The sequence below is a fragment of the Humibacillus sp. DSM 29435 genome (genome assembly GCF_001758225.1).
GTDB lineage: Bacteria > Actinomycetota > Actinomycetes > Actinomycetales > Dermatophilaceae > DSM-29435.
Genome location: NZ_MAST01000005.1, coordinates 57672 through 141474, shown reverse-complemented (window position 1 = coordinate 141474; position 83803 = coordinate 57672). Strand labels below are relative to the sequence as shown.

Here is an 83803-nt window from a genome sequence, read left to right as displayed (position 1 = left end):
GATGGTACTGCACTGGTGACGGTGTGGGAGAGTAGGACGCAGCCGGACATCATTTATGGGAGCGCCCCCGACACAACCTCTTTGGTTCGTCGGGGGCGCTTCCTTTTTTTGTTGACCCCGCCCCCGGGCAGACGAGATGGTGGCGTGTTTCGCCACCACGAGCAAGGATGAGGACATGACTGAGCACGACGGAAGCGGCACCGGTGGAGGGCGTGACGGAGACCGGCGCAAGCGGCCTGCCCCCGACGACCGTCGGCCGGCGCGAACCGATGGCCCGGTGCGTCGTGGTCGCCCAGCCGACGGGGGCAGGGCCGAGCGGCGTGAAGACTCACCTCGTGACGGTGCCCGGGGTGGTTCTCGTGGCGCCGCGGGCCGAACGTCTGAGCGCGACCGGCCGACCCGTGACGGGTCCCGGCGGGCCAACGACCGCGACGGCTCGGCCCAGCGGCGCGACGACCGTCCTCGAGGCGGTGGGGGCCGAGTGCCCGAGGAGCGCGGGGGAACCCGGCTGACGCCGAAGTCTCCCCGGCTACCAGAGCCGCGAATTCGCGAGGGTGTCACCGGCAAGGAGATCGACCGCGGGGTCAAGAACCAGCTCCGGACGCTGTCGAAGGAGAATGCCGAAGGCGTTGCCCAACACCTGGTCATGGTGGCTGAGCTGCTCGACGTCGAGCCACAGGCCGCCCTGGCCCACGCCGAGACGGCGGTGCGTCGAGCCGGTCGCGTGCCGGCCGCCCGGGAGGCGCTCGGTCTGGTGGCCTACCGGCTCGGTGACTGGGCGCGAGCCCTGGGTGAGTTCCGCACCGTACGCCGGCTGTCGGGCTCGAGCCATCTTCTTCCCCTCATGGTCGACTGTGAGCGGGCGCTCGGTCGCCAGAGCAAGGCTCTCGAGCTCGCCCAGAGCGACGAGGCGGGTCGCCTGGCCATCGACGAACGGGCTGAGCTCGCGATCGTGGTGTCCGGCATCCGACGTGACCTCGGTCAGCTGGATGCTGCTGCGGCGGGGCTCACCGAGCTGGTGCGCTCGATCAGCCCTGGTCGGCCTTCGGCTCCCCGCCTGTACTACGCGTTCGCCGATGCCAAGCTCGAGGCGGGCGACGTCGACGCGGCTCGAGAGTGGTTTGCGCGGGCCGCCGACGCCGACCATGAGCTGACGACGGACGCCTCGGAGCGCCTCGACGACCTGGACGGCGTCGAGGTCACCGACCTGCTCGACGACGAGCAGGGTGACACCGGCGGCGAGACCGGCGCCTGACGGGTGGCCCTCGACCGCACCCGGCCTGCGGCCCCCGCTGGTGGCGCCGCCACTCTGGCCGACCGCTACCGCGGGGTGATCTGCGACCTTGACGGCGTTGTTTACCGCGGCGGTGACGCGGTGGAGGGGGCGCCACAGTCGCTGGTCCGGTTGAAGGCCGCCGGAGTGCGGATCGTCTATGCGACGAACAACGCCGCCCGCCCGCCGGAGGATGTCGCCGCGCAGCTGGTCAGCCTGGGGGCGCCGTGCGAGCTCGACGACGTCGTGACCAGCGCACAGGCCGGCTCCGCGCACCTCGCTGAAGCCCTGGGGCCTGCCGCCAGGGTGCTGGCCTTGGGTGGCGCCGGGGTGGCTGTCGCGCTTCGGGCGGTGGGGTTGACCCCCGTCGCTGCAGCAGATTCCGACGGTGACGACGTCGTCGCCGTTCTGCAAGGGCTCGGTCGGCAGCTGACCGTCCGTGACTTCGAGGTCGCGGCCCGGCATCTCACTCGGGGGGCGCGGTGGGTGGCGACGAACCTCGACGCGACCTTCCCGCTGGAGTGGGGGAGCGCCCCCGGGAACGGCGCGTACGTCGAGCTGCTCGCATCGACGACCGGCCGCACACCAGAGGTCGTGGGCAAGCCTTTCCCGCCGCTCTACCTTCTGGCGACCGAACGTCTGGGCACCAGCCCGGCGCAGACGCTCGCCATCGGTGACCGGCTCGACACCGACATCGCCGGTGCTGGCGCGGCCGGGGTCGACTGCGTCTGGGTTCTCACCGGAGTCGACCTGCCCAGTGCGCTGTTCACCACGCCCGAGCTGGTCGCTCCGATGCATGTGGTCGCCGCCCTGTCCGAGCTGCTCGAGCCGACCGCCGTCGTCACGGTGCAGGGTTGCGGCGACGAGCGCGTCTGGGCCTGCGGCGGCGTCACCGTGCGGGTCGAGACGGCGCCGGATGACGGCTCGCCGCCTCGGCTCAGGATCGAGGGCCTGGATCAGGATGCCGCACGGCCCATCGACGGCGTGCGAGCCGGGCTCGCCGCTCTGCTGGCCGTCCGCGACGACCACCGGTTGCCCCTCGACGAGCTTGCGCGACTGGCGGGGTCGCTCGATGCGCTGGTGCCGGCATCCGATACCGGTAGCGTGAGCGCAGGAAGCAGCCCCGCCACCCCGGACGACCCCCCTGGAGGCACTACATGATCGGCGACCCGCACGGTACTGCCCCCGACGTGGCAGGTCCAAGACCCCAGCAGCCCCAGCAGTCGGCGCGGTCGGAGCCGGCGCTGACAGGCGATGTCGAGCTCGATGCCGCCATGGTCGCGTTGGCCAGGGCACAGAACCTGTCGTTCACCGAGCGCATCGACTCGGGCGAGCGGGTGCATCGACTCCTGCAGGGTCGGCTGGGCGACCTCGGCCGGGCGTGACGTCTCGGCGCCTCGACGTCGCGATGGTGTCGCGTGGTCTCGCTCGCTCTCGAACGCAGGCGCACGAGCTCGTCGTGAGCGGCGGTGTGGTCGTCAACGGGCGCGCGGCGACCAAACCGTCGACTCCGGTCGACGATGAGGCCGACGTCGTCGTCACGCGTGAAGCCGACCGGTGGGTGGGGCGAGCCGCTCTCAAGCTGTTGCGGGCCTTCGAGCTCTGGCCCGTCACGGCCAGTGGCAAGCGGTGTCTCGACGTCGGCGCCAGTACCGGCGGTTTCACGCAGGTGCTGCTCGAGCAGGAAGCAGCGCACGTCACCGCGCTCGATGTCGGTCGAGGTCAGCTCGTCGAGTCGATCGCCGCCGACCCACGGGTGCTCGAGCTGTCCGGGACCAACGTGCGTAGCGTCGACGTGGAGCAGCTGGGTGGCCCCTTCGAGGTGGTGGTGTGTGACCTGAGCTTCATCTCGCTGACGCTCGCTCTCGTGGCGATCCGTCCACTCCTTCGTGACGACGGCGACCTGGTGGTGTTGGTCAAACCCCAGTTCGAGGTCGGCCGTGAGCGCCTGGGCCGGCGCGGCGTGGTCACCTCAGCGCACGAGCATCGCCGAGTGCTGCGTCAGGTGGCCGAGCACGCGCTCGCTCTGGGGCTGCACCTGCACGGCGCGGCCCCGAGCCCGATCGCCGGTGGAGACGGCAACCGCGAGTTCCTCTTCTGGCTCGCCCCTCGACCGTCGTCGGTCGACGATGACGCGGATGACATGCTGGAACGCATGCACCTGGAGCAAGCGCCGTGACCCATCCGACCCGTCGCATCCTGCTCGTGGCCCACCCCCGCCGCCCGGAGGCGATCTCGGTCGCCAAAGGTGTCATCGAGCGTCTGACGGCCCTCGGCATCGACGTGTCCCTCCAGGCCGACGAAGCCAGGGCCCTTGACCTCACCGACTCCTCGCGCGTGCACATCCGCCCCTACGGCGAGGCCACGGAGGCCAAGACGGCCGCCGGCTGCGACCTGGTCGTGGTGCTGGGCGGCGACGGCACGATCCTTCGTGGCGCCGAGTTCGCGCGAAGCGTCGACGTACCCCTGCTCGGCGTGAATCTCGGTCACGTCGGTTTTCTCGCGGAGGCCGAACGCGATGACATCGACGCCACCGTCGAGCGGATCGCCCGTGGCGAGTACACGGTCGACGAGCGGATGACGCTCCACGTCGATGTGCTGCTCGGCGGCGAGCTCATCGCCAGCAGCTGGGCGCTCAACGAGGTCAGTGTCGAGAAGGCCTCCCGCGAACGGATGCTCGAGACCACGGTCGAGGTCGACGGCCGGCCGCTCTCGAGCTGGGGGTGCGACGGGGTGATCGTCTCGACGCCCACCGGGTCGACGGCCTACGCCTTCTCGGCCGGTGGCCCCGTGGTGTGGCCGCAGGTGGAGGCGATCCTGGTGGTTCCCAACTCGGCCCACGCACTGTTCGCCCGCCCCCTCGTGATCGGCCCCGACTCCCATCTGGCCATCGAGCTCAAGGCGGCCAACGAGGGCGCCGGAGTGCTCTGGTGCGATGGTCGCCGACACGTCGACCTACCCGCGGGGGTGCGGGTCGAGGTGCGACGGGGTCGCCGACCCGTTCGGCTCGCCCGCCTGACCAGTGCGCCCTTCACCGACCGGCTCGTGGCCAAGTTCCACCTCTCGGTGGAGGGGTGGCGCGGTGACGGCGCGGCGATCGGGCCTGCGCCGGATGAGGTCACCGACGCACCGGCCGCTGAGGTGCAGACCTCTGACGGGGCGCATACCGGCACGTCGACCGGGGCCTGAGCGGATGTTCAGCGAGATGCGTATCCGGGGGGTCGGCGTGATCGACGACGCCGTGCTCGCGCTCAGTCCGGGCCTCAACGTGGTGACCGGCGAGACCGGCGCCGGCAAGACCATGGTCGTGTCGGGGCTCGGCCTGCTGCTGGGGGAGCGCGCCGACTCGGGGCTGGTGCGCACCGGTGCGGCATCCGCCTTCGTCGAGGGAGTGCTCGAGCTGCCGGAGGCCCATCCGGCGCTGGCCCGAGCCGACGAGGCCGGTGCCGCCCACGACGACGGGGTGCTGGTGGTGGCCCGAACCCTGAGCGCCACCGGACGCTCGAGAGCCCACGTGGGTGGGCGCACGGCGCCGGTCGCGGTGCTGGGCGAGCTGGGCCGGCTGCTCGTGGCCGTGCACGGACAGGCCGACCAGTGGCGGCTCAAGCAGGGTGATGCCCATCGGCAGGTGCTCGATGACTTCGGCGGCCCCGTGCTCGCCGGCCTGGTGGACACGGTGGAGGGGCGTCACCGCCGCTGGCGTGAGGCCGGCTCCGAGCACGAACGGCTCGTCGCGGCGTCGCGGGAACGAGCTCGCGAGATCGACTCGCTGACCGCGTCTCTCGAAGAGATCGAGGCCGCCGATCCGCAGCCCGGTGAGGACCTCGCGCTGCGCGCCGAGGACGAGCGCCTGGCCCACGCCGACACGCTGCGGCTCGCGGCTGCCGACGCCCTCGAGAGACTGAGCGCTGACGAGTATGCGGCTGCGCCCGCGGCCAGCGTGCAGGATCTCGTGGGATCGGCGCGGGGGGCGCTCGCCCCTGCCGCTGAACACGACGAGCAGCTCCGTTCGCTCGACGCACGCCTGCACGAGGTGGGGATGCTCGTCTCTGACCTGGCTGCCGACCTGACGTCCTACCTCGGCGACCTCGAGCTCGACCCGTCGCGCCTCGACTTCGTGCAGCAACGGCGTGCCACGCTGAGCACCCTGACGCGCAAGTACGGCGAGAGCATCGACGAGGTGCTCGCCTGGTCGGGTCGCGGTGCGGCTCGCCTCGAGGAGCTGATCTCGGCAGACGACCGGGTCGAGGTGCTCACGACCCAGCTCGCCGAGCACGAGTCTGCGCTCGCAGACGCGACGGCGGCGCTCTCACAGGCCCGTTCGAAGGCCGGAGTCGACTTCGCCAAGGCGGTGGGAGCGGAGCTGGCCCACCTGTCCATGGGCAAGGCCCAGGTGGTCGTCGAGGTACGGCCCCGACTCGACCCTGAGGGCATCGAGATGCCCGGCGGAGAGCGGGTGCGCGTCTCGCGCACCGGGGGAGACGACGTCGAGATCCTGCTCGCGGCCAACCCGGGTGCGGCTCCTCGGAGCATCGCCCGCGCTGCGTCGGGCGGCGAGCTCTCGCGCGTCATGCTCGCGATCGAGGTGGTCGGTGCTGCCGCCGGTGGTCGGCATCCCGCCGGCCAGGGACCCTCGACCTTCGTCTTCGACGAGGTCGACGCGGGAGTGGGAGGTCGGGCCGCCCTCGACGTGGGCGCACGCCTTGCGCGGCTCGCCGAGCAGGCGCAGGTCATCGTCGTGACCCACCTCGCGCAGGTGGCGGCCCACGCCGACCGACACCTCGTGGTGCACAAGTCGGATGACGGCACGATCACCTCGAGCGACGTGACCGTCGTCGAGGGTGATGACCGTCTGCGCGAGCTGTCGAGGATGATGGGTGGCGATCCCGACTCCGATGCGGGGCTGGCGCACGCCCGCGACCTGGTCGACCAGGTGAGGCAGGCCGGGCAGGCCAGGCAGGCCAGGCAGGCCAGGCAGGCGGTAGTGGGGCGGGGCACGAAGGGTCGCGGTTCGCGCGGAGATGCCGGGTCACGATGAGGCTGGGCGTCCGCTGTGCCGGGCCGGACTGAGCCAGGCAGCCTGCTCGAACGTGCGGCCGAACGCGCCGAGGGATGGGCCGATACGGCGTCTGGCACGGTCATGACGTAGATTCAAACCCCGTGGTGAATACGACGAAACACATCTTCGTGACCGGGGGCGTCGCCTCTTCGCTCGGCAAGGGCCTGACGGCATCCAGTCTCGGTCGGCTGCTGCGAAGTCGGGGCCTGCGGGTCACGATGCAGAAGCTCGACCCGTACATCAACGTCGACCCGGGAACGATGAACCCGTTCCAGCACGGTGAGGTGTTCGTCACCGATGACGGCGCCGAGACCGACCTCGACATCGGCCACTACGAGCGCTTTCTCGACGTGAACCTCGTCGGTCAGGCGAACGTGACGACCGGGCAGGTCTACAACACCGTCATCGCTCGTGAGCGCCGTGGCGAGTACCTCGGCGACACGGTGCAGGTCATCCCGCACATCACCAACGAGATCGTGGCGCGGATGCGAGCCCTGGCCACGGGTGAGCCGGACGCTCCCGACATCATCATCACCGAGATCGGTGGCACCGTCGGTGACATCGAGTCGTTGCCGTTCCTCGAGGCAGCGCGGCAGGTGCGCCACCTCATCGGTCGCGACAACAGCTTCTTCCTCCACGTCTCGCTCGTGCCCTATCTGGCGCCGAGCGGCGAGCTGAAGACCAAGCCGACTCAGCACTCCGTCGCCGCTCTGCGACAGGTCGGCATCCAGCCCGATGGTCTGGTGCTGCGCGCCGACCGCGAGATCCCCGAGCCGATCAAGCGCAAGATCTCGTTGATGTGCGACGTCGAGGTCTCGGCCGTGGCCGCGTGCGTCGACGCACCGAGCATCTACGACATTCCCAAGGTGCTGCACCGTGAAGGTCTCGACGCCTACGTCATCCGCCGCCTCGGTCTGGGCTTTCGCGACGTCGACTGGACCGAGTGGGACCAGCTGCTCCAGCGCGTCCACGACCCCGAGCACGACATCGAGATCGCCCTCGTGGGCAAGTACATCGACCTGCCCGACGCCTACCTCTCGGTCACCGAGGCCATGCGGGCCGGCGGGTTCCACCACGACGCCAAGGTGAACATCCGCTGGGTCGCCAGTGACGAGTGCCAGACCCCCGCCGGTGCCCAGAAGGCGCTCGGCGGGGTGGATGCCGTGCTCGTTCCCGGTGGGTTCGGGGTGCGAGGAATCGAGGGCAAGCTCGGGGCGCTGACCTGGGCGCGCGAGCGGCAGGTGCCGACCCTCGGTATCTGTCTCGGGCTGCAGTGCATGGTCATCGAGTACGCCCGCAGCGTGCTCGGCAACGCCGACGCCAGCTCGACCGAGTTCGACCCCGACACCGCGCACCCGGTCATCGCGACCATGGAGGAGCAGAAGGCCTACGTCGAGGGCGCCGGTGACCTCGGCGGCACCATGCGGCTCGGTCTCTACCCGGCGCAGCTCAGGCCCGACAGCGTGGTTCGTCAGACCTACGGTGCGGCGCAGGTCAACGAGCGCCACCGCCACCGCTACGAGGTGAACAACTCCTACCGTGACGAGCTCGAGCAGGCCGGCCTCGTCTTCTCGGGCACCTCGCCCGACGGCACCCTCGTCGAGTTCGTCGAGCTGCCCCACGACGTGCACCCGTACTACGTCTCGACGCAGGCGCACCCGGAGTTTCTCAGTCGCCCGAACCGGGCCCACCCGCTCTTCGCCGGGCTGGTCGGCGCCGCGCTGGAACGCCAGCGGAGTGGGCGTCTCGTCGAGGTCGAGCGACAGCGCGCGTTGCAGGCAGAGGACGCGCAGGGCGAAGAGACCGCCGGGGCGACGGAGCAGGATGACCACCGCGAGCCGGCGGCCTCGGCTGACGAAAACGCATACGCCTCGCTACCGGGCTCCTCGTCCGGCGACCGCTGAGGCCAGGATGAGCCTCGAAGCACCCCTCGGGGGCTTGACCGACCTCATCGAGGAATGGACCAGCGAGCCCGTCCTCGCCTCGGAGACGGTCTTCTCCGGCCTGATCTTCGACGTCCGTCGGGACCGCGTCGACCTCGGCGAAGGCGGAGTGGTCACCCGTGACTACATCGAGCATCCGGGCGCGGTCGCTGTACTCGCGCTGCGTGACGTCGAGCAGGTGCCGTGCGTGCTTCTCATCCGTCAGTACCGTCACGCGTCCGGTGGCTACGTGTGGGAGCTGCCCGCCGGCCTGCTCGACGTGGCGGAAGAGCCCTCGCGCGACGCTGCCGCGCGCGAGCTCGCCGAAGAGGTCGACCTCGTCGCTGACGAGTGGCACGTGCTGGCCGATGACATCACCTCGCCCGGAGCGTTTCCCGAGACCGTACGGGTGTTCCTCGCCCGCGGACTGACGGCCGTTCCGGATGCCGAGACGCACCAGCGCACGGCTGAGGAGCTGACGATCCGCCCCCTGTGGGTGCCGCTCGACGATGCCGTCGAGGCGGCCCTGCTCGGTCGCATCAGCAACTCGGCCACGCTCGTGGGTCTGCTCAGCGCCGAGGCCGCACGCACGCGCGGGTGGTCGACCCTGCGTCCGCCCGACGCCCCGTGGCCCGCGCGCGAGCTGCAGGCGAGTCGACGACCGAGCGTCGGGTGACGATCTCGACGTTCGACGCCGGGGTGGTCGAACCGCCTGCGGCCGATGGCCGATCATCAAGGATGCCGTCGCCGCTCTCTCTCGACCGACGACGCACCGCAGTGTGACGCCGGGAGCCGGACTGGGCCGTGACTGCCCGTGCGGTTCGGGTGGCGCTCTGGTGAGGTGCTGCGGCCCCGTCGTCTCGGGGGAGCGGCTCGCCGCCACGGCCGCCGAGCTGATGCGTTCGCGCTATACCGCCTTCGCCCTCGGCGAGACCGGACACCTCGTGAGCAGCTGGCACCCGCGCACCCGACCGGAGCGGCTCGACCTCGACGACACGGTGTGGCGGGGGCTCGAGGTCGTCGACGCGGTCGACGGAGAGCCGGGCGACCGGACCGGGCTGGTTGAGTTCGTGGCGCGCTGGTCACGGGGTGGCATGACCGGGACGCTGCACGAGCGCAGCCGTTTCGAGTGGCGGGCCGGTCGCTGGCTCTACCTCGACGGTGACCTCACGCCCTGAACGCGGCCGCCACAGCACCGCCGCGGCGACCCCGGCCAGCAGCACCGCGCCGCCCACCCACTCGGCAAGCGAGGGACGTTCACCGAGCAGCACCGCCGCGGCCGTCATTCCGAACACCGGCACGAGCATCGCGAACGGGGCCACCTTGGCCACCGCGTACCGCGCCAACAGCGTGTTCCAGATGCCGTAGCCGACCAGCGAGGACAGGTAGGCCGTGAAGGCCGTCGAGAGGATCGCTGCCCAGGGCAGGTGTGACAGGGCCGTGGCGATCGCGTCGGGACCCTCCACGACCCACGAGAGGGCGAACGCCGGCACGGGTACGACCACACCCGACCACACTGTGAGACCGAGGCCCGCGCGAAACCCGCCGCCAGCGCGGCCCGCGGCGCCGCCAGCCCCGGCCCGGCGGGTCAGCACGTTGCCGATGGCCCACGACAGGGCGGCCAGCACGAGCACCAGCAGGGGCAGCAGCGGTGAGGTGAGGCCGCGGGCCACCGCGATCGTGACGAGGCCGGCGGCGCCGACCCCCACTCCTGCCAGCTGCACCCGGGTCGGGCGCTCGCGCAGCCAGACGGCACCGATCACGACGGTGAGCAGCACCTGGGCCTGCAGCACGAGCGAGGACAGCCCCGGCGGCATCCCGAGGTGGAGGGCCAGGTAGAGCAGGGCGAACTGGCCGAGGCTGACGAACAGCCCGATGAGGGCGAGGTCGCGCCAGGGGAGATCGGGGCGGCGCACGAGGAAGACGGCGGGGAGGCAGACCGCGACGAAGCGCAGGGCGAGGAACAGCAGTGGCGGCACAGACTCGAGGCCGATCTTGATGGCGACGAAGTTGGCGCCCCAGATCAGGGCGACGACGACGGCGAGGGCGGAGTCACGAGGCTTCACCCGCCCATCGTGGGCGGTGAGAACAGTTAACGTCCAGCGAGCTGTTCTGCGTTTGACTCAGTAGCATCGCTGCATGATCGATGCTACGGCCCTGCGCTCTCTCGTCGCCGTCGAGCGCCTCGGGTCGGTGGGGGCGGCCGCCACCGCCCTCGACTACACCCCGAGCGCCGTGTCGCAGCAGATCAAGCGGCTCGAGGCCGCCACCGGGGTGCAGCTGCTCGAACGGCAGGGCCGTGGAGTGCTGCTGACGGAGGCCGGCCGCACCCTCACCGAATCGGCGAGGGACCTGCTGGCCCAGATGGAGCGAATCGAGTCGCGCCTGCACGGCGTCAGCGGTGAGCGGGTGGGCACCGTGCGGCTGGCCACCTTCGCGACCGCCTATCGCGGCCTCGTGGTCGCGGCCCTGGCCCGTCTCGGGCGGGAGGCGCCGGCCGTGGTGCTGCGGCCCGACGAGATCGACCCGTGGGACGCCGTCGACGCCGTCGCCACGGGCACCCACGACGTCGCGCTCGTGCACAACTGGGAGCCGCTGCCGTTGGCCATCCCTGACCACCTCGAGGTGCGCGACCTCGGCCGTGACGTCGCCGACCTGCTGGTGCACTGCGACCACCCTCTCGCCGGACGCCGCACGGTCGGGGCCCGTGACGTCGTCGACGAGGCGTGGGTCAGCGTCGCCCCCGGCTCGATCTGCCATCAGTGGCTGCAGAAGATGTTCTTCGACATCGGCCGGGCCCCGCGCCTGGCCCACGTGTCACAGGAGTTCGCCACTCACATCGCGCTGGTCGCGGCGGGGGAGGCCGTGGCGCTCGTGCCGCGTCTGGGCCGGGGCCCGTTGCCCGAGACCGTCGTGGCCGTGCCGATGGTCGACCCTGTGGCCGAACGCTCGGTGACACTGGTGTGGCGTCGCACCATGACCGACCGCCCGGCGCTGGTGGCGGTGGTCGACTCGATCGCCGACGAGGCGTCGCGGTCGCTCTCACCGCCCCGGCGATGAACGATGATGAGACGTGCTGACGCGACTGTCCCCCGCCCGGCGACGCCTCGTGGTGGCGGTCGTGGGCCTGCTCGCGGTGATCGTGCTCGTGGTCGGTGTGGCGGTCGTCCTGTCTCGACGGCAGCCCCCGGCCGCCGACCAGTCGGCTCCCGGGCCGGTGCTGCTCGTTCCCGGCTACGGGGGGACCCAGTCGTCGTTGTCGCCGCTGGAGGCATCGCTGCGAGCCGAGGGTCGAGACGTCACCATCGTCGCGCTGCCCGACCGAGCCCAGGGCGACCTTGCCGGGCAGGCTGATGCTCTCGGTGCGGCGGTCGACGGGGCACTGCGGAGAACGGGGGCGTCATCGGTCGACCTCGTCGGCTACTCCGCTGGAGGTGTCGTCGCACGCCTGTGGGTGCAGGACGGCGGCGCCCCCCGGGTACGCCGGCTGGTCACGCTTGGCTCGCCCCACCACGGCACCGAGGTGGCGACGGTCGGGTCGCTCGTGGCCGGTTCGTGCCCCACCGCCTGTCAGCAGCTCGCCACCGACAGCCCGCTGCTCGCGCGGCTGGACCGGTACGGCATCCCCGAGGGGGTGGTGTTCCTCTCGATCTGGAGCACCCGTGACGACGTGGTCGTGCCGCCGGGCTCGTCGGTCGTCGACGGCGAACCGAGCCCCTCGCTCCAGAGCATCTGTCCGGGATCGACCGTGACCCACGGGCAGCTTCCCGCAGACCCGCTGGTTCAGTCGTTGGTCGAGCAGGCCCTGGGCGTGGGTCCGGTTCCGACCTGGTCGCCTGCAGACTGCAGCCTGCTCCGCTAGCTCGTCACGTCGCGGGTCACGAAGTTGGCCCAAGCGGCCGTCAGCAGCACGCCCAGGTAGACCAGCTGCAGGGCGACGCCCCGTTCGATGTTGCTCCAGAGCACCGGGTCGCGGTAGAGGTCGACGAACGAGAGCCAGTAACGGGTCGGTAGAAACGGCTGCAGCGGGCGCGCCGCGTCGACGGTCAGCAACAGCGACGAACCGATGAGAAAGGCCATCGCCCCGAGGCTGGCCGCCTGAGGGGAGTCGGTCAGGGTCGAGAGGAACAACGCCATCGCGGCCACCCCGAGCATCGAGACGGTGACGTAGGCGATGGCGACCGCCGTGCGCCACGCGATGTCAGCCGGCGTGAGCGTTGACCCGGAGAGGCTGATCAGCGTGCCGGACGCCGGAGCCCGGCCGAGCAGCAGGCGCCCCACGACGTAGCCGACCCCCGCCACCGACAGCACCGCGACGAGCACGAACGCGACGACCGCCCCGAGCTTGCGCAGCAACAGGCGGGTGCGCCCGACCGGCCGGATCAGCAGGTAGCGCAGCGTTCCGGCCTGCGCCTCACCGGCCACCGCCTCACCGGCGACCACGGAGATCGCGATGGGCAGAAAGAGCGGCAGAACGATCGCGAGGGCGGCGATGGCGAAGAGGGAGCCGTCGGCGAGCACCGCAGAGAGGAAGGCCGGCCCCGACCCGGGCTGCGGTGCGATCCCGGTCCAGGCCAAGGTGCCCGCGACGACCGTCGGCAACAGGTTGAGCAGCAGGAGCGCCACCCACGTGCGACGGCGACCGAACAGCTTGACCAGCTCGACCCCCTTCACGTCGGTACCTCCTCGGCGGCTCGGGCTCGGGTGTGTTCGTCGATCACGTCTTCCAGCGTGCGGCGCTCCGGCCCGAGCTGGCGCACTCGCACCAGAGCGCCCACCAGCCGAGCGTTGACGGCTGCGGGGTCGTCGCAGCGCACGAGCAGCCGTTCACCCTCGCGGGCCTCCACCGCCGGGCCCAGCAGCTCGGCAGCGCGCTCGACATCGACCGTCTCGACGACGGTGCGACCCGTGGGGGCCCGCAGCACGTCGAGCTGCTCCTCTAGCACGAGCCGGCCCCGGTCGAGCAGCCCGATGCGGGTGCAGAGCTGCTCCACCTCGGCCAGCAGGTGGCTCGAGAGAAAGACGGTGGTTCCGGCCGCGTGAAGCTGCAGTAGCAGCTCGCGGATCTCGCGAATCCCCTGAGGGTCAAGGCCGTTCGTGGGCTCGTCGAGCACCAGCAGGTCGGGTCGGCGCATCAGGGCCGCGGCCAGCCCGAGACGCTGGCGCATGCCCAAGGAGTAGGCCCGCACAGGCCGAGCCCCCACGGCACTGAGCCCGACGAGCGAGAGGGCCTCCTCGGCTCGGTGCCGCCGGCCCCGGCGGCCGCCACCCATTGGGCCCGACGGCGCGCGGCCGCTCGCGTCGTACATCTCGAGGTTCGCTCGACCCGAGAGGTGTCCGTAGGCCGCCGGTCCCTCGACCAGCGCCCCCACCCGAGGGAGCACCGACGACGCCCGTTTCGGCATCGCCTGACCGAACAGCTCGATGCTCCCCGAGGTGGGCAGCACCAGACCGAGCAGGCATCGCACTGTCGTGGTCTTGCCGGAGCCGTTCGCCCCGAGGAAGCCGTAGATGTCGCCGGCTCGCACGTCGAGCATGACGTCGTCGACGGCGGTCACCCGCCCGTAGACCTTGGTCAGGCCGTCGGTGCGGATCACCGTCGACGAGCTCGACGAGCTCGACTGGCTCGGGTGGGGCAGGTCGGTCACGCTGCTCCGTTCGCGGCACGCAGCTCGGTCGCGGCGCGAGTCAGCGCGGCGGGGATCAGGGTGCCGGTGAGCAGCCAGCTCTCACCGGTCACGGCGGGGTCGGTCAACAGCAGGCCGACGGGGCCCACCGACAGGGCGATGCCCTCGGGCAGCTTCTTGGCGGCCCGAGCCAGCAGCAGCTGGTCGCGCAACGAGGCTGCCGAACCACCGGGCAGTGCCCCCACCGCGAACTGCGTCACGCCCCGGCCGTAGCGCCCGATGCCCTCCAGCCCGTCTGGTGAGGCAGCACGTGGGTAGCCGAGCACCGTGCTCGGCAGGCCACGGTCGGGGAACCGACCGATCTGGCGCACCAGGTCGAAGCGCTGCCCGTAGCGAACCCGGGCCCCCGGCGGGGGCGTGAAGAGCGTCGTCGACGCGCTGGGCGCGCTGTCGTCGAAGTCAAGGAACGTCGAAGACAGGGCCGCCTTCGTGGCCCCGCGACCGTAGACGTCGACCCGCACGGGTATCCCCGACTCCCGGTCGGCCCAGACGTCGACCCGGTCGATGCTGCTGAGCGGGTCGCCCGGCCGAAGGCGCAGCCCGTCGGCCGCGCGGCCCGCGACCCGGGCCGCGGGCAGGGTCGAGACCTGCGTGGGTCTCGCCTCGCTGAGCAGCCGGGCTGCGAGCAGCGGCGGGAGCGTGTCGGCCGCGCGGGGCAGGCGGACCGCTCCGTCCAGGTCGGCCTCGGTCACTACGGCCCGGTTGTCCTCGTAGTCCCACACGGCGCGGGCCGTCGCCGTGGTGTGGGCCCCCTCCTCACCCGTGGGGGTGATGGTGTCGGCGCGCCAGTCGGTGCTCGAACGCCACCAGACGCGTTGTTGGGTGCGGCCCCCGAGCAGGGAGGCGAGGGTGTCGAGACCGTCGGAGACCGGCAGCCCCAGGGTTCCGGTCGTCTCTGCGTATCCCGAGTAGGGTCGGTCGACCGACTGCTCGACTCGCCTCAAGGTCTCGGCGGCATCCGAACCGGTCGAGCCCACCGGCAGTCGGGCGAGCACGAAGGGCAGCGCGACGAACGCCGCCACCAGGGCGACGAGCACGCCCCAGCGCCACGACCGTCTCACCCGACGAACGTACGTCAGCAGTCGGCCGATCGGGCGGCGCGCGGGCGAGACGTCATCGATTCGTAGGCGGCTGGGCGCGGTCCGTAGGATGGGGTGGGCCGTCAGCGGCATCCAGCATCACTCACGGCACCCGCCCGACTCCGACCGAAAAGGGACCTTTCGTGCTTCGCACTCACGAGGCCGGCACGCTGCGTGCCGAGCACTCCGGACAGACCGTCACGCTCGCCGGCTGGGTGGCGCGGCGCCGAGATCACGGGGGAGTGGCCTTTCTCGACCTGCGGGACGCCTCGGGGGTCGCCCAGGTGGTGGCTCGCGACGAGGTGCTCGCTGAGGGCGGCGCCCACGAGCTGCGCAACGAGTACTGCGTCAAGGTCACCGGTGAGGTGCGCCGCCGGCCCGAGGGCAACGCGAACCCCGAGCTGCCCACCGGCGACATCGAGGTCGTGGTGAGCGAGCTCGAGGTGCTGGGGGAGTCGGCGCCGCTGCCGTTCCAGATCGACGAGCGGGTCACCGTCGGCGAGGAGGCCCGCCTGAAGTACCGCTACCTCGACCTGCGCCGCCCCGAGCAGGGCGCGGCCATCCGGCTTCGCTCCAAGGTCAACGCCGCCGCCCGCGAGGTGCTCGGTGGCCACGACTTCGTCGAGATCGAGACCCCGACGCTGACCCGCTCGACGCCCGAGGGCGCCCGCGACTTCCTCGTGCCGGCCCGCCTGCGTCCCGGCTCGTGGTACGCCCTGCCGCAGAGCCCGCAGCTGTTCAAGCAGCTGCTCATGGTGGCCGGCATGGAGCGCTACTACCAGATCGCCCGCTGCTACCGCGACGAGGACTTCCGCGCCGACCGCCAGCCGGAGTTCACCCAGCTCGACGTCGAGATGAGCTTCGTCGAGCAGGCCGACATCATCACGCTTGGTGAAGAGATCGTTGCTGCGCTCTGGAAGCTCATCGGGGTCGAGGTCGACGGGCCGTTCGAGCAGCTGACCTACCACGACGCCATGGCACGGTTCGGCTCCGACAAGCCCGACCTGCGCTTCGGCCACGAGCTGGTGGAATGCACCTCGTACTTCGCCGACACGCCGTTCCGGGTGTTCCAGGCCGACTACGTCGGTGCCGTCGTCATGCCCGGCGGAGCCTCGCAGCCACGCAAGCAGCTCGACGCCTGGCAGGAATGGGCCAAGCAGCGCGGCGCCCGCGGCCTGGCCTACGTGCTCGTGCAGCCCGACGGCGAGCTCGGCGGGCCCGTCGCCAAGAACCTCTCGGATGCCGAGCGCTCGGGTCTCGCGGCCCACGTCGGGGCCCAGCCCGGCGACTGCATCTTCTTCGCCGCCGGCGCCGCCAAGGCCTCCCGCGCACTGCTCGGCGCGGCCCGCCTGGAGATCGGCCACCGCTGCGGCCTCATCGACGAGAACGCGTGGAGCTTCCTCTGGGTCGTCGACGCGCCGCTGTTCGAGCCGACCGCGGATGCCGTCGCGTCGGGTGACGTCGCCGTCGGCGGTGGCGCGTGGACCGCGGTGCACCACGCCTTCACCTCGCCCAAGGCCGAGTTCATCGACACCTTCGACACCGACCCCGGCCCGGCGCTCGCCTACGCCTACGACATCGTGTGCAACGGCAACGAGATCGGCGGCGGTTCGATCCGTATCCACCGTCGCGACGTGCAGGAGCGCGTGTTCGCCGTGATGGGCCTCTCGGAGGCAGAGGCGCAGGAGAAGTTCGGCTTCCTGCTCGAGGCGTTCAGCTTCGGCGCCCCGCCCCACGGCGGCATCGCCTTCGGGTGGGACCGCATCACGGCCCTGCTGGCCGGCGCCGACTCGATCCGTGAGGTGATCGCGTTCCCGAAGTCGGGAGGCGGCTACGACCCGCTCACCGCCGCGCCGGCCCCGATCACGGCCCTGCAGCGCAAGGAGGCCGGCGTCGACGCCAAGCCGGTGGCCGCCCCTGCGACCGAACCTGACCAGCGCTGAGCCCCGGGAAGGTCAGCGGCCGCCACCCTGCCGATCCGACGGCAGATCAGACGGCCGGCCACGATCTGACTGCGGATCAGTCTGCGTCTGGTGTCGTCGGAGCAGCAGCGATCGCAGACTGATTCGCCGCTTGATCGGCGGACCTGCTCCGTGCCGCGGTTTTCTGCCTCGCCTACGCAGGGTCCCCGTCAACGAGGGTGGTCGTGCGTTCGGGCCAGAAGCAGATCAGGTCACGGATGGGCTCCGCCTCACGCAGGGGCGCCCGGTAGACCCACGCGATGTCATCGCCGCCGCCCGCCGCGAGCGAGAGATACGACGCGTGCCCCTTGTAGGCGCAGGTGGTTCGGGTCTCGCTCTCGACCAGCAGGTTCGTGCTGACGTCGTGCGCCGGCAGGTACCAGCGCGTCGGCAGCCCGGTCTCGAACAGGGCGACCGGCCGGTTCGAGTCGGCCAGCACCACGCCCTCGACCGTGACCGTCACGTGTCGGTTGCTGTGCAGGATGTCGAGGCGTGAGTAGGGGTCGTGCGGGTGCCCGATGACCGACTCGTCCTCCTCGAGCCAGTCGAACTTCCGGAAGGGCAGGACGAGGTAGTCGCCCAGCTCGGGATCATCGACCGGGGTCGCTGACCGAGGAACGTCACCCGAGAAGGAGCCTGCGGGCACGGCGTACTCGGGCACGACCCGTCCGGGCAGCCACACCAGCACGGCCTCGGTCGTCGTGCAGACCAGATGGCCGTGTCGGCTCGCCCTGATGCGCTTGCTCGTGGGCGTGAACCGCAGCTCGTCCCGCTGGGTCACGCCTTGGGCCGAAAGGTCGATAGCCATGCCACCAGCATCCTTCGACCCGGGCCGAGACGGCAAGGGGACGCGGCTGGCTGGGCGGGCCCCGTCGGTCTCGACCTGGCTACCGGCGCGCGGTCAGGTGCACTGCGCGGCTGGCCCACTGGCACACGTTGTCGTACCCCAGCGAGAGATAGAGGTGCCGAGCGGCGCCATTGGTGGAGTAGAGCGCCAGGGTGCACACCTCGTGCTCGAGAACCGCTCGCCGGGTGAGGGCGCCCACGATCTCGCGTCCGAGCCCACGGCCTCGAAGGGACCTGTCGACCGCGACCGACACCAGGTGGGGCGCTCCCGCGGGGGTGCGACCGGACGCCGCGACCGCAGCCAGCGCCCCCGACGAGGTCTCGATCGCGAACCACTGCTCACCCGCACCCGGAGCCGCGTCGGCGGTGGGGGAGTGCTCGGCGAGAAACGCCGCCACCTCGACGCGGCGGGCCACGTCGTCAAGGGGCACCACGGCATCCGACCGGCCCCCACCCGCCGACTCGGGGGGAGGCTCCTGCGTGACGAGCCACTCCCAGTCGCCCCCCGAGCCCACCCGCCACTGCTGCCGCAGCTGCGGTTCGAGGTGTTGGGGAAGGGTCACCGAGACCGTTCCGCGACGGCCGCTGACCGTTCGCTCGTGCCGCTCCAGCACGGGGAGGTGCTCGATGAGCGCGCCCACCCCAGCGTCGTCGCCGAGCAGCACGTACGAGGCGCCGTGCCGGGCGCTCTCTCGCCGGAAGGCGACCGCGCCCGGCGCCTGCCACCACGTGTCGGCCCGGTTGGGGGAAAGCTCGAAGCGCACGAACGGATGCCGCTGGGTGGCCTCGAGCAGCGCGTCGTACCCGTGGTTCTCGACCGGTGGGTGGCCGGCCACGGCCTGGCCCGCGTGGTTCCCGTGGCCCACTGGCGGCGTCATCCCTCGGTGATGCCGAACCGGTCGTGAAGGCGGCGCAGCGGAGCCGGCGCCCACCAGTTCCACTTGCCGAGCAGCGTCATGGTGGCCGGCACGAGCAGCATCCGCACCAGGGTCGAGTCGACGATCACGGCGGCCACCAGCGCAAGGCCCATCTCTTTGATGATGAGGATGTCGCCGGCGATGAACCCGCCGAACACGATGACGATAAGCAGGGCTGCGGACGTGATGATGCGGCCGGTGCGCTGCAGCCCGAGCGAGACGGCCCGGTCGTTGTCGTGGCCGGCTCGGTAGAACTCGGTGATGCGCGAGAGCAGGAACACCTCGTAGTCCATCGAGAGGCCGAACCCGAACGCGAGCACCAGGAAGGGCACCATCGACTCGACGGCGCCGACCGACGAGAAGTTGAGCAGGCCTTCGAGGTGGGGGGTCTCGAAGATCCAGACCGTGACTCCCAGGGCAGCGCCCAGGGAGATGACGTTGAGAATCAGGGCCTTGATCGGCACGATGACCGAGCCGGTCATGAGGAAGAGCAGCACGAAGGTTCCGAGCACCACGAGCCCCACGGCGTAGGGAGCCCCCCTCGTCATCGAGTCGAGGAAGTCGATCTGCCCGGCCGCCTGGCCGGTGGTCAGGGTGGTGAAGCCGGGCCGGGTGTCGTCTCGAATGTGGTGCACCAGGGCCTGCGCCTGCTCGGAGTTGGGATCACCCGCGACCATGATGCTGACCAGCTGGTGGTCGGCACCGAGGGGCCGTACGGCCACGTCGGTGACGCCCGGCCGGCTCTCGAGGGTCTGGGCCCACGTGGTGACCGCGGCGGTGTCGGCGCTCTGGGCGACGACGGACACCTCGGGCGCGGCGAGGGCCGGGTAGTCGGCCGCGAGGCTCTCGAAGAACACCCGCTGGGGCGCCCCCTTCGGCAGCAGCTCGGTGCCCGACGAGGTGAGCTTCATGCCGAAGGCCGGCAGCGCGAGGGTGACCAGTACGGCGACGGAGCCGAGGATTACCCACACCGGGCGTCGCTGCACCCCGTGGGCGAGCCGGGAGAAGAACCCGGTGTCAGACTCCTGCACGCTTCCCTTGCGCGAGAGCCGCTTCGCACCGAGCACGGCGAGTGCAGGCACCAACGTCACCGAGACGACCATGGCGACGAGCACCACGCTGACCCCGGCGAGGCCGATCGCCTTCATGATGTCGGCCTCGAACACGAGCAGCCCGGAGAGGGCGATGGCGACGGTGAGCCCGCTGAAAAGCACGGTGCGTCCGGCTCGGTCGACGGTGCGCTCGGCCGCGCCGATGACCTCCTCGGGGGTCGCCCGGCCGCGGCGCTCGCGCCGGGAGAGCTCTTCGCGGAACCGGCTCACGATGAGCAGCCCGTAGTCGATGGAGAGGCCCAGGCCGAGCAGCGTCACGATGTTGACGACCGTGGCGTCGAGGTCGAGCGCGTGCGAGAAGCCGAACAACGACAGCAGCGCCCCGCCGATCGAGACCACGGCGCCGATGATGGGCATCCCGGCGGCAAGGAAGCCCCCGAACACGAACAGCATCACCAGGAAGGTGAGGGGCAGGGCGATGCCCTCCCCGCGCAGCAGGTCACGTTCGATCGTGCTCGTGATCGCCTTCAGCACGGGCCCGAAGCCCCCCACGGTGCCCTTGGCGTCCATCGCCGTCGCGACATCGAGCAGGGCGGTGTCGACCGCTGCCTCCGCGGTGTCCTTGGCGGCCTTGTCGAGCCCGGCGTCGAAGTCGACCACGGTGACGAACTTGCCTGCGGCCGTGCTTCCCCCGCTGAGCAGGCTGGCCACCGAAGGGTCGGTGACCCCGTTGGGCGCGAGCAAAGGCGACCGGACGTCGTTGACGCCGGGAATGTCCCTGACCTTTGCCGTCGCGCCGGCCCCGGCTGTCACGACGGCCGGGTCGGTGAGGTCGGCGCCGGTGACCTGAAGCGTCAGCGTCGTCAGCGACGGCTCCACAGAGCTGATGACGTCTTGCGCCTTCTGCGCCTCGCCGTTGACGCCTGGCGCACCGGACTGCAGCCGGTTGAACAGCGACTCTCCGGTGACGCCGCCGACCGCGACCGCGAAACACACGACCGCCGCGACCGCCCAGGCGATGACGAACCGCCACGGGTGGTGCCCGATGACGCCCCCGAGGCGGGTCAGCCACGACCGCCGTGGCGACCGGCGGGTGGGGTCGGGCTCGGGAGGCGACGCGGCACCCAGGTCGGGTTCGCGGGTGTGGTCGGGCCCGGCATCCGGCTCGCTCCGTGGTCTTCCGGTTGGGCTGCCGGTTGGTCGACCGGGTGGGCCGCTGACGAGAACGGTGGGCGACCCGGGGGTCGACGTAACGCCGGCACTGCTGTCGGCAGAGGGGGAGGGCACCCGACTAGCCTTCCACAGTGACCTCTGACGATCTCTTCGGCGCCGCCGCCGCAGACGGAGCCGCTGACCGGCCCGCCTCGTCCGGCGCCGCCCCGCTCGCCGTGCGGATGCGCCCACGAACCCTCGAGGAGGTGCGTGGGCAGGCCGCGGTGCTGCGCCCGGGGAGCCCGCTCCGGCGCCTCATCGAAGGCGCTCGGGGCGCCGCTGGGCCGTTGTCGGCGATCATCTGGGGCCCGCCGGGCACCGGCAAGACCACCTTGGCGCACCTCGTCGCCACCGCGGCCGACCGCACCTTCGTCGAGCTCTCTGCCGTGACGGCCGGCGTCAAGGACGTGCGCGGCGTCATGGAGTCCGCAGTGCGTGGCCGCGAGCTGTACGGCCGCCAGACCGTGCTCTTCCTCGACGAGATCCACCGCTTCACCAAGGCCCAGCAGGACGCCCTGCTGCCGGGAGTCGAGAACCGCACGGTCATCCTCGTCGCCGCGACGACCGAGAACCCGTCGTTCAGCATCATCGCCCCGTTGATGTCGCGCTCGGTGCTGGTCACCCTGCAGTCACTTTCGGATGCCGAGCTCGTGGAGGTCATCGACGCCGCCCTGACCGACGAGCGGGGGCTCGACGGAGCCCACACTCTCGCTCCGGATGCCCGGGACCACCTCGTACGCATCTCCGGCGGCGACGCGCGCCGTGCGCTCACCTCGCTCGAGGCGGCGGCGGGCGTGGCGCTGGATGCCGTGGCGGCCGGCACCGTGAGTGACGACCCGGTGCCGATCACCCTCGCCCAGGTCGAGCAGGCCGTCGCCCAGGCCGCCGTGCGCTACGACCGAGCCGGCGACCAGCACTACGACGTGGCGAGCGCGCTCATCAAGTCGATGCGTGGCAGTGACGTCGATGCCGCCCTGCACTACCTCGCCCGCATGCTCGAGGCCGGTGAGGATCCCCGGTTCATCGCGCGACGCATCGTGATCGCCGCGAGCGAGGACGTCGGCATGGCCGACCCGACCGCCCTGCAGACCGCCGTGGCAGCGATGCACGCCGTGGCTCAGATCGGCATGCCCGAGGCGCGAATCATCCTCGCCCAAGCGGTCGTGCACAACGCCCTGGCCCCGAAGTCGAATGCGGCGTACGCGGGGATCAACGCCGCGATCGCCGATGTTCGCGCCGGACGCGGCGCCGCCGTGCCACCGCACCTGCGCGGTAGTGGCTACGCCGGGGCCGAGCGGCTCGGCCACGGCGCCGGCTACGTCTACTCCCACGACGAGCCGGAGGGGGTCGCCCGCCAGCAGTACCTGCCCGACGACCTCGAGGGCGCTACTTACTACACCCCCACCGACCGCGGTTTCGAGGAGCGGCTTCGGGCCCGGTCGCAGTGGCTGGCGGGGCGGCTGGGGCGCCGGCCACGAGATGAGACCTGACTGGGCGCCCGATGCACGAAGCCTGCGATTGTTTCGATCGTGTTGCGCTCTGACGGACGATGTTGGGCATTCCCGGTCTCTCGGTAACGATTTGTCATCCAAGGGCGTCTCGGTGCTTGGACACGGCCACTTCCTGTGACAGTGTGACGACGTCCCAGCGGGTGGTGCACGGATAGCGGTTCCTGCCCGTCTCGGACCGGTCGGACGACCAGTGCAGGTCGACCCGGAGATGACACCCCCAGGATGGAGACGATGCGTTGAACGCCATGCCAGGCTCATCAACGGACATGCTGGCCGACGAGATCGAGGACGAGCAGCTCGAGTCTGAAGCGCAGCGGGCCAAAGACGCCAAGAACGCGGACTCCCGTACGGGCCGTTCTCCTGGGCGGGTGGCCTACGACCGCCTCAAGAAGGACAAGGTGGCTGTCATCTGCCTCGTCATCATCGTGTTCTTCATCCTGCTCGCGGTCTTCGCCCCTCTCGTCGTGAACCTCCAGTCGGTCGACCCCACCACCGGGGTCAGGGCCGACGTCGGCACCGTGCACACCGAGCTGATCGACTTCAACGGTCTGCCCACGGTCGGGATGAGCTCGGCTCACTGGCTCGGCGTCGAGCCCCGTCTGGGCCGTGACCTGTTCGCCCGGTTCGCCTTCGGCGCCCGGCCCTCCCTGATCATCGGGTTCTCGGCCGCTGCGGCCTCGACGATCATCGGCGTCAGCCTCGGACTGATCGGCGGCTACCTCGGCGGCTGGGTCGACAAGACGATCACCTGGCTGATCGACTTCTTCCTCAGCCTCCCGTTGCTGCTCGTCGTGTTGGCCGTCGTGCCGATCGTGCAGCTGCGCATCGCCGGTGGCGGCCGTCTCACCGCCGAGCAGACCTCGACCATCCGCTTCTGGGTGCTCATCACGATCCTGGTGATCTTCGGCTGGATGGGTCTGGCCCGGCTGGTCCGCGGCGAGGTCAAGAGCCTGCGGGAGCGCGAGTTCGTTCAGGCGGCTCGGGCCATCGGGGTGCCGACCCGCCAGATCCTCTTCAAGGAGATCCTGCCCAACCTCGTCGGGCCGATCATCGTCTCCGCGTCCATCGCCGTGCCGACGTACATCAGCTTCGAGGCCACCCTCAGCTATCTCGGCGCCGGGCTCGTCGAGCCCACCGCGTCATGGGGGCGCACCATCGCCGACGCCCAGAACTACTTCGAGATCTACCCGCTCTGGCTCTGGCCTTCGGTCATCGGCCTGTCCGTCCTCGTGCTCGCGCTCACCCTGCTGGGTGACTCCATCCGCGACGCGTTCGACCCCACCAGCCGCCGTTGACCCGATCGGTCGCGGCCCATCAAGAAGTTCTCGGCACATCGTCGAGGCACGCACACAAGGGAGCAACAACAATGCGCTGGACCAAAGTCCTGACCGTCGGGGCAGTGGCCTCGCTCGGCCTCGTCACCGCCTGCGGTGCCCCGAAGTCCGACAGCACCGCTCCGGGTGGCCCGCAGAACAGTGCTGGTCCCCAGCAGCCTGCGTCGGCGGCTCTCGATCCCACCGCCAAGGGCCCGGCTCCTGAGGTCCCCGGGGCGAAGAAGGGTGGCATCCTCACGGTCGCCTACGCCTCGACGCCGGCCAACCTCGACCCGAGCGACCAGTTCTACCAAGACACCGCGGTCATCTTCTCGCTCACCAACCGCGCCCTGACGACCTTCACCCTGCGTGACGGCAAGGCGGTGCTGGTGCCCGACCTCGCCACCGACCTGGGTCAGCGGTCCGAGGACGGCCTGACGTGGACCTTCAAGATCAAGCCCGGCATCAAGTACGAAGACGGCACCGTGGTCAGCGCCAAGGACATCGCGTTCGCCGCCAAGCGCTCGTTCGACAAGGACCTGGCCGCCAACGGCCCCAGCTACCAGCGCGAGTTCTTCAAGGGCGGAGCCGACTACCTCGGCCCGTACAACGGAGACAAGAACTGGAAGGGCGTCGAGGCGCCCGACGACTCGACGGTGATCTTCCACCTCGAGAAGAAGTTCGAGACGCTGCCCTACTTCGTCTCCTTCAACCAGTTCACCCCCATTCCCGAGGCCAAGGACAAGAAGGCCGACTACCAGCTGCACGTGCTGGCCACCGGGCCGTACATGTTCGACAAGTACACGCCCGGCACCGAGCTGTACCTCAAGCGCAACCCGAACTGGGACCCGTCCACCGACCCGGCTCGCAACAACTACCCCGACGGCTTCCACTTCAAGTGGGGGGTTGACACGGTCAAGACCCAGCAGGCCGTGCTGGCCAGCACCGGCGACGACGCCACCACCCTCAACTGGGACCCGATCGACTCCTCGCTCGCCCCCCAGATCGAGGGCCCGAAGAAGGACCAGTTCGTCGAGGGCCCGTCGTCCTGCGTGATCCTGGTGAACATGGACCTCACGAAGATCAAGGACATCAACGTTCGCAAGGCGATCGCGAAGGCGTGGCCGTTCGACTCGATCCACAAGGCGGGTGGCGAGACCAGTCACGCGTTCACGCCGGCGAGCACGATGATCCCGCCGCAGATCCCGGGCCAGCTCAACTTCGTCGTTGACGGCATGAACGGCAAGGGTGACGGCGACCCCGTCGCCGCCAAGAAGATGCTGGCCGACGCCGGCTACGGCCCCGACAAGCCCTTCGAGCTCATCTACTACTACACGAACGACGACGCGACCGCCCAGAAGGTCAACCAGGTGCGGAAGCAGAAGCTGCAGGCTGCCGGTTTCAAGGTCACCGACATCGGAGTTCCGAACAAGGAGCGCCGCACGATCATCGGCAAGCCGAACGGCAAGTACAACATGCTGCAGAGCCCGCGCGGCTGGTGCTTCGACTGGCCGTCGGCCGACTCCATCATCCCGCCCACCGTCGGCTCGATCGCGGCTTCGCAGGGCGGTACGACCTTCGGCAACTTCTCCGACGCGAAGATCGACTCCGAGATCAAGCGCATCCAGCAGCTCTCCATCGAGGAGCAAGGCCCGGAGTGGGGCAAGATGGACAAGTTCTTGATGGAGACCTACCTGTTGGCCATCCCGGACTACTACGACAAGGGCAACTCGGTCTTCGGTACCAAGGTCAAGAACGTCGAGAACAACCCCAACAAGGGCATCACCGAGCTGAACTCGATCTGGCTCGACCAGTGACGAGCGCTTTCACCGCAGGCATGTGATCGGACCTGCTTGACCGCTCGATCGGTGGGGTCCGGACCTGTTCCGGGCCCCACCGTCGGCACAAACCGTTGAGGAAGGTATCTCGTGCTCACGTTCATCCTGCGCCGAGTGGGGTTAGCGATCAGCGTCATTCTTGCGACGCTGGTGGCCACCTTCGTGGTGTTCTTCGCCGGGCCATCAGATCCCGCGCAGTCGCTCTGCCCCGAGAACCGGTGCAACGCCGAACGGCTTCAGGCCATTCGCGTCAACCTCGGACTCGACCGTCCGCTGACGGTGCAGTTCGTCGAGTATTTCAAGGGCCTGTTCGTCGGTCGGGACTTCGAGTTCGCCGGCGCGACGAACCATTGCGGCGCGCCGTGTCTCGGCTTCTCCTACCACACCGGTCGTTCGGTGAACGACGAGCTGTTCAGCCGTTTTCCGAACACTGTGGTGCTGGCCCTGATGGCCGCCGTCATCTTCCTCATCGTCGGGGTCACCATCGGAATCGTCGCGGCCGTCAGGCGGGGGACCGCCACCGACCGCATCCTGATCGGTGGCTCGCAGGTCTTCGGAGCCATCCCGTACTACATCCTGGCGTTGCTCTTCGCGCTCTACATGGTGACCTTCTGGAGGGTGCTGCCTCAATACAGCTCGTTCTCCGAAGGGCCAGGGGTCTATTTCGCAGGCATGATCGCACCGGCCTTCATCCTCGGCCTCGTCACGTCGACGTCGTACACCCGCTACACCCGCAACTCGATGATCGAGACGCTGTCGATGGACTATGTGCGAACGGCGCGCTCCAAGGGCATCTCCGAGCGTCGGGTGCTGGTCAACCACGGCCTCCGGGCGGCCATGGGGCCGATCGTCACCATTCTCGGTCTCGACATCGCGGCCCTGCTCACCGGAACTCTGATCACCGAGAAGATCTTCGAGGTCGACGGCATCGGCAGGCGGGCGCTCCAGGCTCTCTTCGACGACGACCTCCCAGTCATCATGGGCACCGTGCTGATGGCCGCAGTCATCGTGGTGCTGGCCAACCTGATCGTCGACATCGGCTACTCCTTCATCGACCCGAGAGTGAGGCTCGCGTGACCGCCACGGCAGAGCAGTTCACCACCACGATGGGCGAGGCGAGCCAGGCCGGTGACGTCGTGCTCGACGTAGACGACCTGTCGATCGCCTTCCCGACCGAGGAGGGCCTGGTTCGGGCCGTCTCGAACCTGACCTACCAGGCCAGACTCGGGCGCACCCTCGCGATCGTGGGCGAGTCGGGCTCGGGCAAGTCGGTGTCGAGCATGGCCGTGCTCGGGCTGCACAACCCCAAGCGCACCCAGATCACCGGCAGCATCAAGCTCGACGGGCAGGAGCTGGTCGGGGCCTCCCAGGCCACTTTCCAGAAGCTGCGCAGCACCACGGCCGCCATGGTCTTCCAAGACCCCCAGAGCTCGCTGCACCCCTTTCACAAGGTGGGTCGACAGATCGCCGAGGCCTACCGGGCCCACCACAGCGTGAGCAAGGCGGTTGCCCAGAAGCGGGCCGTCGAGATGCTCGACCTGGTCGGCATCCCCACCCCCGCACGACGCGCTCTGCAGTTCCCGCACGAGTTCTCTGGTGGAATGCGCCAGCGCGCCATGATCGCCCTCGGCCTGGTCAACGACCCCAAGCTGCTCATTGCCGACGAGCCGACCACGGCGCTCGATGTGACGGTGCAGGCGCAGATCCTCGACCTCATCAACGACATGCAGAAGGAGTTCGGCTCGGCCGTCATCCTCATCACCCACGACCTCGCCGTGGTGGCCGAGACCGCCGACGACATCCTCGTGATGTACGCGGGCCGCGGCGTCGAGAAGGGCGATGCCAAAGAGGTGCTGTCACAGCCCTCGCACCCCTACACCCACGGGTTGCTGCAGTCGATCCCGTCGGCCTCCGATGATGCCACCGCTGAGCTCAAGGCGATCCGCGGTGCCCCGCCCAGCCTGCTGAACCTGCCGAGCGGGTGTTCCTTCCACCCCCGGTGTGACTTCCAGAAGCTGGTCGGCGCGGCCTGCATCGACACTCTCCCGGAATGGCGCCCGACGCCGGGCCTGACCGGCCGTGAGCTTCGGTGCCACCTCGAGGACCCGGTGGCCACGCTGCAGAACGACGAGGGGGCGAAATGAGCGACCAGCCGTTGTTGAAGGTCACCGACCTGGTGCGGCACTTCCCGTTCAAGGAAGTTCAAGGCCTTCGCATGATGAAGGCGACCGTTCAGGCCGTTGACGGTCTGAGCTTCTCGCTGGGGCACGGCCAGACGCTGGGACTGGTCGGTGAGTCGGGGTGCGGCAAGTCGACCACGGCCCGCCTCCTCACGCGGCTCGACGAACCCACCTCGGGCAAGATCGAGTTCCAGGGCCGCGACATCACGCACCTGAAGGAGTCAGAGCTTCGGGGCATCCGCCGCGACGTGCAGATGATCTTCCAGGACCCCTACAGCTCGCTCAACCCCAGGCACACGGTCGGGTCGATCCTGACCACCCCCTTGAAGGTGCACGGCCTGCACCAGGGCAAGGAGAAGGCCCGGGTTCAGGAGCTGCTCGAGCTGGTGGGGCTCAACCCTGAGCACATCAACCGCTACCCATCGGAGTTCTCCGGCGGTCAACGCCAGCGCATCGGCATCGCCCGCGCTCTGGCGGTCGAACCGAAGCTGATCATCGCCGACGAGCCGGTGTCGGCGCTCGACGTGTCCATCCAGGCCCAGGTGATGAACCTGCTCGGGCGGTTGCGCAACGAGCTCGACCTGGCGTTCATCTTCGTGGCCCACGACCTGGGGGTCGTTCGTCACTTCTGTGACCAGGTCGCCGTCATGTATCTCGGCAAGATCGTGGAGTATGGCGACAAGCGCCAGATCTACGACCTTCCCGAACACCCCTACACGCAGGCGCTGCTCTCGGCAGCCCCCGACATCGCGGTCGCGCGGGGAGCGCAGCGGGCTGAGCGGATCCGTCTGGTGGGTGACGTGCCGAGCCCCATCAGCCCGCCGAGCGGATGCCGTTTCCGCACCCGCTGCTGGAAGGCGCAGGACATCTGCGCCGAGCAGGAGCCGCCGCTCGTTCCTTCGACCGCGACCGACGCCGGTCGCGGCGGGCGTGAGAAGGGGCTGCACCTGCAGGCGTGCCACTTCCCTGAGGTCAAGCCCGCATTGGTGCCCGAGATCGTCTCCGCCTGACCTCGCGGTTCCGTTCGCCCCGGGCCCACGGCGCATCGCCTGCCCGGCAACACACCGAGAACCGGTCAGCTCCCGCCAGGTAGGTCACGCGGGGTTGACCGGTTCTCGGTGTGTTGCGTTGTCGAGGCTTCGCCCACCTCCTTCTGGCGCGCGAGAGGTCCTCCGAGCTCACAGGATTCGGGTCGGGACCCGGCTGGACGGGGTGGCTCGGCGGCTTCCGTTACGCTGAGGACCGGTCGCGCGAGGGTCGCGCGCTGGTTCTGTCGAGCACGAGGTCGAGGTGGTGGACGTGGTGACGGTGAGGTCTGGCTCGCTGACGCCGGCGACCGGGCGGCGTATTGCCCGAGCTCTGCGGGGGTCAGCCGCGCCAGCATGAGGCGCCCGACTGTCCCCGCCCGCTCACCCTGCCGACCGATGCAGACCACCACCGACCCGAGGGATTGTCATGGAAACCGCTGAGATCAGACGACGTTGGCTCACCTTCTTCGAGGCCCGTGGGCACACGGTGGTGCCCAGCGCGCCACTGCCGTTCAACGACCCGAACCTGCTCTTCGTCGCCGCCGGCATGGTTCCCTTCGCCAAGTACTTCGCGGGGCAGGAGACGCCCCCGTGGAAGCGCGCCACCTCGGTTCAGAAGTGCGTACGCACCCCCGATCTCGAAGAGGTCGGCAAGACGAGCCGCCACGGCACCTTCTTCCAGATGAACGGCAACTTCAGCTTCGGTGACTACTTCAAGCACGAGGCCATCCAGTTCGCCTGGCAGCTGCTGACCACCCCTCAGCCCGAGGGCGGCTACGGGCTCGACCCCGACAAGCTCTGGGCCACCGTCTACGACGACGACGACGAGGCGGCTTCCCTCTGGCTCGAGCTGACCGACATCCCCCGCGAGCGCGTCGTGCGGCGCGGCAAGGCCGACAACTACTGGCACATGGGCATTCCCGGCCCCGGAGGCCCGTGCAGCGAGATCTTCATCGACCGCGGTTCCGAGTACGGTCGCGACGGTGGTCCGGCCGTCGACGAAGACCGCTTCATGGAGATCTGGAACCTGGTCTTCATGCAGTACCAGCTGAGCGCGGTGCGTTCCAAGGTCGACTTCGACGTGGCCGGGCCGCTGCCCGCGCAGAACGTCGACACCGGCATGGGGCTCGAGCGGGTGGCCAGCGTGCTGCAGGGCGTCGACAACCTCTACGAGATCGACGAGGTCTTCCCGGTGCTCGACGCCGCCGCCGAGATGGCGGGCAAGCACTACGGAGCCGTGCCCAGCCACGTCGCGGCGCAGAGCCACCCCGACGACGTGCGCCTGCGGGTCGTGGCCGACCACGTGCGCACCTCCCTGATGCTCATCGGAGACGGCGTCACCCCCGGCAACGAGGGGCGGGGCTACGTGCTGCGTCGGATGCTGCGCCGGGCCGTGCGCGCGATGCGGCTGCTCGGGGTCGACGAGCCGACGCTGCCTCACCTGCTTCCGGTGAGCATGGAACGGATGAGCCAGAGCTACCCGCAGCTGCGCACCGACTTCGGCCGGATCAGCCAGGTCGCCTACGCCGAGGAGGAGGCGTTCCGGCGCACCCTGGCCAGCGGCACCACCCGCCTCGACACCGCGGTCGCCGGCGTCAAGAGCTCAGGCGGGTCGCGGTTGTCGGGTGACGAGGCCTTCGCTCTGCACGACACCTACGGCTTCCCGATCGACCTGACCCTGGAGATGGCTGCCGAGCAGGGGGTACAGGTCGACGAGCCGGGCTTCCGCACCCTGATGAGCGAGCAACGAGCGCGGGCCAAGGCCGATGCCCGGGCCAAGCGGCACGCACACGACGACACGCTCGTCTACCGGGCCGTGGCCGACCGGATCGGTCACGAGGTGGAGTTCACCGGCTACGACCAGGTGACGACCGAGGCCACGGTTCGCGGTTTGATCCGTGACGGTGAGGCGGTCGACCGTGCTGCGGCCGGCGAGGAGGTCGAGGTCGTGCTCGACCGCACGCCGCTCTACGCGGAGTCAGGTGGGCAGCAGCCCGACCACGGCCGCATCCGCCTCGCGAACGGCACGCTGCTGGAGGTGAGCAACGTGCAGCGCCCGATCACCGGCCTCGTGGTGCACCACGCCACAGTGCTCGAAGGTGAGGTCGCGGTGGGCGAGACCGCTGAGGCGGAGGTCGACGTGGTGCGGCGCCGCTCGATCTCGCGTGCGCACACGGCCACGCACATGGTGCACCAGGCCCTGCGTGACGAGCTGGGCCCCACCGCCACCCAGGCCGGTTCCGAGAACTCACCCGGACGTCTACGGTTCGACTTCAAGGCGTTGCAGGCGGTCTCTTCCGCCGCCATGGGCGAGGTCGAGGCGCGCATCAACGCCGTGCTGCTCGACGACCTTCCCGTCACGGCCGACGTCATGGGCATCGACGACGCCCGCAAGCTGGGCGCGATGGCACTGTTCGGTGAGAAGTACGGCGACCGGGTTCGGGTCGTCTCGATCGGCGAGTGGTCGCGCGAGTTCTGCATCGGCACCCACACGCCACGCGTCGGCCAGATCGGTGTCGTCAAGCTGCTCGGTGAGAGCTCGATCGGTTCGGGCGTGCGTCGGGTCGAGGCGCTGGTCGGCACCGACGCCTACACCCACCTTGCTCGGGAGGCCGTGCTCGTGAACCAGCTGACCGCCACCCTCGGGGTGCCGCGTGACCAGCTGCCCGACCGGGTGGCCGGCCTCTTGGCGAGGCTGAAGGATGCCGAGAAGCAGATCGCGGCGGTCAAGGCGGCCCAGGTGCTCGGCGCCGCCTCCGGGCTCGTTTCGAGCGCTCGAGACCTGGGCGGGGTGACCTTCGTGAGCCACGACGCCGGCGAGAACGTCGGCGCCGACGACCTTCGTGCGCTCGTGCTCGACGTGCGGGGCCGGCTCGGCAACGACCGTCCGGTGCTGGTGTCGATGGCGTCGGTCTCAGGCGGAAGACCTCTCGTCATCGTCGCGACCAACGGGCGGGCTCGGGAGGCCGGCCTCAAGGCCGGCGCCTTCGTGCGGTCGGCGGCCAAGAAGCTCGGCGGCGGCGGGGGCGGAAAGGACGACATCGCGCAGGGTGGTGGCACCGATGCGTCTCAGGTGCCCGCTGCGTTGGGCGCTGTGGAGGATGAGCTGCGTTCGCGGACCGCATGAGTGACGCCGTCGGCGGCACCGATGCGTCCGTGCCCGCCGACGGGCCAGCAGACGAGCGGCCGGGCCTGCGCTCCGGCGTGCGGGTCGGCGTCGACGTGGGGAGCGTGCGTGTCGGCGTGGCGGCATCCGACCCGTCGGCGGTGCTGGCCCACCCGGTGCGCACCCTGGCTCGCGACCGGGAGGGTGGCTCCGACCTTGACGAGCTCGTGGCGCTGGTGGCCGGGCTCGAGGCCGTCGAGGTCGTGGTCGGACTGCCCCGGCTGATGTCGGGTGCGGAGGGTGAGGCGGCTCGGCTGGCCCGCGACTACGCAGTGCACCTCGCCAGGCGGATCCGTCCTGTTGAGGTGCGCCTGGTCGATGAACGCTTGACGACTGTGGCCGCACATCGCAGACTACGCGACAGCGGCGTGCCCGGCCGGGGGCAGCGGGCCGTCGTCGACCAAGCTGCTGCAGTGCTCATTCTGCAGTCCGCCCTGGACGCCGAGGTGTTCAGCGGGCGGGCAGTCGGCGAACTCGTCCCGGCCAGGGGCAGACCCCGGAAGAAGGAACGGCACCGATGACCGACCACCTGGAGTCATCAATCTTCGGGGAGCACGAAGACCACCCTGACGCACTCCCGGGCGGGCACCACGACGCCGGTACCGACCGGTCGCCGGCCGCTGCCGCCGAGACGGAGCGGGGCAGCCGTCGAGGTCGCCGCAGCTCCCGCCGCTCCGGGCGCGCAGCCGGTTCAGGTGGGCCACGACGTTCCAGACCGTCGCTCTGGCGGCGTCTGCTCGTCATCGTGCTGGCGCTGGCCGTCGTGGGCGGCGGCGTGACGGTGGCCGTCGTGGTGTTGCGGCCCGTGGTCGAGGGCTTCCTCGAGTCGAACGACTTTCCGGGGCCGGGCGAGGGTGAGGTGTCGGTCACCGTGGCCCCGGGCTCCGGCGGCTCAGCCATCGCTGACCTGCTCGTCGCGCGGGGTGTCGTCAAGACGAGCAAGGCTTTCAACGAGGCGGCGGCCGCCGACGAGAAGTCGAGCGGCATCCAGCCTGGGGTCTACAAGCTCAAAGAGGCGATGAAGGCGAGCGATGCTCTCGCTGTGCTCGTCGACCCCGCCAACCGGGTCATCACCCGCGTCGTGATCCCGGAGGGACTGTGGGCGACCGAGATCTACGCCAAGCTGTCCCAACAGACCGGTATCCCGGTCGCCAAGTACGTCGCTGCGGCCAAGGACGGCGCGGCGCTGGGACTGCCGTCGTCGGCGAAGGGCAACGTCGAGGGGTACCTCTTCCCCGCCAGCTACGAGTTCGAACCCGGCTCCAGCGCCCCTGACCAGCTGCAGCAGATGGTGGCCCAGTCGACCAAACGCCTCTCGGCCCTTGGGATCACCCCCGACAAGATGGAGCGCGTCGTCATCCTCGCGAGCCTGGTCGAAGGGGAGGCCCAGACGGCGGCCGACCGGGGAAAGGTGGCCCGCGTCGTCGAGAACCGGCTCGCGCGCGACACCCCCCTCGGTTTCGACTCCACCGTCAACTACATCTTCAAGAAGCGGGGGGTGCCGACGCAGGCCATGCTGAACAGCGCCAGCCCCTACAACACCCGAAAGGTCAAGGGCCTGCCACCCGGTCCGATCGCGAACCCCGGTGAGAACGCCATCAAGGCAGCGGCAGCCCCGCCCGCCGGTGACTGGTTCTGGTTCACCACCGTCAACCTGTGCACGGGCGAGACCAAGTTCGCGGTGAGCGACGCCGACAACGCCAAGAACGTGGCCCAGTTCAGAGCGTGGTATCAGGCCACCGACGGCAAGTGCTGACGCCCGCCGAGTCGTCTGACGCCGCGTCGTCCGGCGCCGTGCCCGGCGGCCCTGGGCCTCGCCGGTGCGCAGTCTGGGGCTCACCGATCGCGCACTCCCTCTCGCCCGTGCTGCACCGGGCCGCCTACCTCGCCCTGGGCCTGCCCGACTGGACGTACGAGCGGCGCGAGGTCGACGAGCGCGGCTTCGAGGCCGCCCTCGACGACCTCGACGATGTCTGGCGTGGCCTCTCGCTCACCAAGCCGCTCAAGGGGGTAGCCCTGCGCAGGGCGGTGGTGGTCAGCGACACCGCCCGCGAGACCGGTGGCGCCAACACGCTCGTGCGCCACGACGACGGCTGGCACGCCCACAACACCGACGTGCACGGCATCCGGGCTGCGCTGGCGGAGGTGCTGCCGGTGGGCGTCGATCTACGTAGGGCGCTCGTCGTCGGCTCCGGCGCGACCGCGCGCTCGGCGGTCGCCGCCCTGGCGGGCGCCGGGGTGCGCGAGGTGACCTTCATGGTGCGCGGTGCCGTTCGCCCCGAGACCACGACGCAGGCGGAGCGCACCGGGCTGACGGTCGATGTCGTGCCGTGGGGAACGTGGCCACGCTGCGACGTCGTGGTGAGCACGGTGCCGCCCTCGGCGATCGACGGTCTCGACACCTTTCCTGCGCCCGCCCGAGCCGGTTCCGGCGCCGTGCTCGACGTCGTCTACGGCTCAGGCGAGACCGCCCTCGAGCGGGTCGCCCTGAGCCGGGGCTGGCGCCGCGCCCGGGGCGTCGACATGCTGCTCCACCAGGCCACCGAGCAGGTGCGGCTCATGACGGGGCGCTCCGCGCCCGTCGAAGCCATGCGCGAGGCTCTCGACCGTGCGCGCGCCACCCCCGGTGACCGGATCGTGGGTCAGCGGCCCCCGCCGTCAGCGTGCAGCCAGGACTCGTCGACCACGTCGGGCCCGTGACCTGGGGCGCGGCGTCGGTCACGCCGTGGTGGTTCGTGCCCGTCGTGGCGCTCGCAGGAGCAGCGGTGGGGCTCATCCTGACGCCGCGGCTGGCCTCGGGCGGTTACCGGATCGACGACGAGGCCGGGCCGATGCCGTTCCCGACCTGGGTGGTGACGCCGGTGACGGCGGCGGCGTGGGGCGTGCTGGCCTGGCGGCTCGGCGGCCTCGGTGACTACACGGTGGCGCCGGCCCTGCTGACCTTCACCACGGCCGCGGTTGCCCTGGTGTGGATCGACGCCGACGTGCATCGGCTCCCCACCGGACTGGTACGGCCCACGACCGTACTCGTCGCAGTTCAGCTGGCGCTGTCGTCGGCGGTGACCGGGAACTGGTCAGCGTTGCTTCGAGCCGGAGTCTGCGCTTTCGCGCTGCTGCTCGTCTTCCTGCTCCTGGCGCTGCTCGCGGGCGCGATGGGCGGAGCGTTCGGCCTGGGCGACGTGCAGCTCGCTGCTCTGCTCGGCCTCACCACCGGCTACCTCTCCCCGTGGGCGCCGCTGGTCACGACGTACGCCGCCTTCCTGCTCGGGGGAGCGTGGGCCCTGGGGCGCCTGGTCCTGCGTCGGGCACATCGGCGTAGCGCCATCGCGTTCGGCCCCTGGATGCTGCTCGGCGGTTACCTCTCGCTGCTGGTCGAGGTGCGTCCCTTCCTCTGAACCTGGTCGGGATGGACGCGGGCCGGGCGGCGACCCGGGTGCATGGCAGGATCGAGTCATGTTGCGTTGGTTGACCGCCGGTGAGTCGCACGGCCCCGCTCTGGTGGCGATGCTCGAAGGACTGCCGGCAGGAGTCGAGCTGACGTCGAAGCACCTGCAGGCTGCCCTCACCCGCCGACGTCTCGGCTACGGCCGCGGAGCACGCATGAAGTTCGAGCAGGACGAGGTGGAGTTCCTCGGCGGTCTTCGTCACGGGCTGACCCTCGGCTCGCCGCTCGCGATTCGCATCGGCAACAGCGAGTGGCCCAAGTGGCAGACCGTGATGAGCCCGGAACCGGTGACCGCGGCGGACTACGCGGCCTCCGACGACGTGGGCGCCGAGAAGGAGGTTGCGCGCAACAAGCCCCTGACCCGGCCCCGGCCGGGTCACGCCGACCTCGTCGGAATGCAGAAGTACGGCTACGACGACGCGCGTCCGGTGCTCGAACGGGCCTCGGCCCGTGAGACGGCGGCCCGGGTCGCTCTGGGCGAGGTGGCGGCGCGCTTCGTGGCGCAGGCCTACGGCATCCGCTTCGTCTCCCACACCGTTGCCATCGGCACGGCCACCGCGACGCCCGGGGCCAGCCTGCCGACGCCCGACGACGTCAAGACCCTCGACGCCAACCCGGTGCGTGCCTTCGACGAGGCCGGCGCCGCGGCGATGGTCGCGGAGGTCGACACCGCGAAGAAGGAGGGCGACACCCTCGGCGGGGTGGTCGAGGTGCTCGCCTACGGACTGCCGCCCGGCCTCGGCTCGCACGTGCACTGGGACCGCAAGCTCGACGCGCAGCTCGCCGCCGCCCTCATGAGCATCCAGGCGATCAAGGGCGTCGAGATCGGCGACGGCTTCGAGACCGCCCGCCGGCGAGGCTCGCAGGCGCACGACGAGATGGACGTCGTCGACGGCACCATCACCCGACGCACCGGCCGGGCCGGCGGAACCGAGGGCGGGATGTCGACCGGTCAGGTGCTGCGCGTGCGGGCCGCCATGAAGCCGATCAGCACCGTGCCGCGATCGCTCGCCACGGTCGACGTCTCGACCGGTGAGGCGGCGACCGCGATCCACCAGCGGTCCGACGTGTGCGCGGTTCCGGCGGCGGGCGTCGTGGCCGAGGCCATGGTCGCCCTCGTCGTGGCCCAGGCCTGCCTCGAGAAGTTCGGCGGCGACTCGGTGGTCGAGACCGCACGCAACCACGCGGCCTACCTCAGCGGCATCCCGGAAGGACTGCGCACATGGTGACCGACGACGCCCGCACCACCGACTCCGAACGACGACCGGTGGCCGTGATCGTGGGCCCACCGGGAGCCGGCAAGTCGACGGTGGCCGCCGCCCTGGCCGAGCGGCTCGGCGTGGCGGTGCACGACGTCGACACGGCCATCGAGGAGGCCGAGCAGCGGTCGATCTCCGACATCTTCGTCGACGACGGGGAGGCCGCCTTCCGCGTTCTCGAGCGCGCCGAGGTGGCCCGAGCGCTCGCGAACGAGCCGGGCGTCATCGCTCTCGGCGGGGGAGCGGTCATGCACGCCGACACCGAAGCCGACCTGGCCGGCCACGTGGTCGTGTTTCTCGACGTGGCCATCGCCGACGCGAGGAGGCGCATCGGCTTCGACCGCTCTCGCCCGTTGCTGTCGGTCAACCCGCGGGCCTCCTGGACGAACATGATGAACGCCCGCCGCCCGACGTACGGGCGGGTCGCCACCCATCGCGTCGACACGGCCGGACGGACCCCCGACGAGATCGTCGGTGAGATCGTCGGCCTCCTCGAACCGGCGTCCGAGCCGTCGGCGTGAACGTCGCCCCCGAGGTGACGACCATCGCCGTCGGCGGCGACTACGACGTGATCATCGGCTCAGGCGTGATCGCCCGGGTTGCCGAGCACCTACCTGACGGTGTCGAGCGCGTGCTCCTCGTGCACCCGCCGACCCTCCCCGAGCTGACCGCCGGCGTCGCCGATCTGCTCTCGGCGCGGGGGTTGACGGTTCACCTCGCTCCGGTGCCCGACGCCGAGGCCGCCAAGACTGCCGCCGTCGCGGCCGGCCTGTGGGCCGTGCTGGGCCAGGGCGGCTTCACTCGCACGGATGCCGTTGTCGGCCTCGGCGGAGGCAGCGTGACCGACCTGGCCGGGTTCGTCGCGGCCTCGTGGCTGCGCGGGGTGCCGGTGGTGCAGGTGCCGACAACCCTGCTGGGGATGGTCGACGCGGCGGTCGGTGGCAAGACCGGCATCAACACGGCCGAGGGCAAGAACCTCGTCGGAGCCTTCCATCCGCCCGCCGCCGTGCTCTGCGACGTCGATGTGCTGTCGACCCTGCCTGAGGCCGATCTGGTCGCCGGCCTCTCCGAGATCGTCAAGTGCGGCTTCATCGACGACCCCGTCATCCTCGACCTCGTCGAGGCCGATCCGGCGGCAGCCCGACGCGCCGACAACCCGGCTCTGCGTGAGATGGTCGAGCGAGCCGTGCGGGTCAAGGCGCACGTCGTCGCCGCCGACCTGCGCGAGAGCTCGCTGCGCGAGATCCTCAACTACGGCCACACGTTCGGCCACGCCATCGAGCAGGTCGAGCACTACACCTGGCGGCACGGCGAAGCGGTCAGCGTCGGCATGGTCTACGTCGCCGAGCTGGCGAGGCTCACCGGCCACCTGCCGGGGGATGCGGGCGCGGCGCTCGTCGCCCGGCACCGGTCGGTGCTCGCTGCGGTCGGCCTGCCCACCAGCTACCGCGACGACCGCTGGCCCTACCTGCTGACCGCCATGCGCCGCGACAAGAAGTCGCGTGGTTCGCGGCTGCGTTTCGTCGTGCTAGACGGGCTGGCCCAGCCGAGCCGGCTGGAGGGCCCGAGCGAAATCGACCTGCGAGCCGCCTATGACCTCGTGTCACTACCGGCGACACCCGACGCCCCGAACGAGGGCGAGGGCTGAACCAGGGCATGGACGCGGAAACTGTCGCGCGTCATGATGGGGGGAGTCGAGGGGAGATCGACCATGGCGACCGTGAGCGTTCGGTACATCGTCGACGACGTGGATGCTGCCATCGCCTTCTACTGCGACCGGCTGGGTTTCACCGAGCAGATGCACCCGTCACCCGCCTTCGCGATGGTCACTCGTGGGGATCTGCGCTTGGTGCTCAGCGCGCCAGGCGGTGGGCCCGGCGGTGGCCAGGCGATGCCGGATGGGTCCATCCCCCAAGCGGGCGGCTGGAACCGGTTCTCCATCGAGGTCGACGACCTGGCGGCGGCGGTGGCCAGCCTCCGGGCGGCCGGGGCCCGGTTCCGAAACGACATGGTGATCGGTGTCGGGGGCCGGCAGATCCTCGTCGACGACCCGTCGGGCAACCCGGTCGAGCTGTTTGAACCCGTGCTCGACGAGGCACGGCTGGGTCGAGACCCTGAACGTGGGGAGGCGGTCACCGACTATCACCTGAATCCGATCGGGTGGGTGGAGTCGGACCTGGTCGAGGTCGGGCACGCCCCGAACCAGGGCAACCAGGGAGCGCCCGAGGCCTGGCTGGTGCTGAAGCCGGAGTTTCACGAGGGGATCCGCGACGTCACGGTCGGCACCGACCTCTTCGTCATCACCTGGCTGCACCTGGCCCGTCGGCACGAGCTGACGACGGTGGCGGGTGACGACCCGACTGGGCCCGTGCGAGGCGTCTTCAGCACCCGGTCACCGCATCGTCCGAACCCGGTCGGGCTGCACCGGGTCTCGGTGGTGGGGCGCGATGGGGGTCGGTTGCGGGTCGGCCCCCTCGAAGCCGTCGACGGTACGCCGGTGCTCGACCTCAAACCGGTCATCGGAGCTGACCACGGGTGAGGGCGGGGCCTCACTAGACTCGCGGCATGACGGCGCCGACGGTCTTCGTGCTCTCCGGTCCCAACCTGGGGCGACTCGGCACGCGAGAACCCGAGATCTACGGTTCCGACACCCTCGACGACGTGCACGAGGCGGTCGAGCGGGAGGCCCGTGAGCTCGGGTTGGTCGCCGACTGCCGCCAGACCAACCACGAGGGCGAGCTCATCGACTGGCTTCATGAGGCGGTCGACGCGGGCGCCGATGTCGTGCTCAACCCGGGCGCCTTCACGCACTACTCGTATGCCGTGCGCGACGCCTGTGCGATCGTGACCACGAGCGGTCGCAGCCTCGTCGAGGTGCACCTCAGCAACCCGGCATCCCGCGAGGAGTTCAGGCACACCTCAGTGGTCGCCGGGGTCGCCACGGGCACGATCGCCGGGTTCGGGCTGCAGTCGTACCTGCTGGCCCTGCGCGCCCTGGTCTGAGTCACGCGGTGCCGCCCTGGTGTGATCCGCGAGGGCGTGGCAGCCGCATCAAGCGGCGGATCAGTCTGCGCCGGGGGAGGCTTCTGGGGAGGCGCCGAGCTCGGCGGGCAACGGCAGGCTGTGCACGATCGTCGTCTCCGACACCGCCCGAGTCAGCACCACGTAGAGGCGACGCAGACCGGTTCGTCCGTCAGGTTCAGCCGCCGCGATGGCGGCCGGCTCGACCACGACGGTGCGGTCGAACTCGAGGCCCTTGGCGACGGTCGCCGGTACCAGCACGACCTGATGGTCGTCGTCGCCAGGCTCGGATGCGTCGCGATCGAGACGTCCGTGCCGGATGCCGAGCGCGGCGAGGTCGGCCGACAGTGCCCCCACGACGGCGTCGGGTGCGATCACCCCCACCGATCCGGGCTCACGTGCCGCCTGCACCACGGCAGCGCCGACCTCCGAGTGCAGCTGGTCACCGGCCACGGCATGCACCTCCAGCCGGCCCGCGTTCTCGCGCACTGAGCGGGGCGCTCCCAGCCCGGGCGCGATCGCCGGCAACAGGCGGGCGGCGTAGTCGATCACGGCCGCGGGAACCCGGAACCCTCGGTCGAGCACCACGAGGTCGTGCTCGGCCTTGCCGAGGTGAGACATCGCCGCCGTCCACGACGTCGCCGACCACGGCGTGGTGCCCTGGGCGATGTCACCGAGAACGGTGAGCGAACCCGACCCGGCGCGTCGTCCGACGGCGCGCAGCTGCATGGGGGAGAGGTCCTGCGCCTCGTCGAGCACGACATGCCCGTGGCGGCCCACGCGCCCCAGCAGGTCGCCGACCTCGTCGAGCAGCGCCAGGTCGGCAAAGGTCCAGCGCGCTGCACCCTTGGAGCGAGCCGGTCTGCGCCACAACAGCAGGCGCTGCTCGTCGTCGTCGAGGATGCCGTCGGCTGCGTCTGCGAGTCGGGCCGGGTCGGAGAACAGCCCATGCAGCACGGCGGCCGGGTCGAGGGCCGGCCACAGGTGCTTGACGTAGGCCCGCACCGGGGAGGAGCGGGCCACGGCATCCTGAACGCGGTCGTCGGTGATCTCGCCCGACTTCTCCATGACGAGCAGCACGTGATGGGCCAGGCGCTGGGGGAGCAGGTCGCGGGCGGTGCCGTAGCGCACGTCGCGACGGCGTAGCTCATCGAAGATGCCGCTGACCTCTGCTGCGGGCACCCGCCACCGACGCACGCCGCGCGGCACGATGAGTGGTTCCTCCGGACGCTTCACCCGGTTCCACACGGCGCGCTCGAGCACGCGCGCCAGCCTCGGGTCGCCCTTGAGCACTGCGACATCGACGGCCTCGCTCGCCCGGACCCGGGCGTGGTCGAGCAGGCTCTCGATGGTCGCGTGCTCGACCCGCACCTCGCCGAGAGAGGGCAGCACGGCCCCGATGTGGTCGAGGAAGGCCCGGTTCGGCCCGATGACGAGCACGCCGCTGCGCTCGAGGCGCGACCGGAAGGAGTAGAGCAGCCACGCGGCCCGGTGCAGCCCGACCGCGGTCTTGCCGGTGCCGGGCGCGCCCTGCACGCAGACCGTGACTCCGAGGTCGCTGCGTACGATCTCGTCCTGCTCGGGCTGGATCGTCGACACGATGTCGCGCATCGGACCCATCCGTGGCCGCTCGATCTCGGCGGCCAACAGTGCGCTGCGCCTGCGCTCGACGCCATGTGTGGTCAGCGAACCGGGCAGAACGGCATCCGGCCGGCGGGTGAGTATCTCGTCCTCGAAGGCCGTGAGCCGGCCGTGGTCGACGCCGAAGCGGCGTCGGCGCACGACTCCCATGGGCTCGGCGGTCGAAGCGCGGTAGAAGGCCGTCGACACCGGTGCCCGCCAGTCGACGACGACCGGGTCGCCGGCGTCGTCGGTGACGTGTCTTCGGCCGATGTGAAAGCTCGCGCCGAGGCCGAGGCCGCGGCCCCCGATACCCTCGATGCCCTCAAGAAGGTCGATGCGCCCGAAGAACAAGGTGGTGCGCGGGTCGTCCTGCAGGGAGGCGACCCGCCTGGCCAGCACCGCGCCGAGGGCCTCGGCCGAGATGGCGTCGCTGGCCTTGGCGGCATCCAGCGACTGCGCCAGCTCACGCATCCGGCGCAGCTGCGCCCGGGCGTGCACGAGAAAGGCCTGCTCGCGCTCCAGCTCGCTCGGCGCAGCACTCACCGGCCACCCCTTCACCTATCGCCCCCGCGGCAGTCGTCGCCCCGCCCGTGCGGAGGTCACCCAAGGGCGAGCCAGCGTACACCGGTGCCGCGTCGGCAGCTGCGGCGATTGCTGGTTCGGGCCCGCGCGCGGCTAGACTCGCGCGGCAACTTCCTAAAGACGAAACGACCGGGGCTCGGCCGTGTGCACACGGCGCACGTGAGGGCGGGCTCGCCGGCAGAAAGTGGTTTGTGGAATGGCTTCGACCAACGACCTGAAGAACGGCCTGGTGCTCAACCTCGAAGGACAGCTCTGGTCTGTCGTCGAGTTCCAGCACGTCAAGCCCGGCAAGGGCCCCGCCTTCGTGCGCACCAAGCTCAAGGCGGTGCTGTCAGGCAAGGTCGTCGACAAGACGTTCAACGCCGGAACCAAGGTCGAGACGGCCAACGTCGACAAGCGGACGATGGCCTACCTCTACAAGGACGGCGACGACTTCGTCTTCATGGACACCGACACCTACGACCAGGTCAACGTGCCCGGCGTGACGGTGGGAGGGGCGGCCGACTACATGCTCGAGAACCAGAACGCCATCGTTGCCACCCATGACGGGGCCCCGCTCTACGTCGAGCTGCCCCCGTCGGTGGTGCTCGAGATCTCCCACACCGAGCCGGGTCTGCAGGGTGACCGCTCGACGGGCGGCACCAAACCGGCCACGCTCGAGACCGGCGCGCAGATCAACGTGCCGCTCTTCCTCGAGCAGGGCACCCGGGTCAAGGTCGACACGCGCGACGGGTCGTACCTCGGCCGCGTCAACGACTGACCGGCACGCTCGTGGCTGCACGAACCAAGGCCCGCTCGCGGGCGCTCGACATCCTCTTCGAGGCCGACCAGCGGGGCCTCAACGCCCAGACGCTGCTCGACGAGCGGTTGCTCCAGGGCAGCGTCGACGACGGGTCGCTGGGTTCGCGGGCCGGCAACAACCCCTACACGGCCGAGCTGGTGCGGGGTGTCACCAGCCGGTGGGGTGAGATCAACGCCGCCCTCACCGACTACAGCCAGGGGTGGACGCTCGACCGGATGCCGGCCGTCGACCGGGCGATCCTGCGCCTCGGCGCGTGGGAGGTGCTGTGGAACGACGAGATCCCGGATGCCGTGGCGATCTCCGAGGCTGTCGGCCTGGCCACCGAGATGTCGACCGACGACTCACCCGCCTTCGTCAACGGCCTGCTCGGCCGCCTCGCCGAGGTCAAGGCGACCATCGTCTGACCCGATGCGGTCTCAGGATGTGAGTCGGCTGGGGGAGGCCTGACCGCCGGTTGAGTGTGGGCTGGGTCACAGTACGGTCACGATGGCTTTCGAGGCGCCAACCGGAGCCTCGTTACGGGCACGCTCGGACCCTTCCATTCGCCGAGGAGGTTCCCATGGCCACCGTGCTCATCGGGGTAGACAAGAGTGAGGCCTCGACCCGCGCGGTCGAGTTCGCGCTCGAACGAGCCACTGCAGAAGATCTGCAGCTCGTCGTCGCCCACGTCATCAACTGGTCCCCGTTCTCGTTCAACACCAACGTCGAGAACGAGGAGCGACCGGCACGCCGGAAGGCCGAGATCGCGGCCGCCGACGAGCAGGTCATCGCACCGATGGTCGCCCTGGTCGAGGCGGCCGGCCGCAAGGCCAGCAGCCAAATCCGGCACGGCCACCCGTCGGAGACCCTCATCGACATCGCCGAGGAGGTCGGGGCCTCCCACATCGTCGTGGGCCGCACCGGTGACTCCGGGCTGCGAGAAGCGATCTTCGGCAGCGTCGTGATGAAGCTCGTCCACGTGAGCCCCCTTCCCGTGACGGTGGTGCCCTGATGGATGTAGTCGTCGACGCCTTCAACGCGTTCTCCGAGCTGCTGACCTCGATCGTCTTCTTCGCCCCGACGGTCGGCGGGGTGAAGGTGCCGCTCATCGTCGTCTGGCTCGTGGTGGCCGGCTCGTTCTTCACCGTCTGGCTCGGCTTCATGAACCTGCGCGGGTTCAAGCACGCCATCGACCTCGTCAAGGGCAAGTACTCCGACCCTGATGACGCTGGTGAGGTGACCCACTTCCAGGCCCTGGCTACCGCGGTGTCGGGCACCGTGGGCCTGGGAAACATCGCCGGCGTCGCCGTCGCCATCTCGCTCGGTGGCCCGGGTGCCACCCTGTGGATGATTCTCGCCGGCTTCGTCGGGATGAGCACCAAGATGGCCGAGTGCACCCTCGGAGTGAAGTTCCGTCGTGAGCACGCCGACGGCACCGTCTCGGGCGGGCCGATGTTCTACCTGCGCGATGCGCTGGCCCTCAACGGTCGCGGCAAGCTCGGCAAGTTTCTCGCCGCGTGCTTCGCCGTCTGCATGATCGGCGGCTCGCTCGGTGGCGGCAACATGTTCCAGTCGAACCAGGCCACGGCCCAGATCATCGAGGTCACCGGCGGTCAGGACGGCGCTCTCGGCGGCCTCGCCTGGCTCATCGGGGTCATCTTCGCCGTGCTCGTGGGCGCCGTCATCATCGGTGGCATCAAGAGCATCGCCAAGGTCACCGAGAAGATCGTGCCCTTCATGGCGGCGGTCTACGTCTCGGCGTGTCTCATCGTGATCTTCAGCAACTTCAGCTCCATCCCGTCGGCGGCGGGCGACATCTTCACCGGCGCCTTCACGGGGCCTGGCATCGTCGGTGGCGCGGTCGGAGCGCTGCTCGTGGGCTTCCAGCGCGCGGCCTTCTCGAACGAGGCCGGTCTGGGCTCGGCCGCCGTGGCTCACTCCGCGGTGAAGACCAAGGAACCGGCCACCGAGGGCTTCGTGGCCCTGCTCGAGCCGTTCATCGACACCATCGTCATCTGCACCATGACGGCGTTGACCATCGTGATCACCGGGGCCTGGCGCGACCCCGACGCTCCCGACATCGGCGGCGTCAAACTGACCTCGCGGGCGTTCGAAAGCGTGCTGCCCTGGTTCCCGGTCGTGTTGGCCATCGCCGTCGTGATGTTCGCCTTCTCCACGATGATCAGCTGGTCGTACTACGGCATGAAGGCCACGGCATACCTCTTCGGTGAGAGCAAGAAGACCGAGGTCATCTTCAAGGTCATCTTCGTGATCTTCACCGTCATCGGTTCGGCTGCTGCCCTGGGCCCGGTCATCGACTTCTCCGACTCGATGATCTTCCTGATGGGCGTGTTCAACATCATCGGCCTCTACTTCCTGGCCAAGGTGATCCGTACGACGATCAGCTCGTACTACGCCCGCATCCAGAGCGGTGAGATCAAGGAGTTCGCCGACCGCTGAGCGACGGCCGCCAGCTCGTTCAGCAACCGGTGAAGGCCGTCCCCTGACGTGGTCAGGGGACGGCCAACAGGTCGTTCACGGCAGAGGGGCCGCAGCGCTGCGCGATCCGAGCAGTAGACCCCTTGACGGGGATATATCCGACATGGTCGACTTCGGCACCTCGACCTGGCGCGTGCACGAGGGATGACAGGGTCCCGGCCGGCGCTGCGCCACCTAGGAGAACACCGTGGTTCTGCGTCGCCCGCCGTTGCTCGTCGTCTGTACCGCCGTCACCGCCGTCGTCACCGTCGCCGCCTCTGCGATCGCGGTCGCCGGGCCGGGAGAGGCGGCTCCGGCCGCCCAGCACACCGGCATCACCGCAGGCTTGCCGACCGGCGACCAGGAGGCGCTGGTGCGGTTGCGCCTTCCCGATCAGGCCGCCCTCGAGCGGCTGGTGCGCTCCGGAGCCGACGTCGCGGCGCAGCCGTCCGCCTCTCCGCGTTCGGTCGTCGGTACGGCAGGCGGCTCGGTAGCAAGCACGCCGCTGGTCGATGTCGTGGTCAGCGGCCAGCAGCTCGAGATCCTGCGTTCGCACGGGGCCAGCGTGCTTCAGGTGATCTCGCGTGAGGGGGAGGGCAGCGCGAACTTCCGGGCGAGCCAGGTGGCCGCAGCGAACCGGGCCGCAGTGGGGCTCAAGCAGGCTCCCGGCGCCCTGACCCGGACGCCGAAGGGCGAGGCGGCGCCGGCTGTCTCAGCCGGGGTCGACACCCTCCACTTCCTACAGGCCTACTGGTGGAGCTCGCAGGGCCGCAGCTTCGTGCAGGTCGAGGTCGCGACGACCGCCGTCCAGGACCCCGACGTGGAGATCCAGGTGACCTGGGAGAGCGCCGACGGCCGCACCGGCACGTTCCCGCTGCAGCGCTTCGTCGACGCTGGTGAGTACCAGTACCACGTCGCCCTCCCTCAGGGCGTTCCGGCCGCACCGGTGCGTCTCGTGGCCACGTCCAGCCTGGGTGGCACTGCGGTCAAGGCCCCGCGCGCGTGGCCGGGTGCCACGCCGCCACCGGCTCCGGCCGGCTACCAGCAGGACTTCATCTCGGCGTACATGACACCGGTCGACGTGCAGGCGCGCCTGCGACGGCTCGCGCGTCAGTATCCGAACCTCGTCGACCTCGTCGACCTGCCGAACCGGACCAACGGCTACCGCCGCACCGCCGCCGCCTACCTGGGCAACCCCGCGGATGCCGCGATCGTCGTCGAGAGCCGTGCGTTCGGCTCGTCGGGCGGCAACGGCCTGCAGGTCAAGACGGTGGCGGGAGACCGGGCGAACCGGCCCCTGTCGGCGACGTTCCGCGACCGCGTGCTGACCGTCACGCTCGCCACCGGTGCCGACGGTGCGGTGATCAGCACGACCGACGAGGTCGCGGCCTTCATCGCCGCGAAGTACCCGCAGCGGTTCAACGCCTTCGTCGAGGACGGCTCGACCGGAAAGCCGATGCCCGTCGTGGCGCCCGTTCGTCTCAGCGACGGACTGACCACCTCGGGGCTCAGCCGTCCGTGGCCGGTCAAGGCCCTGCGCATCGGTTCTCATCGTGACGGCAGCCGGCCCGGCGTGCTCGTCTACAGCCAGGAGCACGCCCGCGAGTGGGCGACACCGCTGGTCACGATGGAGTTCGCCGAGCGCCTGCTCGCGAACGCGGCCAGTGACCCCGAGACCGCGAAGCTGCTGGATGCCGTCGACGTCTTCGTGTTGCCCGTCACCAACCCCGACGGAGCCAACTACTCCTTCAACGACTACAACTTCCAGCGCAAGAACATGGACAACTACTGCACCGGCGCAGCCCGAGACCCCAAGAACCGCAACCGGTTCGGCGTCGATGTCAACCGCAACTACACCGTGGGATCGATCTTCGACGGGTACGTCGGAGCCTCGACCGACTGCCTCTCGACCGTGGCCGCGGGTACCGGTGAGCTGTCGGAGGCCGAGAGCAGCAACGTCATCTCGCTGGCCAAGGACCACTCCAACATCCGCTACGCGATGAACGTGCACAGCTACGGGGGCTACTTCATGTGGCCCCCCGGCGCCTACTCCCTGCCCGGCCGGATCACGTTGCCTCGCCCTGATGCCGAACAGTCCGCCGAGTTCCTGTCGGCCGCCAAGCGAATCGTCGGCGCCATCAGCAGCTACCGCGGCACCGTGACCTGGCCGTCGAACACCGGCCCCGTCACCGACGTGCTCTACAGCGCCGGTGGCAACTCGGCCGACCAGCTCTACTACGAGTTCGGTATCTACGCCTGGGACTTCGAGGTCGGTAACGACCTGTGGAACCCGACCACCCAGCAGTGGGAGGGGGTCGGCTTCCAGCCGACGTACGACGAGGCCCATGCAGAGTCGCAGGAGTACGCAGCCGGCCTGGTCGAGCTGCTCCGTGTCGCGAAGGACTCCGCGACCTCACCCTGACCGACCGGGTCTGCGGGGGGTGACGTGGGCAAGGCGGGGACCGGGCCGACGTGAAGCGCGCTGTGCCGTCTGTGAACCGCGCGTCGTGCCGTCAGCGTCGAGTGGGCTCGCCGTCAGGTTGCGAGCACCACGGAGTAGTTGCGCCCACCGTGCGCCATGGCCGGCGTGCCTGTCACCGATGCCTTGACGGGACTCAGACGGGTGGTCGTGCTGCCGTCGCCGAGTTGACCGAAGTCGTTCATGCCCCACCCCCAGAGCTCACCGGCGTTGGTGCACACGAGCGCGTGATCGCGTCCGCAACCGATGGCCTTGGCGGCCGGAACCCCGGTGACCCGAACCGGCGTCGTGCGATCCATCTTGGAGCCCGTTCCGGTCTGACCGCGTCCGCTCTCGCCCCAGGCCCAGACCGAGCCGTCGGCCAGGCGCGCCAGGCTGTGGTCTGCACCGGCGGCGACCTGCACGGCGCCGGTGAGGGTGCCGCACCGGACGGGAGTCGAGCGGTTCACCTTGGTGCCGTCGCCGAGGCTGCCGGACTTGTTGCGGCCCCAGGCCCACACCGTGCCATCGGAGCGGACAGCGACGAAGTGGTCACGTCCGCCGGCCATGTCGACCACGTCCGTCAGGCCCGCGACCTTGACGGGTACGCGGCTCGAGGCGAGGCCCCCGTTGCCCAGCTGTCCTTCGCTGCCCAGGCCCCACGTTCGCAGCGTTCCGTCCGCCAGCAGGGCCACGGTCATGTCGGCGCCACCTCTGACCATCACGACGTTCGTCAGACCGGGGACTGCGACGGGAGAGAGGCGGTTGGTCGTGCTGCCATCGCCGAGCTGTCCTCTGAGGTTCATCCCCCACGTGCGCACCGTGCCGTCGGCCAGCACGGCAGCCGAGTGGTAGTGGCCGCACGCCACGGTCACGGCGACGGGTAGGCCCGCAACGACGGTCAGCGTGGTGCGGTCCACTCGGGAGCCCACTCCCACCTGACCCTTGGCGTTGTCACCCCACGCGAGGACTTGGCCTGAGGTGTCAAGGGCCAAGGCATGCTCGCGGCCACCGGCGACCTCGACGAGCTGCGGGGATGGTGTGACCGATCCGAACGTCAGCCGACCACTCGGGCTCCCGGTTCCCAGCTGGCCATTGACGTTGGCACCGCTGGTGCGAGCCGTACCCACACTCGTGAGCCGAGCGGCGGCCTGCCCTCGACCGGCTGCTCGGGCGGGAGTCGAGGCGAGCCACAGAAGGGGGACGCCTCCGGCCAGCCCCACGAGAGTGCGTCTGGAGATGCCTCCAGCGCTGCGTCGCGGCTCGTCTCTGTCGTGTCCTGTGTTCACAGCATCCATCGGAACATCTCCCTCGTTCAGAACCCCAAGCTTGTGGTGCCATGACGACGCGAGGCTCGCGGTGTCGTGAGTATGGACCCACGCTGAAGGCCAGACCACGGTTTCGGCCAAACTCGTCCGACGTTGATGTCTGCGCACCGCAGGCCGGGCGCAACGCGGCCCGGTCGACCGCTACACTTCCCGGGAACGACATCCTTTAACCACCGTCCTGTGAGGCGGGGAAGGAGGTCCTGCGGCATGTCCTGCCCAGACCTGACCGAGTCCGAGCCCACCTCGAAGGCGCCCGACGGTGCCCGTGACGTGCTCTCCGGTGACGACATCTCCCGGGCGTTGCGGCGCATCGGCCACGAGGTCATCGAACGCAACAAGGGGGCCGAGAACCTCGTCGTGCTCGGCATCCCGACCCGCGGTGCGCCGCTCGGGCGACGTCTCGCGGCAGCGATCGGCGCCGTCGAGGGGATCGACGTACCGGTCGGTGAGCTCGACATCACCTTGTACCGCGACGACCTCAGGCGGCATCCGATGCGCCCGGCACACCGCTCACACATTCCCCCCGAGGGCATCGACGACAAGGTGGTGGTGCTCGTCGACGACGTGCTCTACTCCGGTCGCACGATCCGGGCCGCCCTCGACGCGCTCGCCGAGCTGGGCCGCCCGCGCGCAGTGCGTCTGGCCGTGCTCGTCGACCGGGGCCATCGAGAGCTGCCGATCCGCGCCGACCACGTCGGGAAGAACCTGCCCACCTCCCGCGACGAACGCGTGCAGGTGCGGGTCGTGGAGGTCGACGGGCTCGACGTCGTGCGTATCAGCGGAGGGGAGGCGCGATGACCCGCCACTTGATCAGCTCGGCCGACCTCTCTCGGGAGGAGACCATCGCCATTCTCGAGACGGCGGTCTCGATGCATGACCTGCAGCGCCGCGACGTGAAGAAGGTTCCGACCTTGCGTGGCCGCACGGTGATCAACCTGTTCTTCGAGGACTCCACCCGCACCCGAAGCTCCTTCGAGATCGCCGGGAAGTGGATGTCGGCCGACACCATCAACCTCTCGGGCAAGGGCAGCTCGACAAGCAAGGGCGAGAGCCTGCGCGACACCGCACGCACCATCGACGCGATGTCGGTGGACGCCCTCGTGATCCGTCATCAGGCATCGGGGGCCTGCCACCAGGTGGCGCAGTGGGTGCGGGCCAGCGTCATCAACGCCGGTGACGGTATGCACGAGCACCCCACGCAGGCCCTGCTCGACGCCTATACCTTGCGCACCCGCCTCGGCGAGCTCGACGGGCGGCACATCGTGCTCGTGGGCGACCTGACGCACTCGCGAGTCTTTCGCAGCAACGTGATCACCCTGAAGACCCTCGGGGCCCGGGTGACCGTCGTTGCCCCCCCGACCCTGATGCCGAGCGGAATCGGCACGTGGAGCGCCACCGATGGGTTCGCGACCGGCTGGGACCTCGATGCCGTCATCGACAGCGACGACCCGGTAGACGCCGTCATGATGCTCCGGGTGCAGCGGGAACGGATGAGCGGCGGCTACTTCCCGACGGCGCGCGAGTACACGGTCGGGTACGGGCTGACGCGCGAGCGGCTCGAGCGCCTCGTGGCCCGCAACCCCGAGGTTCTCGTGATGCATCCGGGGCCGATGAACCGGGGCCTGGAGATCGCGGCGGATGCCGCAGACGCGCCCCAGTCGGTCGTGCTCGACCAGGTGTCGGCCGGTGTGGCCGTGCGAATGGCGGTGCTCTACCACCTGCTCGCCGGCGACGAGTCGACCAGAGACGATGTGGAAAGGAGCGTGTCCGCGTGAGCAGGTTGCTGATCAAGGGGGCCCGGCCGCTCGGCGCCGACGCGACCGACCTGCTCGTCGAAGGCGGCGTCATCCGCAAGGTCGGTTCGCTCGGTAGCGAGCGCGTCGACCTGACCATCGACGCAGACGGGCTGGTCGCCCTCCCGGGGCTGGTCGACCTGCACGTGCACCTGCGGGAGCCCGGGCGAGAGGACGCCGAGACGATCGCCACCGGGTCGGCGGCGGCCGCCGCCGGTGGGTTCACGGCCGTGTTCGCGATGGCCAACACCTCACCCGTCACTGACACTGCCGAGGCGGCCGAACGCGTGCTCGACCTCGGGCGGTCCTGCGGCCTGACCGACGTCGTGCCCGTGGGCGCGGTCACGAAGGCCCTCGAAGGGGCCGAGCTGGCCGAGCTCGGGTTGATGGCCCGCTCGCGGGCCCGGGTGCGGGTCTTCTCCGACGACGGCCACTGCGTGCACGACAGCCGCATCATGCGCCGGGCGCTCGAGTACATCCGGGCCTTCGACGGCGTCATCTCCCAGCATTCCCAGGACCCTCGGCTCGCCGACGCGTCCGCCTGCTGCCACGAGGGGGAGCTCTCGGGCCGCCTCGGACTTCCCGGGTGGCCGGGCATCGCGGAGGAGTCGATCGTCGCCCGAGACGTGATGCTGGCGCGCCACACGGGCTCGAGGGTGCACGTCGCGCACGTGTCGACCGCCGGTACCGTCGAGGTGATCCGCTGGGCCAAGGCCCGGGGCATCGACGTGACGGCCGAGGTCACCCCCCACCATCTCGCCCTCACCACCGACCTGCTGAGCGGCTACGACCCGGTGTACAAGGTCAACCCGCCGCTGCGACCCTCCGATGACATCGAGGCTCTGCGTGCAGGGCTCGTCGACGGCACGATCGACGCGGTAGCCACCGACCACGCGCCGCACGCGCGCCACGACAAGGAGCACGCCTTCGTCGACGCGGCCTTCGGCATGCTCGGCCTCGAGACGGCACTCGCCGTGGTCAGCGACCTGCTCGTGCGACCAGGACTGCTCGGGTGGGCCGATGTGGCCCGGGTCATGTCGAGTGCCCCCGCGCGGATCGGTCGCCTCCAGGGGCACGGGATGCCGCTCGAGGTCGGCAACCCGGCCAACATCACCCTGATCGACCCCGACCGAGAGGTGACCGTCGATGCCGCGACGAGCCGCAGCCGAAGTCGCAACAACCCGTGGCACGGGCGAACCTTCCGGGGCGCGGTCGTGACGACACTGCTCCGAGGCGCCGTCACACACACCACCGAACGAGAGCTGACCACCGTGACCGAGAGCGAGAACTGATGCTGAACCTGCCCAGCCAGCACCGAGACGAGGCCGTACTCGTGCTCGAGGACGGTCGACTCTTTCGGGGCTCCTCCTACGGCGCCGTCGGCGAGACGGTGGGCGAGGCCGTGTTCTCCACCGGGATGACCGGTTACCAGGAGACGCTCACCGACCCCAGCTACCACCGGCAGGTCATCGTGATGACTGCTCCCCACGTCGGCAACACCGGTGTCAACATCGACGACGACGAGAGCAGCCGCATCTGGGCCGCGGGCTACGTCGTGCGTGACCCCGCCATCCGGCCCTCGAACTGGCGCTCGTCTCGCAGTCTCGAGGACGAGCTGCGTGCGCAACAGGTGGTCGGGATCTGTCAGATCGACACCCGCGCCCTGACCCGTCATCTGCGCGAACGAGGCTCGATGCGGGTCGGGCTGTTCAGCGGCGCCGCCGCCGAACGGCCCACGCCCCAGCTGCTCGACCTGGTCAAGAACAGCCCGCAGATGACCGGGGCCGCCCTCGCGGCCGAGGTCAGTACCGACCATCGCTACGTCGTGGCGGCCGAGGGCGAGAAGCGGTTCACGGTGGCCGCGCTCGATCTGGGCATCAAGGCCATGACGCCTCTGCTGCTGGCCCGACGCGGTATCGAGGTGCACGTGCTACCCGCTGCCTCGACCATCGACGACGTGCTCGCGGTAGGCGACGCCGGCCCCGACGGAGTCTTCTTCTCCAACGGACCGGGCGACCCGGCGACAGCCGACGCCGAGGTCGCGCTGTTGCGCGAGGTGCTGAGGCGCGGCATCCCCTTCTTCGGTATCTGCTTCGGCAACCAGCTGCTCGGTCGAGCCCTCGGGTTCGACACGTACAAGCTGAAGTACGGCCACCGCGGCATCAACCAGCCCGTCATGGACCGCACGACGGGCAAGGTCGAGGTGACGGCCCACAACCACGGGTTCGCGGTCGATGCGCCCCTCGACGCCACGAGCCAGACCCCCTTCGGGCAGGCGCACGTCTCGCACGTGTGCCTCAACGACGATGTCGTCGAGGGGCTGGAGCTACGCCGCGCCGGACGCCTGGCTGCGTTCTCGGTGCAGTACCACCCCGAGGCGGCGGCCGGACCTCACGACGCTGCCTACCTCTTCGACCGGTTCAGCGATCTCATGCTCGAGACCTCGGAGGTCTCGGTCTGATGCCGAAGCGCGACGACATCAAGAGCGTTCTCGTCATCGGGTCGGGGCCGATCGTCATCGGCCAGGCGTGCGAGTTCGACTACTCGGGAACGCAGGCCTGCCGGGTGCTGCGTGAGGAGGGCATCCGGGTGGTGCTGGTCAACAGCAACCCGGCGACGATCATGACCGACCCTGAGTTCGCCGACGCGACCTACGTCGAGCCGATCACCCCCGAGTTCGTCGAGGCGATCATCGCCAAGGAGCGACCCGATGCCGTGCTCGCCACCCTGGGTGGCCAGACCGCTCTCAACTGTGCGATCTCGTTGCACGAGAACGGTGTTCTCGAGAAGTACGGGTGCCCGCTGATCGGTGCGAACGTCGAGGCGATCCAGCTGGGTGAAGACCGGGAGGCGTTCAAGGGCGTCGTCGCACGCTGTGGCGCCGAGTCGGCGCAGTCGCTCATCTGCCACTCGATGGACGAGCTGCTCGCGGCCGCCGACGAGCTGGGCTACCCCGTCGTCGTTCGCCCGTCGTTCACCATGGGCGGCCTCGGTTCGGGCTTCGCCTACGACGAGACCGACCTGCGCCGCATCGGCGGGCAGGGCCTGCAGTACTCCCCGACGACCGAGGTGCTGCTCGAGGAGTCGATTCTCGGTTGGAAGGAGTACGAGCTGGAGGTGATGCGCGACCACGCCGACAACGTCGTGATCGTCTGCTCCATCGAGAACCTCGACCCGATGGGCGTGCACACCGGAGACTCGATCACCGTGGCACCGGCGCTGACACTGACCGACCGCGAGTACCAGCGGTTGCGCGACATCAGCATCGCCGTGATCCGTGAGGTGGGGGTCGAGACCGGCGGCTGCAACATCCAGTTCGCCGTCAACCCGGTCGACGGTCGCATCATCGTCATCGAGATGAACCCGCGCGTTTCGCGCTCGAGCGCGCTGGCCTCGAAGGCAACCGGCTTCCCGATCGCCAAGATCGCCGCCAAGATGGCGATCGGGTACACGCTCGACGAGGTGCCGAACGACATCACCCGCGAGACTCCGGCCAGCTTCGAACCGACCCTCGACTACGTCGTCGTCAAGGTGCCACGCTTCGCCTTCGAGAAGTTCCCGGCCGCCGACCCGACCCTCACCACCACGATGAAGTCGGTCGGTGAGGCGATGGCGATCGGGCGAAACTTCACCGAGGCCCTGCAGAAGGCGTTGCGTTCCCTGGAGAAGAAGGGCGCATCGTTCCACTGGAACGGCGAGCTCAGCCAAGCGGCGGCCCAGCGGGCGCTGGAAGAGGCCAAGACTCCGACTGATGGCCGGATCGTGCTGGTGCAGCAGGCTCTTCGCGGCGGCTGCAGCGTAGAGCAGGTGCACGAGGCGACCGGCATCGACCCCTGGTTCCTCGACCAGATGGCGCTCATCAACGAGGTCGCCGATCTTCTGGCAGATGCCGAGCAGCTCTCGCCCGACCTGCTGCGGCTCGCCAAACGTCACGGTTTCAGCGACGCGCAGATCGCCGACGTCCGCCGGATGCCGGAAGCCGTCGTGCGCGGGGTGCGCCACGCCCTCGGGGTGCGCCCGGTCTACAAGACGGTCGACACCTGCGCCGCCGAATTCGCCGCCAGCACCCCGTACCACTACTCCTCCTACGACGAGGAGACGGAGGTGGCACCCCGAGAGCGCCCGGCGGTGATCATCCTCGGGTCGGGGCCGAACCGCATCGGCCAGGGTGTCGAGTTCGACTACTCCTGCGTGCACGCCTCGTTCGCGCTGCGGGCCAAGGGCTTCGACACGGTGATGGTCAACTGCAACCCCGAGACCGTGTCGACCGACTACGACACGAGCAGCCGGCTCTACTTCGAGCCGCTGACGCTCGAGGACGTTCTCGAGGTCGTCCACGCCGAGACCCAGGCCGGGCCGGTTGCGGGGGTCATCGTGCAGCTCGGCGGGCAGACACCGCTCGGCCTGGCGCGCGCGCTCGCCGACGCGGGCGTGCCGATGGTCGGCACCTCGCCCGAGGCGATCCACCTGGCCGAGGACCGTGGCGCTTTCGGCCAGGTGCTGGCTCGGGCGGGTCTCATCGCGCCCAAGCACGGCACCGCGTTCAGCTCGGAGGAGGCGCTCGTCGTCGCCCGCGAGATCGGCTACCCGGTGCTGGTGCGGCCCTCGTACGTGCTCGGCGGGCGCGGGATGGTCATCGTCTACGACGACGACGCGCTGGTGACCTACGTCGAGAAGGCCACCGAGGCCTCGCCCGACCACCCGATCCTCGTCGACCGCTTCCTCGACGACGCCATCGAGATCGACGTCGACGCCCTCTTCGACGGTGACGACCTCTACATCGGCGGCATCATGGAGCACGTCGAGGAGGCCGGCATCCACTCGGGTGACAGTGCGTGCACGCTGCCGCCCGCGACGCTCGGCGACGGTGAGCTGGAGCGGGTACGCCTCGCCACCCGAAAGCTGGCAGAAGGCATCGGCGTGCGTGGCCTGATGAACGTGCAGTTCGCGCTGGCCCAGGACGTCCTGTACGTCATCGAGGCCAACCCGCGGGCCTCCCGCACCGTGCCCTTCGTGGCGAAGGCCACCGGGGTGCCACTGGCCAGCGCGGCGGCCCGGGTCATGCTCGGCGCCACCGTGCAGCAGCTGCGTGACGAGGGGATGCTGCCACCCACGGGTGACGGCGGTTCGATGCCCGACCACGCGCCCATGTCGTGCAAGGAGGCGGTGCTGCCGTTCAAGCGGTTCCGCACCAAGGACGGCATCGCAGTCGACTCGTTGCTCGGGCCGGAGATGCGCTCCACCGGTGAGGTGATGGGCATCGACAACGACTTCGGGTCGGCCTTCAGCAAGGCACAGCAGGGCGTCGGCTCGACGCTGCCCCGGTCGGGTGCGGTCTTCGTCTCGGTGGCCAACCGCGACAAGCGCGCCATGCTCTTCCCGGTCAAGCGACTGGTCGACCTCGGGTTCACCATCCTGGCGACGAGCGGTACGGCAGCCGTGCTGCGACGCAACGGGATCGAGGCCACCCTGGTTCGCAAGATCACCGAACGCGCGGGCGCGGCCGACCTGGCACAACCTTCGATCGTCGACCTCATCCAGGACGGCACCGTGCAGATGGTCGTCAACACCCCCTCCGGGCAGGACGCCCGCGCTGACGGGTACGCCATCCGGGCCGCGACGACGAGCGCCGACAAGCCCATCGTGACCACGATCGCCACCCTGGCCGCGGCGGTGCTCGGCATCGAGGCACAGCTCACCGAACCGATCCGGGTCAAGTCGTTGCAGGACCACGCGTTCGACCTCGACCTGTACGGCCGTCATGGCGAGGTGCAACGGTGAGCGACCTGGTGACCCAGCCCGTGTCACCCGGCCGGCGGGCCCGGGTCACCCAGGAGCAGGCCGAGGTGATCGCGACCCGGCGGGTCGGCTCGTACCAGCACCTGACGCTCGTCGCGCCCGGCGTGGCCGAGCTGGCCCGCCCGGGTCAGTTCGTCGCCCTGGCGGTCGGCGGCGAGTCGAGCAGCACCCTGCTGCGCCGCTCGTTCTCGATCCACAAGGTCAGCCCGAGCGGCACCTACGGCGGCACCGTCGAGATCGTCGTCTCTGCGGTCGGGGCCGGCACGCGGTGGATCGCCTCGCGGCAGGCCCACGACCTCATCGACGTCGTGGGGCCGCTCGGGCGGGCCTTCCCGCTGCCGACCGAGCCGGTCGCGTGCGTTCTCGTCGGAGGGGGGTACGGCAGCGCACCCCTCTTCTGGTTGGCCGCCGAGCTGAGGGCTCGCGGGTGTCATGTCGAGATGGTGCTGGGCGCGGCGAGTGAGGACAAGCTCTTCGGAGTCACCCTCGCCCGGCGCAGCAGCGACGGAGTCACCGTCACCACCGACGACGGGTCGGCGGGGCAGCGGGGGTGGGTCAGCGACGTGCTGCCCGAGGTGATCACCAGCTCGGGTGCCGGTGTCGTCTACGGGTGCGGGCCGATGGGGATGCTGCATTCGATCACCGAGATCGCCTCGGCCCACGGCGCGGTCGCCCAGGTCGCCGTCGAGGAGTCGATGGCGTGCGGTATCGGAATCTGCATGACCTGTGTCATGCCCGTGGTCGGCAACGACGGCCTGACGCGCATGGTGCGCTCGTGCGTCGAGGGGCCGGTCTTCCGCGGCGACCGCGTGCGCTGGGATGCGTTCTCCGGCAGCGGAGCCCACGTTCCACCGGATGCGGTAGGCGCGCCTCGTACGGGAGGGCACTGATGGTCGAGATGTCCACGACGCTCTCCGGGCGGCGACTGGCGAACCCCCTCATGACGGCATCCGGATGCGCGGCGAACGGCCAGGAGCTGCACCGCTTCTTCGACGTCGCAGGGCTCGGGGCCTTCGTCACGAAGTCGGTCATGGCCGACCCCCGGTCGGGGCGCGACACCCCTCGGATGGCCGAGACGCCGTCGGGCATGCTGAACTCCATCGGTCTGCAGGGCCCCGGCATCGCGGCGTTCGTCGAGCACGACCTGCCGTGGCTCGCCTCGGTGGGGGCCACCGTGCTGCCGTCCATCGCCGGCGGCTCGAGCACCGAGTTCGCCCATGTCGCAGCCGCGTTGCGCGCCAGCCCAGCCTTCGGCTGTGTGGCTGGGGTCGAGGTCAACATCTCGTGCCCCAACGTTGCGAACCGCGGCCTCGTCTTCGCCTGCGACCCGTTGGCGTCGGCCAAGGTGGTGGCCCTGGTGCGCGAGCAGCTGCCCCGCGACGTGCCGATCTTCGCCAAGCTGAGCCCCGACGTCACCGACATCACGACCATCGCCGCGGCCTGCGTCAAGGCGGGGGCTGACGGGCTCACCATGATCAACACCCTGCTCGGCATGGCGATCGACACCGACCGGCTCCGCCCCCAGCTCGGCGGCGTGACGGGCGGACTGTCCGGGCCCGGCATCCGACCGGTGGCGGTGCGGGCGATCTGGCAGGTGCGCCAGGCGATGTTCGAGGGCCGCATCCCCACCGTGCCCATCATCGGGGTCGGTGGCGTGCGCACCGGCAACGACGCGCTCGAGCTCGTGGCGGCGGGGGCGAGCGCCGTGCAGGTCGGCACCGCGACCTTCAACGACCCGTCGGCTCCGATGCGCGTTCTCGCCGAGCTGACCGAGCTGCTCGAGACCAAGGGGTTCGCCTCCTTCGCCGACGTGGTCGGTATCGCCCATGTGCGCTGAGCCGGCCCCGCACGGTACTTCGCACACCCGACCAGCAGACCCAGGAGAACGAGGATGACGCCAGGGTTCGGCGCGAGGCTCGCGCAGGCCATGTCCAGCAGGGGTCCGCTCTGCGTGGGGATCGACCCGCACCGGGCGCTCGTCGAGTCGTGGGGCCTGACCTACGATCTGGCCGGTCTCGAACGGTTCGCCTTGACCTGCGTGGAGGCGTTCGCGGGGCGGGTGGCCGTCGTCAAGCCCCAGTCGGCCTTCTTCGAGGTGTTCGGCAGTGGCGGCATCGCCGTGCTCGAGAGGGTGCTCACCGAGCTGCGAGAAGGCGGCACCTTGACGATCCTCGACGCCAAACGGGGCGACATCGGGTCGACCATGGCCGCGTACGCCGAGGCGCTGCTCGGTAGGGATGCCGTCGCGCCCGCCGACGCGGTCACCGTGAGCCCCTTCCTCGGCTACGAGTCGCTACGCCCCGCCATCGACCTCGCGGCCGAGAACGGACGGGGGGTCTTCGTGCTCGCCCTCACCTCCAACCCGGAAGGCGCCACGGTGCAGCACGCCGTCCGCAATGGTCGTTCCGTGGCGGCATCGATCGTCGAGGGCGCCACCGTCGACAACGCGCTCGCCCGCGAGCGCGGCGGTCTCGGTAGCGTCGGGCTCGTGATCGGGGCCACCGTGGGCACCGCCGTCGCCGACCTCGGTCTCGACCTGGTCACCGCTGCCACCCCGGTGCTGGCGCCCGGGTTCGGGGCCCAGGGCGGCACCGTGGCGGCCCTCGAGCTCGCCTTCGGGTCGGCCCGGCCGCAGGTGCTCGCCTCCTCGAGCCGCGAGATCCTGCAGGCGGGGCCCAGCGTCTCCGGGTTGGCCGACCGGGCCGAGCGGGTTGCGCACGGGCTGCTGGGCTGACCGTTCGACACCCGTGTGGGTCTGGGAGCTGCCAGGCGCCCAGCCGGTCGCCTTGTCGACCGTGTCGGCCGTGCCGACCACCGGCTTTCCGCGCGGTCACGGGTGCCCGCGTTGCGGCACCCTCGTAGGGGTCGCTAGGTTCGGGCGGAACAGATCACTCGGGGCCACACCAGGCGATGCCCCATGTCGGCGCCCCATGGTGCACCATGGCGGCACCTTCGTCGCCCGATATGAGCGACCTATATCAGCGCCCCACATCAGCGCCCCACATCAGTAAGGACACTCTGGACCGTGGCACTACCACCGCTCACCCCTGAGCAACGCGCGGCAGCGCTGGCGAAGGCCGCCGCGGCTCGTCGGGAGCGAGCGGCGGTGAAGAACCGGCTGAAGTACTCGAGCGGCTCGCTCTCCGAGGTCATCGACGACGGCAAGATCGACCCGGTCATCGGCAAGATGAAGGTGACCGAGCTGCTCGAGGCGATGCCCGGCGTGGGTCGGGTACGGGCCCGGGCGATCATGGCCGAGGTCGGCATCGCCGAGTCACGCCGGGTGCGCGGCCTGGGCGCGAACCAGGCTGCGGCCCTGCTGCGCCGTTTCGAGAAGTCGTGACGTCGAACGGTGACCAGCAGCCGAAGCCGGTCGAGGCTCCTCGGCGCCGGGTCGGGCGACTCGTCGTGCTGGCCGGTCCGACCGCCGTAGGCAAGGGCACCATGTCGGCCTACGTACGAACGCACTTCCCCGGTGTCTGGTTCTCGGTCTCGATGACGACCCGACCACCGCGACCCGGGGAGGTCGACGGTGTGCACTACCACTTCGTGGACGACCAGGAGTTCGACCGGCTGGCCCTGGCCGGGGAGTTTCTCGAGCACGCCGTCGTGCACGGCGCGGCGAAGTACGGCACGCCCCGCGGGCCTGTCGAGCGGGCCATCCGCGAGGGCCGCGACGCCCTGCTGGAGATCGACCTGCAGGGTGCCCGCCAGGTGCGCGACTCATGGCCCGACGCCCTGTTCGTGTTTCTCGCCCCACCCAGCTGGGAGGAGCTCGTGCGACGCCTGGTCGGTCGAGGCACGGAGGACGAGTCCGAACGCGAACGCCGCCTGGCCACCGCCCGCACCGAGATGGCGGCCCAGAGCGAGTTCGACGAGGTCATCGTCAACGACGATGTTCGTCGGGCCAGTGAAGAACTCGTATCATTGATGAGATCAGGGTCGGCGGACGTCTGATCCTGACCCTGGCTCCGCCCCTGCTCCGACCCTGGGACGCATCTCGGAAGCGCTCCGGCGTGCGCCCTGGCCGTCTAAACCATGCACACCCCGAACGAAACGAGATCACCGTGTCCGGTACCAAGGCCGCCCCCATCGGCATCACCAACCCGCCGATCGACGACCTCCTGACCGTCGCCGACTCCAAGTACGCGCTCGTCATCTACTCGGCCCAGCGGGCCCGTCAGATCAACGCGTACTACTCGCAGCTGCAGGAGGGCCTGCTCGACTACGTCGGCCCGCTCGTCGAGACCGAGGTTCACGAGAAGCCGCTGTCGATCGCCCTGCGCGAGATCAACCAGCGGTTGCTCACCTCTGTGCCGACCGAGGCCTGAACTGCGTTTGGTGGCCGGCTCCAGCACCCGCCTGCGGGTCGTTCTCGGTGTCAGTGGTGGCATCGCCGCCTACAAGGCGTGCTCTTTGCTGCGGCTGTTCACGGAGGCCGGCCACGACGTGACGGTCGTGCCCACGGCTGCCGCCCTCGAGTTCGTCGGTGCCCCCACCTGGGCGGCCCTCTCTGGCAAACCGGTCAGCACCGACGTGTGGACCGCCGTCCATGAGGTGCCGCACGTGCGTATCGGGCAGCACGCCGACCTGGTCGTGGTCGCTCCTGCGACGGCCGACCTCGTCGCCAAAGCCGCCCACGGGCTGGCCGGCGACCTGCTCACCAGCACGCTGCTGACCGCCCGGTGCCCGGTGGTGTTCGCCCCGGCCATGCACACCGAGATGTGGGAGCACCCGGCCACCCGCGCCAACATCGCCACGTTGCGTGAGCGGGGTGCGCACGTCATCGACCCCGTGCACGGCCGGCTCACAGGTGCTGACACCGGCGCGGGGCGCCTGCCCGAGCCGGCCGACCTCTACGCTGCCTGCCTGACCGTCGTGGCGGATGCCGGTGAGCGCCCGGCATCGGCTGGCGGTCGGCTGCAGGGACGGCGCTTCGTCGTGTCTGCGGGCGGAACCCGCGAGCCGCTCGACCCGGTGCGCTTCATCGGCAACCGCAGCTCCGGCAAGCAGGGCTACGCCATCGCACGCGCGGCGCAGGCGCGTGGAGCCGTCGTCACGCTCGTGGCGGCCAACGTGGGCCTGCCGACCCCCGAGGGCATGACGCTGGTCGCGGTCGAGACCACCGAACAGCTCAAGGCGGCGGTCGACGCGGCGGCGGCCGAGGCCGACGTCGTGGTGATGGCGGCGGCCCCCGCCGACTTCCGGCCCGCCAGCGCCAGCGCTCACAAGATCAAGAAGAACCCCGCCGAGCCGGCCGCGGGTCTGCGGCTCGAGCTGGTCGAGAACCCCGACATCGTCAAGGGCCTCGTGGCGACTCGGGCCGAACACGGCTCCGCGCTCCCGGTCATCGTCAGCTTCGCGGCCGAGACGGGTGACGCCGACGGCTCGGTCATGCAGCACGCGCGAGCGAAGTTCGCGCGCAAGGGGAGTGACCTGCAGGTCGTCAACGAGGTCGGAGACGGTCTCACCTTCGGTCGCGACGACACGACCGTGCACCTGCTGCGCCGGGGCGACGACGAGGCGGTCACCGTCGGCCCCACCTCCAAGCACGCCGTCGCCGAGGCGGTCATGGACGCCATCGAGCGGCTCCTGACGTGACCGGTAAACTCACGCGCCACACCACCCACCACCAGCCAGCTGTCGTCACCGACCCCAGTTAGGGAGCTTCCTCGTGCCCGCACGCCTGTTCACGTCCGAGTCCGTCACCGAGGGGCACCCCGACAAGATCTGTGACCAGATCAGCGACTCGATCCTCGATGCCCTGCTCCGGGCTGACCCGCACGCACGGGTCGCGGTCGAGACGATGGTCACCACGGGCCTCGTGCACGTCGCCGGCGAGGTCTCGACCGTCGGTTACGTGGAGATCCCCGCGATCGTTCGCGAGACGATCCTCGAGGTCGGCTACGACGGGTCGCAGAAGGGCTTCGACGGCCGCACCTGTGGCGTCTCCATCTCGATCGGGGCCCAGTCACCCGACATCGCCCAGGGTGTCGACACCGCCCACGAGAACCGGCACGGCGGCATCGACCCCCTCGACAAGCAGGGCGCGGGCGACCAGGGCCTGATGTTCGGCTACGCCTGCAACGACACGCCCGAGCTGTTGCCGTTGCCGATCTACCTCGCGCATCGCCTGGCCGAGCGCCTCACCGCCGTGCGCAAGGGTGATGTGCTGCCCTACCTGCGTCCCGACGGCAAGACCCAGGTCACGATCGCCTACGACGGCGACCGCCCCGTGGCGCTCGACACCGTCGTGCTCTCCACCCAGCACGCGCCCGACGTCTCTCTCGAGCGGATGCTCGAACCCGACATCCGTGAGCACGTCATCGAACCGGTGCTGCACGAGCTGGCCAGCAGCGGCACCGAGCTCGACACGAGCAGCTTCCGCGCCCTGATCAACCCGACCGGCCGTTTCGAGATCGGTGGCCCGATGGGTGACGCCGGCCTCACCGGCCGCAAGATCATCGTCGACACCTACGGGGGCATGGCCCGTCACGGCGGCGGTGCCTTCTCGGGCAAGGACCCCAGCAAGGTCGACCGCTCGGCCGCGTACGCGATGCGCTGGGTGGCCAAGAACGTCGTGGCCGCTGGGCTCGCCGGGCGATGCGAGGTTCAGGTCGCCTACGCGATCGGCAAGGCGCAGCCGGTCGGTCTCTACATCGAGACCTTCGGCACCGAGACCGTTCCGGTCGACAAGATCCAGACGGCCATCACCACCGTGTTCGACCTGCGACCCGGCGCGATCGTCGAGGCCCTCGACCTGCTGCGTCCCATCTACAAGCCGACCGCCGCCTACGGCCACTTCGGTCGTACCGAGGCACCCGGCATCGAGAACGGCTTCACCTGGGAGCGCACCGACCGGGTCGAGGCGCTCCAGGCCGCCGTCGCCGGCTGAGGCGAGGTTCGCCCCCGTGGCGACCGACGAGCCAGAAGCACCAGCAGCGCAGCGAGCGGCAGCACGCGATCGGGGGGATACCCCCGACCGCAACCTGCCGGTAGCAGCCGTGGTCGTGGAGACGCCGCTCGCGCACCTCGACCGCGTCTTCGAGTACACCGTTCCTGAGGAGATGACGGCGGATGCCGTTGCAGGGGCGCGGGTGCGAGTGCGGTTCGCCGGGCGTGACCTCGAAGGCTTCGTGATCGAGCGGCGGGCGCAGCCGCAGCACGAAGGACGACTCGCGCCGCTGCGACGGGTGGTCAGCCCCGAGCCGGTGCTCACCCCCGAGGTGCGCACGCTCGCCCGGGCGGTGGCCGACCGATACGCCGGCACGCTCAGCGACGTGCTCCGCCTCGCGGTGCCGAAGCGTCACGCCACGGCCGAACGCAACCTGTCTCTGCAGCCGCCCCCGCCGGCCGCCCCGGACCCTGCCGAGACAGCCGAACCGGTCGACACCACAACGACCTTTCCGCCCGCCCCCGAGCCGGGGCCGTGGGCGGCGTACCCGGCCGGGCCGGCGTGGCTGCGCCGGGTGGCAGACGGAGGGTCGCCGCGCGCGGCATGGTCGGCCCTTCCCACGCGCCGTCGTGACGACGACTGGCCCCGGGCCTTCGCCGTGGCGGCGGCCACGGCTCTGGCCGGTGGCCGCGGGGCCCTGCTCGTGGTGCCCGACCACCGCGACGTCGTGCGTCTCGACCGCGAGCTCACCGAGGTGCTCGGCGCCGGCCGGCACGTACGCCTCACCGCCGACCAAGGGCCGCAGGCGCGCTACACGGCCTGGCTCAAGGTGCTGCGGGGGCATGTGCGGGTCGTCATCGGCACCCGGGCCGCAGCTTTCGCGCCGGTGCACGACCTGGGACTGGTCGCCTGGTGGGATGACGGCGACGACCTGCTCGCCGAGCCACGCGCTCCGTACCACCAGACGGGGGTCGTGCTCTCTCTGCGCGCCGACCAGTGCGGTGCCGCGCTGCTGTCCGGTGGCTTCGTGCGCAGTCTTCGAACCCAGGTCGAGGTCGAGGCCGGTCGGCTCGTCGCAGTCTCGGCCGAACCGGTCGTGGTGCGTGCTGCAGCGCCGGTGGTCACGGTGGCCGGCGAGGGTCTTGACGAGGAGCGCGACGGCCCCGCGGCCCGAGCCCATCTGCCGTCGCGCGCGTGGCGGGTCGCCAAGGACGCCCTCGTCGACGGTCCGGTGCTCGTGCAGGTGCCGCGGCGCGGCTACCTGCCGTCGCTGTCGTGTGCGGAGTGCCGGTCGGCCGTGCGTTGTGCGCGGTGCGCCGGCCCGATGGCGCTGGGGTCGAGCGGGGCGCCGCCGGCCTGCCGCTGGTGCGGCACCGCGGTGGCGACCAACGACTTCGAATGCACCCACTGCGGTGCGCGGCGGCTGCGGTCGGCGGTCACGGGGGCGCGGCGCACGGCGGAGGAGATCGGCCGGGCCTTCCCGGGCGTGCCGGTGATCGCTTCGGGATCGGGCGAGGTGCTGGCCCAGGTGGGCCCGGAACCGGCCATCGTCATCGCCACCCCGGGGGCCGAGCCGGTCGCCGACGGCGGGTACACGGCCGTGCTCCTGCTCGACGCCTGGGCCAGTCTCGACCTGCCCGTGCTCGATGCCCCTCTCGAGTCGCTGCGTCGCTGGGCCGCGGCGGCGGCGCTGGCCCGGCCCGGCAGGGCGGTGGTGCTCAGCGGAGTACCCGAGGTGGTGGCGCTTCGGGCCGTGGAGGCTCTCGTGCGCTGGGACCCGGCCTGGCTCGCAGAGCGTGAGCTGGCCGAACGGCGCGAGCTCGATCTGCCCCCAGCGGCCCGGTTCGTGCAGCTGACCGGTCCGCGTCGGGCCCTGGACGACGCCCTGGTCCACCTCGACCTTCCCGCGGGTGCCTCGGTGCTGGGGCCCATGCCGGTCTCGACGAGCAGACCGGGCCAGGCGGCACAGGCAGCCCCGGCAGGTCAGGTGAGCCACGTGCGCCACGAAAGTCATGGCGACCGACGCGCCGACACCGGCCCCGACTGGCACGTCTTCGTGCGGATCGACTCCCGCCGCACCCTGGAGCTGACCAGCGCGTTGAGCTCGCTGCGGGCCTTCCGCTCGGCCCGCAAAGACGCCGACGTCGTCACCGTGCGGGTCGACCCGCACGAGAGCTGGTGATCAGTCTCGGCCGGTGGGGCGGGTCGACGCGTCGACGGCCCGTTCTTCGCGCAGCGACGGCAACATGGTTGACGGCATCCGCCACGGCCGCCAGGTGAGGTCGGGAAGCAGGGTGATGGCCTGGCCGGCGTCGAGACAGACCAGGCGGATCCACTCGTTCCCGACGAGCTGGGTCAGGGTCTCGTGCCGCTCGACGATGCCGGCCACCACGTCGGGTTCGGCGTCGACGACGGCCAGGAGGCGCACGGGTTCGTGAACCAGGCTCTGCGACAGTGGCCCCGTGCCAGGTGGCTGTCGGAACAAGGACTGCCAGGGCAGGCCGGTGCGCAGGTCGCCGTGGGCGCCGGTGAGCACCCCGACATCTCCGACGACGTTGTGGGTGGTCTTGTCACCGGCACCGAACGTGTCGGGGTCGACTGCGGAGAAGTAGTACTGGGCGTTGATCCATTGGGCGACGACGAGCGGGGCGGTCATCAGCTGTTCGAGCACGCTGCCGTCTCGGTCACCGTGACGGTCATACCCGTGCAGGAACACCCTCGAGCCGAGATCGGTCCCGATGGTGAGCTCTCGCGGCCCGAAGACGATGGCGGCATTGCCGGCGAGGCCCCACTCCGGGGTGGGCTCTGACCAGTCGGCGGCCCGGCGCGCGACGGGCCGCGACATCGGTCGGGTGGTTCGGCCCGACACCGGCAGCAGCCGCTCGCGTTCGAGGGCGGCGCGCCGGCCTGCTGCCGTCAACGCCGCCTCGATCTCGGGGTGCTCGCCCGGCCGGGCAAGGGTGATCTCGTCGGTCGACGTGTCGTGCAGAGCCGCCACCGCGAGGGTGTCGACCGGCAGGCGTAGCCCCTGGTCCGCCAGCCGGGCCCGTACCTGGTCGTCGTTGAGGGCGTCGACGAGCAGGGCCGCGTTGACGCGACCGTCGTTGCCACCGCAGGCGCCACAGTCGTAGGCCGTGCCGAACGCGTTGTTCTCGGTCGTCGACCCGTGGCCGCACACGACGATGAGGGGTGCGAAGTTCTCGGTCAGCCCGGTGCTTCGCAGAGCCGCGACCGCAAGGTCGACCTTCTCGCGAAGACCGAGGTCGGTGACGAGTGGAGTCTGTTCGGCGCGAGTGTCATCACCGATCCAGCCCCGCACGAACCGCCGGACCGTCGCCGGGGCGAGCAGCGCGCTCGTGGACGAGAGCGCGGCCAGGATGCCGCCGCCCTCCGCCACCACGAGCGCCCCCAGGGGCGTGGCGCTGACGGCTGTGGCAGACCGGTGCAGAACCTGCCGGAAGCGCAGCGGCGTGGGCCGACGACGGGCGGTGAACGAGGGCTCGATGAGCGCGGGGCACTGGTCGTGGGCCACCCCGTCGGCGTTGAGGTAACGCACGGCCGCGCCGAAGAACCCGGCGTACCCGTAGGTGCGGTGGTCGCCCGACTCCTCGAGGTGGCGGCGGACCCGTTCGGAGCGGACGTCGATGCACCACAGCGACTGGCTCTGCGGCCGACCAGCGACCCCGGCGGCCCGGGTCTCGGTACCGGTCCGGGTGCCGGTCTCGGGGTTCGCCAGGTCGAGATCGGAGGTCGCGATCGACCGCACGATCCGGGTGAGCAACCACTCCTCGACGCCGATCTCGAGGGCGCGCTGCCAGATGCGTGCCGTCTCGGTGCTCGTGACGCTCGCCGGACCGGTGGGCCCGGTCGCAGCCTCGGCGTCGACCGTCGAGAGCGCGAGCTCGGTTCGCGGCCGGCCGCGCGAGACCGCCCCTGAGAAGAGCACGTCGTGAGCCATGCGCAGGGCAGCGAGCTGCAGCAGGGGTGCCGTCTCACCCGACCGACGGGCTCGCCAGGAGGCGTGCGCGGACCAACCAGGGGCGGAGGCCAGGGTCGCCACCAGGTAGCCGACCAGCAGATCGGCCCGCAGCTCGACGCGCCGGGCCAGCTCTTCGATGGCAGCGGCAGGATCCTCGGGCAGCGTACGTACCCAGGCGGCTGCGCCTCGGATGCCGGTCGCCGCGTCGTAGCTGGGCCGAGCCGCCGCCCGGATCCAACGGTCCCACGGGCCCGACGGATCGTGATCAGTAGCTCCGGGTGCGTCGGATCCCGTTGTCGGCCAGGCACGCTGGGCCCAGAGGGCGGCGTGAGCGTCGACGAGCTCGACGGTGTGGGTGACGGAGGACGGAGACAGGGCCGCGCAGAACCTCAGCACCGAGACGGGGTCGCGCGGCTCGGTGGATGCCGTTCGGACAGCCACCTGCGACCGCGTGTCAGCGACGAGCCGCTCGATGGCCGGAACCGGATCCAGCAGGCCCGGTTCACTCGTAGCCGGGCCACCCGTACCCAGACCGACGGTGCCGTTCACGGCTGCGTCGCCGACCTCCGCGAGGGCGGCCGCCAGGTGGCTGGGGTGGATCCGGCCGGAGTCGAACAGGTCGAGGTAGTAGCGCAGCGGCGCCCGACCGGTCACCGGGGATGCGCCGGCCAGGGAGTGAGCCCGGCTCGCGACGTCGAGGGCGTCGTCGAAGGGCATCGACTCGAGGCGAGCCAGCGGGTTGGCCGCCACCATGTTCCGCAGCGGCCAGGAGGTGCCGACGGTCGCGGCGGCCGCCATCACGGCCGCACCGGCGACCGGGCCGCTCACCACGTGGCGCGAGTCGTACGGGCCGGCACAGCGGGGCAGCGACGCGTAGCGGCGGTGGCGGGCCTTCGGCGCCAAGGCCGTCGGGAGCAGCCGCACGGCAAGGGGCGAGTCGGGCCTCGCGCTCAGCGAGCGGCTGCCGACGACGACAGCCGCGCCAGCGACCACGAGACCGGCGACGAGCACGGTCGCGAACAGTGGGTCCCAGACGGCATCCCGGGGGAGCGCCGGGGTCAGGGCGTGCTCCCACCCCACGAGCACCCACCCGTAGAGCCCGGCCGCGATCCCGGCCGCCACGATCGCGACCAGACTGTGCACACCCGTCGCCCGGGGAAGGCAGGCGGCTGCGCGGGCAGCCACTACGGCGCACAGCACGACCAGGGTCACGGGGATGAGGGCCGTCACGCCTGCTGAGGCCGTGAGCTCGCGGGCGGCAGGGGCGCCGACCAGTGCGGCGGTCCCGGCCGCGACCACGGCGGCAGCCCATGGGGCGAGACGGGAAGCGAGGAGCGGGGCGGTTGGCGCGGACGGCGCGTGGTCGCGGTTCCGGGCGATGGCCCCACCGGCACGCAGGAACATCCACGACTTGTAGGCGCCGTGCCCCAGCAGGTGCATGAGGGCCATCGCGGGCAGCCCCAGGCCGAGCTGAACGCACATGTATCCCATCTGGCTCGTCGTCGAGCAGGCCAGCCGACCCTTGACGTCGGACCGGACCCGCCCGGCCCACGCACCGATCACGACGGAGGCGGCTCCGAGCACGAGCAGGCCGAGCAGAACCAGGGGAGCCGCCCGGAAGAGCGGCCAGGCCAGCACGCCGAGCACTCCGGCGCCGTTGACCACACCGGCGTGCAGCAGCGCCGACACCGGTGACGGCGCCTCGGCGGTCTCGGCGAGCCACCGGTGCGACGGAACGAGGCCGCTTCGCGTCACGCAGGCTACGACGAGGAGCACGGCAACGACCACGACAGGCGCTCCGCTCGTCACCTCGCCGAGCCGGGTGCGGTCGAGCGACGGCAACCAGACGAGGCCGACGACGATCCCCGACCAGAGGGCGAGGTCGCCGACCAACAGGTGCCGCCGCATCGTGCGAGCCGCGACCGGTGCGCGACCGGTGCCGGTTCGCGCGACGACGAGGCCGACGGCCAGCCCGCTGACGGTCCACCCGAGCGCGACGGTGACCAGACTTGCGCTCGCGACCATCACCACGAGGCCGAGCAGCGCTGCGAACAGTGCCCTTCCGGCGGGTGCCAGGCCGTCGCGTCCGCGCAGGTTGGTCAGCGAGTAGGTCGTGACAACCCAGACGAGGAGTCCGACGAAGGCCAGGAGCAGCGTCGAGATGGCGTCGAGGTAGAGACCGATGGTCACGGGGCCAAGGCTGTGCGCCAGCAGCCAGGGTTGCCCGAGGAAGGCGGCAGGGGCGGCCGTCACACCCGCCAGCACGACAAGAACGCTGACGCGGCGGGTCCAGAGAAACCAGTTCATGGGAAGCACAATACACGTAACACAGTTCATGTATTTCGGTTCTGGTCGGAGAGTCGACGCCGGTTAGGGTGAGGCATGGACCAGGGGACTCGACGAACGTGGACCTTTCTGAGCAACCACGGCCATGTGCTGGTGGCCGTCAGCCGCAACCCCCACGCTCGCATCCGGGATCTCGCGGTCGACGTGGGAGTCACCGAGCGGGCCGCGCAGCTCATCCTGCGCGACCTGGAGGAGTCGGGCTACATCACCAAGGAGAAGGTCGGACGGCGCAACGTCTACCGTCTCGCCGCCGAGGGCCGGCTGAGACACCCTGCCGAGTCCACGGTGCGGATCAAGGCGCTCCTCGCCCTCTTCGCGGAAGCCTGAGGCGCGACCTGACGGGCGTGCCGTAGCGTCGGAGGGTGCGCCCCCAAGACCTGACGACCGCCCGGGCCTTGGCGCTCGCGCTGGCGGTTGAGGTCGACGTGCTGGCGCGTGCCGTGGCGCGCGACACGCGCCCGGAGGCGAACGAGGTGAATGAGGCACTCGCCGCCGCGACCTACACGCTGGTTCGGCTGACGGAGGCGCTCGGGGCGCCCGATGGTCCATCCGGACGGGTCGGCCCGAGTGGGCCTGCCCTGCCCGAGCCGGTCGAGGTGACCGTGCCGGTGCTGGGGGTCGACGGCTGCCGCGGTGGTTGGGTCGGTGCGGTTCTCGAGCCCGGCGCGCCTCGCCCTCGCGTCGCCGTGGCCCGAACCATCGCCGAGCTCGTCGAAACGGTGCGCACTTGGCTCGGCGTGGAAGTCGTCGGCATCGACATCCCGATAGGGCTGCCCGACAACACGCTTCGCCAAGCCGACGGCCTCGCCCGCAAGGCGCTGCCGGGCAAGGCCTCGTCGGTGTTCTCGACGCTGACCCGGGCGGCGTACTCGGCGTCCGACCGCGCCGCTGCCGACACCGTCAACCGGTCGCGGTGCGGGCAGGGGGTCGGTGCGCAGGCGTTTGCGCTGCGCGACAAGATCGTCGAGGTTGACGCGTGGGTGCGCTCCCGCCCGACGGTGACGGTCATCGAGGTGCATCCTGAGCTGTCGTTCGCCGCCATCGTCGGCTCCCCGATCCTGCCCAGCAAGAAGTCGGATGCCGGCCGCTCGGCCCGGCTCGAGGCACTGCGTGGCGTCGGCATCGCCTCGCCCAGCATCCTGTCGGGCGCCGGGTACGGCGCCGACGACGTGCTCGACGCCTGCGCCGTCGCGTGGACAGCCGCTCGCCACGCGAACGGGGTCGCCACGTCGCTGCCGGCCGACGCCGAACGTTTCTCGGACGGCATCCCCGCGGCCATCTGGACCTGACGACCGGCTGCCCGCACAGCAGGTCGGCGGCAGGTCGGCGGCAGGTCGAGGACAGGTTTGTGCCGACCAGCACGGGTGGCGGGCTGGTCGGTTCATGGCCGGATGGCAGAGTGTCGCCATGACCACTCGTGAGCTGGACATCGTTCTCTACGGCGCCACCGGTTTCGTCGGGGCCCTGACGGCAGCTCACCTCGCTGACCACGCCGGGCCCAACGTGAAGGTCGCGCTTGCGGGCCGGTCGCACGCCAGGCTCGAGGCCCTGCGGGCCGACCTCGGAGCGGCGGCCGCCGACTGGGAGCTGGTGACGGTCGAGGCATCGGACTCCGTGGGGCTGGGCCGGATGGCGGCTCGCACCACCGTGGTCGCCACGACGGTCGGACCCTACGCCCGCTACGGCAAGGAGCTGGTGCGGGCCTGCGCTGAGGAGGGAACGCACTACGCCGACCTGACGGGTGAGGTGCTCTTCGTGCGGTGGTCGCTCGACGAGGTCGCAGCCCGCGCCGAAGAGACCGGCGCGCGCATCGTGCACGCGTGTGGCTTCGACTCCATCCCCTCCGACCTCGGCGTGCTGGTCACCGCCGAACGGGCCGCGAACGACGGCGCCGGCACCTTGGGCGAGACGACCCTGACCGTGCGGTCGCTGCGCGGCGGCATCTCGGGCGGCACCATCGACTCCGGCCGCCAGCAGGCGATCATCGCCCGCGACGACGCCGTGGCGCGGCGTACCGTGAACGACCCCTACGGCCTGAGCCCCAGGCGGTCGGAGGAGCCGGTCTCGTCACGCCGCTCGGGCAGCGGGGTGCTGGCCACACTCAAGCGGTGGGTGCCCGTTGACCGCGACGCCGAGACGGGTCGCTGGACGGGGCCGTTCATCATGGCCGCGTTCAACACCCGTATCGTGCGGCTGTCGAACACCCTGACCGACTGGTCGTACGGCCGCGACTTCCGGTACCGGGAAGTGACCGACTTCGGCTCCAGCCCGGTGTCGCCGCTGATGGCCGGTGGGATGGCGGTCGGGCTGGGCGCGGCCGTGGCGGGCCTGGCGTACCGGCCCACCCGCGCCGTGCTCGACCGGGTGCTGCCCAAGCCCGGAGACGGGCCGACCGCCGAGCAGCGAGCCGCGGGCCGGTTCCGGATGGAGATCCGGTCGACCACCACGACGGGCGCTCGCTACCTCACCAAGGTCGGCGCCGACTACGACCCGGGCTACAACGGCACCGCCGTCATGTTGGGGGAGGCCGCCCTCAGCCTCGCCCTCGACGGCGACCTGCTACCCGAGCGGTCGGGGGTGCTCACGCCCGCCACCGCGATGGGCGGCGTGCTCGTCGACCGGCTGCGGGCCCACGGCTTCGTGTTCGACACCCGGGAGGCTGTCGAGTCGTGAGGCGCCGGGGGTGGTGGGCAGCCGTTCTGCGAGGTGCCCCGAACCGACCGCCAAAGAAGTGCTTGACAGTAGGGCGCGAGCCGTTCCATACTTCCAAACATGTCTTTGGAGGATAGGAACCGTCGGGTGAACAGCCTTCGGGCGACCGCCCACCCGTTGCGACTGCAGATGCTGTCCCTGCTCACCGGGGCCGAGCTCAGCGCGGCCGAGGTCGCCCGAGAGCTGGGCACGACGCAGGCCAACGCCAGCTACCACCTGAGGTTCCTACTGGATGCCGGTCTGCTCGTCATCGCGGGGGAGGAGAACGTCCGCGGCGGCAGAGCCAAGAAGTACCGGCATCCGTGGGATGCCGAGCTCGCTGCCCATGACACTCACGAGACCCACTCCTCCGACGAGGCAGGTCTCGCCGGGAGCGCGGCGTCAGAGGCAGACCTGGACGCCTACGTGCGGGCGTTCGCCGACATGATCCCCCGCCGCTACCGACAACGGAGCCTGACGCCACAGACGTTGCTCACCGACGCCGAGCTCTGGGTCACCCCCCAGGCCTGGGCGGAGGTGCGCGACCTGCTGATGAGCGCCAGTCGCATCGTGCACGAACAGGCAAAGCCCCCGCGGACCCAGGGAACCGTGCGCACGAACCTCTCGGTGGCCGCCTTCACGATGACCACCGACCCGGACAGCCGCCGATGAGTCTGAGGGACTCGCTGGGTGCGCTCGCTGATCGGCGGTTCGCCTGGTACTTCACGGCCCGAACGGTCTCGACCGCGGGCTCGGTGATGGTTCCGGTGGCGCTGGCCTTCGCCGTGCTGCACGTCGACTCCTCCGCAGGCGCGCTCGCCCAGGTGCTCGGGGTGCGCACCCTCGCCCTGGTGGTCTTCCTGCTCGTCGGGGGCGTTGTGGCCGACCGGTTCTCGCGCATCGTCGTGCTTCAGGTGTCGCACGTGCTGACCGGGCTCAGTCAGGCGGCGGCGGCCACTCTCATCATCAGCGGACACGCGACCCTGACCCAGCTGACCGTGATCGAGGGCATCAACGGAGCCGTGTCGGCCTTCACGATGCCGGCCATGATGGGCATCGTGCCCCTGGTCGTCGACCGGCGGCGGCTGCAGGAGGCCAACGCGCTGCTCTCGTTCAGCCGCAGTGGCCTGGGAATCGTGGGGCCGGCTGTCGCAGGCCTGCTCGTGGTGGTGGTCGGCCCCGGGTGGGCCCTCGCCGTTGACGCCGTGACCTATGCCGTGGCCATCATCGCTCTCGCACAGGTGCGCCTACCCAGTCGGGCCGAGGAGGCGCGCGGTCGTCGGCCGTCGATGCTGAGCGAGCTGCGGGAGGGGTGGGGCGAGTTCGTCTCTCGCCAGTGGCTCTGGGTGGTCGTCGTAGCGTTCGGCATCACCAACGCGATCCACGTCGGGGTCATCGGGGTGATCGGTCCCCTCGTGGCCAAGACGACCCCGGCTATCGGAGAGGCCGGCTGGGGCCTCATCCTCAGCGCGGAGGCCCTCGGCACGGTGCTGATGACCCTGGTGATGTTGCGACTTCGCTTCCGCCATCCGCTGCGGGCCGGGATGATCGCCGCCTCCCTCATCTGCGTACCTATGGCTCTGCTGGGTCTCGCTCCCGCCGTGGTTCCGGTCGCGATCGGCTTCTTCGTCGCCGGGGCCGCCGTCGAGATCTTCGGCGTGGGTTGGAGCACGGCGCTGCAGGAGCACGTTCCCATCGAGGTGCTCTCCAGGGTCTCGAGCTACGACGCGTTGGGGTCGTTCGTAGCCATGCCGATCGGTACCTTTCTCTACGGCTGGCTGGCCACCTCGATCGACCTGACCGACCTGCTCGTGATCAGCGCCGTCGTCTACCTCGTCATTGCCCTCAGTGCCCTGCTGTCCCGCTCGGTTCGGAACCTGGGGCGCGCTGTCGATGACCGCGACGATCCCGTGGGCTTCGACGCCGCGAGCGATCGCTCGATCGAGCGTGAGCCAGAAGTGCCGCGCAACTAGGATGAGCGAGGCGATCTGCCCAACCGTTCCAGCGCAAGGACCAATAGCTCTGTGTCGATCAAGGACATCCGCCTCTTCGGTGACCCCGTGCTGCGCACCACCGCGCTCGAGGTCGTCGACTTCGACAAGGAGCTGCGGGTGCTCGTCAAAGACCTGCAGGACACCATGACGGCCGCACCCGGCTCGGGCCTGGCCGCGCCCCAGATCGGCGTGGGCCTGCGCGTGTTCACCTACGCCGTCGACGACGTCGTCGGTCACCTGGTCAACCCCGTTCTCGAGCTCTCCGAAGAGGAGCAGTGCGGCCCCGAAGGGTGCCTGAGCATCCCGGGACTGGCCTATGACACCCGGCGCGCCCTCACCGTCGTCGCGCGGGGCCAGAACATGTGGGGCGAGCCGGTTCTGCTCGAGGGCAGTGACGTGTTGGCACGCTGCGTGCAGCACGAGACCGATCACCTCGACGGCATCCTCTTCGTCGACCGGCTCGACACCGAAGCACGCAAGGCCGCAATGCGGGCCATCCGAGAGGCAGACTGGTTCGGTGAGAACCGCCCCGACGTGCGTCTCAGCCCGCACGCCACGTTCGGGCGGGCGATCTGAGGTGAGAGTCGTCTTCGCCGGTACGCCGGATGCCGCTGTGCCGAGTCTCGAGGCCGTGGCCGACTCCCGCCACGAGGTGGTCGGAGTCATCACGCGCCCCGACGCCCGAGCCGGCAGAGGTCGACGCACCCTCCCGTCGCCGGTGCGGCAGCGCGCGGAAGAGCTCGGACTTCCGGTGCTGACGCCGCCGACGGTCCGCGACGAGGCGTTTCTCTCGATGCTGCGTGACCTCGCCCCCGACGCCTGCCCTGTCGTCGCCTACGGCAACCTCATCCCGCCGGTCGCGCTCGACATCCCCGTGCACGGCTGGGTCAACCTGCACTTCTCGCTGCTTCCCGCCTGGCGCGGTGCGGCTCCGGTTCAGCATGCCCTCATGGCCGGTGACGAGGTCACCGGCGCGACGACCTTCCGCATCGAGCGCGGCCTCGACACCGGGCCCGTGTTCGGGATGATGACCGAGACGATCCGCCCCACCGACACGGCTGGTGACCTGCTGACCCGACTGTCGGAGGCCGGCGCCGGCCTGTTGGTCGCCACCCTCGACGGCATTGAGTCGGGTGAGCTGGTAGCCAAACCGCAAGCGGCAGAGGGAGTTTCGTTGGCACCGAAACTGGAGGTCGAAGATGCCCGGGTGGCGTGGTCACAGAGCGCCATGACCGTCGACCGACGCGTCCGTGGTTGCACCCCGGCCCCCGGAGCCTGGACGACCTTTCGAGATGAGCGCCTCAAGATCGGGCCGGTCTCGCTCGGCTCGGCCGAGGGAATGACCGGTCACGACACCTTGGCGGCCGGGGAACTGCTCGTGACCAAGCGCGACGTGGTCGTGGGCACCGGCACCGGTCCCGTGCGACTCGGCGTGGTGCAGCCCCACGGCAAGAAGGTGATGCCGGCATCCGATTGGGCGCGAGGGGCCCGCATCGAAAACGGCGAACGGGTGGGGCAATGAGCGACGAAGAGCGCCCGGGCCGGCCTGACGCACGCCGAGGGGAGCGTCAGCGACCACCCGCCCGGGAACGGTCGGCTCACCACCGCTCCGACCACCGGCCGTCGGAGCGTTCGCGTCACACCGACCCCGCACGGCTCGCGGCCTACACGGTGATGCGCGAGGTCGCCGGCGGTGCCTACGCCAACCTGGTTCTTCCGAAGCTGCTGCGAGAGAAGCAGATCCGGGGCCGAGATGCTGCGTTTGCTACTGAGCTGGCCTATGGCTCCTTGCGCATGTCGGGCCTCTACGACGAGATCATCGCGGCCGGGGCCAAGCGCCCCGTCGACAAGATCGACGCGAACGTGCTCGACACCCTGCGGCTGGGCGCACACCAGCTGTTGTCGATGCGGGTGCCGACCCATGCCGCGGTCGACGAGACGGTCGCCCTGGCCCGCCAGGTCAACGGGGCGGGTGCGGCCGGCTTCGTCAACGCCGTCATGCGACGCATCAGTGAGCGCCCGCTCGCGGAGTGGCAGGACCGGGTGACCGCGGATGAGACTGACCCTCTGCAGGCGCTCGCCACCCGCACCTCGCACCCGTTGTGGATCGTCAGGGCCATGCGCGGGGCCCTCATCGGTCATGGGCTCGTCGCCCCCGACGACGTCGAATCGTCCTTGGTGTCGCTCCTCGATGCCGACAACACCGCCGCGCGCGTGTCGCTGGTGGCGCGCCCGGGTCTGGTCACCGTCGACGAGCTGGTGGCCTCGGGCGCCGAGCGTTCGACGACCAGCCCGGTGGGAGCCACGGTCTCGGCCGGCGATCCGGGCGACTTCGGGGCCGTGCGCGACGGCCGAGCGGCCGTGCAGGACGAAGGGTCGCAGCTGCTGACCCTGGCCCTCGCCGCGGCTGAGGTGGAGGGGGCTGCGGCCGCCGACGAGCGATGGCTCGACCTCTGCGCCGGCCCCGGCGGCAAGGCGGGAGTGCTGGCGGCGATCGCCGTGGGTCGGGGAGTCCCGTTCGTGGCCAACGAGATCAGCGAACATCGAGCCGACCTGGTGCGGCACACGCTCGGTGCGGCCCTGGCCCGCGCCCACGAAGTGGGTGGGTCGATCGAGGTGACCCGCCGTGACGGACGTGCCGTGGGTGAAGCGGAACCCCGCACCTACAGCCGGGTGCTCATCGACGCGCCCTGCACCGGTCTCGGAGCGCTGCGGCGCCGACCGGAAGCGCGCTGGCGGCGGCAGCCCGCCGATGTCGCAGCGCTGGCCACCCTGCAACGTGAGCTGCTGGCCTCCGGCATCGAGGCCACGGCGCCCGGGGGTCTCATCGGCTACGCGACGTGCAGCCCCCACCTCAACGAGACCCGATTCGTGGTGGGCGACGTGGTCAAGAAGCGCGACGACGTCGAGGTCGTCGATGCCCGAGGTCTGTTCGTCGACGCGCAGGGTGAGCACCTGGCCGAGCTGGGTGACGGGCCGTTCGTGCAGCTGTGGCCGCACGTTCACGGCACGGACGCGATGTTCTTCGCGTTGCTCCGAAGGCGCTGACCCGGGCGCTGCCTTGCGTGGGTCAGCCCTTGAGCCGTTCGTCGAAGAAGTCGAGCACCCGGTCGACGGCCGACTGCTGACGATGCGCGGTCAAGGTGGAGTGGCCCTTGCCCTCGAGGTCGACCCGGATGAACCCGCTACCCAGCTCGTCGTCGAGCGTGTCGAAGCGGGTACCGGTCGCGGAGTCGCTGCCGTACTGGAGACCCAGCACAGCGCAGCCACCGGCGACCCGCTGACGCACGACCTCGAGATCGGCCGGGCTGAGGCCGAGGTCGGCCTTGCGACGCGAACCGATGGCGAAGGGCAGAGACGGCTGGGCCAACACGGGGGCGGCCACCGAGTCGTCAACCATCATCGCCAGCGCGAAGCCACCGGTGAAGCACATGCCCAGTGCGCCCACGCCCGGACCGCCGAGCTCGGCGTGCAGCTCGCGCGCCAGCGACCGCAGCCAGTCGGCGATCGGCGACGTGCGACCGGCCGCCAGCTTGGTGAACTCCTTGTTGACGCACACCTGGCCCATCGAGCGCATCATCTCGGTGGCCGAAGCCGGCGCACCGGGTCGGCCGAAGAGATGCGGCAGCACGACCGTGAAGCCACGGTCGACGACGGCGTTGGCGAAGGTCTCGACCTCCGGGGTGATGCCGGGGATCTCGTGGATGACCACGACACCGGGGCCGGAACCTCGGCGAAAGGTGGGGTGCGTGTGGCCTGCGGCGGTGTGGCTGTCACGGGCCCAGCCCTCGAGGGCGTTGGTGTCGGTCATGGTGTCATCGTGCACCACCCGCAGTCCTGACCCGTCGCCTGCGGCGAACTAGGCTGTCGACGTGCAGATCTCACCCAGCATCCTCAGTGCCGACTTCGCCAACCTCGAGGCAGAGCTGAAGCGGATCGCCAACGCCGACTGGGCCCACGTCGACGTCATGGACGGCCACTTCGTGCCGAACCTGACCCTTGGCCTTCCGGTCGTCGAGGCTCTGCTGAAGGTGAGCCCGATCCCGCTCGACGCGCACCTGATGATCGATGACCCCGACCGGTGGGCGCCGAGCTACGCCGAAGCCGGATGCCGTTCGGTCACCTTCCACGTCGAGGCCGCCACCAACCCCCGCAGGCTGGCCCGAGACCTGCGGGCGGCCGGTGCGAGGGCGGCCATGGCGCTGAAGCCGGGCACCGAGTTCGCGCCCTACGAGGAGCTCTTGCCCGACCTCGACATGGTGCTCGTCATGACCGTCGAGCCCGGTTTCGGCGGTCAGTCGTTCATGGCCGACCAGCTGGGCAAGGTGCGCCAGGTTCGCGAAGCCGTCCGGCGTCACGGGGGCGAGATCTGGGTGCAGGTCGACGGGGGAGTGAGCGCTGAGACGATCGAACGCTGCGCCGACGCCGGAGCCGACGTGTTCGTCGCAGGCTCAGCGGTCTACGGCGCCCCCGCCGCCGCCGAGGCCATCGACGAGCTGCGCGCCCTGGCCCGCCGACACCGGCATCCCTGAGCCACCCCGACCGACCCTTTTTCGCGCGTAGCGCGGCGCGTCGTGCGGGTGGTGTCGTGGATCCGGCCCGTCTGCGTCGGCGTCGTGGGCATCATCACGTGAACACGGAGGTGCGTCGGCCGAACCGTCGGGTGCATACTGGCTTCACGTGCTCCGGGGTCGGTGTAATTCCGAGCCGGCGGTTACAGTCCGCGACCCGGCCGCAGCCAGCGGCCGGTTGACCTGGTGAAACTCCAGGACCGACGGTGAAAGTCCGGATGGGAGGCAGCACGAGGCAGGCCATCTATGGTCGGCCATGACTGTGGTGCGGCGATGTTCGGTCGTGATGGGTTCACCCCTTTGGTGACCCGGCACACCGGGCGTAGTTCGTGTACACGTCGCAGAACCCCCGGAGGACGTCCGATCATCGCGACGACCGAGGGACAAACACGACATGGACATCCTCAGGTGGCTCTACGAGGCCAGCATCCCCATCGGAGGCTACGAGCTGCACTGGCTCGAGCTGATCGGCGTGCTCTTCGGGCTCGCCTCCGCCGTCGGCGGACTGGTGCGCCGGATGTGGGCCTGGCCGGTCGGCATCGTCGGCAACGTGCTGCTCTTCTTCGTCTACATCACGGTGACCTTCGACGCCGCCGACGGGCGCGCGCCGCTGTTCGGCCAGTCGGGTCGCCAGATCTTCTTCATCATCACCAGCGTCTACGGCTGGTGGCGCTGGAACCAGGTCAAGAAGCTTGCCGACCGCCCCGACGACGCGCCCGTCATCGTGCCTCGCTGGGCCACCGTGCGTGAGCGCGTCGGCATGGGCGTCTTCATGGTCGCCGGGGTGCTCGTCGTGCAGCAGGTCTTCAGCATCATCGGGGCGGGCTGGCCTGCCCCGCGGTGGTACTTCTGGTGCGACGCCTGGATCTTCGTCGGCTCGATGATCGCCACCTACGCGATGGCCCGCGGCTGGAACGAGTTCTGGCTGGTCTGGATCGCGGTCGACCTCGTGGGTGTGCCGTTGCTCATCCACTCGGGCTACATCCCGACCGCCGTGCTCTACGCCGTCTACTCGGTCTTCGTCATCTACGGCTTCGTCGTGTGGCTGCGTGCCAGTCGCACCGAGCGGCCCACGCCCGAGCTCGAGGATGCCGGTGTGCGCGAGCCCTCGCGGAGCTGACGCGACCCCCACCAGGCGCGCGGCATCCGGACACGTCATCGGCCCGTCACGGGGCCACCGTAGGCTGTGGCCCCGTGAAGAGCTTTGAGCAGCTGTACGCCGAGCTGGCCGACAAGGCCGTGACCCGCCCGGAGGGTTCGGGCACGGTTGCTGCCCTCGACGCCGGCGTGCACCAGATCGGCAAGAAGATCGTCGAGGAGGCCGCCGAAGTGTGGATGGCGGCCGAGTACCAGACGACCGTCGAGACGGCCGAGGAGATCAGCCAGCTGCTCTACCACCTGCAGGTCCTCATGCTGGCCAAGGGCATCACGCTCGACGACGTCTACGCCCACCTGTAGAAGGACCGCCACACCTATGACGACCGACATCACCCGCCCAGAGCCGACCATGGGTCTGCGCATCGCCGTCCCCAACAAGGGGGCGCTGAGCGACGAGACCGTTGAGATGCTGCGTGAGGCCGGTTACCGCACCCGCCGCGACAGCAAAGAGCTCGTCGTGCGCGACGTCGAGAACGACGTCGACTTCTTCTACCTGCGTCCGCGCGACATCGCGGTCTACGTCGGCTCGGGCACCGTTGACGCCGGGCTCACCGGCCGCGACCTGCTGCTCGACTCGGGCTCGGAGGCCGTCGAGATCATGGCCCTCGGGTTCGGCGGGTCGACCTTCCGGTATGCCGCTGTGCCCGGTGACATCGCGACCGTGGCCGAGATCGACGGCAGGCGGGTGGCGACCTCCTACCCCGGGCTGGTGCGATCCGACCTGGGCGCCAGGGGGATCACCGCAGAGGTCGTCCGACTCGACGGCGCCGTCGAGACCGCGATCACGCTCGGGGTGGCCGACGTCATCGCCGACGTCGTCGAGACCGGTGCCACCCTGCGCAGCCAGGGGTTGGAGGTCTTCGGTGACCCGATCCTGCGCTCGGAGGCGGTGCTCATCCGCGGCGACCGCCCCGGCCAGGCCGACCGGGTCCGGGTGCTGGAGCGGCGACTCGCCGGAGTCATCACCGCACGCACCTACGTCATGCTCGACTACGACTGCCCGAAGAACCTCGTCGACAGCGCCTGCAGGCTCACTCCCGGCCTCGAGTCGCCCACGGTCTCCCCACTGCAGGACGACGCCTGGGTGGCCGTTCGGGCCATGGTGCCCCAGGCCGGTCGTGACCGCCTGATGGACAAGCTCTACGACCTCGGGGCTCGCGCGATCCTCGTCACCGACATCGCCGCCTGCCGGCTCTGATGGCTGTGCCCGACGAGGGTGTGGCCGCAGCATCCGACGTGACAGGCGGTGCACTGGCGGTCTTCCGACCCCGACGGGCTCGGGTGGTGGCGCTGTGGTGCGGGTGGTTGTCACTCGCGCTGTTCGGCGCCATCGCGGTCATCATCCCGGCCCAGGTCGACAACCGGTGGGGCGCCGGTGACCGCTTGATGCTCTTCGGCTTCGGCGTGGCGATCGCCGCGCTGGCCTGGCGCTACGCCACGATCCGAGCCGTGCCGAGCCGGCAGGGCCTGGTCGTGCGCAACCTCGTGACCTCGCGCACGCTCGAGTGGTCGGAGGTGGTCGGCATCCAGTTCGGCGGTGGCGAGCCCTGGGTGAGCCTCGACCTCGAGGAGGGCGACACCCTGGCCGTCATGGCGATCCAGAAGGCCGACGGCGCAACGGCCGAGCGCGAGGCGTCTCGACTGGCGGCCCTGGTGCAGGCGTTCGGCGAGGCTCGCGAGCCCGACGGTCCACGTGCTGGCGGTGGCCCGTCATGACCGTTCCGTCGTCGGCTGACCCGTCGCAGGCCGACCCGTCGGCTGATCCCACCCTTGGCTCGTCGGCGTCTCGCCACCCCCAGGCACCCACCCCGGAGCGGATGCGCCACGCGCTCGGCCACTTCGCGACCGGTGTCACGGTGATCACCGGCTACTCGCCGACCGGCGACCCGGTCGGGTTCGCGTGCCAGTCGTTCGCCTCGGTCTCGCTCGACCCGCCCCTCGTGCTGTTCTGCGCCGATCACCGCGGCCGTTCCTGGCCGCTGATCAGAGACACCGGTCGGTTCACGGTCAACGTGCTGGGCCACCTCCAGCGAGACCTCGTCGAGCGGTTCGGACGAGCGTCCGGGCTGCGGTTCGACGACCTTGCGTGGGAGCGGTCGGCCGGTGGCGGCCCGAGCCTGCCCGCGGCCCTCGTGCGGGTGCACGGCCGGGTCGAACAGGTGCACACCGCCGGCGACCACGACGTCGTGATCGGTCGGGTGCTCGGGCTCGACGACGCCGAGACCGGCCGTCCGATGCTCTTCTACCGGGGCCGGTTCAGCGTCACCGAGCGTCGGGCCAGCGGCTCGGCCGACGACGCCGCGCACCACGACGAGCTGCTCGACGACTACTGGGGCTGAAAACCCCGCCCTCGAACGACTCGTTCGAAGGTGAACGCGTCGGTCTACCGGAGCGTTCGCTCACCAGCCCGTCGTTCGCGCTCGGTGCTCGGTGCTCGGCTCTCGGATACCGTCGGATGCCGTGAATCGCGACTCACGACTCACGACACGCGGCGAAGGTCGGGTCGTAGCGCCACGGCGACCAGCAGCTGGAGGATCCCGGCCCCGGCCAGCACCGCCCAGACCAGCGACAGGCTCCCTGTCGCGTCGCGAAGCACGCCCATCGCGAGCGGTCCCACCGAGGCCACGGTGTACGAGCACAGGAACACCATGCCGCTGAGGCGCCCGCTCGCCTGCGGGGTGGCGGCGTAGCGCACCAACATCACCAGGCCGAGGGCGAAGGCTGCTCCCTGGCCCAGCCCGATGACGGTGGCCCAGACCCATGGGGCCGCCTCGGGCGCCAGCCAGACCCCGAGCGAGCCTCCGATCCCGATGACCGCGAACGGAACGAGCAGCACGCGCAGGTCACGCACCCGGTCGCTCAGCACCGGGCCGAGCAGTCCCGATACGATCTGCGACCCGCTGAAGGCGGCAGCCAGGTAGCCGGCTGACGCCGGAGACCAACCGTGCTCGACGTAGGTGGGCGCCAGCCAGGTCACCGTCGAGTAGAAGGCCCACGACTGCATGGCCAGGTAGCCGGCCAGCAGCCAGGCCGTCGCGTGGCGCCACGGAAGGCGGGCAGCGGCATCCGCACCAGACCCATCGTCACCGCCACTCAGACTGTGGGGGTTGGCCCGGAGGGTGAACGGGGCCCAGGCGAGAGCCCCCAGCAGTGCGAGGAGGCTCCACGAACCGAGCGAGGCCTGCCACGAACCGAGCAGGTCGGCCAGGGGCACCGACGCGGCCGAGCTACCGGCCGCGCCGGCCATCATGGCGAGCATGTAGAGGCCGGTGACCAGCCCCACCCGCTCGGGAGGGAAGAAGGTCTTGACCAACCGGGGGAGCAGGGTGCCGCCCACGGCGATACCCACCCCGGCGACGAAGGTGCCCAGATAGAGCACGGCGACGTGCTGGCCCTCGAAACGGCTGAGGGTGCCGAGCAGCACGGCGACGGCGGCGGCGAGCACCGTCGCCACCGCGCCGAAGCGATGGGCCAGCGGGCTTGCGGCGGGGGCGAAAAGGCCCATGCACAGCACCGGCAGCGTGGTCAGGGCGCCGGCCGCCGCGTGCGAGAGACCCA

General features: G+C 70.4%; 73 protein-coding genes and 1 riboswitch (1 of these 74 running past the window's edge). Of the genes, 61 read left to right on the top strand and 12 right to left on the bottom strand.

What is annotated here, in order from left to right:
• Positions 1–175: 175 nt before the first annotated feature.
• The 9 genes from BA895_RS05350 to BA895_RS22985 all read left to right on the top strand — a co-directional run bounded on the left by BA895_RS05350 (position 176) and on the right by BA895_RS22985 (position 9432).
• Complete coding sequence (locus BA895_RS05350; protein WP_254666334.1) at positions 176–1255, top strand: lipopolysaccharide assembly protein LapB; 1080 nt, start codon at positions 176–178, stop codon at positions 1253–1255.
• A 3-nt stretch (positions 1256–1258) separates the two neighbouring features.
• Entirely contained in the window at positions 1259–2434 is a 1176-nt protein-coding gene (locus BA895_RS05345; RefSeq protein WP_070190847.1) for an HAD-IIA family hydrolase, read from the top strand.
• 29 nt (positions 2435–2463) lie between these two features.
• The gene (locus BA895_RS05340) at positions 2464–2658 is read left to right on the top strand and encodes a hypothetical protein (protein ID WP_175442254.1); all 195 of its coding nucleotides are present in this window, start codon (positions 2464–2466) and stop codon (positions 2656–2658) included.
• Positions 2655–3452, top strand: a complete 798-nt coding sequence (locus BA895_RS05335; protein WP_083282995.1) for a TlyA family RNA methyltransferase — start codon at positions 2655–2657, stop codon at positions 3450–3452. The genes BA895_RS05340 and BA895_RS05335 overlap by 4 nt, the downstream gene beginning before the upstream one ends.
• Positions 3449–4462 (top strand): NAD kinase, encoded by a 1014-nt coding sequence (locus tag BA895_RS05330; protein ID WP_083282994.1) that lies wholly within the window; start codon positions 3449–3451, stop codon positions 4460–4462. The genes BA895_RS05335 and BA895_RS05330 overlap by 4 nt, the downstream gene beginning before the upstream one ends.
• Positions 4463–4478: 16 nt before the next feature.
• Positions 4479–6311 carry a DNA repair protein RecN gene (gene recN, locus BA895_RS05325; RefSeq protein WP_371327693.1) on the top strand — a complete coding sequence of 611 codons (1833 nt, stop codon included), beginning with the start codon at positions 4479–4481 and terminating at the stop codon, positions 6309–6311.
• Positions 6312–6385: 74 nt separating this feature from the next.
• Positions 6386–8236 carry a CTP synthase gene (locus BA895_RS05320; protein WP_175442253.1) on the top strand — a complete coding sequence of 617 codons (1851 nt, stop codon included), beginning with the start codon at positions 6386–6388 and terminating at the stop codon, positions 8234–8236.
• Between the two features lie 7 nt (positions 8237–8243).
• A complete protein-coding gene (locus BA895_RS05315) occupies positions 8244–8930 on the top strand; it encodes an NUDIX hydrolase (RefSeq protein WP_070190845.1) in 687 nt (228 codons plus the stop codon).
• Between the two features lie 103 nt (positions 8931–9033).
• Positions 9034–9432: a YchJ family protein gene (locus BA895_RS22985; protein WP_254666333.1), complete on the top strand. Its 399-nt coding sequence runs from the start codon at positions 9034–9036 to the stop codon at positions 9430–9432.
• Here BA895_RS22985 and BA895_RS05310 read toward each other — a convergent pair.
• Positions 9337–10320 carry an EamA family transporter gene (locus BA895_RS05310; RefSeq protein ID WP_070190844.1) on the bottom strand — a complete coding sequence of 328 codons (984 nt, stop codon included), beginning with the start codon at positions 10318–10320 and terminating at the stop codon, positions 9337–9339. The genes BA895_RS22985 and BA895_RS05310 overlap by 96 nt on opposite strands.
• A gap of 73 nt (positions 10321–10393) precedes the next feature.
• On the opposite strand from BA895_RS05310, the gene BA895_RS05305 reads away from it, so the two are divergent.
• Together BA895_RS05305 and BA895_RS05300 are read left to right on the top strand one after the other, a co-directional pair.
• The gene (locus BA895_RS05305) at positions 10394–11314 is read left to right on the top strand and encodes a LysR family transcriptional regulator (protein WP_070190843.1); all 921 of its coding nucleotides are present in this window, start codon (positions 10394–10396) and stop codon (positions 11312–11314) included.
• Positions 11315–11327: 13 nt separating this feature from the next.
• Entirely contained in the window at positions 11328–12116 is a 789-nt protein-coding gene (locus BA895_RS05300; RefSeq protein ID WP_083282992.1) for a lipase, read from the top strand.
• Here the strand turns inward: BA895_RS05300 and BA895_RS05295 are convergent.
• The 3 genes from BA895_RS05295 to BA895_RS05285 are packed head-to-tail and all read right to left on the bottom strand — an operon-like array spanning position 12113 to position 15002.
• Positions 12113–12928 carry an ABC transporter permease gene (locus tag BA895_RS05295; RefSeq protein ID WP_070190842.1) on the bottom strand — a complete coding sequence of 272 codons (816 nt, stop codon included), beginning with the start codon at positions 12926–12928 and terminating at the stop codon, positions 12113–12115. The two genes, BA895_RS05300 and BA895_RS05295, sit on opposite strands and share 4 nt — an antisense overlap.
• Positions 12925–13902 (bottom strand): ABC transporter ATP-binding protein, encoded by a 978-nt coding sequence (locus tag BA895_RS05290; RefSeq protein ID WP_254666332.1) that lies wholly within the window; start codon positions 13900–13902, stop codon positions 12925–12927. The genes BA895_RS05295 and BA895_RS05290 overlap by 4 nt, the downstream gene beginning before the upstream one ends.
• A complete protein-coding gene (locus BA895_RS05285; RefSeq protein ID WP_139142516.1) occupies positions 13899–15002 on the bottom strand; it encodes a sigma-E factor regulatory protein RseB domain-containing protein in 1104 nt (367 codons plus the stop codon). Before BA895_RS05285 ends, BA895_RS05290 begins: the two co-directional genes overlap by 4 nt.
• Positions 15003–15163: 161 nt before the next feature.
• Here BA895_RS05285 and aspS point away from each other — a divergent pair, with 161 nt between their 5' ends.
• Complete coding sequence (gene aspS / locus BA895_RS05280) at positions 15164–16963, top strand: aspartate--tRNA ligase (protein ID WP_070190841.1); 1800 nt, start codon at positions 15164–15166, stop codon at positions 16961–16963.
• A 172-nt stretch (positions 16964–17135) separates the two neighbouring features.
• On the opposite strand, the gene BA895_RS05275 is transcribed toward aspS, so the two are convergent.
• From BA895_RS05275 to BA895_RS05265, 3 genes are all read right to left on the bottom strand, one after another.
• Positions 17136–17789, bottom strand: a complete 654-nt coding sequence (locus tag BA895_RS05275; protein WP_070190840.1) for a DUF427 domain-containing protein — start codon at positions 17787–17789, stop codon at positions 17136–17138.
• A 79-nt stretch (positions 17790–17868) separates the two neighbouring features.
• Positions 17869–18705, bottom strand: coding sequence for a GNAT family N-acetyltransferase (locus BA895_RS05270; RefSeq protein ID WP_139142515.1), 837 nt, complete (start codon positions 18703–18705; stop codon positions 17869–17871).
• The gene (locus BA895_RS05265) at positions 18702–21083 is read right to left on the bottom strand and encodes an MMPL family transporter (protein WP_254666331.1); all 2382 of its coding nucleotides are present in this window, start codon (positions 21081–21083) and stop codon (positions 18702–18704) included. Before BA895_RS05265 ends, BA895_RS05270 begins: the two co-directional genes overlap by 4 nt.
• Positions 21084–21100: 17 nt before the next feature.
• On the opposite strand from BA895_RS05265, the gene BA895_RS05260 reads away from it, so the two are divergent.
• The 16 genes from BA895_RS05260 to aroQ all read left to right on the top strand — a co-directional run bounded on the left by BA895_RS05260 (position 21101) and on the right by aroQ (position 39751).
• Positions 21101–22498, top strand: a complete 1398-nt coding sequence (locus BA895_RS05260; protein WP_070190838.1) for a replication-associated recombination protein A — start codon at positions 21101–21103, stop codon at positions 22496–22498.
• Positions 22499–22785: 287 nt separating this feature from the next.
• Positions 22786–23814 carry an ABC transporter permease gene (locus BA895_RS05255; RefSeq protein WP_254666330.1) on the top strand — a complete coding sequence of 343 codons (1029 nt, stop codon included), beginning with the start codon at positions 22786–22788 and terminating at the stop codon, positions 23812–23814.
• A 71-nt stretch (positions 23815–23885) separates the two neighbouring features.
• The gene (locus tag BA895_RS05250; RefSeq protein ID WP_070190837.1) at positions 23886–25649 is read left to right on the top strand and encodes an ABC transporter substrate-binding protein; all 1764 of its coding nucleotides are present in this window, start codon (positions 23886–23888) and stop codon (positions 25647–25649) included.
• A gap of 111 nt (positions 25650–25760) precedes the next feature.
• A complete protein-coding gene (locus tag BA895_RS05245) occupies positions 25761–26747 on the top strand; it encodes an ABC transporter permease (RefSeq protein WP_070190836.1) in 987 nt (328 codons plus the stop codon).
• Positions 26744–27814, top strand: coding sequence for an ABC transporter ATP-binding protein (locus BA895_RS05240; protein ID WP_254666329.1), 1071 nt, complete (start codon positions 26744–26746; stop codon positions 27812–27814). Before BA895_RS05245 ends, BA895_RS05240 begins: the two co-directional genes overlap by 4 nt.
• Positions 27811–28860 (top strand): ABC transporter ATP-binding protein, encoded by a 1050-nt coding sequence (locus BA895_RS05235; RefSeq protein ID WP_070190835.1) that lies wholly within the window; start codon positions 27811–27813, stop codon positions 28858–28860. The genes BA895_RS05240 and BA895_RS05235 overlap by 4 nt, the downstream gene beginning before the upstream one ends.
• A gap of 445 nt (positions 28861–29305) precedes the next feature.
• The gene (gene alaS, locus BA895_RS05230) at positions 29306–32005 is read left to right on the top strand and encodes an alanine--tRNA ligase (protein ID WP_070190834.1); all 2700 of its coding nucleotides are present in this window, start codon (positions 29306–29308) and stop codon (positions 32003–32005) included.
• Positions 32002–32565 (top strand): Holliday junction resolvase RuvX, encoded by a 564-nt coding sequence (ruvX, locus tag BA895_RS05225; RefSeq protein ID WP_083282990.1) that lies wholly within the window; start codon positions 32002–32004, stop codon positions 32563–32565. The genes alaS and ruvX overlap by 4 nt, the downstream gene beginning before the upstream one ends.
• Complete coding sequence (mltG, locus tag BA895_RS05220; protein WP_070190833.1) at positions 32562–33800, top strand: endolytic transglycosylase MltG; 1239 nt, start codon at positions 32562–32564, stop codon at positions 33798–33800. The genes ruvX and mltG overlap by 4 nt, the downstream gene beginning before the upstream one ends.
• On the top strand, positions 33794–34744 hold the full coding sequence (locus BA895_RS05215) for a shikimate dehydrogenase (RefSeq protein ID WP_070190832.1): 951 nt from the start codon (positions 33794–33796) through the stop codon (positions 34742–34744). Before mltG ends, BA895_RS05215 begins: the two co-directional genes overlap by 7 nt.
• Positions 34741–35439, top strand: coding sequence for a prepilin peptidase (locus BA895_RS05210; protein ID WP_070190867.1), 699 nt, complete (start codon positions 34741–34743; stop codon positions 35437–35439). Before BA895_RS05215 ends, BA895_RS05210 begins: the two co-directional genes overlap by 4 nt.
• Before the next feature lie 58 nt (positions 35440–35497).
• Positions 35498–36718: a chorismate synthase gene (aroC, locus tag BA895_RS05205; protein WP_070190831.1), complete on the top strand. Its 1221-nt coding sequence runs from the start codon at positions 35498–35500 to the stop codon at positions 36716–36718.
• On the top strand, positions 36712–37269 hold the full coding sequence (locus BA895_RS05200; RefSeq protein WP_070190830.1) for a shikimate kinase: 558 nt from the start codon (positions 36712–36714) through the stop codon (positions 37267–37269). The genes aroC and BA895_RS05200 overlap by 7 nt, the downstream gene beginning before the upstream one ends.
• Positions 37266–38396, top strand: coding sequence for a 3-dehydroquinate synthase (gene aroB / locus BA895_RS05195; RefSeq protein WP_070190829.1), 1131 nt, complete (start codon positions 37266–37268; stop codon positions 38394–38396). The genes BA895_RS05200 and aroB overlap by 4 nt, the downstream gene beginning before the upstream one ends.
• A gap of 72 nt (positions 38397–38468) precedes the next feature.
• The gene (locus tag BA895_RS24135) at positions 38469–39287 is read left to right on the top strand and encodes a TrmO family methyltransferase (protein ID WP_254666328.1); all 819 of its coding nucleotides are present in this window, start codon (positions 38469–38471) and stop codon (positions 39285–39287) included.
• A 26-nt stretch (positions 39288–39313) separates the two neighbouring features.
• Complete coding sequence (aroQ, locus tag BA895_RS05180) at positions 39314–39751, top strand: type II 3-dehydroquinate dehydratase (RefSeq protein ID WP_070190828.1); 438 nt, start codon at positions 39314–39316, stop codon at positions 39749–39751.
• A 60-nt stretch (positions 39752–39811) separates the two neighbouring features.
• Here the strand turns inward: aroQ and BA895_RS05175 are convergent, their stop codons facing one another.
• Positions 39812–41935: an AAA family ATPase gene (locus BA895_RS05175; RefSeq protein ID WP_070190827.1), complete on the bottom strand. Its 2124-nt coding sequence runs from the start codon at positions 41933–41935 to the stop codon at positions 39812–39814.
• A gap of 235 nt (positions 41936–42170) precedes the next feature.
• Between BA895_RS05175 and efp the strand changes: the two genes are divergently transcribed.
• The 5 genes from efp (at position 42171) to BA895_RS05150 (ending at position 47655) form a co-directional block, all read left to right on the top strand.
• Positions 42171–42734, top strand: coding sequence for an elongation factor P (gene efp, locus BA895_RS05170; RefSeq protein WP_070190826.1), 564 nt, complete (start codon positions 42171–42173; stop codon positions 42732–42734).
• Positions 42735–42745: 11 nt separating this feature from the next.
• Entirely contained in the window at positions 42746–43180 is a 435-nt protein-coding gene (nusB, locus tag BA895_RS05165) for a transcription antitermination factor NusB (protein WP_070190825.1), read from the top strand.
• Positions 43181–43335: 155 nt separating this feature from the next.
• Positions 43336–43767: a universal stress protein gene (locus BA895_RS05160; RefSeq protein ID WP_070190824.1), complete on the top strand. Its 432-nt coding sequence runs from the start codon at positions 43336–43338 to the stop codon at positions 43765–43767.
• Positions 43767–45215 carry a sodium:alanine symporter family protein gene (locus tag BA895_RS05155; RefSeq protein WP_070190823.1) on the top strand — a complete coding sequence of 483 codons (1449 nt, stop codon included), beginning with the start codon at positions 43767–43769 and terminating at the stop codon, positions 45213–45215. Before BA895_RS05160 ends, BA895_RS05155 begins: the two co-directional genes overlap by 1 nt.
• Positions 45216–45441: 226 nt before the next feature.
• Positions 45442–47655, top strand: a complete 2214-nt coding sequence (locus BA895_RS05150) for a M14 family zinc carboxypeptidase (RefSeq protein WP_070190822.1) — start codon at positions 45442–45444, stop codon at positions 47653–47655.
• A 113-nt stretch (positions 47656–47768) separates the two neighbouring features.
• Here BA895_RS05150 and BA895_RS05145 read toward each other — a convergent pair whose 3' ends face one another.
• The gene (locus tag BA895_RS05145) at positions 47769–48989 is read right to left on the bottom strand and encodes an RCC1 domain-containing protein (protein ID WP_083282988.1); all 1221 of its coding nucleotides are present in this window, start codon (positions 48987–48989) and stop codon (positions 47769–47771) included.
• A 237-nt stretch (positions 48990–49226) separates the two neighbouring features.
• Here BA895_RS05145 and pyrR point away from each other — a divergent pair, with 237 nt between their 5' ends.
• The 14 genes from pyrR (at position 49227) to BA895_RS05075 (ending at position 65688) form a co-directional block, all read left to right on the top strand.
• A complete protein-coding gene (gene pyrR, locus BA895_RS05140; protein WP_070190820.1) occupies positions 49227–49817 on the top strand; it encodes a bifunctional pyr operon transcriptional regulator/uracil phosphoribosyltransferase PyrR in 591 nt (196 codons plus the stop codon).
• Positions 49814–50794 carry an aspartate carbamoyltransferase catalytic subunit gene (locus BA895_RS05135; protein ID WP_070190819.1) on the top strand — a complete coding sequence of 327 codons (981 nt, stop codon included), beginning with the start codon at positions 49814–49816 and terminating at the stop codon, positions 50792–50794. Before pyrR ends, BA895_RS05135 begins: the two co-directional genes overlap by 4 nt.
• Positions 50791–52104: a dihydroorotase gene (locus tag BA895_RS05130; RefSeq protein ID WP_070190818.1), complete on the top strand. Its 1314-nt coding sequence runs from the start codon at positions 50791–50793 to the stop codon at positions 52102–52104. Before BA895_RS05135 ends, BA895_RS05130 begins: the two co-directional genes overlap by 4 nt.
• On the top strand, positions 52104–53273 hold the full coding sequence (gene carA / locus BA895_RS05125; RefSeq protein ID WP_070190817.1) for a glutamine-hydrolyzing carbamoyl-phosphate synthase small subunit: 1170 nt from the start codon (positions 52104–52106) through the stop codon (positions 53271–53273). Before BA895_RS05130 ends, carA begins: the two co-directional genes overlap by 1 nt.
• Complete coding sequence (carB, locus tag BA895_RS05120; RefSeq protein WP_070190816.1) at positions 53273–56593, top strand: carbamoyl-phosphate synthase large subunit; 3321 nt, start codon at positions 53273–53275, stop codon at positions 56591–56593. Before carA ends, carB begins: the two co-directional genes overlap by 1 nt.
• Positions 56590–57501 (top strand): dihydroorotate dehydrogenase electron transfer subunit, encoded by a 912-nt coding sequence (locus BA895_RS05115; RefSeq protein WP_371327692.1) that lies wholly within the window; start codon positions 56590–56592, stop codon positions 57499–57501. The genes carB and BA895_RS05115 overlap by 4 nt, the downstream gene beginning before the upstream one ends.
• On the top strand, positions 57501–58448 hold the full coding sequence (locus BA895_RS05110) for a dihydroorotate dehydrogenase (protein WP_070190815.1): 948 nt from the start codon (positions 57501–57503) through the stop codon (positions 58446–58448). Before BA895_RS05115 ends, BA895_RS05110 begins: the two co-directional genes overlap by 1 nt.
• Positions 58449–58502: 54 nt before the next feature.
• On the top strand, positions 58503–59345 hold the full coding sequence (gene pyrF / locus BA895_RS05105) for an orotidine-5'-phosphate decarboxylase (RefSeq protein ID WP_070190814.1): 843 nt from the start codon (positions 58503–58505) through the stop codon (positions 59343–59345).
• A 291-nt stretch (positions 59346–59636) separates the two neighbouring features.
• Positions 59637–59954 (top strand): integration host factor, actinobacterial type, encoded by a 318-nt coding sequence (mihF, locus tag BA895_RS05100; RefSeq protein WP_070190813.1) that lies wholly within the window; start codon positions 59637–59639, stop codon positions 59952–59954.
• Positions 59951–60568: a guanylate kinase gene (gene gmk, locus BA895_RS05095; RefSeq protein WP_070190812.1), complete on the top strand. Its 618-nt coding sequence runs from the start codon at positions 59951–59953 to the stop codon at positions 60566–60568. The genes mihF and gmk overlap by 4 nt, the downstream gene beginning before the upstream one ends.
• Positions 60569–60678: 110 nt before the next feature.
• Positions 60679–60942: a DNA-directed RNA polymerase subunit omega gene (rpoZ, locus tag BA895_RS05090; protein ID WP_070190811.1), complete on the top strand. Its 264-nt coding sequence runs from the start codon at positions 60679–60681 to the stop codon at positions 60940–60942.
• 31 nt (positions 60943–60973) lie between these two features.
• Complete coding sequence (gene coaBC / locus BA895_RS05085; protein WP_070190864.1) at positions 60974–62212, top strand: bifunctional phosphopantothenoylcysteine decarboxylase/phosphopantothenate--cysteine ligase CoaBC; 1239 nt, start codon at positions 60974–60976, stop codon at positions 62210–62212.
• A gap of 73 nt (positions 62213–62285) precedes the next feature.
• A complete protein-coding gene (metK, locus tag BA895_RS05080) occupies positions 62286–63506 on the top strand; it encodes a methionine adenosyltransferase (protein ID WP_070190810.1) in 1221 nt (406 codons plus the stop codon).
• 16 nt (positions 63507–63522) lie between these two features.
• The gene (locus tag BA895_RS05075) at positions 63523–65688 is read left to right on the top strand and encodes a primosome assembly protein PriA (protein ID WP_254666327.1); all 2166 of its coding nucleotides are present in this window, start codon (positions 63523–63525) and stop codon (positions 65686–65688) included.
• Here the strand turns inward: BA895_RS05075 and BA895_RS05070 are convergent, their stop codons facing one another.
• A complete protein-coding gene (locus BA895_RS05070) occupies positions 65689–69792 on the bottom strand; it encodes a putative inorganic carbon transporter subunit DabA (protein ID WP_070190808.1) in 4104 nt (1367 codons plus the stop codon).
• A gap of 75 nt (positions 69793–69867) precedes the next feature.
• Between BA895_RS05070 and BA895_RS05065 the strand changes: the two genes are divergently transcribed.
• The 8 genes from BA895_RS05065 (at position 69868) to BA895_RS05030 (ending at position 77564) form a co-directional block, all read left to right on the top strand.
• Entirely contained in the window at positions 69868–70158 is a 291-nt protein-coding gene (locus tag BA895_RS05065; RefSeq protein WP_070190807.1) for a winged helix-turn-helix transcriptional regulator, read from the top strand.
• A gap of 35 nt (positions 70159–70193) precedes the next feature.
• A complete protein-coding gene (locus BA895_RS05060) occupies positions 70194–71120 on the top strand; it encodes a DUF429 domain-containing protein (protein ID WP_083282986.1) in 927 nt (308 codons plus the stop codon).
• 118 nt (positions 71121–71238) lie between these two features.
• Positions 71239–72504: a trans-acting enoyl reductase family protein gene (locus BA895_RS05055; RefSeq protein WP_070190862.1), complete on the top strand. Its 1266-nt coding sequence runs from the start codon at positions 71239–71241 to the stop codon at positions 72502–72504.
• Between the two features lie 126 nt (positions 72505–72630).
• Entirely contained in the window at positions 72631–73194 is a 564-nt protein-coding gene (locus BA895_RS05050) for a helix-turn-helix domain-containing protein (RefSeq protein ID WP_217493823.1), read from the top strand.
• Positions 73191–74495 (top strand): MFS transporter, encoded by a 1305-nt coding sequence (locus tag BA895_RS05045; RefSeq protein ID WP_070190805.1) that lies wholly within the window; start codon positions 73191–73193, stop codon positions 74493–74495. The genes BA895_RS05050 and BA895_RS05045 overlap by 4 nt, the downstream gene beginning before the upstream one ends.
• 51 nt (positions 74496–74546) lie before the next feature.
• On the top strand, positions 74547–75092 hold the full coding sequence (gene def / locus BA895_RS05040; protein WP_070190804.1) for a peptide deformylase: 546 nt from the start codon (positions 74547–74549) through the stop codon (positions 75090–75092).
• Position 75093: 1 nt separating this feature from the next.
• Positions 75094–76038 carry a methionyl-tRNA formyltransferase gene (fmt, locus tag BA895_RS05035; RefSeq protein WP_070190803.1) on the top strand — a complete coding sequence of 315 codons (945 nt, stop codon included), beginning with the start codon at positions 75094–75096 and terminating at the stop codon, positions 76036–76038.
• Positions 76035–77564 (top strand): RsmB/NOP family class I SAM-dependent RNA methyltransferase, encoded by a 1530-nt coding sequence (locus BA895_RS05030; protein WP_070190802.1) that lies wholly within the window; start codon positions 76035–76037, stop codon positions 77562–77564. Before fmt ends, BA895_RS05030 begins: the two co-directional genes overlap by 4 nt.
• Positions 77565–77586: 22 nt before the next feature.
• On the opposite strand, the gene BA895_RS05025 is transcribed toward BA895_RS05030, so the two are convergent.
• Entirely contained in the window at positions 77587–78327 is a 741-nt protein-coding gene (locus tag BA895_RS05025; RefSeq protein ID WP_070190861.1) for a dienelactone hydrolase family protein, read from the bottom strand.
• A gap of 61 nt (positions 78328–78388) precedes the next feature.
• Between BA895_RS05025 and rpe the strand changes: the two genes are divergently transcribed.
• The 6 genes from rpe (at position 78389) to BA895_RS04995 (ending at position 82584) form a co-directional block, all read left to right on the top strand.
• Complete coding sequence (rpe, locus tag BA895_RS05020) at positions 78389–79048, top strand: ribulose-phosphate 3-epimerase (protein ID WP_070190801.1); 660 nt, start codon at positions 78389–78391, stop codon at positions 79046–79048.
• A 144-nt stretch (positions 79049–79192) separates the two neighbouring features.
• A riboswitch (FMN riboswitch) is annotated at positions 79193–79323 on the top strand.
• Positions 79324–79481: 158 nt separating this feature from the next.
• On the top strand, positions 79482–80207 hold the full coding sequence (locus BA895_RS05015; protein ID WP_070190800.1) for a nicotinamide mononucleotide transporter family protein: 726 nt from the start codon (positions 79482–79484) through the stop codon (positions 80205–80207).
• 74 nt (positions 80208–80281) lie between these two features.
• Complete coding sequence (locus BA895_RS05010; RefSeq protein WP_070190799.1) at positions 80282–80545, top strand: phosphoribosyl-ATP diphosphatase; 264 nt, start codon at positions 80282–80284, stop codon at positions 80543–80545.
• 16 nt (positions 80546–80561) lie between these two features.
• Positions 80562–81443: an ATP phosphoribosyltransferase gene (hisG, locus tag BA895_RS05005; protein WP_254666326.1), complete on the top strand. Its 882-nt coding sequence runs from the start codon at positions 80562–80564 to the stop codon at positions 81441–81443.
• Positions 81443–81961: a PH domain-containing protein gene (locus tag BA895_RS05000; RefSeq protein ID WP_070190798.1), complete on the top strand. Its 519-nt coding sequence runs from the start codon at positions 81443–81445 to the stop codon at positions 81959–81961. The genes hisG and BA895_RS05000 overlap by 1 nt, the downstream gene beginning before the upstream one ends.
• Positions 81958–82584: a flavin reductase family protein gene (locus BA895_RS04995; RefSeq protein WP_083282985.1), complete on the top strand. Its 627-nt coding sequence runs from the start codon at positions 81958–81960 to the stop codon at positions 82582–82584. The genes BA895_RS05000 and BA895_RS04995 overlap by 4 nt, the downstream gene beginning before the upstream one ends.
• Before the next feature lie 140 nt (positions 82585–82724).
• Here BA895_RS04995 and BA895_RS04990 read toward each other — a convergent pair whose 3' ends face one another.
• On the bottom strand, positions 82725–83803 hold the 3' portion of the coding sequence (locus tag BA895_RS04990; RefSeq protein WP_254666325.1) for a CynX/NimT family MFS transporter. The gene runs 205 nt beyond the window's last position; only the last 1079 of its 1284 coding nucleotides appear in the window; the start codon falls outside the window, past its right edge; the stop codon is at positions 82725–82727.

Bases quoted from the DNA above. Each gene is read 5' to 3' on its own strand.
- BA895_RS05250 (WP_070190837.1), top strand. From the start codon at position 23,886: ATGCGCTGGACCAAAGTCCTGACCGTCGGGGCAGTGGCCTCGCTCGGC.
- mltG (WP_070190833.1), top strand. From the start codon at position 32,562: ATGACCGACCACCTGGAGTCATCAATCTTCGGGGAGCACGAAGACCAC.
- recN (WP_371327693.1), top strand. From the start codon at position 4,479: ATGCGTATCCGGGGGGTCGGCGTGATCGACGACGCCGTGCTCGCGCTC.
- alaS (WP_070190834.1), top strand. From the start codon at position 29,306: ATGGAAACCGCTGAGATCAGACGACGTTGGCTCACCTTCTTCGAGGCC.
- carA (WP_070190817.1), top strand. From the start codon at position 52,104: ATGCTGAACCTGCCCAGCCAGCACCGAGACGAGGCCGTACTCGTGCTC.
- BA895_RS05145 (WP_083282988.1), bottom strand. From the start codon at position 48,989: ATGGATGCTGTGAACACAGGACACGACAGAGACGAGCCGCGACGCAGC.
- aroQ (WP_070190828.1), top strand. From the start codon at position 39,314: ATGACGGCGCCGACGGTCTTCGTGCTCTCCGGTCCCAACCTGGGGCGA.
- BA895_RS04995 (WP_083282985.1), top strand. From the start codon at position 81,958: ATGACCGTTCCGTCGTCGGCTGACCCGTCGCAGGCCGACCCGTCGGCT.
- BA895_RS05065 (WP_070190807.1), top strand. From the start codon at position 69,868: ATGGACCAGGGGACTCGACGAACGTGGACCTTTCTGAGCAACCACGGC.
- BA895_RS05320 (WP_175442253.1), top strand. From the start codon at position 6,386: ATGGGCCGATACGGCGTCTGGCACGGTCATGACGTAGATTCAAACCCC.
- BA895_RS05025 (WP_070190861.1), bottom strand. From the start codon at position 78,327: ATGACCGACACCAACGCCCTCGAGGGCTGGGCCCGTGACAGCCACACC.
- BA895_RS05270 (WP_139142515.1), bottom strand. From the start codon at position 18,705: ATGACGCCGCCAGTGGGCCACGGGAACCACGCGGGCCAGGCCGTGGCC.
- pyrF (WP_070190814.1), top strand. From the start codon at position 58,503: ATGACGCCAGGGTTCGGCGCGAGGCTCGCGCAGGCCATGTCCAGCAGG.
- pyrR (WP_070190820.1), top strand. From the start codon at position 49,227: ATGTCCTGCCCAGACCTGACCGAGTCCGAGCCCACCTCGAAGGCGCCC.
- BA895_RS05015 (WP_070190800.1), top strand. From the start codon at position 79,482: ATGGACATCCTCAGGTGGCTCTACGAGGCCAGCATCCCCATCGGAGGC.
- BA895_RS05255 (WP_254666330.1), top strand. From the start codon at position 22,786: ATGCTGGCCGACGAGATCGAGGACGAGCAGCTCGAGTCTGAAGCGCAG.
- BA895_RS05315 (WP_070190845.1), top strand. From the start codon at position 8,244: ATGAGCCTCGAAGCACCCCTCGGGGGCTTGACCGACCTCATCGAGGAA.
- BA895_RS05155 (WP_070190823.1), top strand. From the start codon at position 43,767: ATGGATGTAGTCGTCGACGCCTTCAACGCGTTCTCCGAGCTGCTGACC.
- carB (WP_070190816.1), top strand. From the start codon at position 53,273: ATGCCGAAGCGCGACGACATCAAGAGCGTTCTCGTCATCGGGTCGGGG.
- BA895_RS05160 (WP_070190824.1), top strand. From the start codon at position 43,336: ATGGCCACCGTGCTCATCGGGGTAGACAAGAGTGAGGCCTCGACCCGC.
- BA895_RS05030 (WP_070190802.1), top strand. From the start codon at position 76,035: ATGAGCGACGAAGAGCGCCCGGGCCGGCCTGACGCACGCCGAGGGGAG.
- BA895_RS05235 (WP_070190835.1), top strand. From the start codon at position 27,811: ATGAGCGACCAGCCGTTGTTGAAGGTCACCGACCTGGTGCGGCACTTC.
- BA895_RS05070 (WP_070190808.1), bottom strand. From the start codon at position 69,792: ATGAACTGGTTTCTCTGGACCCGCCGCGTCAGCGTTCTTGTCGTGCTG.
- BA895_RS05045 (WP_070190805.1), top strand. From the start codon at position 73,191: ATGAGTCTGAGGGACTCGCTGGGTGCGCTCGCTGATCGGCGGTTCGCC.
- hisG (WP_254666326.1), top strand. From the start codon at position 80,562: ATGACGACCGACATCACCCGCCCAGAGCCGACCATGGGTCTGCGCATC.
- aroC (WP_070190831.1), top strand. From the start codon at position 35,498: ATGTTGCGTTGGTTGACCGCCGGTGAGTCGCACGGCCCCGCTCTGGTG.
- BA895_RS05000 (WP_070190798.1), top strand. From the start codon at position 81,443: ATGGCTGTGCCCGACGAGGGTGTGGCCGCAGCATCCGACGTGACAGGC.
- BA895_RS05275 (WP_070190840.1), bottom strand. From the start codon at position 17,789: ATGGCTATCGACCTTTCGGCCCAAGGCGTGACCCAGCGGGACGAGCTG.
- BA895_RS05135 (WP_070190819.1), top strand. From the start codon at position 49,814: ATGACCCGCCACTTGATCAGCTCGGCCGACCTCTCTCGGGAGGAGACC.
- BA895_RS05110 (WP_070190815.1), top strand. From the start codon at position 57,501: ATGGTCGAGATGTCCACGACGCTCTCCGGGCGGCGACTGGCGAACCCC.
- BA895_RS05350 (WP_254666334.1), top strand. From the start codon at position 176: ATGACTGAGCACGACGGAAGCGGCACCGGTGGAGGGCGTGACGGAGAC.
- efp (WP_070190826.1), top strand. From the start codon at position 42,171: ATGGCTTCGACCAACGACCTGAAGAACGGCCTGGTGCTCAACCTCGAA.
- BA895_RS05055 (WP_070190862.1), top strand. From the start codon at position 71,239: ATGACCACTCGTGAGCTGGACATCGTTCTCTACGGCGCCACCGGTTTC.
- BA895_RS05200 (WP_070190830.1), top strand. From the start codon at position 36,712: ATGGTGACCGACGACGCCCGCACCACCGACTCCGAACGACGACCGGTG.
- BA895_RS05305 (WP_070190843.1), top strand. From the start codon at position 10,394: ATGATCGATGCTACGGCCCTGCGCTCTCTCGTCGCCGTCGAGCGCCTC.
- ruvX (WP_083282990.1), top strand. From the start codon at position 32,002: ATGAGTGACGCCGTCGGCGGCACCGATGCGTCCGTGCCCGCCGACGGG.